Source organism: Undibacterium sp. TJN19 (assembly GCF_049339485.1).
In the GTDB taxonomy this organism is placed as follows: domain Bacteria; phylum Pseudomonadota; class Gammaproteobacteria; order Burkholderiales; family Burkholderiaceae_D; genus Undibacterium.
Window position 1 is genome coordinate 170,347 of sequence record NZ_JBMPPL010000004.1, and the last position, 115,343, is coordinate 285,689.

The 115,343-nt window shown below is 50.9% G+C and carries 110 protein-coding genes (2 of these 110 only partly in view); 67 read left to right on the forward strand and 43 right to left on the reverse strand.

The genetic code is table 11. The features are described from left to right. Window positions 1-162 carry the 5' portion of a phosphoribosyltransferase family protein gene (locus tag ACO0LH_RS14270; RefSeq protein WP_422941770.1) on the reverse strand. 594 nt of this gene lie to the left of the window's left edge, so 162 of the gene's 756 nt are visible here — the first part of the coding sequence; it begins with the start codon at window positions 160-162; its stop codon lies beyond the left edge, outside the window. Between the two features lie 92 nt (window positions 163-254). On the opposite strand from ACO0LH_RS14270, the gene ACO0LH_RS14275 reads away from it, so the two are divergent. The 7 genes from ACO0LH_RS14275 to ACO0LH_RS14305 all read left to right on the forward strand — a co-directional run bounded on the left by ACO0LH_RS14275 (window position 255) and on the right by ACO0LH_RS14305 (window position 6,075). Next, window positions 255-1,175: a methyltransferase domain-containing protein gene (locus ACO0LH_RS14275; RefSeq protein ID WP_422941771.1), complete on the forward strand. Its 921-nt coding sequence runs from the start codon at window positions 255-257 to the stop codon at window positions 1,173-1,175. A gap of 222 nt (window positions 1,176-1,397) precedes the next feature. Next, window positions 1,398-2,585, forward strand: a complete 1,188-nt coding sequence (gene coxB / locus ACO0LH_RS14280; RefSeq protein ID WP_422941772.1) for a cytochrome c oxidase subunit II — start codon at window positions 1,398-1,400, stop codon at window positions 2,583-2,585. Between the two features lie 24 nt (window positions 2,586-2,609). After that, a complete protein-coding gene (ctaD, locus tag ACO0LH_RS14285; protein WP_422941773.1) occupies window positions 2,610-4,205 on the forward strand; it encodes a cytochrome c oxidase subunit I in 1,596 nt (531 codons plus the stop codon). A gap of 50 nt (window positions 4,206-4,255) precedes the next feature. Continuing rightward, complete coding sequence (locus ACO0LH_RS14290) at window positions 4,256-4,363, forward strand: cytochrome oxidase small assembly protein (RefSeq protein WP_422941774.1); 108 nt, start codon at window positions 4,256-4,258, stop codon at window positions 4,361-4,363. 12 nt (window positions 4,364-4,375) lie between these two features. Further along, window positions 4,376-4,963, forward strand: coding sequence for a cytochrome c oxidase assembly protein (locus ACO0LH_RS14295; RefSeq protein WP_422941775.1), 588 nt, complete (start codon window positions 4,376-4,378; stop codon window positions 4,961-4,963). Continuing rightward, window positions 4,960-5,175: a DUF2970 domain-containing protein gene (locus ACO0LH_RS14300; RefSeq protein WP_110256436.1), complete on the forward strand. Its 216-nt coding sequence runs from the start codon at window positions 4,960-4,962 to the stop codon at window positions 5,173-5,175. The genes ACO0LH_RS14295 and ACO0LH_RS14300 overlap by 4 nt, the downstream gene beginning before the upstream one ends. A gap of 39 nt (window positions 5,176-5,214) precedes the next feature. Further along, a complete protein-coding gene (locus ACO0LH_RS14305) occupies window positions 5,215-6,075 on the forward strand; it encodes a cytochrome c oxidase subunit 3 (RefSeq protein WP_422941776.1) in 861 nt (286 codons plus the stop codon). A gap of 103 nt (window positions 6,076-6,178) precedes the next feature. On the opposite strand, the gene ACO0LH_RS14310 is transcribed toward ACO0LH_RS14305, so the two are convergent. Continuing rightward, window positions 6,179-6,379, reverse strand: a complete 201-nt coding sequence (locus ACO0LH_RS14310) for a twin transmembrane helix small protein (protein WP_422941777.1) — start codon at window positions 6,377-6,379, stop codon at window positions 6,179-6,181. A 58-nt stretch (window positions 6,380-6,437) separates the two neighbouring features. Between ACO0LH_RS14310 and ACO0LH_RS14315 the strand changes: the two genes are divergently transcribed. From ACO0LH_RS14315 to ACO0LH_RS14335, 5 genes are read left to right on the forward strand one after another with little or no spacing between them, the layout of a single operon-like run. After that, window positions 6,438-7,154 (forward strand): SURF1 family protein, encoded by a 717-nt coding sequence (locus tag ACO0LH_RS14315; RefSeq protein WP_422941778.1) that lies wholly within the window; start codon window positions 6,438-6,440, stop codon window positions 7,152-7,154. Beyond that, window positions 7,147-7,743 carry an SCO family protein gene (locus ACO0LH_RS14320; RefSeq protein WP_422941779.1) on the forward strand — a complete coding sequence of 199 codons (597 nt, stop codon included), beginning with the start codon at window positions 7,147-7,149 and terminating at the stop codon, window positions 7,741-7,743. Before ACO0LH_RS14315 ends, ACO0LH_RS14320 begins: the two co-directional genes overlap by 8 nt. Before the next feature lie 4 nt (window positions 7,744-7,747). Further along, window positions 7,748-8,830, forward strand: a complete 1,083-nt coding sequence (locus ACO0LH_RS14325) for a COX15/CtaA family protein (protein WP_422941780.1) — start codon at window positions 7,748-7,750, stop codon at window positions 8,828-8,830. Next, a complete protein-coding gene (gene cyoE, locus ACO0LH_RS14330) occupies window positions 8,827-9,711 on the forward strand; it encodes a heme o synthase (protein ID WP_422941781.1) in 885 nt (294 codons plus the stop codon). The genes ACO0LH_RS14325 and cyoE overlap by 4 nt, the downstream gene beginning before the upstream one ends. 53 nt (window positions 9,712-9,764) lie before the next feature. After that, the gene (locus ACO0LH_RS14335; protein ID WP_422941954.1) at window positions 9,765-10,298 is read left to right on the forward strand and encodes an SCO family protein; all 534 of its coding nucleotides are present in this window, start codon (window positions 9,765-9,767) and stop codon (window positions 10,296-10,298) included. 98 nt (window positions 10,299-10,396) lie between these two features. Here ACO0LH_RS14335 and rpoH read toward each other — a convergent pair whose 3' ends face one another. The 4 genes from rpoH to ftsY form a co-directional block, all read right to left on the reverse strand. After that, window positions 10,397-11,293 (reverse strand): RNA polymerase sigma factor RpoH, encoded by an 897-nt coding sequence (rpoH, locus tag ACO0LH_RS14340; RefSeq protein WP_422941782.1) that lies wholly within the window; start codon window positions 11,291-11,293, stop codon window positions 10,397-10,399. A gap of 219 nt (window positions 11,294-11,512) precedes the next feature. Next, entirely contained in the window at window positions 11,513-12,427 is a 915-nt protein-coding gene (locus ACO0LH_RS14345) for a cell division protein FtsX (protein WP_422941783.1), read from the reverse strand. Between the two features lie 77 nt (window positions 12,428-12,504). Next, window positions 12,505-13,179 (reverse strand): cell division ATP-binding protein FtsE, encoded by a 675-nt coding sequence (locus tag ACO0LH_RS14350; protein WP_422941784.1) that lies wholly within the window; start codon window positions 13,177-13,179, stop codon window positions 12,505-12,507. A 78-nt stretch (window positions 13,180-13,257) separates the two neighbouring features. Next, on the reverse strand, window positions 13,258-14,343 hold the full coding sequence (gene ftsY / locus ACO0LH_RS14355) for a signal recognition particle-docking protein FtsY (RefSeq protein WP_422941785.1): 1,086 nt from the start codon (window positions 14,341-14,343) through the stop codon (window positions 13,258-13,260). Window positions 14,344-14,455: 112 nt separating this feature from the next. On the opposite strand from ftsY, the gene rsmD reads away from it, so the two are divergent. The 3 genes from rsmD (at window position 14,456) to ACO0LH_RS14370 (ending at window position 16,012) form a co-directional block, all read left to right on the forward strand. Next, window positions 14,456-15,115 (forward strand): 16S rRNA (guanine(966)-N(2))-methyltransferase RsmD, encoded by a 660-nt coding sequence (gene rsmD, locus ACO0LH_RS14360; protein WP_422941786.1) that lies wholly within the window; start codon window positions 14,456-14,458, stop codon window positions 15,113-15,115. Between the two features lie 66 nt (window positions 15,116-15,181). Then, window positions 15,182-15,688, forward strand: a complete 507-nt coding sequence (gene coaD / locus ACO0LH_RS14365; protein WP_422941787.1) for a pantetheine-phosphate adenylyltransferase — start codon at window positions 15,182-15,184, stop codon at window positions 15,686-15,688. A 66-nt stretch (window positions 15,689-15,754) separates the two neighbouring features. After that, window positions 15,755-16,012, forward strand: a complete 258-nt coding sequence (locus ACO0LH_RS14370; protein ID WP_422941788.1) for a YfhL family 4Fe-4S dicluster ferredoxin — start codon at window positions 15,755-15,757, stop codon at window positions 16,010-16,012. A gap of 91 nt (window positions 16,013-16,103) precedes the next feature. On the opposite strand, the gene ACO0LH_RS14375 is transcribed toward ACO0LH_RS14370, so the two are convergent. The 4 genes from ACO0LH_RS14375 to ACO0LH_RS14390 form a co-directional block, all read right to left on the reverse strand. Further along, window positions 16,104-16,598: a pyridoxamine 5'-phosphate oxidase family protein gene (locus ACO0LH_RS14375; RefSeq protein ID WP_422941789.1), complete on the reverse strand. Its 495-nt coding sequence runs from the start codon at window positions 16,596-16,598 to the stop codon at window positions 16,104-16,106. Window positions 16,599-16,724: 126 nt separating this feature from the next. Continuing rightward, the gene (locus ACO0LH_RS14380) at window positions 16,725-17,861 is read right to left on the reverse strand and encodes a diguanylate cyclase (RefSeq protein ID WP_422941791.1); all 1,137 of its coding nucleotides are present in this window, start codon (window positions 17,859-17,861) and stop codon (window positions 16,725-16,727) included. Between the two features lie 36 nt (window positions 17,862-17,897). Then, on the reverse strand, window positions 17,898-18,746 hold the full coding sequence (locus tag ACO0LH_RS14385; protein WP_422941792.1) for an MOSC domain-containing protein: 849 nt from the start codon (window positions 18,744-18,746) through the stop codon (window positions 17,898-17,900). Between the two features lie 127 nt (window positions 18,747-18,873). Next, window positions 18,874-19,860, reverse strand: a complete 987-nt coding sequence (locus ACO0LH_RS14390; RefSeq protein ID WP_422941793.1) for a GlxA family transcriptional regulator — start codon at window positions 19,858-19,860, stop codon at window positions 18,874-18,876. A 113-nt stretch (window positions 19,861-19,973) separates the two neighbouring features. Between ACO0LH_RS14390 and ACO0LH_RS14395 the strand changes: the two genes are divergently transcribed. Beyond that, entirely contained in the window at window positions 19,974-20,636 is a 663-nt protein-coding gene (locus ACO0LH_RS14395) for a cysteine hydrolase family protein (RefSeq protein WP_422941794.1), read from the forward strand. Here the strand turns inward: ACO0LH_RS14395 and ACO0LH_RS14400 are convergent. The 4 genes from ACO0LH_RS14400 to ACO0LH_RS14415 all read right to left on the reverse strand — a co-directional run bounded on the left by ACO0LH_RS14400 (window position 20,628) and on the right by ACO0LH_RS14415 (window position 26,317). Further along, window positions 20,628-21,809, reverse strand: a complete 1,182-nt coding sequence (locus tag ACO0LH_RS14400; RefSeq protein ID WP_422941795.1) for a GGDEF domain-containing protein — start codon at window positions 21,807-21,809, stop codon at window positions 20,628-20,630. The genes ACO0LH_RS14395 and ACO0LH_RS14400 overlap by 9 nt on opposite strands. Before the next feature lie 194 nt (window positions 21,810-22,003). Then, on the reverse strand, window positions 22,004-23,095 hold the full coding sequence (gene ychF / locus ACO0LH_RS14405) for a redox-regulated ATPase YchF (protein ID WP_422941796.1): 1,092 nt from the start codon (window positions 23,093-23,095) through the stop codon (window positions 22,004-22,006). A gap of 23 nt (window positions 23,096-23,118) precedes the next feature. Further along, window positions 23,119-24,513: an MATE family efflux transporter gene (locus tag ACO0LH_RS14410; RefSeq protein ID WP_422941797.1), complete on the reverse strand. Its 1,395-nt coding sequence runs from the start codon at window positions 24,511-24,513 to the stop codon at window positions 23,119-23,121. Between the two features lie 118 nt (window positions 24,514-24,631). Continuing rightward, window positions 24,632-26,317, reverse strand: a complete 1,686-nt coding sequence (locus ACO0LH_RS14415) for an SgrR family transcriptional regulator (RefSeq protein ID WP_422941798.1) — start codon at window positions 26,315-26,317, stop codon at window positions 24,632-24,634. Between the two features lie 105 nt (window positions 26,318-26,422). On the opposite strand from ACO0LH_RS14415, the gene ACO0LH_RS14420 reads away from it, so the two are divergent. The 5 genes from ACO0LH_RS14420 to ACO0LH_RS14440 all read left to right on the forward strand — a co-directional run bounded on the left by ACO0LH_RS14420 (window position 26,423) and on the right by ACO0LH_RS14440 (window position 30,238). Beyond that, window positions 26,423-27,736 (forward strand): MFS transporter, encoded by a 1,314-nt coding sequence (locus tag ACO0LH_RS14420; protein ID WP_422941799.1) that lies wholly within the window; start codon window positions 26,423-26,425, stop codon window positions 27,734-27,736. Window positions 27,737-27,963: 227 nt separating this feature from the next. Beyond that, window positions 27,964-28,887 (forward strand): SPFH domain-containing protein, encoded by a 924-nt coding sequence (locus ACO0LH_RS14425; protein ID WP_422941800.1) that lies wholly within the window; start codon window positions 27,964-27,966, stop codon window positions 28,885-28,887. A gap of 13 nt (window positions 28,888-28,900) precedes the next feature. Next, on the forward strand, window positions 28,901-29,365 hold the full coding sequence (locus tag ACO0LH_RS14430) for a hypothetical protein (protein WP_422941801.1): 465 nt from the start codon (window positions 28,901-28,903) through the stop codon (window positions 29,363-29,365). A gap of 2 nt (window positions 29,366-29,367) precedes the next feature. Next, entirely contained in the window at window positions 29,368-29,589 is a 222-nt protein-coding gene (locus tag ACO0LH_RS14435) for a hypothetical protein (protein WP_422941802.1), read from the forward strand. Between the two features lie 46 nt (window positions 29,590-29,635). Beyond that, complete coding sequence (locus tag ACO0LH_RS14440) at window positions 29,636-30,238, forward strand: ACP phosphodiesterase (RefSeq protein ID WP_422941803.1); 603 nt, start codon at window positions 29,636-29,638, stop codon at window positions 30,236-30,238. A gap of 3 nt (window positions 30,239-30,241) precedes the next feature. On the opposite strand, the gene ACO0LH_RS14445 is transcribed toward ACO0LH_RS14440, so the two are convergent. The 3 genes from ACO0LH_RS14445 to uvrA form a co-directional block, all read right to left on the reverse strand. After that, a complete protein-coding gene (locus ACO0LH_RS14445; protein ID WP_422941804.1) occupies window positions 30,242-31,345 on the reverse strand; it encodes a patatin-like phospholipase family protein in 1,104 nt (367 codons plus the stop codon). Next, window positions 31,342-31,914 carry an aminoacyl-tRNA hydrolase gene (gene pth / locus ACO0LH_RS14450; RefSeq protein WP_422941955.1) on the reverse strand — a complete coding sequence of 191 codons (573 nt, stop codon included), beginning with the start codon at window positions 31,912-31,914 and terminating at the stop codon, window positions 31,342-31,344. The genes ACO0LH_RS14445 and pth overlap by 4 nt, the downstream gene beginning before the upstream one ends. Window positions 31,915-32,073: 159 nt before the next feature. Further along, window positions 32,074-35,016, reverse strand: a complete 2,943-nt coding sequence (uvrA, locus tag ACO0LH_RS14455) for an excinuclease ABC subunit UvrA (RefSeq protein WP_422941805.1) — start codon at window positions 35,014-35,016, stop codon at window positions 32,074-32,076. A 213-nt stretch (window positions 35,017-35,229) separates the two neighbouring features. Here uvrA and ACO0LH_RS14460 point away from each other — a divergent pair, with 213 nt between their 5' ends. Together ACO0LH_RS14460 and ssb are read left to right on the forward strand one after the other, a co-directional pair. Beyond that, window positions 35,230-36,414 carry an MFS transporter gene (locus ACO0LH_RS14460; protein WP_422941956.1) on the forward strand — a complete coding sequence of 395 codons (1,185 nt, stop codon included), beginning with the start codon at window positions 35,230-35,232 and terminating at the stop codon, window positions 36,412-36,414. A gap of 34 nt (window positions 36,415-36,448) precedes the next feature. Continuing rightward, window positions 36,449-36,943 (forward strand): single-stranded DNA-binding protein, encoded by a 495-nt coding sequence (ssb, locus tag ACO0LH_RS14465; protein WP_422941806.1) that lies wholly within the window; start codon window positions 36,449-36,451, stop codon window positions 36,941-36,943. A gap of 125 nt (window positions 36,944-37,068) precedes the next feature. Here ssb and ACO0LH_RS14470 read toward each other — a convergent pair whose 3' ends face one another. Beyond that, a complete protein-coding gene (locus ACO0LH_RS14470; RefSeq protein ID WP_422941807.1) occupies window positions 37,069-37,671 on the reverse strand; it encodes a hypothetical protein in 603 nt (200 codons plus the stop codon). A 248-nt stretch (window positions 37,672-37,919) separates the two neighbouring features. On the opposite strand from ACO0LH_RS14470, the gene ACO0LH_RS14475 reads away from it, so the two are divergent. The 3 genes from ACO0LH_RS14475 (at window position 37,920) to ACO0LH_RS14485 (ending at window position 42,254) form a co-directional block, all read left to right on the forward strand. Next, window positions 37,920-39,014, forward strand: a complete 1,095-nt coding sequence (locus tag ACO0LH_RS14475) for a hypothetical protein (RefSeq protein ID WP_422941808.1) — start codon at window positions 37,920-37,922, stop codon at window positions 39,012-39,014. 415 nt (window positions 39,015-39,429) lie between these two features. Then, window positions 39,430-41,391, forward strand: a complete 1,962-nt coding sequence (locus ACO0LH_RS14480) for a PAS domain S-box protein (RefSeq protein ID WP_422941809.1) — start codon at window positions 39,430-39,432, stop codon at window positions 41,389-41,391. 440 nt (window positions 41,392-41,831) lie between these two features. Further along, entirely contained in the window at window positions 41,832-42,254 is a 423-nt protein-coding gene (locus ACO0LH_RS14485; protein ID WP_422941810.1) for a response regulator, read from the forward strand. A gap of 263 nt (window positions 42,255-42,517) precedes the next feature. Here ACO0LH_RS14485 and ACO0LH_RS14490 read toward each other — a convergent pair whose 3' ends face one another. Then, entirely contained in the window at window positions 42,518-44,125 is a 1,608-nt protein-coding gene (locus tag ACO0LH_RS14490; RefSeq protein ID WP_422941811.1) for a response regulator, read from the reverse strand. A 303-nt stretch (window positions 44,126-44,428) separates the two neighbouring features. Between ACO0LH_RS14490 and ACO0LH_RS14495 the strand changes: the two genes are divergently transcribed. Further along, window positions 44,429-50,710, forward strand: coding sequence for a HAMP domain-containing protein (locus tag ACO0LH_RS14495; protein ID WP_422941812.1), 6,282 nt, complete (start codon window positions 44,429-44,431; stop codon window positions 50,708-50,710). 10 nt (window positions 50,711-50,720) lie between these two features. Then, entirely contained in the window at window positions 50,721-51,548 is an 828-nt protein-coding gene (locus ACO0LH_RS14500; protein WP_422941813.1) for a CheR family methyltransferase, read from the forward strand. Between the two features lie 139 nt (window positions 51,549-51,687). Here ACO0LH_RS14500 and ACO0LH_RS14505 read toward each other — a convergent pair whose 3' ends face one another. Continuing rightward, window positions 51,688-52,770, reverse strand: coding sequence for a DNA topoisomerase IB (locus ACO0LH_RS14505; protein WP_422941814.1), 1,083 nt, complete (start codon window positions 52,768-52,770; stop codon window positions 51,688-51,690). Window positions 52,771-53,158: 388 nt separating this feature from the next. Between ACO0LH_RS14505 and ACO0LH_RS14510 the strand changes: the two genes are divergently transcribed. Next, complete coding sequence (locus ACO0LH_RS14510; protein WP_422941815.1) at window positions 53,159-53,572, forward strand: CopG family transcriptional regulator; 414 nt, start codon at window positions 53,159-53,161, stop codon at window positions 53,570-53,572. Window positions 53,573-53,613: 41 nt separating this feature from the next. After that, a complete protein-coding gene (locus ACO0LH_RS14515) occupies window positions 53,614-54,876 on the forward strand; it encodes an alpha/beta hydrolase family esterase (protein ID WP_422941816.1) in 1,263 nt (420 codons plus the stop codon). A gap of 203 nt (window positions 54,877-55,079) precedes the next feature. On the opposite strand, the gene ACO0LH_RS14520 is transcribed toward ACO0LH_RS14515, so the two are convergent. Then, window positions 55,080-55,598, reverse strand: a complete 519-nt coding sequence (locus ACO0LH_RS14520; RefSeq protein WP_422941817.1) for a hypothetical protein — start codon at window positions 55,596-55,598, stop codon at window positions 55,080-55,082. A 103-nt stretch (window positions 55,599-55,701) separates the two neighbouring features. Further along, a complete protein-coding gene (locus tag ACO0LH_RS14525) occupies window positions 55,702-56,118 on the reverse strand; it encodes a BON domain-containing protein (RefSeq protein ID WP_422941818.1) in 417 nt (138 codons plus the stop codon). A gap of 349 nt (window positions 56,119-56,467) precedes the next feature. Between ACO0LH_RS14525 and ACO0LH_RS14530 the strand changes: the two genes are divergently transcribed. Further along, on the forward strand, window positions 56,468-56,695 hold the full coding sequence (locus ACO0LH_RS14530; protein ID WP_422941819.1) for a hypothetical protein: 228 nt from the start codon (window positions 56,468-56,470) through the stop codon (window positions 56,693-56,695). A 253-nt stretch (window positions 56,696-56,948) separates the two neighbouring features. Here the strand turns inward: ACO0LH_RS14530 and ACO0LH_RS14535 are convergent, their stop codons facing one another. The 4 genes from ACO0LH_RS14535 to ACO0LH_RS14550 all read right to left on the reverse strand — a co-directional run bounded on the left by ACO0LH_RS14535 (window position 56,949) and on the right by ACO0LH_RS14550 (window position 59,790). Beyond that, window positions 56,949-57,374, reverse strand: a complete 426-nt coding sequence (locus ACO0LH_RS14535; RefSeq protein ID WP_422941820.1) for a YciI family protein — start codon at window positions 57,372-57,374, stop codon at window positions 56,949-56,951. 172 nt (window positions 57,375-57,546) lie between these two features. Further along, the gene (locus ACO0LH_RS14540) at window positions 57,547-57,972 is read right to left on the reverse strand and encodes a VOC family protein (RefSeq protein ID WP_422941821.1); all 426 of its coding nucleotides are present in this window, start codon (window positions 57,970-57,972) and stop codon (window positions 57,547-57,549) included. 254 nt (window positions 57,973-58,226) lie between these two features. Continuing rightward, complete coding sequence (locus ACO0LH_RS14545) at window positions 58,227-58,817, reverse strand: YceI family protein (protein ID WP_422941822.1); 591 nt, start codon at window positions 58,815-58,817, stop codon at window positions 58,227-58,229. A gap of 118 nt (window positions 58,818-58,935) precedes the next feature. Continuing rightward, the gene (locus tag ACO0LH_RS14550) at window positions 58,936-59,790 is read right to left on the reverse strand and encodes an alpha/beta fold hydrolase (RefSeq protein WP_422941823.1); all 855 of its coding nucleotides are present in this window, start codon (window positions 59,788-59,790) and stop codon (window positions 58,936-58,938) included. A 403-nt stretch (window positions 59,791-60,193) separates the two neighbouring features. Between ACO0LH_RS14550 and ccmA the strand changes: the two genes are divergently transcribed. From ccmA to ACO0LH_RS14595, 9 genes are all read left to right on the forward strand, one after another. Continuing rightward, the gene (gene ccmA / locus ACO0LH_RS14555; protein WP_422941824.1) at window positions 60,194-60,889 is read left to right on the forward strand and encodes a cytochrome c biogenesis heme-transporting ATPase CcmA; all 696 of its coding nucleotides are present in this window, start codon (window positions 60,194-60,196) and stop codon (window positions 60,887-60,889) included. Then, window positions 60,883-61,551 (forward strand): heme exporter protein CcmB, encoded by a 669-nt coding sequence (gene ccmB / locus ACO0LH_RS14560; protein WP_422941825.1) that lies wholly within the window; start codon window positions 60,883-60,885, stop codon window positions 61,549-61,551. Before ccmA ends, ccmB begins: the two co-directional genes overlap by 7 nt. Before the next feature lie 254 nt (window positions 61,552-61,805). Continuing rightward, window positions 61,806-62,585 (forward strand): heme ABC transporter permease CcmC, encoded by a 780-nt coding sequence (gene ccmC, locus ACO0LH_RS14565; protein WP_422941826.1) that lies wholly within the window; start codon window positions 61,806-61,808, stop codon window positions 62,583-62,585. Further along, complete coding sequence (gene ccmD, locus ACO0LH_RS14570) at window positions 62,582-62,770, forward strand: heme exporter protein CcmD (RefSeq protein WP_422941827.1); 189 nt, start codon at window positions 62,582-62,584, stop codon at window positions 62,768-62,770. The genes ccmC and ccmD overlap by 4 nt, the downstream gene beginning before the upstream one ends. After that, on the forward strand, window positions 62,767-63,213 hold the full coding sequence (gene ccmE, locus ACO0LH_RS14575) for a cytochrome c maturation protein CcmE (RefSeq protein ID WP_422941828.1): 447 nt from the start codon (window positions 62,767-62,769) through the stop codon (window positions 63,211-63,213). The genes ccmD and ccmE overlap by 4 nt, the downstream gene beginning before the upstream one ends. Further along, window positions 63,210-65,195 (forward strand): heme lyase CcmF/NrfE family subunit, encoded by a 1,986-nt coding sequence (locus tag ACO0LH_RS14580; protein ID WP_422941829.1) that lies wholly within the window; start codon window positions 63,210-63,212, stop codon window positions 65,193-65,195. Before ccmE ends, ACO0LH_RS14580 begins: the two co-directional genes overlap by 4 nt. Beyond that, entirely contained in the window at window positions 65,192-65,719 is a 528-nt protein-coding gene (locus ACO0LH_RS14585; RefSeq protein ID WP_422941830.1) for a DsbE family thiol:disulfide interchange protein, read from the forward strand. Before ACO0LH_RS14580 ends, ACO0LH_RS14585 begins: the two co-directional genes overlap by 4 nt. 4 nt (window positions 65,720-65,723) lie before the next feature. Beyond that, the gene (locus ACO0LH_RS14590; protein WP_422941831.1) at window positions 65,724-66,191 is read left to right on the forward strand and encodes a cytochrome c-type biogenesis protein; all 468 of its coding nucleotides are present in this window, start codon (window positions 65,724-65,726) and stop codon (window positions 66,189-66,191) included. After that, window positions 66,188-66,931, forward strand: coding sequence for a tetratricopeptide repeat protein (locus ACO0LH_RS14595; protein ID WP_422941832.1), 744 nt, complete (start codon window positions 66,188-66,190; stop codon window positions 66,929-66,931). Before ACO0LH_RS14590 ends, ACO0LH_RS14595 begins: the two co-directional genes overlap by 4 nt. A gap of 38 nt (window positions 66,932-66,969) precedes the next feature. Here ACO0LH_RS14595 and ACO0LH_RS14600 read toward each other — a convergent pair whose 3' ends face one another. The 10 genes from ACO0LH_RS14600 to ACO0LH_RS14645 form a co-directional block, all read right to left on the reverse strand. Beyond that, the gene (locus ACO0LH_RS14600; protein ID WP_422941833.1) at window positions 66,970-68,397 is read right to left on the reverse strand and encodes a sulfatase-like hydrolase/transferase; all 1,428 of its coding nucleotides are present in this window, start codon (window positions 68,395-68,397) and stop codon (window positions 66,970-66,972) included. A gap of 181 nt (window positions 68,398-68,578) precedes the next feature. After that, window positions 68,579-70,051 (reverse strand): MBL fold metallo-hydrolase, encoded by a 1,473-nt coding sequence (locus ACO0LH_RS14605; RefSeq protein ID WP_422941834.1) that lies wholly within the window; start codon window positions 70,049-70,051, stop codon window positions 68,579-68,581. Window positions 70,052-70,082: 31 nt separating this feature from the next. Beyond that, window positions 70,083-71,096 carry a sulfate ABC transporter substrate-binding protein gene (locus ACO0LH_RS14610; RefSeq protein WP_422941957.1) on the reverse strand — a complete coding sequence of 338 codons (1,014 nt, stop codon included), beginning with the start codon at window positions 71,094-71,096 and terminating at the stop codon, window positions 70,083-70,085. Window positions 71,097-71,186: 90 nt separating this feature from the next. Continuing rightward, on the reverse strand, window positions 71,187-71,600 hold the full coding sequence (locus ACO0LH_RS14615; RefSeq protein ID WP_422941835.1) for an ExbD/TolR family protein: 414 nt from the start codon (window positions 71,598-71,600) through the stop codon (window positions 71,187-71,189). Further along, entirely contained in the window at window positions 71,600-72,331 is a 732-nt protein-coding gene (locus ACO0LH_RS14620; protein WP_422941836.1) for a MotA/TolQ/ExbB proton channel family protein, read from the reverse strand. The genes ACO0LH_RS14615 and ACO0LH_RS14620 overlap by 1 nt, the downstream gene beginning before the upstream one ends. 12 nt (window positions 72,332-72,343) lie before the next feature. After that, entirely contained in the window at window positions 72,344-73,138 is a 795-nt protein-coding gene (locus ACO0LH_RS14625) for a TonB family protein (RefSeq protein WP_422941837.1), read from the reverse strand. A 26-nt stretch (window positions 73,139-73,164) separates the two neighbouring features. Beyond that, entirely contained in the window at window positions 73,165-73,455 is a 291-nt protein-coding gene (locus ACO0LH_RS14630) for a hypothetical protein (RefSeq protein ID WP_422941838.1), read from the reverse strand. A gap of 18 nt (window positions 73,456-73,473) precedes the next feature. Continuing rightward, window positions 73,474-73,869 (reverse strand): cytochrome b/b6 domain-containing protein, encoded by a 396-nt coding sequence (locus ACO0LH_RS14635; protein ID WP_422941839.1) that lies wholly within the window; start codon window positions 73,867-73,869, stop codon window positions 73,474-73,476. 80 nt (window positions 73,870-73,949) lie between these two features. Continuing rightward, the gene (locus ACO0LH_RS14640) at window positions 73,950-74,258 is read right to left on the reverse strand and encodes a cytochrome b/b6 domain-containing protein (RefSeq protein ID WP_422941840.1); all 309 of its coding nucleotides are present in this window, start codon (window positions 74,256-74,258) and stop codon (window positions 73,950-73,952) included. A 31-nt stretch (window positions 74,259-74,289) separates the two neighbouring features. Next, window positions 74,290-74,805, reverse strand: coding sequence for a rhodanese-like domain-containing protein (locus tag ACO0LH_RS14645; protein ID WP_422941841.1), 516 nt, complete (start codon window positions 74,803-74,805; stop codon window positions 74,290-74,292). A gap of 529 nt (window positions 74,806-75,334) precedes the next feature. On the opposite strand from ACO0LH_RS14645, the gene ACO0LH_RS14650 reads away from it, so the two are divergent. From ACO0LH_RS14650 to ACO0LH_RS14700, 11 genes are all read left to right on the forward strand, one after another. Then, window positions 75,335-78,172 carry a TonB-dependent receptor domain-containing protein gene (locus tag ACO0LH_RS14650; RefSeq protein ID WP_422941842.1) on the forward strand — a complete coding sequence of 946 codons (2,838 nt, stop codon included), beginning with the start codon at window positions 75,335-75,337 and terminating at the stop codon, window positions 78,170-78,172. A 336-nt stretch (window positions 78,173-78,508) separates the two neighbouring features. Then, complete coding sequence (locus ACO0LH_RS14655) at window positions 78,509-80,968, forward strand: DUF1549 and DUF1553 domain-containing protein (protein WP_422941843.1); 2,460 nt, start codon at window positions 78,509-78,511, stop codon at window positions 80,966-80,968. Between the two features lie 85 nt (window positions 80,969-81,053). Further along, window positions 81,054-82,505: a DUF1501 domain-containing protein gene (locus tag ACO0LH_RS14660; RefSeq protein WP_422941844.1), complete on the forward strand. Its 1,452-nt coding sequence runs from the start codon at window positions 81,054-81,056 to the stop codon at window positions 82,503-82,505. 38 nt (window positions 82,506-82,543) lie between these two features. After that, window positions 82,544-82,927, forward strand: coding sequence for a hypothetical protein (locus tag ACO0LH_RS14665; RefSeq protein WP_422941845.1), 384 nt, complete (start codon window positions 82,544-82,546; stop codon window positions 82,925-82,927). Window positions 82,928-82,947: 20 nt separating this feature from the next. Then, complete coding sequence (locus ACO0LH_RS14670; protein WP_422941846.1) at window positions 82,948-83,556, forward strand: peroxiredoxin; 609 nt, start codon at window positions 82,948-82,950, stop codon at window positions 83,554-83,556. After that, on the forward strand, window positions 83,553-83,960 hold the full coding sequence (locus ACO0LH_RS14675; RefSeq protein ID WP_422941847.1) for a hypothetical protein: 408 nt from the start codon (window positions 83,553-83,555) through the stop codon (window positions 83,958-83,960). The genes ACO0LH_RS14670 and ACO0LH_RS14675 overlap by 4 nt, the downstream gene beginning before the upstream one ends. A gap of 87 nt (window positions 83,961-84,047) precedes the next feature. After that, window positions 84,048-84,938, forward strand: coding sequence for a dienelactone hydrolase family protein (locus tag ACO0LH_RS14680; protein ID WP_422941848.1), 891 nt, complete (start codon window positions 84,048-84,050; stop codon window positions 84,936-84,938). Between the two features lie 42 nt (window positions 84,939-84,980). After that, complete coding sequence (locus tag ACO0LH_RS14685) at window positions 84,981-85,460, forward strand: c-type cytochrome (protein ID WP_422941849.1); 480 nt, start codon at window positions 84,981-84,983, stop codon at window positions 85,458-85,460. Window positions 85,461-85,727: 267 nt separating this feature from the next. Further along, entirely contained in the window at window positions 85,728-86,897 is a 1,170-nt protein-coding gene (locus tag ACO0LH_RS14690) for a sigma-54 interaction domain-containing protein (protein WP_422941850.1), read from the forward strand. 478 nt (window positions 86,898-87,375) lie between these two features. Next, window positions 87,376-88,692: a DEAD/DEAH box helicase gene (locus ACO0LH_RS14695; RefSeq protein WP_422941851.1), complete on the forward strand. Its 1,317-nt coding sequence runs from the start codon at window positions 87,376-87,378 to the stop codon at window positions 88,690-88,692. A gap of 227 nt (window positions 88,693-88,919) precedes the next feature. After that, window positions 88,920-89,828, forward strand: coding sequence for an amino acid ABC transporter substrate-binding protein (locus tag ACO0LH_RS14700; RefSeq protein ID WP_422941852.1), 909 nt, complete (start codon window positions 88,920-88,922; stop codon window positions 89,826-89,828). A gap of 82 nt (window positions 89,829-89,910) precedes the next feature. Here the strand turns inward: ACO0LH_RS14700 and ACO0LH_RS14705 are convergent, their stop codons facing one another. The 4 genes from ACO0LH_RS14705 to ACO0LH_RS14720 form a co-directional block, all read right to left on the reverse strand. Then, window positions 89,911-92,340 (reverse strand): TonB-dependent receptor, encoded by a 2,430-nt coding sequence (locus ACO0LH_RS14705; RefSeq protein ID WP_422941853.1) that lies wholly within the window; start codon window positions 92,338-92,340, stop codon window positions 89,911-89,913. A gap of 73 nt (window positions 92,341-92,413) precedes the next feature. Continuing rightward, a complete protein-coding gene (locus ACO0LH_RS14710) occupies window positions 92,414-94,312 on the reverse strand; it encodes a hypothetical protein (RefSeq protein ID WP_422941854.1) in 1,899 nt (632 codons plus the stop codon). Between the two features lie 321 nt (window positions 94,313-94,633). Then, window positions 94,634-95,626, reverse strand: coding sequence for a LacI family DNA-binding transcriptional regulator (locus ACO0LH_RS14715; RefSeq protein WP_422941855.1), 993 nt, complete (start codon window positions 95,624-95,626; stop codon window positions 94,634-94,636). A gap of 114 nt (window positions 95,627-95,740) precedes the next feature. Further along, window positions 95,741-95,989: a hypothetical protein gene (locus ACO0LH_RS14720; RefSeq protein WP_422941856.1), complete on the reverse strand. Its 249-nt coding sequence runs from the start codon at window positions 95,987-95,989 to the stop codon at window positions 95,741-95,743. Between ACO0LH_RS14720 and ACO0LH_RS14725 the strand changes: the two genes are divergently transcribed. From ACO0LH_RS14725 to ACO0LH_RS14735, 3 genes are all read left to right on the forward strand, one after another. Beyond that, a complete protein-coding gene (locus ACO0LH_RS14725) occupies window positions 95,968-96,375 on the forward strand; it encodes a LysR substrate-binding domain-containing protein (RefSeq protein WP_422941857.1) in 408 nt (135 codons plus the stop codon). The genes ACO0LH_RS14720 and ACO0LH_RS14725 overlap by 22 nt on opposite strands. 190 nt (window positions 96,376-96,565) lie before the next feature. Beyond that, window positions 96,566-97,390: an NAD-dependent epimerase/dehydratase family protein gene (locus ACO0LH_RS14730; protein WP_422941858.1), complete on the forward strand. Its 825-nt coding sequence runs from the start codon at window positions 96,566-96,568 to the stop codon at window positions 97,388-97,390. 9 nt (window positions 97,391-97,399) lie between these two features. Then, a complete protein-coding gene (locus tag ACO0LH_RS14735; RefSeq protein WP_422941859.1) occupies window positions 97,400-98,296 on the forward strand; it encodes a heparin lyase I family protein in 897 nt (298 codons plus the stop codon). Here the strand turns inward: ACO0LH_RS14735 and ACO0LH_RS14740 are convergent. Further along, window positions 98,293-98,874 (reverse strand): TetR/AcrR family transcriptional regulator, encoded by a 582-nt coding sequence (locus ACO0LH_RS14740; protein WP_422941860.1) that lies wholly within the window; start codon window positions 98,872-98,874, stop codon window positions 98,293-98,295. The two genes, ACO0LH_RS14735 and ACO0LH_RS14740, sit on opposite strands and share 4 nt — an antisense overlap. 227 nt (window positions 98,875-99,101) lie before the next feature. Between ACO0LH_RS14740 and ACO0LH_RS14745 the strand changes: the two genes are divergently transcribed. Beyond that, window positions 99,102-99,530: a tautomerase family protein gene (locus tag ACO0LH_RS14745; RefSeq protein ID WP_422941861.1), complete on the forward strand. Its 429-nt coding sequence runs from the start codon at window positions 99,102-99,104 to the stop codon at window positions 99,528-99,530. A 33-nt stretch (window positions 99,531-99,563) separates the two neighbouring features. Here ACO0LH_RS14745 and ACO0LH_RS14750 read toward each other — a convergent pair whose 3' ends face one another. Together ACO0LH_RS14750 and ACO0LH_RS14755 are read right to left on the reverse strand one after the other, a co-directional pair. Further along, complete coding sequence (locus ACO0LH_RS14750; protein ID WP_422941862.1) at window positions 99,564-100,409, reverse strand: aldose epimerase family protein; 846 nt, start codon at window positions 100,407-100,409, stop codon at window positions 99,564-99,566. Next, a complete protein-coding gene (locus ACO0LH_RS14755) occupies window positions 100,303-100,938 on the reverse strand; it encodes a hypothetical protein (protein ID WP_422941863.1) in 636 nt (211 codons plus the stop codon). The genes ACO0LH_RS14750 and ACO0LH_RS14755 overlap by 107 nt, the downstream gene beginning before the upstream one ends. A 111-nt stretch (window positions 100,939-101,049) precedes the next feature. Between ACO0LH_RS14755 and phnD the strand changes: the two genes are divergently transcribed. The 12 genes from phnD to ACO0LH_RS14815 all read left to right on the forward strand — a co-directional run. Continuing rightward, a complete protein-coding gene (gene phnD / locus ACO0LH_RS14760) occupies window positions 101,050-102,027 on the forward strand; it encodes a phosphate/phosphite/phosphonate ABC transporter substrate-binding protein (RefSeq protein WP_422941864.1) in 978 nt (325 codons plus the stop codon). Window positions 102,028-102,224: 197 nt separating this feature from the next. Further along, the gene (locus ACO0LH_RS14765) at window positions 102,225-102,566 is read left to right on the forward strand and encodes a hypothetical protein (protein ID WP_422941865.1); all 342 of its coding nucleotides are present in this window, start codon (window positions 102,225-102,227) and stop codon (window positions 102,564-102,566) included. A gap of 139 nt (window positions 102,567-102,705) precedes the next feature. Next, window positions 102,706-103,416, forward strand: coding sequence for a transposase (locus ACO0LH_RS14770; RefSeq protein WP_422941866.1), 711 nt, complete (start codon window positions 102,706-102,708; stop codon window positions 103,414-103,416). Between the two features lie 392 nt (window positions 103,417-103,808). Next, the gene (locus tag ACO0LH_RS14775) at window positions 103,809-108,497 is read left to right on the forward strand and encodes a glutamate synthase-related protein (protein ID WP_422941867.1); all 4,689 of its coding nucleotides are present in this window, start codon (window positions 103,809-103,811) and stop codon (window positions 108,495-108,497) included. A gap of 100 nt (window positions 108,498-108,597) precedes the next feature. Continuing rightward, window positions 108,598-110,061 carry a glutamate synthase subunit beta gene (locus tag ACO0LH_RS14780; protein ID WP_422941868.1) on the forward strand — a complete coding sequence of 488 codons (1,464 nt, stop codon included), beginning with the start codon at window positions 108,598-108,600 and terminating at the stop codon, window positions 110,059-110,061. A 359-nt stretch (window positions 110,062-110,420) separates the two neighbouring features. After that, window positions 110,421-111,224 carry an ABC transporter ATP-binding protein gene (locus ACO0LH_RS14785; RefSeq protein WP_422941869.1) on the forward strand — a complete coding sequence of 268 codons (804 nt, stop codon included), beginning with the start codon at window positions 110,421-110,423 and terminating at the stop codon, window positions 111,222-111,224. Further along, on the forward strand, window positions 111,221-111,991 hold the full coding sequence (gene mlaE / locus ACO0LH_RS14790) for a lipid asymmetry maintenance ABC transporter permease subunit MlaE (RefSeq protein ID WP_422941870.1): 771 nt from the start codon (window positions 111,221-111,223) through the stop codon (window positions 111,989-111,991). Before ACO0LH_RS14785 ends, mlaE begins: the two co-directional genes overlap by 4 nt. Before the next feature lie 177 nt (window positions 111,992-112,168). Beyond that, window positions 112,169-112,645, forward strand: a complete 477-nt coding sequence (gene mlaD, locus ACO0LH_RS14795) for an outer membrane lipid asymmetry maintenance protein MlaD (protein ID WP_422941871.1) — start codon at window positions 112,169-112,171, stop codon at window positions 112,643-112,645. A gap of 2 nt (window positions 112,646-112,647) precedes the next feature. Next, on the forward strand, window positions 112,648-113,424 hold the full coding sequence (locus ACO0LH_RS14800) for an MlaA family lipoprotein (RefSeq protein WP_422941958.1): 777 nt from the start codon (window positions 112,648-112,650) through the stop codon (window positions 113,422-113,424). A gap of 135 nt (window positions 113,425-113,559) precedes the next feature. Further along, window positions 113,560-114,210: an MlaC/ttg2D family ABC transporter substrate-binding protein gene (locus tag ACO0LH_RS14805; RefSeq protein WP_422941872.1), complete on the forward strand. Its 651-nt coding sequence runs from the start codon at window positions 113,560-113,562 to the stop codon at window positions 114,208-114,210. Next, entirely contained in the window at window positions 114,207-114,503 is a 297-nt protein-coding gene (locus ACO0LH_RS14810; protein ID WP_422941959.1) for an STAS domain-containing protein, read from the forward strand. The genes ACO0LH_RS14805 and ACO0LH_RS14810 overlap by 4 nt, the downstream gene beginning before the upstream one ends. 183 nt (window positions 114,504-114,686) lie before the next feature. Continuing rightward, window positions 114,687-115,343 carry the 5' portion of an ABC transporter ATP-binding protein gene (locus ACO0LH_RS14815; RefSeq protein ID WP_422941873.1) on the forward strand. It continues 264 nt past the right edge of the window, so the window shows 657 of its 921 coding nt (coding positions 1-657); it begins with the start codon at window positions 114,687-114,689; the stop codon falls past the right edge of the window.

Sequence of the window (115,343 nt, forward strand, 5' to 3'; positions counted from 1 at the left end):
GCAGCGTGATGGCTGGCGGTGGAAATAACGCACATGGCATGCCGGGCAAACTGCCTGCTGGCAAGTTTCGTGACACAGGGCGCAACTGCCAGGTATCAGCGCGGAAAGTGCAGAAAGCGTATTTTTCCAGTGTAGCAATGAAATCGCACGAAATGCCGCCATGAGTTTGTCTGTGATTGTGTACGCAAGCGTGTAAACTGGCAGCTTAGCGCATCCCCTCAGGTGTTCAAACCCCTTTTGTTATTGATTTGTTTATGCTTAGTGCCCCTATTGACCTGCAGCTGGTACGCCGCCTGTTTGCGCAACCAGAAAAAATCAGGGCTTCGGATTTTCTCAGACGTGAAATTGCCTCGCGCATGCGTGAAAAGCTGGAGTTGGTAAAAATTCAACCCTTCGCTTTTCTTGATGCTGGTTGCGGTGAGACGGATGATATTGCCGAATTGCAAAAAACATATCCCGCTGCACAGGCGTTTGGTGTGGATGCCTCATTAGCCATGTTGAAGGCAGGCTTGCAAAAACAGCAGGCTGCTTTGAGTGCGGTCAGTCGCCTGCTGGCAAAATGGACGCCCAGCGCCTTGCGTCAGGATGCCGGTCAGCATTTGCTATGTGCTGATTTCGCCCGTCTGCCGCTGGCTCCGGCGTCCTTGGATCTGATCTGGTCCAACCTGGCACTGCACTGGCATCCGCAGCCTGATCTGGTGTTTGCTGAATGGCGCCGGGTCTTGCGTACCGAGGGCTTATTGATGTTCTCTTGCTTTGGCCCTGATACGCTCATTGAATTGCGTCAGGCTTTCGCAGGCATTGATGATTTGCCCCATGCCTTGCCCTTTGTCGATATGCATGATTTTGGCGACATGCTCGTCAATGCCGGTTTTTCCACGCCGGTGATGGATATGGAAAAAATCACCCTGACTTATACTGACCCGAAAAAACTGCTGGCAGACGTACGTGCTTTTGGCGGCAATCCCTTGCTGACGCGAAAGACAGGCTTGCTCGGGCGCCAAGCCTATCAACAAATGCTGGCAGCGCTGGAAAGCCGGCGCAATACGCAAGGTCAAGGCCGGATTGAGCTGACTTTTGAAGTCGTATATGGTCATGCGTTTCGCCCGGTCACCAGAAAAACCGCTGCCGGTGAAGCCATCGTGCGTTTTGATCTTCCTAAAAAAGCATCTTGAGCGACATCAGAAAAATGCTGGAAATCGGCATTTTCCTAGCCAAATCTTTGTGACATTTGCGCCAGATCAGGGATTTGGCGAGTGTATTCTGCTTGATATCACCCTGCTTTACGCCTTATACTCTCGCAGTTGTGGAGGTTGCCGGCACGCATGTTGTTATTTTTTTAAATTTGTGTCCCGGGTGCTCTGTTAAAAGAATTCTAATCGGGTTTTGGGGAAATCATGAAACATGCTAAGCGATTAAAGTCGTTCATGCTGGGTGCTTCGCTGTTAGCGGCTGGTCTGCCAGCGATGGCGGTAGTCAATGGTCCGGCGGTAGACAGCCAGGGCGGTCCGGCGGTATTGCAGTTGAATCTGCAAAAACCTGTTACGCAAATTGCCGAGCAAATTTATTCCATTCATAACCTGATGCTGGTTATCTGTCTGGTGATTTTTGTTGCGGTTTTCGGGGTAATGTTCTACTCCATTTTGAAGCATCGCAAATCGGTAGGCCATAAGGCAGCAACTTTCCATGAAAGTACCGCGGTTGAAATCGCCTGGACTATCGTGCCATTCATTATCGTTATCGTCATGGCCTTGCCCGCGACCAAAACGGTAGTGGCAATGAAAGATACCTCGAACGCCGATATCACCATTAAAGCCACAGGCATGCAATGGAAATGGGGCTATGACTACCTGAAAGGTGACGGCGAAGGTATTTCCTTCCTGTCCACTTTATCTACGCCACGTACCCAGGTGGGTGCGCCAGGTGTTGAACCAACTGAAAAACGTGGTGACAACTACCTGCTGGAAGTGGATAACCAGGTCGTGGTGCCAGTCAACAAGAAGGTCCGTATCATTACCACTGCGAATGACGTGATTCACTCATGGACTATCCCTGCATTTGGCGTCAAGCAAGATGCGATCCCCGGTTTTGTACGCGACACCTGGTTCAAAGCTGAAAAAATCGGTACCTACCGTGGTCAGTGCGTTGAATTGTGCGGTAAAGAACATGCGTTCATGCCTATCGTTGTCAGCGTCGTTTCCGATGATGACTACAAAAAATGGGTAGACACCAAGAAAAAAGAAATGGCTGCCAAGGCAGATGATCCAAGCAAGGTCTGGACTATCGATGAGCTCAAACAGCGCGGTGAAAAAGTCTATGCTGCCAACTGCGTCGCCTGCCATCAGGCAACTGGTAAGGGTATCCCTGGTTCTTTCCCTGCCCTCGACGGTTCAGCAGTCGTGGCAGGTCCAAAAGCTGCCCAGATCAGCCTGGTGCTGAATGGTAAAGCGGCCATGCCTGCATGGAAAGCAGTCTTGTCAGACACGGAAATTGCAGCAGTAATCACTTACACACGCAATAGCTGGTCGAACAAGTCAGCAGAAAACATCGTCCAACCGGCTGAAGTTCTGGCTGCGCGTAAGTAATAAACAGGAAGAACAGGAGAAAAGATGAGCACTACTACAGTTGATCACGCTCACGATCACTCTCACGACCACGCGCATGACCATCCACATGGTTGGCAGCGCTGGTTATTTGCAACCAACCATAAAGATATCGGTAACCTGTATCTGTGGTTCGCCTTCACGATGTTGCTGGCCGGTGGTGTCATGGCCCTGGGTATTCGTAGCGAATTATTCCAGCCTGGCCTGCAACTCATGCAACCGGAGTTCTTTAACCAGTTGACCACCATGCACGGCCTGGTCATGGTTTTCGGTGCGATCATGCCAGCCTTCGTTGGCTTTGCTAACTGGATGATCCCTCTGCAAATCGGCGCGTCCGATATGGCATTTGCCCGTATGAACAACTTCTCGTTCTGGCTGATGCCTCCGGCGGCCCTGCTGTTGCTGGGTTCGTTCTGGGTACCTGGCGGCGCAACTGCTGCTGGCTGGACGCTGTATGCACCTTTGTCCACACAAATGGGCCCTGGCATGGACATGGCGATTTTCGCTGTCCACATCATGGGTGCGTCTTCCATCATGGGTTCCATCAACATCATCACTACCATCCTGAACATGCGCGCTCCTGGCATGACTTTGATGAAGATGCCGATGTTCTGCTGGACCTGGTTGATTACTGCCTACCTGCTGATCGCTGTGATGCCGGTTCTGGCTGGTGCGATCACCATGACTTTGACTGACCGTCATTTCGGTACCTCTTTCTTTAATGCAGCTGGTGGCGGTGACCCAGTCATGTATCAACACATTTTCTGGTTCTTCGGACATCCAGAGGTGTACATCATGATTTTGCCGGCGTTTGGTATTGTTTCCCAGATCGTTCCTGCGTTTGCCCGCAAGCCATTGTTTGGTTATGCATCGATGGTGTATGCAACAGCATCCATCGCGATTCTGTCCTTCATCGTCTGGGCGCATCATATGTTTACAACCGGTATGCCAGTGACGGCACAGTTGTTCTTCATGTATGCGACCATGCTGATCTCGGTACCGACCGGCGTGAAAGTATTTAACTGGGTTGCCACAATGTGGAAAGGCTCGATGACTTTCGAGACGCCTATGTTGTTCGCAGTCGGCTTTATCTTCGTGTTCACCATGGGTGGCTTTACCGGCCTGATCCTGGCGGTGACACCAATTGATATCCAGTTGCAGGATACCTATTACGTCGTTGCCCACTTCCACTATGTGTTGGTGGCAGGTTCCCTGTTTGCATTGTTCGCCGGTTATTACTACTGGAGTCCAAAGTGGACAGGTTTCATGTACAACGAAATGCGCGGCAAAATCCACTTCTGGGGTTCGCTGATTCTGTTCAACGTGACTTTCTTCCCTATGCACTTCCTGGGTCTGGCTGGTATGCCACGTCGCTATGCAGATTATCCTGCGCAGTTCACTGACTTTAATCAGTTGGCTACGGTTGGTGCTTTCGGTTTTGGTCTGATGCAGGTGTACTTTATTCTGGCCGTGGTTATTCCTTCCATCAAAGGTGGTTTGCCAGCAGCAGCAAAACCTTGGGATGGTGCTGAAGGTCTGGAATGGACAGTGCCTAGCCCTGCGCCTTTCCATACTTTTGAAGAACCACCTGAATTCAAATAATAGCTGGATGTCTGAGGCTTGCTCCGGTCGTACCGGAGCAAGACAAAAAAATGACTAATCGTAAGAAACCGAATAACTTAAGAACAGCCATCATTCTGTTTTCTGTCGCGCTGGTGTTTTTTGCCGGCGTCATCATTAAGCAAACCTGGTTACGCTGATAGGATGTAGCAATGTCGCAAGAAGAGCCGGAGGCAGGTGGCAAGCGCAAGCTGAACGCCAATATGCTGGGCAAGTTGCTGGTGATCGCTGTCTTGATGTTTGGTTTTGGATATGCCCTGGTGCCTATCTATAAACAGATTTGTGAATTGACGGGTGTCAATATTCTGACGCCGAAAGATATTTCGGCCAAAGAGATATCGAATTCCCAGATCGACAGAAGCCGGGAAGTAACTGTCGAATTTGATGCCAATACGCAGGGCCCGTGGCGTTTTCGCCCCACTGTGACGAGCATGAAAGTGCACCCTGGTGAGATGACACAGATCATGTATGAAGTAGTCAACAAGCAGTCTTACAAGATGGATGCGCAGGCAATACCCAGCTACGCGCCACAAGAAGCAGCTGGCTATTTCAAAAAGATGGAATGTTTTTGCTTCAAGCAGCAAACCCTGGGGCCAAATGAAGCGCGGCAAATGCCGGTGGTGTTTTATATAGACCCGGCGCTGCCAAAAGATGTGAAGACGATTACCCTGTCTTACACTTTCTTTGAAGTAGGTGGCAAACCGCAAGTAGTGGCAGGCGAACAAGCGGGACGTTCATGACAGATTTGAAAGAAGCCAGCAAACGTAAAGCTTCGTTTCTGGCAACAATGAAAGCGGTATTCTGGTCGTTTTTGGGAATACGCAAGAAAAATGATTATGAACAGGATGCAGCGCAGTTAAATCCTGTTCACGTGATAATTGCCGGCATCATAGGTGCACTTATATTTATTTCCGTGCTGATCATGATAGTCAAACACGTTGTCGCGAAATAACAATTCAAGTAGTAAATTAAATTGCATCGGGAGATGGAAATGAGTTCTCAACACGCTAAAGCGCCATATTATTTTGTGCCAGGCCCATCCAAATGGCCAGTGCTAGGCGGTACTACCTTATTGCTGACCATGCTGGGTGCTTCTGCCTGGGTAAATGGCCTGGCCTGGGGTTCTTACCTGAATTTTGCCGGTATCATCCTGACCCTGGTGGTTTTGTATAACTGGTTTGGTGACGCTATTGCCGAATCCGAAGGCGGTAAATACAGCGCCCGTATCGACGTGTCCTTCCGCTGGAGCATGAGCTGGTTCATCTTCTCTGAAGTCATGTTCTTCGCCGCGTTCTTTGGTGCGCTGTTTTATGCACGCAGCATCAGTATGCCTTGGCTGGCTGATCTGGATCACAAAGTCTTGTGGCCAGATTTTGCGGCAAACTGGGGTAATGCAGGTCCTGCCGGAACGATAGAAGCGTTCAAGACCATGGGTCCTTTCCCTATCCCGACGATTAATACAGCCTTGTTGCTGACTTCGGGTGTGACGCTGACGATTTCTCACCATGCCTTGCGTGAAGGCCATCGTGCGAAGACCGCAATCTGGCTGTTTGCTACGGTATTGCTGGGTGCTGTGTTCATGGGCTTCCAGGCATATGAATATATCCATGCTTACCATGAACTGAACCTGAAACTGACTTCCGGTATCTATGGTTCCACTTTCTTCATGCTGACTGGTTTCCATGGTTTCCATGTGACCATGGGCGCCATCATGCTGTCAGTTGTCTTGTACCGTGTCCTGAAAGGTCACTTTACACCTGAGCATCACTTCGCATTTGAAGGCGCTGCCTGGTACTGGCACTTTGTTGACGTGGTCTGGCTGGGTTTGTACGTCGTAGTTTACTGGCTGTAAAGTTATCCGCTTAGCAGCGCAAAAAAGCCGCACAGTTAGTGCGGCTTTTTACATATATGCATGTCTTGCTGAATGGCCTTTGGCCGGGATGCCATGATATAACTTAGCGTATGCCCGTTGGCTGTATCAGGCCATAGTGGTTAGCGATCAGAATCAGCAGAAACAGGGTAATGGAAAACCCAACGCGAAATGCCAGTGCCTTGACGGTGCGATTGCTTTTTCCCTTGTCTTTCATCAGATAGACCAGGGCAGATCCCAGACTGAAGATGATCAGGAAAAAGGCGATGGCGACAAGAATTTTCATACTGGTATATTGTTCGTGCTGATTGCAGGTTTATCGATTTTTCTATTGTAATACCTTAATGCCCATTTCCTTCCGTTTTCGTCTGGTCCCTTTCATTGCAAGCCTGCTGCTGGTCAGCCTGGGTATCGCTCTGGCGCAATGGCAAACCCGGCGCGCGCAGGAAAAAGAGACGATCGCCCTGCATATGACAGCAAACATGCATCTGCCTGCGCTTTCTCTTGATGGCAGCACGGCAGCGACAGGCATCGCGCCGTTTCGAAAACTGCAAGTGCGCGGGCAATGGATCAGGGAATGGCCCCTTTATCTCGATAATCGTCCCTTGCAGGGTAAGGCCGGTTTATATGCCCTGATGCCTTTCAAAGTCGCAGGCAGCAATAAATATGTATTGATCGCGCGCGGCTGGCAGCCACGTGACGCCAGGGACCGCATGCATGTGACGCCACCCGTCACTGCGGATGGTGAATTGGTGCTGGAAGGCATAGTCAGGGATCAACTGGACAGGGTCATGCAACTTGGACAGCCAGATGCCGTCAAACCTGGTGCCATCATGCAGAACCTGGAGTTGTCGGCCCTGGCAAAACAAACCGGATGGGATCTCTATCCCTTCGTGCTCGAACAAACCTCCAACGCTGCCGATGGCTTGTCGCGTGAATGGCCCTTGCCTTCAGCGGGGGCAGACAAGCATCGTGGCTATGCTTTTCAATGGTATGCCCTGGCGCTGATGGCCTTGATATTTTTTGTAGTTACAGGATTTCGTCGTGGAAAAAATGGATAAAAAAACTGCTGGTGGACGCTGGAAACTTTTCATGGTGCTGGCCGTCTGTGCCGCACCGATGATCTTTTCTTATCTCGCCTACTATGTCATCAAGCCGAGTGGCCGCACCAATTACGGCACCATACTGGACCCACGCAACTACCCTATGCCAAAAATGGCCGGGCATCTGCTGGGTGACAGTGCGACAGATAAAACGGTGGAGCTGGATGCCTATAAAGGCAAATGGCTGATGGTACAGGTCGACAGTGGTGCCTGTGCTGCCGCTTGCCAGAAGAAAATGTATGACATTCGCCAGTTGCGTACTGCGCAAGGCAAGGAAATGGACAGGATAGAACGCGTATGGCTCATCACCGATGACCTGCCTATCGATACCATGTTGATACGCCAGCATGATGGTGCGCGCATGCTGAAAGTCGATCCGGCCGTATTGAAGAAATGGCTGCCAGCTGAAACCGACAGCCAGATCACAGACCATATCTATGTGATAGACCCACTGGGTAACCTGATGATGCGTTTCCCCAAAGAGGCAGATCCGAACAAAATCAAAAAAGATCTCGGCAAATTATTGCGTGCGTCGGCGATAGGTTAAAGCCATGTGGTTGCAAATCGCTATTACTGCCGTACTGGTCGCCATGATTCCAGCTGCCATCGTTTATTTTTCAAAAGAAAAAAATAAATACCGCAAACTGATTGCGGTGACAGTGGCATTGACGTTTGAACTCATCATGTTCGGTGCATTTACCCGTCTGACAGATTCTGGCCTCGGCTGCCCCGACTGGCCTGGTTGCTACGGCCATGCCAATCCCTTGCTGGCCCATGCCGATATCAAGGCGGCAGAAATTGCCATGCCTACCGGGCCGGTCACAATTCAAAAAGCCTGGATAGAAATGGTGCATCGCTATCTGGCCATGAGTGTTGGCTTGTTGATCGCGGCGCAAATGCTCATTGCCTGGGTGCGGCGCCGACAGCTCAGCACGGCACCGTGGCTGTCAACTTTCCTGCTTTTCTTTGTTTGTCTGCAAGGTGCGTTTGGCGCGTGGACGGTAACGCTCAAATTGCAGCCGGTGATTGTGACCACGCACTTGTTGCTGGGCATGGGTTTGTTGGCCTTGCTGGGTGCCAGTCTGGAGCAACAAACCAGGTCCGTGCAACTGGCAGCGCCAGCCAGCCGGGCCCTAGTCTGGTCTGCCAGCCTGGCGCTGCTGATGGTAGTCATACAAGTCGCCTTGGGTGGGTGGGTGAGCACTAACTATGCTGCCATGGCCTGTGCTGATTACCCTTTATGCAATGGGCAAGCAATGCCGGCGATGGATTTCGAGCATGGTTTCCACCTATGGCGTGAACTGGGTAAAACCATGAATGGCGATTATCTGCCATTTAATGCCCTCGTTGCCATCCAGTGGGTACACAGAAATTTTGCCGTGTTTGTTGTACTGAGTTGCCTGTGGGCAGCTTGGGTGACCAGTCGTACAACGGGTATGGAAAAGCTGGGGCGCTATTTATTTATCGCGATCCTGGCACAATTCCTGATCGGTGTTTCAACGGTGTATTTCTCCTGGCCCTTGTTACTGGCGGTTTTGCATAATGGTGGGGCTGCCACGCTTGTGCTATTGCTGACCATGTTAAACTACCGCATCAGGCATGGGAAACTTGCCGCTGCCAAAGATAGATCATGACCACATTAAGTTTGCCTTCCAACCGTCTGGCCCAGTACTGGGCATTGACGAAACCCCGCGTTACCCAGCTTGCCGTCTTCTGTGCCGTGATCGGCATGTTTCTGGCGACTCCAGATTTGCCTGACTGGCGGGTCGTCGTCGCTGCCACCGCCGGTATCTGGTTGCTGGCTGGCGCAGCGTTTGCTGTTAATTGCCTGTTTGAAAAAGAAATCGATGCGCGCATGGCACGCACGGCGCGCCGCGCTACTGCCCAGGGTGAAATCACGACCCAGCAAACCCTGATATTTTCGGCTGCCATTGGTGGCCTTGGCATGTGGATACTCTATGTACTGGTCAACCCCATGACCATGTGGGCAACCTTCTTTACCTTCGTTGGCTATGCCGTGATCTATACGCTGATATTGAAACCGGCGACACCGCAAAATATTGTCATCGGTGGCTTGTCCGGTGCCATGCCGCCAGCGCTGGGCTGGGCGGCGGTGGCCAATGATATGCCCATGCAGGCATGGTTACTGGTCTTGATCATTTTTGTCTGGACGCCCCCCCATTTCTGGGCGCTGGCCATGTACCGTCGTGATGATTATGCCCGCTCCGGCCTGCCCATGTTGCCGATTACGCATGGCCTGGAATTCACGCGCTTTCATATCTGGCTGTATACGATTGCCCTGTTTGCCACCACCATGCTGCCGTATGCGGTACACATGAGTGGCCTGATTTATCTTGTCAGTGCCGTGATACTGGGGTTGGTTTTCCTTTGGTATGCGTGGCGCATTTACAAGCACTATGACGATGCGCTGGCGCGCAAGACTTTTACCTTCTCCATCATTTATTTGTCGCTGCTCTTTGTCGCGCTGCTGGTGGACCATTACATCAAGCTATGAAAACCCAAAAAATTCTTAAAGGCCTGATTTCCTGCGTACTGGCACTGGCCGTCATGGCCTGTAGCGCACCTGCTGAAAAGTTCATCAATACCGATTTGACTGGTCTCGATTATGCCAAGGATTTTGCCCTGACTGATCACAATGGCAAGCCGCGTACCCTGGCAGATTTCCGGGGCAAGCTGGTTGTGATTTTCTTTGGATATACCCAGTGCCCTGACGTTTGCCCTACCACGATGGTAGAAATGGCAAATGTCATGAAAGCCCTGGGGCCAGACGCAGACAAAGTACAGGTTTTATTTGTGACCGTTGACCCGGAACGTGACACGCAGGCGCTGTTAGCCAGTTATGTGCCGAATTTTGATCCGCGCTTTCTGGGCCTGTATGGTGACGCCAATGCCACAGCCAAGGTGGGTAAGGAATTTAAAGTGTTTTATCAAAAAGTGCCAGGCAAGACACCGACCAGTTATACCGTCGATCACACAGCTGGCAGTTATGTGTTTGATACCAAGGGCCGCATACGCCTGTTCCTGCGACATGGCCAGGGTGCGGAACCGATAGCCCATGATTTGAAGCTGTTGTTGAAATAAATTCCTAACGGCAGTAAGCCACTGAAAACAGTTGGCAGAGTTTGAAAAAGCAAAGGGCACTCATTGAGTGCCCTTTTTAATACCGTCGGCTTTAAACTTTAAGCAAAGCTGGCCAGGTTGCCCTTCATTTTTTTCAATGCGGCGCTTTCGATCTGGCGGATGCGTTCGGCAGAAACACCATATTCATCAGCCAGTTCATGCAGTGTTGCACCTGTACCATCATCATTTTTCAACCAGCGTGCTTCGATGATGTGACGTGAACGTGCATCCAGCTTGGACAAGGCAGATTCCAGGCCTTCGCTTTGCAAACGGTCATACTGACGCGTTTCCAAAACCTTGGTTGGTTCTTCTGCTTCTGTCTTCAGATAGGCGATAGGTGCGAATTTTTCATCATCGTCATCGGTAGGTGCATCCAAAGCGATATCATGACCGGACAAACGCATTTCCATTTCTATCACTTCTTCGCGTTTCACATCCAGCGTGGATGCCAGTGCATCAATCTGCTTTGGTGACATCGCATCCAGGCCTTCTTTGTGGCTGCGCAGATTGAAGAACAACTTGCGTTGTGCCTTCGTCGTTGCCACTTTGACCAGACGCCAGTTTTTCAGGATGTATTCATGCATCTCTGCCTTGATCCAGTGCATCGCATAGGACACCAGGCGCACACCCTGATCAGGATCAAAACGCTTGACCGCCTTCATCAGGCCGATATTGCCTTCCTGAATTAAATCTGCGTGTGGTAAACCATAACCAAGATAGCCACGGGCAATCGACACCACCAGGCGCAAGTGCGACATAACCAGTTGTTGCGCAGCGGCAAGATCATTATCGTTGCGCAGTTTTGTCGCAAAATCGATTTCTTCCTGATGCGTGAGCATGGGCAGGCGATTGACTGCCGAGATATAGGCATCAATATTTCCGAGGCTGCCACTGAAACCAAGGGCCAGTGCAGTGCTGTCAGAAGCAGGGATCAATTGTGTCGATGTTGTTGCCATTATTCCTCCTTATTGCTGCCAGCCAAAGTACAAATTACTTTGACCGCCACTATCAAGTTCTTATATTAGCACTCTCTTGCGAAGAGTGCTAATACTCAGATTCTATGAACCCCATCAAAAATATCTATCAAGAAACCGGTCTTCATTTGAAGTGCTAATGAATAATCTATAAACACTTAGATGAGGGCGCAGGCAAAAAGTTGCAAGCTGTATCTGAAATTAGCTGGCTCTGGCTAATTGCCGTCTGACTGACAGGAATGCACCCATCAAGCCCAACAACATACTAACAGCCAATAAGATGACGCTCGGTATGCTACCCAACGGAGCGAGATGAAATTCTGATGCATATAATTTAGCGAATTCAGCAATGGCACGGTTCAAGGGCTGTAAAGATGCCGCAATCAGGCCCAATGCCAGACAGCCCGCCAGCAGACCCAGCAAGGCACCCGTGTAATAGTAAGGTTTGTGTATGAAGCTGTTCGTCGCACCCAACAGGCGGGTGACAGCAATTTCAGCCTGATGCGAAATGACTTGCAGGCGCGTCGCATTAAATACCACCACCACCACGACTACCGCCAGGGTTGCGGCCAGGAATATCAGGCCAAGTTGCAGTATTTGTACCAGCGCAGCCAGGCGTTTCACCCAGGCAGAATCAACCTGCACGACGTCAACGTCAGGCATTTGTTTGATTTCTTCTACCAGTGCGTCCAGTTTGCCTGCATCATTGTTCGATAACGACAGCACATAGGCGTCAGGCAGGGGGTTGCCACCCAGGGTAGTCAATACTTCTGCCAGGTTTGACGATTGTTCAAGGCTGGCCAGTGCCTTGTCCTTGGGAATGAAGTTCAGGTTGGCCGTAATATTTTTCTCTTTCAACAGCTTCTTGATAGGGATGGAAATGGCGGTTGCATTGGCCCTTGGCGTATCCGGGCTGACAAAGATGCTGATTTCTGGTTCTATGGACAGCTGTGACGAGATGGGGCGGATATTTTCTATCAGCGTCAAACCGGCGATCGGCAATGCGAGTGCAATGGCGACCACCAGAACGTTAAACAGAAAATTGCCAGGGGCAGCGCGCAAATGGGCAAATGCACTTCTCAGGGCAAACAGATGCTCGCGAAACCAGATGGTCATGGATTATTCCTCATTGTTGCTCAAACCGTATGGGGTAAATTCGGACAAATTGGGGGCGAATTTGAGTATCAGGCATGTCAGGCTGCCAGCGACGATTTCCAGGCATCGCTGACCTGGCCCTGGCTCAGATAAATGACACGGCTGGCCTGGTCGAGAAATTGCTCGTCATGACTGGAGATAATGCAGGTGACACCAGCGCTTTGAAAAGCTTTCAGTGCACCCAATACCTTATTGGCATTGTCCCGGTCCAGAAAAGCCGTGGGTTCATCCGCCAGGATGATTTGTGGCCGGTTCACGATGGCACGGGCAATCGCCACCCTTTGTTGTTCACCACCAGACAGTGCCATGGGCCGGGCCGTTGCCTTGTCTGGCAAGCCGACTTTTTCCAGCGCAGTGCGGGCGCGTGCCTCTGCTGCGCTATGGGAGGAACCCGTCACAATCAGAGGTAGCATGACATTCGCCAGTACACTGCGGTCGGTCAGCAATTTTTGATCCTGCAAGATCAGTCCCAGCTTGCGGCGCAGGTAAGGCAGGCTGCCGGTTTTCAATTTGCTGATGTCCTGGCCGTTCACCATGACCCGGCCACTGCTGGGTTTTTCTATCCCGGCAATCATCTTGAGCAGCGTGGATTTACCAGCACCAGAAGGGCCAGCCAGAAAAATCAGTTCGCCATCAGCGATAGACAGCGACACATTGCGCAAGGCAAAGGCGTCCTGTGAATATTGCTTGCTGACGTTTTCAAATGTGATCATGATTGGCTAATTCAATATGGGTTTGGTGAAGGGCGACACATTCCTTATTTACTATTAGTTACCGTTTATTAATTAGCGTTAACCAAGCAAGGCGTCGACAAATTCCTGCGCGTTAAATGGTTGTAAATCTTCTATCTGCTCACCTACACCAATAAAATATACTGGCACAGGACGATTTTTGGCAATCGCTGCCAGCACACCGCCCTTCGCTGTACCATCCAGTTTGGTGATGACCAGGCCAGTCAGTTGCAATGCATCGTCAAAGGCCTTGACTTGCGTCAGTGCATTCTGGCCAGTGTTGCCGTCAATGATGAGCAATACTTCTTGTGGCGCACCATCCATGCCCTTGGCGATGACACGTTTGATCTTTTTCAATTCTTCCATCAAATGCAGTTGTGTAGGCAAGCGGCCAGCAGTATCGACCATCACCACGTCGGTGCCACGAGCGCGTGCAGATGCTACCGCATCAAATGCTACCGCTGCCGGGTCGCCGGATTCTTGCGAAATCACCGTGACATTATTGCGCTCGCCCCAGATCGTCAATTGTTCACGCGCTGCTGCACGGAAGGTGTCACCGGCTGCCAGCAACACTGATTGATCGTGGCTTTGCATGTGCTTGGCCAATTTACCGATGGTTGTGGTCTTGCCCGCGCCGTTGACACCGGTGATCATCATGACCAGGGGTTGATACCGGCCAAGTTCCAGCGGTTTTTGCAATGGCGTTAGCAATTCCAGCAGCAAAGCCTTCAAAGCTGTCCTGACCTGTTCGGCTTCGGTCAGTTTTTCTTCCTTGACCTTTTTCTTCAGGCCATCAAGCAGGAATTGTGTTGCTTCCACGCCTGCATCCGAAGTCAGTAATGCCGCTTCCAGTTCTTCATACAGATCTTCATCGATGCGGGCACCGATGAAGAGAGTGGTAAGATTCGTCGAAGTCTTTGCCAGCCCGGCTTTAAGGCGACTGAACCACGATCGCTTGGGTTCGTCACTGGCAGCAGTTTCTGCAATGATGTCGACAGGTGCAGCCGTCGGCATGACTGCGTCGGGCACAGGTGCCTGTGCAGTCGCTGGGGTGTCCAGATTCGTCGCAACTGGCGTTGTGGGCGCTGCAGGCGCAACAACAACCGGCGGCTCTTCTTTGGGCTTTCTTTTGAAAAAACTAAACATCTGGGATGATTTTACCGGAATGCGGGTTGCTTAAAAAAAGCGACCCTAGTGAGAATGCTGCCATTCTAACAGACAGCGACCGGTAAGATTATGTGCCAGTGTCAAGCATACAATGAAAACAAATAGTAAAAAAATAACCCCACCCAAACGCGTCGCTCATCAGGTAAGAATTATTGGTGGGCAGTGGAAACGCAGCGTATTAGCCGTCATCGATGCTGAAGGTTTGCGACCCACCCCTGACCGCGTCAGGGAAACCGTCTTCAACTGGCTAAATCATTTGCTCGATAACACCTGGGAACGCGCTATCTGTCTCGATTTGTTTGCTGGCAGTGGCGCTTTGGGATTTGAGGCGGCCAGCCGTGGTGCGGCCCGTGTTTATATGATCGAATCGCATACGCCAGCCATGAAGCAGCTGGAGCAAGTCAAAGCAAAGTTGCAAGCCGAACAATGCATCCTGGTGCGTGGTGACGCCGGCAAGGCTGCCCAGCTCATGGCCGGCAAACCTGAAAAGATGGATGTCATCTTTCTTGATCCCCCTTTTGGACAAGACTGGCTGAGCAAGATTTTGCCTCTGTGCGCAGAATTGCTTGGCGAAAAAGGCGTGTTGTATGTAGAAGCAGAATTTTCGCTGGCTGAGCCGCAAGAGGACGAAAAAGTCACCACACTGCTGCATGGATGGCAGGTGATACGCGCAGATAAGGCAGGTAGTGTGTTCTTTCATATACTGCAACGCAACATTCTGCCGCATGGGGCGCACGAAAATCAGGCATAATGCCTGCTCAACTTGGTGCATATCCTTATGCATGTTTTGTGCATAGGGCGAAAAGAGGGAGTGAAGATGGTTACAGCCGTTTATCCGGGAACATTTGATCCGCTGACACGCGGTCACGAAGATCTGGTGCGTCGCGCCTCTGGTCTTTTTGATACTTTGGTGGTGGGCGTAGCGGATAGTAAAAGCAAGAAACCTTTCTTTTCCCTGGAAGAACGTCTGACTATTGCCAACGAAGTGCTGGGGCATTACCCGAATGTCAGGGTAGAAAGTTTTTCCGGTTTGCTGAAAGATTTTGTGCGCAAAAATGATGCGCGGGTGATCGTGCGTGGCTTGCGTGCAGTGTCAGATTTTGAATATGAATTCCAGATGGCCGGCATGAATCGCTATTTACTGCCTGACGTAGAAACCCTGTTTTTAACCCCGTCTGACCAATACCAGTTCATCTCGGGTACCATAGTGCGTGAGATTGCCATGTTTGGTGGCGACGTATCCAAGTTCGTGTTCCCCTCGGTAGACCGCTGGTTAAAACAGAAAGTGGCTATCCTGAATGCGCAAAGCGAATTGCAAAAATAAATAGCAAGGCCGTCAAAGCGGTTTGCCATTGCAGGTTTAGTCAGTATTAGTGAGAAGTGAGTTTGTATGGCCCTGATGATTACAGACGATTGCATCAATTGCGATGTCTGCGAACCCGAATGCCCTAACGACGCCATTTACATGGGGCCGGAAATTTATGAGATTGATCCGCATAAATGCACGGAATGCGTAGGCCATTTCACAGAGCCGCAATGCCAGCAAGTTTGCCCGGTCAGTTGCATCCCTTTTAATCCCGTCTGGCGCGAGACGCCTGAACAATTGCAGGCAAAATACCAGCAACTGCAAGACGCTCAAAATACCTGAACCATACAGGCAACAGAAATTGGTCTGTTGCCTGTGCTGCCAGTTTTGTTCACCCTACATTGCTTCTACTGCAAAATCAAAGTCGCAATAATCAAGGCTGCAAGACACCGTGTTCACCAATGTTTTTTGGCTGCTCACCTGTGACTGCCGCCTTCGCCATTGCAAACAGCTGCATCATCTTGCTTGAGCCGCTATCCCAGTACTCCGCAGCATGGATCTGTACTTTCAGCAACATCAGGTGCGGATCGTCGACGCCGCTTGGAAACCAGGGCTTGGCCATGACATTCCATAATTCTTCTGCTTTCTGGCGGTTGCGCAAGACTTGCGCACGGCCAGATATCGATACATACAAGCTGTCATCGACATTTGAGAAGCTGGCATTGACTTCCGGATTTTGTCGTACTGCGTTCAGGAAAGTGGCTTCGTCAGAAATGAAAAACCAGATGTTACCTGATGCATCCACTTGTTGACTCGTCAACGGGCGACTGCTTAACTGACGGTTTTCATCGACAGTCGTCAACATGCCAAACTTTACATCTTTGATCATGTCGCGGATTTTTTCGAGCTGATCGTTTTCGGTAGTCATGAAGTCCTCACAGTTTGAATGATTCAAATATGGGACAACAATATACGAGTCCAGCCGGTGGTTCTGTACGCTAACGTACGCCGCAGTGCGATGGCAAGCAAATTGCCGCAGCGTGACAAGGGTAAATCAAGTGCAACGCACCTGGTTGCGCCCCTCGTTTTTTGCCACATAAAGTGCCTGATCCGCGCGCCACAGCATTTCATTGGCAACATTTGCCGTTTCACCTTGATTGCTGTTGTCATCAATACTGGTCAGGCCTATTGATATGGTTGTTTCGCAGGTGCCTGACGCACTGAGGTTGAATGGCTGGCTGGCAATGCTTTTACGTATGCGTTCTGCCACCAGCAAGGCATCCTGCATGTCCGTGTTGACCAGCACCACGACAAATTCCTCGCCGCCAAAACGGCCCAGAGTGTCGCTGAGGCGCAATTCAGCCTTGATGCGTTTTGCCACTTCTTTAAGGACATCATCACCACCCTGATGACCATATTGATCGTTGATCTTTTTAAAGAAATCAATGTCCAGATACATACAGGAAATGCTGTATTTTTGCCTGCGTGCACGGGCAATTTCTTCCAGCATGCGCTGCTCGACGTAGCGCCGGTTACTGACATTGGTCAAAGGGTCAGTCAGGCCTATATAGGTCAGGCGTTCATTGTTGATGACGTTTTCGAGACAGACAGCAATGATGGAACCGAGCCGTTCAATAAAATCCGTCGCCATATTCGGCAAGAAGCGGTCGGCCACGAAACTGCCCAGATTCAAATAACCTATCAGACGGTCTTGTCGCCATAAAGGGATGAGGGCAATACTGGATGGTTTTTTGCTACAGCTGCTGAAAAATGCGCCATGTACTTTGCTTTGGTAATGCGCCAGCAAAGGTTTGTTCAATACCGCATCAGTCTTATGGGATTTCAGCGGTGTGCGTACAAACGTCAGGTGCGGGAATTCGTTAATATCAATTTTCAGGTCCGCCAGCATCTGTTGCAGATCACCCAGCCTGTCGAGCAAGATCAGGCTGACCACATCCAGTTCTGACGTGATAGCCAGCGAACTGAAAATATTCACGACCAGTTCACGAAAGCTATTCGCACCGATAATCTTCAGGTCAAAACTCTGGTGGCGTGCCATGATGTTTTGATTGCGGTGCGCCTGTTCCAGCAAATCCTGCAAGCGCGCGCGCAATACCTGATTTTCATGCTGTAATTGCAGCACATCAATCTGGTTGATCTGGCTTTCGCCCTGATTTTCAGTAGGTGTCACGCTGTCCATAAACTGGTTTATCTGAATGAGCTGAACTCAAAAGGCAATTTGCATATCCACTTCATCACCGACACGCAGCAGCTTGCCTGCACCATCGACCACAATCACATTCATGCCAAAAGTGATGCCGCCATCCACCAGTGGGTTGGCGCGATAAGCCTGCAAGATATCCACAGGGTTGGGGCCGACCTCACCGGTGCCCTGGTCAACTGCTGGCATGGGGCAGCGCGGGCAGGGCTTGACCGGGCGTAACTGTATTTCGTCACCAACCGCGAAACTCTCAGCATAATCTTCTTCGAAAGCCTCCATCCCCTTCAATACCACATTAGGGCGGAAGCGATTCATGGGAACTGCGCTGTGTCCTTCACCATGCAGGCGACGGTTCAAGTCTTCCAGCGATGCTGTGCCTGTCAACAAGATGGGGTAACCGTCTGAAAAACGGTTGGGTGCAGCGATATCGCCTGTCCATTTGCTGTTCGACAGTCTTTGTGCATTTGCACTAAAACGTACAAGGCGGCAAGTCAGGCCCAGCACTTTGCTGAACCAGGCGGCTGCCTCGTCACCACAATCCTTTGCCGGGAAATTTTCTTCCCATATCGTCACCTGCACATCGGCACTCGCATGCTGAACCTGTAAAGGCAGCGACAATATGGATTGCCCAGGTGCGTGTATAAGCAGCGCAGTGGCCGTAATTTCAGGCCTTATCGTGGCCATTTGCGGGTATTCCCTTTGTGTCAGGAATTGCCAGTTGGCATCAACCAGCATCCATTCCCTGTCATGCACGCCGCCAGAACTCAAGCCCGCTTCATTCACAGTGGCCTGGCTCAACGCGATACCGGCACAGGATTTAATCGGGTAAATGGTCAGATCGGTAATTGTTGGCATGATGTCAAAGCAAAAAGCGAAGCAAAAAGGGAGGCAAAAAACACTGTCCTGCTATTTTAATGGGGTTCTGAATATTCATGCGCGTATTTACAGGCATTTCAAAAAAGCTGATTCTGAAAGTCGAGCATCAGTCTTTCCCCTGGAACGCCCGCCGGTAGGCCGATGGCGATAACTGGAATTCACGGGCGAAATAGCGGCGCAGCAACAGGCCGCTGCCAAAACCGGTGTCGGCAGCGATATCGTCTATCCCCCTTTTGCTGGTTTCCAGCTGGCGCCTTGCCTGTATCAGGCGCTGGTTCAGCAGCCATTTGCCCACGGTTGTACCCGTCAGCTGCTGGAAATGGCGGGTAAAGCTACGACGGCTCATCAGGGCACGCCGTGCCAGTTGATCGAGGGGCTGGGTTTCGGCCAGATGTTCCAGCATCCATTCCAGCACTTTTGACAGACGGTCATCGCTGGCCAGCAAGGGCACCGGTTGTTCTATGTATTGCGCCTGCCCACCCTGGCGATGGGGCGCAACGACCAGACGTCTTGCCACATGGGCCGCAACTTCCGCACCATATTGGCTGCGCAGCACATGCAGGCAGCAATCGATACCGGCGGCAGTACCAGCAGACGTAATCACGTCACCATGATCAACATATAGTACATTCGGGTCCAGGCTGATCTGTGGATAGCGCTGGGCAAATGCCTGTGCCAGCGCCCAATGCGTCGTGCCGCTACGCTGATCCAGCAGACCTGTTTCTGCCACCACAAAGGCGCCCAGGCACAGACCGACGATGCGGGCACCACGCGCATGGGCCTTGCGCACTGCATTGAGCAAGGCGGGCGAGGGCGGGCGCAAGTCATCGTGCCAGGACGGGATCACCACCATATCTGCCTTCGCCAGCGTGTTTAAACCGTGGCGGGTATGAATGCTGAACCCGGCACTGGTGCGCACGGCCTTGGTTGAAGTAGCTTGTAATGAACAAACCATGACCTTGAATTGCGGCATCGCCAGGTCACCATGATGCTCGCCAAACACCAGGCAAGGCACAGACAGGTGAAACGGGCTGATGCCATCAAAGGCCAGCACGGCTACATTGACCACCTGTTTTTTTGAAAAATCATGCATGGCCTGATTGTATCGAATATTGGCAATCGGGTCACTTCCTGATTCTTGCCTGGCGACGGAAAATACCTGCCATGGACAGCGACGCTGTTTTAACTCATCAAAAAGGAAAAATCATGAGCACACCAGCAAAAAACAATACAACCACATCACCCCGGCGCGCCCTCATCGTCATTGACGTGCAAAACGAATACTTCACCGGCAATATGCTGATTGAATATCCTGACCCGCAAGTATCGCTGGCCAATATCGCCAGGGCGATGGATGCCGCCACTGCCGCTGGCATACCTGTATTGCAGGTACAGCATTCCGCACCGGAAAATTCACCGATTTTTGCGCGTGGCTCCAAAACCTGGGAACTACACCCCGTCGTGCAAAGCCGTCCTTATGATCACAAAATAGAAAAGAGCATGGCCAGCGTGTTCACCGGTACTGACGCCGCTGCCTGGCTCAAGGATAATGATATCGACACCATCAGTGTCATCGGTTACATGACGCATAACTGCAATGCCAGCACGATTTATGAAGCCGCACACAATGGCTATGAAGTGGAAGTGCTGAGTGATGCGACGGGGTCGCTACCTTACTCAAATGCAGCAGGGTATGCCAGTGCAGAAGAAATCCATCGCGCCTACAGCGTTGTGTTCCATTCCAATTTTGCTGCCGTGACAACGACAGACAACTGGCTGGCTGCTGTTCAGGCTGGCGAAGCTATCAGTAAGAGCAATGTGCTTGAATCGCATCTGGCCGGTCGTCAGCATAAAGTTGTATCAGCCTGAACTGCCCTGCATGCCTTCTGAATGCAGGGCGATACGATTGCGTCCTGCATTTTTTGCCTTATATAGTGCGTGATCTGCTGCACCAACCAGTGTGTCCAGATCCGTACCCAGTTTGCTGGTATCGGCAACGCCGGCACTCAGCGTGCTTTGCAGGATCTCGTTTTTCCATTTGATTTGCAATTCTGCATACAACTGGCGTACCCGCTCAGCCAGCTGGGCTGCACCTTGTTCATTGGTACCGGCAAGCAGGATACAAAATTCTTCGCCGCCATAGCGCGCCAGGCAATCTTCGCTTCTGATGACGGCTTGCAACAAACTGGCAAGACGGCGCAGCACTTCATCACCCGCCTGATGACCGTGAAAATCGTTCACCCGCTTGAAAAAATCCACGTCTATCATGATGACAGACAAGGTGTCGCCAGTTCTGGCTGCACGTGCCAGCAAACGCCCGGCTTCATCTTCAAAGCGGCGACGGTTCAATGCCCCGGTCAGGCTATCGTGCGAAGCCTGCTCGCGCAAGTCACTGACCAGCCGGAAAGTAATCAGCAATACCAGCGAAAGTGAAATCGACAATTGCGACAAGCCGCCCAATACAAGAAATATCGGATTGACGTTGCCTTGCGCAAACAGGCTAATTTCCTGCGCAGGCGTTCGCATGATATTGACAGCTCTCAGCAAACTCATCAGTGCAATAAATGAAAACGAACTGGTGGCGAGGATATAGGCCGCTCTCAGCGGCTGTGTGGTTTTTACCCTCAGATTCAGCGCGCCGGCAGCAAATACAGCACTGACCAAGAGGGAGTTGGCGATGACCGTCATTCGCACGTCGTCATGCATGACACCAAACCACAGGCTTTGCGCCATCATCTGCAAACCTACCCATGCCGTTACCCAGTAATGGCAGCGCTTGCCCTTGAAGGCTTCAATGCCATTGAAGATCAGGCCAAAACCACAACCTGTAATGAGCGGTACTGAGGCGATAAGCCACAATGGCCATTCAGGGGACATTTGCGTACTGATAAAAATACCCAGACACATACAGCAATGTCCAAACGCCCACTGACGCACGCCCCTGATATTGTCTGCATGAAAACTGATCAGTGCCATCATCCCGGCACCCAGCAGATTGATGCCACTCAACATCAGCATGATGGTACGGACATCAAGCTTCATGACAGGCTTTCATAACTGGATATGTGATCATGTGATTACTATCAGGCAAATTCTCTCCACATTGGTGACTTGGTCTCGCTAATATAGCGTCAAAATGTTACATCCTGCCTGCAATCGCGAATAAAAAAGCCGCGAATGTCGCGGCTTTTAAACGGAATATTCAAATGTATCTGGTTTCGTTCAGATGCCAGGCATTAAACATTAAACAGGAAATTCAGCACATCACCATCCTTGACCACATATTCCTTGCCCTCGGCGCGCATCTTGCCTGCTTCCTTGGCACCGGATTCGCCCTTGAAGTTGATGTAATCATCAAATGCAATGGTCTGGGCGCGGATGAAGCCGCGCTCGAAATCGGTGTGGATGACGCCCGCAGCCTGTGGTGCGGTGTCGCCTACATGGATAGTCCAGGCGCGCACTTCCTTGACGCCCGCAGTGAAGTAGGTTTGCAGGCCCAGCAGTTTGAAACCGGCACGTATCAGGCGGTCAAGGCCAGGTTCCTGCATGCCCATGTCAGCCAAAAACTCGGCTTTATCAGCATCGTCCAGGTCAGCGATTTCAGATTCTATCGATGCACAAATGGCCACGATAGGCGCATTTTGTGAGTTCGCATAAGTCGTCAATTGGTCGAGCAGGGGGTTATTGGTAAAGCCGCTGTCGGATACGTTGGCGACATACATGGCTGGTTTGGCAGTGATCAGGCACAGTGGCTTGATCAGCAGCATTTCTTCGGCATCCAGGCCCAGTGCGCGCACAGGCTTGGCATCGTTCAGCGCAGGCATGATGCGTTCCAGCACGGCGACCAGTTTGGCGGCATCTTTATCGCCAGAACGGGCTTTCTTGTTTTCGCGATGGATGGCTTTTTCTACTGTGCCCATATCCGCCAGTGCCAGTTCAGTCTGGATGACTTCGATGTCATCTAGCGGGCTGACCTTGCCAGCCACGTGGATGACGTTGTCATCTTCAAAACAACGCACTACGTTGACGATGGCGTCAGTTTCGCGGATGTGTGCGAGGAACTGGTTACCCAGGCCTTCACCTTTGGAGGCACCAGCTACCAGGCCAGCGATATCGACAAATTCAACGATGGCGTTCTGGATGCGCTCGGGTTTAACGATGTCAGCCAGTTGTTTCAGACGCGGATCTGGTACCTCAACGACGCCGACGTTAGGCTCGATAGTGCAGAAAGGATAATTTTCTGCCGGTATGCCTGCTTTGGTCAGCGCATTGAACAGAGTGGATTTGCCGACGTTAGGCAGGCCGACGATGCCGCATTTGAGACTCATGATGTTTTGCCAGTTGGATTTGATTAACCCGCTATTTTACCGGAACTCACAGCCATTCTGATCTTATGCTTGCTTAATCGGTGTAAAAAGCCGGTTAACAGCACGCCAGCGATGGTCAGGCCCAGTACCAGGCCTATCCAGAAGCCACTTGCAGCCATAGGCTGTTGCGGGTGCCAGGGCATCCAGGTCGGTGCCAGGCCCAGCAGGCAACCCAGTGGCAGGGCAAAGCCGTAAAAGGCCATCAGGTGTATCAGCATGGGGGTGCGCGTGACTTTATAACCACGTATTGCACAAGATGCCGTCACCTGTGCAGCGTCAGACAGCTGGAAGATCGCGGCATATACCAGCAATTCAGATGCCATTGCCTGTACTGCTGCGTCCGAGGTATAGGCGGCAGCAATCTGGTCACGGAATAACATGATGGCCAACGCTGAAATAACCGCAAAACTCATCGACAACGCATAACCTATCCAGGAAACAAAGCGCGCCCGTGCCGGGTCACCTTCACCCAGGGTCTGGCCGATCCGGGTGGCCAGGGCGATGCCGAGGCTCATCGGCACCATGAACACCAGTGAAGAAAAATTCAGGGCGATCTGGTTGGCTGATACTGGCACTACGCCAAAACGGGCAATCAGCAGGCCAACTGCGCCAAAGGCTGACACTTCGGCAAAATAAGTGATGCCGATAGGCAAGCCCAGGCGCAGGGTAGAACGTATCTCTTGCCAGTTGGGGGCTTCAAAATGACTGAATGGAAAGGTGCTTTGGTAGGCCTCGGCACGGCGCATCCAGAATATCATCGCACCCAGCATCAGCCACAGGCCAGTACCGGTCGCCAGTGCACAGCCGGTAGAGCCCAGCTTGGGGAAACCCCAGTGCCCGTAAATGAACAGCCAGTTCACCGCGATATTGAACATCAGGCCACCCAGTGCAATCATCATGACGGGCTTGGTCTGGTTCAGGCTGGTGGTGTAACCATACAGGGCGCGGTACATGGCCAGGGCTGGCATGCCGATGCTGATGACATGCACAAATTGTGATGCCTTGGCGTTGATCGCGTCATCCAGTTGCAGGTAGTTGAAAATCAGCGTGGAAATATTCAGCAGCAGGCAGGCGATCAGGCCCACACCCAGGCCCAGCCATAAAGACTGGCGCACCATATGCGGCACACGTTCATGGTTTTCTGCGCCGACTTCATGCGCGATCACCGTGTTAACCGCCAGCATGATACCCATGACGGTGACCAGTATGATGGCCCATACATTGGCACCCAGCGAAACCGATGCCAGATCGTCTGCGCTTAAATGACCGGTCATTGCCACGTCGGCCACACCCATGCCCACTGTTGCCAGCTGGCCTATCAATACAGGCCAGGCAATAGTCCAGAGGGCGGTGGCTTCGGTGCGGATACGGGTTTTCATGCAGTGCTGACAATTTACTTGTGGATCAACATCTTACCGCATAGCATCGATCACTGCTTTGCACACTGATGGTGCAGGCGCGGGGTGTCAGCGTGACAATGCGTTCCAGGGATGTCTGTCAGCGTCGCAGCCATAATTCATTGAAAGAAACAAAACCGAACGGTGTCATCCTGACACCGGCCACGTGTGGCGCAATGCTGACTTGCTGGTTTTCATGTGACAGCGGGATGACCCAGCCTTCCAGTACCAGTTGCCTGCCGATGCGGGCATAGGCGCGCATGCGCTTCTGGCTGTCTGGCTGCGCCTGGACTTTTTGCAGATCCCTGTCCATCTGCGCCGCTGTTGATGCTGGCATCCAGCGCCGGAACACACTATCGGCAGCGAACCATTCATAGCAGCCAAAATCCTGGTCATCATGCATGACTTCGCGGGTCACCAGCAAATCAGTGCCGGGTAGCCACTCTCGCGCAATCAATTCATTGACGGGAAAGGTGCGCCATTCCACTTGCAGGCCTGCGGCTTCCAGCCTGTCCTTGATCGCCTGCGCCAGCATCAGCATTTCCTTGGTCTGGCCGCTGACCATGCGCAGTTTGCTACCTGGTTTGAAAGGGTTGAGCTTGTTTGCTTTGGCAACCCGGTGTTTCCATATCGACAGCATGCCGACGGCGGGTCGCCGCGCCGGGCCGTTTTTGTCAAACAGGGTATCTGGTGCCAGCCAGTCGGCAAAGGCCAGCCGCTGTTCTGCCGATTTGAATAGATGACACCTGGGATTGCAGATCATGTAAGTGCAACCTGATTCTGCACCGACCAGGCTTTCTTTCTTGTTGCAGTCTTCGTTTGAATAACCGAATTGCAAATCAAAGCCGGAAGGGCCGGAAGGTGGTGGCAGCATCCACAGATCGATTTCATCCAGCAGCGGGCGTTCACGATAATAATCCTTGAAAGCCTGCAAGGTCAGTTGATAAGGATTATTGCGTATCAGGCGAAAAGCCCCGCTGCCTATGGGAAAACGTTCAAAGTCCGCATGCCGCTGGCGTGGCACGATGGAAGAATTGGCAGTCGCCACGCAATGCGGCCATAAATGATCTGGCCTGCTCAGGTAAAAGCTGATGCGCTGGCCAGGGCCGGTGTCCACATTCAATAAATGCTGGTACAGCGCCTTGTAAGTGAATGACTGGTCACGCAGACGCAAGAAGGTGGCGCGCACATCTTCCACCCCCAGCTCTGCGCCATCATGAAAACTCAGGCCGGGGCGCAGCCAGAAATGCCAGATGGTCGCATTGTTTTCGCTTTCCCAGTGATGGGCAATGGCGGGTTGCAGGCGCATCTGCTGGTGATCAAATGTGGTCAGGCGTGAAAATATCTGGCGTGCCAGATGCGCTTCCAGGCGGCCATGCACTTTCAGCGGGTCCAGGCTTTCTACTTTGCGAAACAGCGGCATGCGCAGGCTGCGGCAGGCGCTGTCGGGTACGCCCAGATATTCCGGCAGGCGTGCCGCCAGTTGCTGACGTTGGCCATCTTCCAGGCTGGCAAAGGCCTGCTCAAGGTCGCCGCGTGCCAGCAGATGAGACAGATGATCAAGTGCAAGGCTGTCGGGGGTTTGCAATAAATCCAGTTGCGAATGATTGCCACGGCCACGTCCTGCCTGCCAGTTCAGCCAGCCGCGCTGCTGCATTTTTGCCAGCAGGTTACGCATATTGCGTTCGCTGCAATGCATGGCTTGCGCCAGCGCTGGCAAACCTGGTTGTTGCGCATGGGTTTGCAAAAAAGCATGCAAGCGACGGTATTGATCAAGGAGTTTCATAAAAGGGGAAAAATTTTTTTAAATTATATCCATTTTTTGTTTCTGCTTTTTTCCCGATACTGTCATTCATCGACATTTGTTGATATTGCCGCGAAAAGGAAAATGATGTTGCGCTTCCCATCTACCGTTATCCGCCTGTTGCTGAGCTCCTTCGTATTTGTTCTGGGGCGTGCCGTTGCCCTGCCTTTCATGGCGCTCTATCTTTCAGAAAAACTCGGTCTGGGTCAACAGGCAATCGGCTGGATTTTAGGCGGCAGCATTTTCTTCGCGACCCTGTTTGGTCTGTATGCCGGTTACCTGGCAGACCGCATCGACAAACGTCGCCTGATGATGATTGCCTGCATGGTGGTGGCGGTGTGTTCTGCGCTGGTATCTGTTTCTGCCCATGCGCTGGCTGCCTTGCTGGCACTGACCTGCATTGAAGCGGCACTGACTTTGCGAGGCATTTCACTGAAAGCCATGCTCGCTGATCTGTTGCCCGCGGCAGAACGGCCACGCGCATTTTCCATGAACTATATGCTCATCAACATGGCGTTTTCGATAGGGCCTTTGATCGGTGCATCTGCTTTCGCCTATTCAGTCGCCGCACCTTTGTGGATAGCCGCCATGTTCTCGCTGCTGGCTTCACAAGTGGTTGGGTACCAGAAATCGACTCCAGTACATGCGGCCACAGAAAGTGCGCCCGCCAAGGCCGGTTTTAAAACCACGCTCATCGACCTGAAAAATGACAGGCGACTGATCTTGTTCACCCTGGGTAGCGTGCTGACTTCTTTCGTATTTGGCCGCTTTGTTTCAGGTTACCTGTCGCTATACCTGATCCTCACGCAGGGCGTGCAGGAAACTGCCAGGCTGGTGCCATATATTCTCATGACTAATGCCATCGGCGTGGTCGTGCTGCAATACCCGATAGGCAAGTTCATTCACCAGAAACATCTGTTCCGCTGGGTGACATTAGGGGCATCTCTGTATATCGTTGGTTTGCTGGGTTTCATGCATGCTGCCAGTGTGCTGGCCTGGGTATTGGCGACGGTGGCCTTTACTTTGGGTGAAGTGATCGTCATCCCGTCTGAATATATGTTCATCGACATGATTGCACCAGCCGACAAGCGTGGCAGTTATTTTGGTGCGCAGAGCCTGTCGACTTTTGGGGCGGCATTCAACCCCATCATTTGCGGTTTTTTGCTCGCACATTTTTCTGGTGCCGTCATGTTCTGGGTATTGATTGCGTCGGCCTCATTGGGCGTCCTGTTGTATTACGCGGGCACGCACGTCAAGTCTGTGGTGACGAATCTTTCCGGTAAAACGGAGAAGGAAACTGCCATTACAGCCAAACCTGTCTCCGCAACAAAAACCGCGATGCATGCTGCCAGCCAGGAACTGGCGACAAACCGGGTGAAAACGTTGTTCCCACTAAATTGACGCCACGATTTTTTTGCTTCATCAATCCATGACCGGTATGGGCAGAGATGTGCATACCAGTTTTTGACCCGGCCATCTCAGGCGAGATTGGCCGGGTTTTTTTATGCGGCACTGTTTTCAGATTAATGATCAAAAAAACATGCACATCAGATGACCTTGACATTTTTCTGCGCACATCCTAAAGTGATATCACTTTGATTTCAAAGTGCCATCTATCAGGAGAATGTATGAGTACTACCCAATTGTCAGCGAGCGGGAAAAAATTAATACAAGAACGTGTTCGCCCATCGCTAGACGGTTACGCCATGATTTTCGTCGGTTTGTTATTGATTGCCTTTGGTATATACAGGGTAGTCACAGTACTGGGCCGTCCGGGTGAACCGGAGATTATTTCTGTCCTGCTCTGCCTGGGCCTGGTTGTGCTGGGTATTTTTGTACTCACTGGCTTATACATGCTGCAACCGAATGAAGCTGCGCTCTTGTCTTTGTTTGGCGCATATAAAGGCACGGACCGTAGCGAGGGTTTGCGCTGGGTCTTGCCGTTTATCTCGGCACGCAAGCTGAGCCTGCGCGCCCGTACGCTCAATACCGCAGCGTTGAAAGTGAATGACAAGCGCGGCAATCCGGTGGAAATTGGTGCGGCCATCGTCTGGCGTGTCCAGGATACGGCGCTGGCGATTTACAATGTCGACGATTTCGAAAGATTTGTCACCATCCAGGCAGAAGCCGCCTTGCGTCACCTGGCCACCCAGTATGCTTATGATGATGGTGAAGACCTGGCAGAAGGTGAAACCACCTTGCGTGCCGGTATGGATGTCGTTGCCAGTGCCATGCGCGCAGAATTGCATAATCGCTTTACCGCCGCCGGTATTGATGTTGAAGACGCCAAACTCACCCATCTGGCCTATGCCGCAGAAATTGCCCAGGTCATGTTGCGCCGCCAGCAAGCAGAAGCCATCATCAGCGCACGCAAGAAAATCGTACACGGTGCAGTCAGCATGGTGGAAGCCGCCCTGCAGGGTTTGTCAGAACGCAAGATCTGCGAACTCGATGATGAAAGAAAAGCGGCCATGGTCAGCAATTTACTGGTAGTGCTGTGTTCAGATAAGGAAACCCAGCCCGTCATCAATACCGGTACTTTGTATAATTAAACCTGAGAAGAATATGGAACATCCTGTTTATCTTGAAAGACAATGGATAGTCATGATCTGGATCATCCTGCCATTGGTTACCCTGTTTTCTTTGGGGACGCAGTTACTGGCAGGTGTCCATATCGATACGGGACTGATGTTGATTGCACCGCTGGTCAATCTTCTGGTTTTAACGCTGCTCGGCCGCATGACCCTCAGTATTGATGCTACACATCTGCGCTGGAGCTTTGGTCTGTTTGGCTGGCCAGCATGGAATGTGGCACTGGCTGATATCGCCACCGCAGGTGCCACGACTACCCGATGGATAGAGGGACGCGGTATCAAAAAGACCTCGCAAGGCATGTTGTATAACGCCAGTGGCAATGCCGCCATCCGCATCACCCTGCGTAATGGCACTTCGCTGCGTCTGGGTACGCAAGACCCGCAACGCCTGCTCAGCTATCTGTTGCCGCGCCTGGCGCCCAATGTGGTGCGATAGTAATGGCCAGCCCAGGAAAAAAATCCTTCCCCTTGCGTATCGATCCAGTATTGTGGAACGAGATCGAACGCATGGCGGCGCAAGAGCTGCGTAGTGCCAATGCCCAGGTTGAGTATTTGCTCAGGCAAGCCTTGCAGCAGCGTGGGCGGCATGTGCCACCACCGGGTCAACAGGATGCACGTGATAACGACAGCGACAGCGAAGTACCCGACCAGAAAGCCTGAAGCAGTCAGCGAAGAAATGTAAAAGCCTTTAGAATCGGGCGACAATATGAATTATCTTGCCCATATATTTCTGGCTCAACACAGTGATCAGGCCATGCTTGGTGCCTTGCTCGGTGATTTTGTCAAAGCCAAAGAAACCAGCCTGTATGCGCCGCAGATCAGGAACGACATCATCCTGCACCGCAAGGTTGACAGTTATACCGACAGCCACGCCGTCGTCCTGCAAGCCAGAACTTTATTCCAGCCGCAATACCGGCGTTATGCCGGTATTTTGCTGGATGTGTTTTATGACCATGTATTGAGCAGGCACTGGCTGCAATATGCAGTTAATCCAAAGACCGAATTGATAAGCCGCTTCTATGCGGCGCTGCTTGAGCATGAACAACTGCTGCCAGACAACTTGCGCAAGGCCTTGCCGTATATGATCAGCCAGGACTGGCTGGGGTCTTATCATGACTTTGCCGGTGTCGATCTGACGATACGCCGTGTTTCGCGCCGCCTGTCTAGGAACGGTCATTTGCTATGTGAAGGTATTGTCGATCTGGAAAAAAATTATGATGCCATCTCCGATGGCTTCCAGGTTTTCTTTCCTGACCTGATCCGTTTTGCCGCTTTGCAAAGACAGCAAATCGAACAATTCCCTGCTTAGTCTTCAGAAATTCAGCGGCTTGATTTTTGTCATGTCCGGGTCCATCACAAAATCAGCAAAGGCATCGCGCAGGCGGCCACTTTCGGCAATGGCGATTTGCCAGTTCTGTATGCGGAAATCATGATTCGTCCCGTAATAAAAGAAGTCTTTACGGTCAGGCAGTTTGCCGCGTGTCAGGGTTTTCAGGAAGGCGGGAGATGGTGAAACCATCACCACATTATCCAGCCAGCCCCGGTTCTTGCCCAGCCCGGCGCGACGCCAGGGCAAGGGTTTGTCCAGCCAGCCCGGTACGATATGATCGGTAAAATGCGGGTACAACACAATGTCGCCATCCTTGTTGCCAGTGATGCGTGAATACGGCAGCGCCAGATGGTAATCAATGATACCGCCATCCCAATAACTGCCAGCAGGTGCATGCGGGATGTGCTGCACCGGTTGCATGATCAACGGCAGCGTGCCGGACGCCAGCAGAGCAGGGGCCAGGTTATCTGTCGTCAAATCACAGAAATGGGTATGAAAACCATCGAACTTGGCTTTTAGCCAGAACAGCGGGTCACGCTTGTCGCCAATCACGACACGTTCCATATGCCCGGACAAACGTGTGCGTGATGCCAGGTTGGCAAAGGTGGCAGCAACAAAACCAGCCCTGGCACGGCGCTCGGTTTTGGGAGCCTGCAACATGCCGCGCCCACGCCCTGCCAGCAAGTGCAGGCGCTGCAAGGGGTTTTGTACGACTTCGTTTTCATGGCCGCCGATAAAGGCGTGCAGCAGTTGCTGGATTTCCTTCGTCACATAATTGGCCGAAGGTTTTTCGGGATAACGCTGATTGCAATACAAATCACCGAGGCGCTTGAACGCAGCTACCGGGTCGGCGTGGCTGGCGGCTGCCATGCGCCACGCACCTATCGATGCGCCTATCAATGTGCGTTCACGCGGTGCCGCAGGCAGCCACTCGCCAAACAGCCATTGGTCCAGTGCTTGCAGGATCAAACCCTTGGGACCACCAGCGGCTGCCGGAATGATCGCCACATCCTGCGCGCGCAAGCCATGCTGACGTATATGCGCAAAGGCTTTCCTGCCCGCATGGATTTGTATCGCCGAACTCATTTTGTCGTATGCAGTTGCATCATGGCCTCAGGGAATTTACCTTCCACCAGCAAGGGTAACACGCCCAGGCTTTTGTTCAGTGATTCTTCTATCAGTACCTGTTCTTCCTTGCGCGGCCTGTGCAAGACAAAGTCTGCGACACCCTGTTGCAGGTTCAGCGTACGCGGATGACCTATGCCTATGCGCAGCCGCCAGTAATCCTGCGTGCCCAGCGCGGCTGTTATATCCTTCAGGCCATTATGGCCGCCAGATGAACCGCCCAGTTTCAGCTTGGCGACGCCGGGCAGCATATCCAGCTCATCATGCACCACCAGCACCTGGTCAGGCGTGATCTTGTAAAAACGGCAGATCGCCCCGACCGACTGACCAGAACGGTTCATGAAGGTTTGCGGTTCCAGCAACCAGACTTCCTGATTGGCGATGCGGGTCTTGCCCACCAGGGCGTTAAAGTTTTTGTCTCTTTGCAGGCTGGCTGGCAATTGGTCTACCAGCCAGAAACCGGCGTTGTGACGGGTCAGTTCATATTCAGGGCCGGGGTTACCCAGCCCGACGATCAGGCGTATGCTCATATATTCTAATACGGGTTGTCGCATTTCCAGGCCCATGCCTGTCATGCTTTTTGCTTGGACGCTATTATAACCAAGCCACTTTTTGACCATGAATTTACCAAAGAAAATGGCTGTGTCTTCCCAGGGAAAACACAGCCAGTCTAGTGTGGCAAAAATTACTTACTTGGCTTTCTTCAGCAAAGGCAACAGGTATTTGCCGGTCACACTGTCAGGGTTGTTGGCGACTTCTTCTGGCGTGCCGGTGGCAATAATCCTGCCGCCGCCAGCGCCGCCTTCAGGCCCCAGGTCTATCAGCCAGTCTGCTGTCTTGATGACATCCAGGTTGTGTTCAATGATGACCACCGTGTTACCCTGGTCACGCAGCCTGTGGATGACCTTCAGCAGCAAGGCGATGTCGTGGAAATGCAGGCCCGTCGTCGGCTCATCCAGTATGTACAAGGTACGGCCAGTATCACGCTTGGATAATTCCAGCGACAGTTTTACACGTTGCGCTTCACCACCAGACAAGGTAGTGGCGCTTTGCCCCAGGCGTATATAGCCGAGGCCCACGTCCAGCAGGGTTTGCAGTTTGCGCGCGATGATGGGCACGACCTTGAAGAACTCATGGGCATCTTCCACCGTCATGCCCAGCACTTCATTGATGTTCTTGTCCTTGTATTTCACTTCCAGGGTTTCGCGGTTATAGCGTTTGCCGTGGCAGACATCGCAAGGCACATACACGTCTGGCAAGAAGTGCATCTCTACCTTGATCACGCCATCACCCTGACAGGCTTCGCAACGCCCGCCCTTGACGTTGAAAGAGAAACGGCCAGCACTGTAACCGCGTTCCTTTGCGGTCGGCACGGTAGCAAACAGATCACGTATCGGTGTGAACAGACCGGTATACGTCGCCGGGTTGGAGCGTGGGGTGCGACCTATCGGTGCCTGGTCGACAGAAATCACCTTGTCAAAATGTTCAAGGCCCGTGACATGGTCAAATGCCGCCGGTTCGGTTTGTGAGCCGTACAAATGACGCGCAGCGACATGGTAAAGCGTGTCATTGACCAGTGTGGATTTGCCTGATCCAGAAACCCCGGTCACACAGGTCAGCAAGCCCACCGGCAATTTCATCGATACTTTTTTGAGGTTGTTGCCACGTGCACCGGCGATCAGCAATTGCTTGGCAGGATCAGCCTTGGCGCGTTTTTTAGGGACGGCAATTTCCAGTGCGCCGCTCAGGTATTGCGCCGTCAATGAACGCTTATTGCTCATGATGTCTTCCAGCGTACCCTGGGCGATCACTTCACCACCATGCACACCGGCACCAATACCCATGTCGACGACAAAATCGGCACAGCGTATGGCATCTTCATCATGTTCAACCACCAGCACGCTATTGCCAATGTCGCGCAAATGCTTGAGTGTGTCGATCAGCCTGTCATTGTCACGCTGATGCAGGCCTATCGATGGTTCATCGAGTACATACATGACACCGGTCAGGCCAGAACCAATTTGTGATGCCAGGCGTATGCGCTGGGCTTCGCCGCCAGACAAAGTGTCTGCGCTGCGTTCCAGTGACAGATAGTCGAGGCCGACATTATTCAGGAAAGTCAGGCGTGCCGTGATTTCCTTGGTGATGCGGTCGGCGATATCGCGCTTCGAGCCTGTCAGTTTCAGGTGTTCAAAAAAGTGCAGGGTTTCGCGCAAGGGCATGGCACTGATATCGTAGATGGCTTTTTCCTGTTTGCCTGTCCCCACCTTCACATAGCGCGCCTCTATGCGCAGGCGTGCGCCTTCACATGAAGGACATTGTTTTTCATTGATGAATTTTGCCAGTTCTTCCTTGACTGCCATTGAATCGGTTTCGCGATAACGGCGTTGCAGGTTGGTAACCACGCCTTCAAAGCTGTGTTCCTTGATGACAGTGCGGCCTTTTTCATTGATATAGGTAAACGGCACCTGTTGTTTGCCCGAGCCATACAAAATGATTTGCTGGGCTGATTCAGGTAACTGCTCAAACGGTGCATCAATATCGAATTCGTAAAACGCTGCCAGGTTGGACAGCATCTGGAAATAAAACTGGTTGCGTCTGTCCCAGCCCTTGACTGCACCACTGGCGAGCGACAGGTTAGGGAAGGCGACGATGCGTTTCGGGTCGAAAAACTCTATATGTCCCAGGCCATCGCATTCGGGGCAGGCACCCATGGGGTTATTGAACGAGAACAGGCGTGGTTCCAGTTCCTGCAATGAATAACCGCAAGTCGGGCAGGCAAATTTGTTCGAGAACAATTGCTCATGAGCGCTGTCCATATCGACGATAAGGGCACGGCCATTGGCCAGGCGCAGGCAGGTTTCAAATGATTCCGCCAGGCGCTGCTTGATATCGGCCTTGACCTTGACGCGGTCGACAACGACATCAATGGTGTGCTTCTCGGTTTTCTTCAGCTTGGGCAGGTTGTCGACTTCATAGATTTTTGCGTCATGCGTGCCGCTTTGTACGCGAAAGCGGATAAAACCCTGCGCCTGCATCTGTTCAAACATATCCAGATGTTCGCCCTTGCGGTTGGCGACGACAGGTGCAAGTATCATCAGCTTGGTGTCGTCCGGCATGGCCAGCACGGCATCCACCATTTGTGAGACCGATTGTGCCGCCAAAGGGTTTTCCGGGTGATCAGGACAATACGGCGTGCCAACACGTGCATACAGCAAACGCAGGTAATCATGAATCTCGGTGACTGTACCCACGGTAGAGCGCGGATTATGCGACGTGGCCTTTTGTTCTATCGAAATTGCCGGTGACAGACCCTCGATCAGATCCACATCCGGTTTTTCCATCAATTGCAAAAACTGCCGCGCATAGGCGGACAAGGATTCAACATAACGCCTTTGCCCCTCGGCATACAGGGTATCAAACGCCAGTGATGACTTGCCTGAGCCTGACAGGCCGGTAATCACCACCAGCTTGTTGCGCGGCAAATCAAGATTGATATTTTTCAGGTTATGGGTGCGTGCACCGCGTACGCGTATCAACTCACGCTTCTGGGCAAGCTGAAGATCACCGCCATCGAATTCGATTTCGGCGGGTTTGGATGCTTTCGTGGCTTTTTTAGTACGTGTCGTCATGTTGTGTGCGCTGATTTTGAACTGAATTTTGGGCCGAATGTAAAGGATACAGGCGTGCAACCTGATACTATAACGGGTTTTTGAAAATTACCCCGGACTCGTGTTTGCTGTTGAATCTGCTTCAACTGATTTGACGAGTTTTTGAATATGACTATTGCAACATCTTCTCAGGCAAACAGCCTGTCTGAACAGAACGAGCGCGACCCGGCGGGCATGAGTCGTGATGAATTGCGTTCTGGTGCGTCGCTGGCATCCATCTTCGCCTTACGTATGTTGGGCCTGTTTCTGATTTTGCCAGTGTTTGCCATTCATGCAAAAACTTTGCCCGATGGCGACAACAGCAGTCTGGTCGGCCTGGCAATGGGCATTTACGGCCTGAGCCAGGCTTTCGGGCAGATACCATTTGGCATCGCGTCTGACAAATACGGGCGCAAGCGTATCATCGTCATTGGCCTCATTCTGTTCGCGATCGGTGCTTTTGTTGCTGCTGGTGCAACAACGGTAGTCGGCGTCATCATAGGCCGTGCGATACAGGGGGCAGGTGCAATTTCTGCCGCCATCACCGCTTTGATCGCCGATTCCACCAGAGAAGAGCACCGCACCAAGGCCATGGCCATGGTGGGTGGCTCAATTGGCCTGACGTTTGCTTTTTCGCTGGTGGCCGCGCCGCTGCTGTATCAAAGCATAGGCATGGGCGGCATTTTTGCCATGACCGGTATATTGTCGCTGTTGGCAATTGTTGTTGTCTTGTTTGTCACCCCTGATGCACCCGCAGCCAGGCATGCACCGGTAGCCTTGTCCGTCATCCTGAAAAACCGCGAACTGATGCGCCTGAACTATGGCGTGTTTGCCCTGCACCTGACGCAGATGGCGATGTTCGTCGTCGTGCCAGCCGCTTTGGTGCAATATGCCGATTTGCCCGTCACCGCCCACTGGAAAGTCTACTTGCCCGTCATGTTTGCCTCTTTTATCGCCATGCTGCCGGCAATTTTCATCGGTGAAAAATATGGCAAGATGAAACAGGTCTTTGTGGGGGCCATTTCTTTATTGCTGGTCGTTGAAATTGGTTTCTGGCAATACTTGCAATCCCCAGCCATGCTGGTAGGCTTGCTGTTTGCTTTTTTCATTGCCTTTAATATTCTCGAAGCATGTCAGCCCTCACTGGTGTCACGCATCGCCCCACCAGCCGCCAAAGGCGCGGCGCTGGGTGTTTATAACACCTTGCAGGCGGTAGGTTTGTTTTGTGGTGGAGCCATCGGTGGCTGGTTAAAACAGGCCTTGAATCCATCTTCAGTTTTTGTCTTAAGTGCCTTGTTAACAGCAGTGTGGCTTATAATCGCTATCAACATGCCGGACGTGGCGAAACGCAGCAAGAAAGCGTCGCCGGTTCAGGCTTAAATCAATTTGTATCAGGAAAATCAGGAGAAACTACATGGCATCAGTGAATAAAGTAATCATCGTCGGCAATCTGGGGCGCGACCCCGAAACACGTTACATGCCCAGTGGTGATGCCATGACCAGCATTACTGTGGCGACCACCGACAGCTGGAAAGACAAGGCCACCGGCGAAAAGAAAGAGCAGACAGAATGGCACCGCATCACCTTCTTCGGCAAACTGGCAGAAATCGCCGGTCAGTACCTGAAAAAGGGTTCGCAAGTCTATGTCGAGGGTAGCCTGCGCACACGTAAATACACCGACAAGGATGGCGTGGAGAAATACGCTACCGACATCAAGGCCGACAGCATGCAAATGCTGGGCAGCCGCCAGGGCATGGGCGGCGGGGCACCGATGGATGAAGGTTACGGCGGTGGCGGTGGAGGCGGCGCACCAGCACCACGCCCACAGGCAGCCCCACAGCAACGCCAGGCACCAGCTTCCCGCCCGGCACCTAATTTCTCGGATATGGATGATGATATTCCGTTTTGATCCCAAGTTTATTTAGAATGTAAAAAAACCCACTTTCTCTATGAGGAGTGGGTTTTTTGTTACTTGTGTTCGTGTTGTTAGCTGATCCCTTCAAGGCCAGGATCAAGTCACTCTCTAAAAAGAAATTACTTCTGTTCTATACAGAGACGACGTTGCAGATGTTTTTTGACTGCGTCGAAATACCACGCGCGCTCATCAATTTCAATTGCACCCCGTAAATTGGAATGGAGTTCAATATTTACTTTGATATCGGCTGCTTCCAGCAATTTTTTAACTTCGCTTAAGACGCGAAATGTCCCTGTTAACCAAAAGTTGTTGTCGGGAGATGTCATGGAGATGACGTCCTGTAATCTGCATTCCAGTTTTTGCCTTAGATTGATCAACGCGCTTTTGTCTTTTATGTCGAAGCCTGGGCGGAGGATGTAGGAATTTCCTTTGGCATTGATCAGATCATACTTATCCTCCAAATAATTTTGCAAACTCTGGGCGCTGCCTATGGTTTCCACTTCCCCTGTAAGAATATCAACCAAATGCGCATTGACGCCGACATAGCAATGTTCAATCAACCCACGGATGACAAAGTCGGCACTATTCGCACGAATGACCCAATAATCCTTGCGGGGTGAAAGCTCGCAAGACTGAATTACAAATTCATCTTCTCCATTGTTTTTTCTGCCTTGATGGCAACGGCGAAGAATGATTGCCTGAGCGTCTTCTGCTGTAATCATACATTGATGAAAATAATGATCTGTGGGGCGATTGGTTTGAATCGTTTTACATCCTTAAACCATTTCGGCGCTTTTGCATCGATCAATAGTCTATCAGACACCGTGTCAGCCCTTGATTAAGCCTTGATCAGGAAAGAAGCAATCCATCCAGCGAATCGCAGTGTTGCTAAAAACAACAGGGCGCCGCCAAAGACTCTATAGTGGTGAGTAGTATAATCAGGGGAACATTTTTCCCTCGACCCACTGCGATGACCTACGTTATTCATATTTGGGAGCATGCTGCCCCCGACACCTTGAAGACTGCCCTGGCGCTGCATGAACACCTGAGCGCTACGCTGGCACCACCCAATACCAAGTTCGCTGAATTGGCAAATGCATTGATCCAGCGATTTCCAGTCGAAGTCGGCGGTGCCGAGGGTAGCACGGTAGATTCACGCGGCGAGCCGGGTGCCTGGGTTGAGTTCCGGCCAGATGGCATCACTGACACTGCCGTCTATAGCATGGCTGTCTACCAAGATGGTGTTGACGTGCTCTTGCCTGTGCTGATCGATACCGCGATGGCATTGGGGTTGACTGTCTACGATGATCAGGCGGGGCAGGTCTTTCTGCCTGATGGCGGTGTGCTCGGTAGTGAGGGGCGTAGCGAGCGTAGTGCAGTCGCCCCGCAGGTAGCGGTGTTTGAGTCGCTTTCGCCGACCATTGCCAAGGCCGCGCTCAAGACTATCGTTGCGGCGCAGCTCAAGCCTCTGGGGTTTCGTTACAAGGTCGAACATGGTGGCGTCAGTTTCCGGCGTAAAACACCGGCAGGCGAGCAGATACTTCACATCATATTGCGTCAGACCTCTGGGATACATCTCAGTCTGGGGGCTGTGCTGGAGCTGGATCTACCGGCGGAATTGGCCCAAATCGTTGCACCACAGACGTCAGTTTCTTTGCTGTTAGGGCCTTGTACAGCCATGCAGCAATTCGCTATTCCTGTACCTGGATTCGATCCTTGGCCTACGTGCGAGCTCTTCTACCCGCAGGACTTGCAACAATGGTGCCAGTTGTACGTCGACATGCTAGACGTGGAATTACTGCCGCTACTGGACGCCTGCAAAATGGCTTCAGGTTTGCTGGACTGTGACGACCACGCCGAAGCTTATCCCGTGCGACTCATGCCGAGCCTGGCTACTCTGGCTTTGGCCAAGTATATTGGTGCGCCCGATTGGCCAGGCCGGGTAGAGCGGTATCGGGACCGCATGGCGCAACCGCATCGGTTACCCAGCCCATGGAAGGAACCCGTGATCGCCGCCTTGAGTGTATTGCCTGATGGACCTGACAGCTATGAAGTGTCGACATGAGTATCGGGAGTTTCATTCGCCAGACTGTAGACGCGTTCTAACGACTTGGGCTACGCAGGATAGCCCATTGCCTGCTGTTGGTAAGCGACCAGTTGACACGGCTTGGTAACGCCAACGGAATGAGATCAATGGCGAGATGGACTCATCAATATAAGCAGGATTGCGTGTCCAGCCAGGCTTGGGTCTTCATCGCAAAAAGCGGCTTCTCAGTACGTTATCGTACAATTCACAAGCTTGTCCGACGCTATAGTCGCATTCTTTGTAAGCTGCAACAGTTTTTGGATGATAATGCGGCAATGCGGCGTTGTTTGGTTTAAGGCGCCGCCGAGCTACGATACCCATGTATTATTCGTTGTAGAACATACGATTGATGCGCGCTAGCCAATACAAAGTTGTTGTACCGTGGAATGAGCCAATGTCCAGCAGAAACCTCCCTGATGATAAAAAACTGATTGATCTACAACGCTTCCAGTTGCTGGTTAATGCAATCACTGACTACGCAATCTATATGCTGGACACTGATGGTCGCGTAGTGAGCTGGAACGCAGGGGCACAGAAATTCAAGGGCTATACTTCAGAAGAAATCATCGGCCAACATTTTTCCCAATTCCTGACGCCAGAAGACCAGAAAGCCGGTATTCCTGCTCTCGCACTTCAGACTGCTGAAACAGAGGGGCGTTATGAGACCGAGGGCTGGCGTGTGCGCAAAGATGGCTCCTATTTCTGGGCAAATGTCATCATAGACGCTATCCGGGAAAATGGTCGATTACTGGGTTTCGCAAAAATTACCAGGGACATTACTGACCGCAGGAAAGCGGAAGAGGCATTGCGCCTGAGCGAGCAACAGTTCCGTTTGCTGGTGCAAGGGGTGACTGACTATGCGATCTACATGCTGGACAAAGAAGGTAATGTCAGTAACTGGAATGCCGGTGCCCAGCGTATCAAGGGTTATCGGCAGGAGGAGGTTGTTGGTACGCATTTTTCCCGTTTCTATACCGATGAAGATCAGCAAGACGGGGTACCGCAACGCGCGTTATTGACAGCCAGGACTGAAGGTCGTTTTGAACAGGAAGGCTGGCGCGTGAGGAACGATGGAAGTAAATTCCGGGCGCATGTCGTGATCGATCCTATTTACAATGCAATCAATGAATTTGTCGGTTATGCAAAGGTGACCAGGGATATTACCGAAAAATATAAAGCGGCAATTGCGCTCAAGCAGACCGAGCAAGCCTTGCAACAGGCGCAGAAGATGGAAACAATAGGGAAATTGACTGGCGGGATAGCCCATGATTTCAATAATTTGTTACAGATAATTTCAGGTAATCTTCAATTACTCTCTGCTGAGATTGCGGGTAACCAGCGTGCAGAAAAGCGTGTTACCAATGCACTGGCTGGTGTGCGGCGCGGGGCGAAGCTGGCCAGTTATTTATTGTCATTTGGAAGGCGCCAGGCGCTTGATCCCAAAGTCGTCAATATTGGTCGTTTTGTGCTTGAGATGGAGGATATGCTACAGCGCAGCCTGGGCGAGACTATCGAGGTCGAAACCATTCTGGCTGACGATTTGTGGAATACCTTTGTCGATGTCGCTCAAGTCGAAAACGCTTTACTTAATCTTGCAGTCAATGCGCGCGATGCCATGGATTCAGTCGGCAAGCTCACCATAGAAATAAGCAATGCTGTGCTGGATGAAAATTACGCACGCGCTCATGTAGAAGTCAATGCAGGTGAATATGTCATGCTGGCAGTGTCTGATGTTGGTTCAGGCATGCCGTCAGAAGTTGTAGCGCAGGCATTTGAACCTTTCTTCTCAACCAAACCCGAAGGCAAGGGCACTGGTTTGGGTTTGTCTATGGTGTATGGCTTTGTCAAGCAGTCAGGTGGCCATGCCAATATATATAGCGAACCGGGATACGGTACCACGGTGAAACTCTATTTCCCTCGTTCAACAGAACTCGAAAATTGCGTCGTAATACAGACTGTGGAGAACATTGTTGGAGGGACTGAAACTATTCTGGTCGCAGAAGATGATGAGCAGGTTCGTCATACCGCAATTGAAATGCTGACGGCCCTGGGATATAAAGTATTACATGCTGACGATGCGCAGAGCGCACTCGCCATCATTGAGGCTGGTGTCAAGATTGATTTATTGTTTACTGACGTCGTCATGCCCGGGCCGTTGCGAAGCCCTGAACTGGCACGCAAAGCGCGCGAATTGTTGCCGGACTTGGCAGTATTGTTTACTTCCGGTTATACGCAAAATGCCATCGTACATGGAGGGCGCCTGGACGCAGGTGTCGAATTGCTGGGCAAGCCATATAGCCGCGAAGCGCTGGCACGTAAGATCAGGTCGGTGATCACAAATAGTATTCAGCGTTAAATGTAATCGAATTTGTGGTTACGTTACCGTTTATTTTTATGCTGCCACAAAAATTTTTTGATCATCTTACGCCACAGAACGTTAAGCCAGATTAATAAAAATGGACTTACGATAACACTCGTCGTCATCACACAGGTGCTTGCATGTTCAGCGCAATTTGTAGGAATTGACTTACGCCATTTTGGGAGTGTACTGCTACGGTTTTGCACTATTTACATTTACGATTCTGATTATGTGTTTTTGATACAAAGTTTAAAAAATAAAAAGAGCTGCGAAAATATTTAAACGCAAAATTGCAGTTTGGAAGACTTGACTGAGTAGTCCATAAAAATAATGAAACAGCTGCGATGGAGCAAGCAGGTGTACATGATCCGCATGTACCTGTGCACTGTAGACTTTGTACTGTAGAAGCAGGCTGTTTTTAGCATAGATAGATAATAATGAAAAATCCAATTCCCGACGAAAGACAAGAGACTGACATCACCAGCAAAGACAACAGGGGAGAAGGTGGGCGCTTGCGTATTTTGGTGGTTGAAGATAATCAGGATTTGCTGGAAATGCTGTGCGAAATGCTGGATTTGATAGGTCACTCCCCCACCCCTGCTGCAAGCGGGGAAATGGCTTTGGAGCTACTTCTGCAAGAACGCTTTGACGTTCTGTTGACGGATATCAATTTACCCAAAATGTCCGGGATCGCATTGGGAAAGCAAGCCGCACGAGATGCACCTGATATGCATATTATTTTTTCATCCGGTCATGGCCCCCATATCCAAACTTATGTCAATTTCCCCTGCCATATGTTAGTCAAGCCATATGAGCTGAGTCAGATAAAAAATTTGCTTGATGGATTTTCAGCGCAGTAATATCAAGGAAAGCACTTGTCATTTATGACGCATATTTGCGCTTAGTTCAATTGCAGAGAAATCCGCCCCCGTGCAAAATTGACTGTGTGTGCCGGGATCAGATGACTATGAAAATATTTATTTCAGACCAGTGCAGCTCTTCAGCTTCACGCGAAGAATTAAAGGCGATTACAAAGGGGATTATGTAAGGAGTGCGAAGGGTTTGCAAATTCTGCTAAGCCTGTGGCAGTTACTAAGTACTGCCAAGTGTCGCCGGGTTTGTCTCACGCAACTTGTAAACTCTCGATAGTTAGCAGGAGTTGCTGGAGTTTCAAAGGCTTTACAAAGTGGGAGTCAAAGCCAGCTTCCGCTGTCAGTATATGATCTTCTCTGAGCCCGTAACCAGTCAATGCGATTAAATACATGCCGCTGGTGTGCTTATCACTACGTAAGCGCCGAGCCACTTCATAGCCGTTCATACCCGGTAAGCCAATATCGATCAGGGCAATACTAGGCTTCTCATCCTTTGCAAGGATGATGCCTTCAACACCCGTTGCCGCTTCAAGAACTTCAAAGCCTTGCGCTTTCAGTAACTGAGCGGTCATTTCACGGGCATCTTCATTATCTTCAATGAGCAGGAGCTTTCTGCCGGTCTCCAGTCTTCGGATTTCGTTATGTTCGGTTGAGGGTTTGCTCTGTAAAGCCTGGGGCAATATGATGGAAAAAGTGCTGCCAAGATTTTCACCTTCGCTATGGGCTAGTATGTCACCCCCATGCAATTCGACCAGTTGTTTTACCAAAGCCAGACCTATGCCAAGACCGCCTTTGGCACGATCCAGAGAATGTTCGCCCTGGACAAACACATTAAAAATACGTGGTAGTAAATCTTTTGCAATACCTATTCCAGAATCAGTGATCAACAGGCTCACTTTGCCGTCTGAATGTGTATTTCTGATAGTGATGGTTCCGCCAATGGGGGTGTATTTTACGGCGTTGTCCAGCAAGTTAGTAATGATTTGTTCTGCGCGAGTTGGGTCTGCTTCTATCCAGGTTTCGATAGGGTCAATATGCCATTGATAACTGTCGACCGGTCTGCTGGCTCTGAGGCTGTCCAGGCAGGAAATGATAACTTCCCCAAGGTTGACAGCCATCTTGTCGAGTACGATTTTTCCAGACATGACTCTCCCCAAGTCCAGCAAATCATCGACGATATGTGTCAAATGCTGAGATTGCCTTGAGAGGATTTTCTTTGCGCGCTCTACACTGTCTGCTTTAGCGCCCGGGAATCCAATGATGGATGCTGCGCTGGTGATGGCGCTTAAAGGATTACGCAACTCATGACCCAGCATCGCCAGGAATTTATCTTTCGCTTCATTTTGTTCAACGGCTATTTTTCGTTCTTTTATTTCGCGCTGAAGTTTTTCATTTGCAGTCTGCAAGTCGATTGTACGCAGACCGAGAGCCTCTGTTTGCGCTTTCAATTCCAGATTTTTTTTTGCAAGCGTAACAAACACAGCCACTTTGGCTTGCAGAACCTGGGGAATGATGGGCGTGAAAAGATAATCAACCGCACCTTGCTGATACGCCTTTAATTTATTCAGATCGTCGGCCAGGAAGGCTGTAATGAAAATAATCGGTATGGAAGACGAACGGGCACGCTTATGTATCGCCTCGGCAGTTTCGAATCCATCCATGCCCGGCATGTTGACATCGAGAAGTATCACGGCAAAGTCATCTTGTAGTACATGACGCAGCGCATCCTCGCCAGATTTAGCGGTTACCACTGAACATTCGTTTTCATCTGCCCAGGTCGTGAGCAACCCACTTAAGGCAAACAAGCTCGCCGTATCGTCGTTGACCACCAGAATCTTGGGTTTATATTTTGCTTGCACTGGTTTCCTCGCCTGTACCGTTTCCAGTTGGAGACATTTTTATTATTATACAAATATTGAATTGTCACAAATCTTTAAATTTGAAGTAAATTATGGCACCGTATCCTATTTGACGGGAAGGAAATGCTTGAATATCGCTGAAAAGTTGTTTGCAGGGTTTTAAGCTGCCTTCACTCTTATTGCACTGCTAAATTGATGCGGCCTGATGGCATCAGAGCACTTCAAGTCAAACTTTTTGCAAAAAAAGCGAGACAATGTTTTTTTGCAACATATGCTATCAATCACATCGCTTAAAGGGCCAGAATGAACACGCTCACTGACATCTCGGAAACACTTGATCCCAAGCTCTTGCTCGCTGCACTGACGGCGCTCAAGAAGGGTGATTTTTCGGTAAAAATGCCATCTGACTTGACTGGCCTTAACGGCAAGATCGCCGATACCTTAAACGAGATCATCGAAAATAGTTCACATATGACGCAGGGCATCCTGAATGTCAGTCAACTGGTCGGGAAGGAAGGGCGCTTGCTGCAGCGCGCTTCTTTTGTGCGGGCTGAAGGTGACTGGGGAACCATCGTCAATTCCGTCAACTCCCTGATCGACGATTTGGTACGACCCACGACTGAGATGGCAAGGGTGATTGGTGCTGTGGCAAAAGGTGATCTTTCTCAAAGCATGGCGCTGGAAGTGGATGGCCGTGCGCTGCAAGGGCAATTTTTGAGCGCGGCAACTACCGCGAATACGATGGTGAGTCAGCTTAGCTCTTTTGCATCAGAAGTAACCCGCGTGGCACGTGAAGTCGGTACTGAGGGTAAACTCGGTGGCCAGGCGAATGTGCCTAGCGTGGCAGGGATCTGGAAAGATCTGACCGACTCAGTTAACTCCATGGCCGGTAACCTGACATCTCAGGTGCGCAATATTGCCGAAGTGACTACAGCGGTGGCAAACGGTGACTTGTCCAAGAAAATCACGGTTGACGTGCGTGGCGAAATCCTGCAACTGAAAGACACAATCAACACCATGGTGGACCAGTTGCGCTCTTTTGCGTCAGAGGTAACGCGGGTGGCGCGTGAAGTGGGTACCGAAGGTAAACTGGGTGGGCAGGCTTATGTGCCGGGTGTAGGTGGTACCTGGAAAGATTTGACTGATAACGTCAATTTCATGGCGTCCAACCTCACGGGTCAGGTGCGTAACATCGCTGAAGTAACAACTGCGGTGGCAAATGGTGACTTGTCCAAGAAAATCGCGGCAGATGCCAAAGGCGAGATTTTGCAATTGAAAGACACCATTAACGTCATGGTAGACCAATTGAGCTCGTTTGCCTCAGAGGTAACGCGGGTGGCAAGAGAGGTTGGTACCGAAGGTAAATTGGGCGGACAGGCGCAGGTGAAGGGCGTAGGCGGCACCTGGAAAGACTTGACTGATTCAGTGAACTCCATGGCGGGTAACCTGACAGGACAGGTACGTAATATCGCCGAAGTGACGACAGCGGTGGCAAATGGTGACTTGTCAAAGAAAATTACGGTAGATGTGAAAGGCGAAATTCTGGAACTGAAAAACACTATCAACGTGATGGTGGATCAATTGAACTCATTTGCATCTGAAGTAACCCGGGTTGCCCGTGAGGTCGGTACCGAGGGCAAGCTGGGCGGACAGGCAAATGTACCTGGTGTAGCAGGTACCTGGAAAGATCTGACTGACTCGGTCAACTCCATGGCAGGTAATTTGACGGGGCAGGTAAGAAATATTGCTGATGTGACGACAGCGGTGGCGAACGGTGACTTGTCGAAGAAAATTACGGCCGACGCCAAGGGTGAGATTCTGGAACTGAAAAACACCATCAACGTCATGGTGGATCAGCTCAGCTCGTTCGCGTCCGAAGTAACACGTGTCGCACGTGAGGTCGGTACCGAGGGGGAACTGGGAGGGCAGGCGAATGTACCTGGTGTAGCAGGTACCTGGAAAGATCTGACTGACTCGGTCAACTCCATGGCAGGTAATTTGACGGGGCAGGTAAGGAATATTGCTGATGTGACGACAGCGGTGGCGAACGGTGACTTGTCGAAGAAAATTACGGCCGATGCCAAGGGTGAGATTCTGGAACTGAAAAACACCATCAATGTCATGGTGGATCAGCTCAGCTCGTTCGCGTCTGAAGTGACACGTGTTGCACGTGAGGTCGGTACTGAAGGTGTGCTGGGCGGCCAGGCGAATGTGCCCGGTGTCGCCGGCACGTGGAAGGATTTGACAGATAACGTCAACTTCATGGCCTCCAACTTGACAGGGCAGGTGCGTAACATCGCGGATGTGACGACAGCGGTGGCGAAAGGCGATTTGTCGAAAAAAATCACGGTCGACGTCAAGGGCGAGATTCTGGAATTAAAGAACACCATCAATGTCATGGTGGATCAGCTCAGCTCGTTTGCGTCTGAAGTAACCCGGGTGGCTCGTGAAGTGGGCACTGAAGGCAAGCTCGGCGGCCAGGCGTTTGTGAAAGGGGTGGGGGGTACCTGGAAAGATTTGACTGATAACGTCAACTTCATGGCATCCAATCTGACCGGCCAGGTGCGTAACATCGCTGAGGTAACGACAGCGGTGGCGAACGGTGACTTGTCCAAGAAAATCACGGCTGACGTCAAGGGCGAAATCCTGCAATTGAAAAACACCATCAACGTCATGGTGGATCAGCTCAGCTCGTTCGCCTCTGAAGTGACACGTGTTGCGCGTGAGGTCGGTACCGAAGGCAAGCTCGGCGGTCAGGCCAACGTGCCTGGTGTTGCCGGAACCTGGAAGGATCTGACAGATTCTGTGAATTCGATGGCGGGTAACCTTACTTCGCAGGTGCGTAATATTGCCGATGTGACGACTGCGGTGGCGAATGGTGACTTGTCGAAGAAAATTACGGTGGACGTACGGGGTGAGATTTTGCAGTTGAAAGACACCATCAACACCATGGTGGATCAACTCAATTCCTTTGCCTCTGAAGTGACGCGGGTGGCCCGTGAAGTGGGTACTGAGGGACGTCTGGGCGGCCAGGCGAATGTGCCCGGCGCCTCTGGTACATGGAAAGATTTGACGGATAACGTCAACTTCATGGCCTCCAACCTGACGGGGCAGGTACGTAATATCGCCGATGTGACGACCGCAGTGGCGAATGGTGATTTGTCCAAGAAAATCACCGTGGACGTCAAAGGCGAGATTCTGGAATTAAAAGACACCATCAACGTCATGGTGGATCAGCTCAGCTCATTTGCATCAGAAGTGACGCGCGTGGCACGTGAAGTGGGTACCGAAGGCAAACTCGGTGGGCAGGCGCAAGTAAAGGGTGTTGGCGGTACCTGGAAAGATTTGACAGAAAACGTTAACTTCATGGCGGCCAATCTTACAGCGCAGGTGCGCGGTATTGCCGGTGTGGTAACCGCTGTGGCCAACGGTGATCTTAAAAAGAAACTGACTGTGGCTGCGCAGGGAGAAATTGCATCGCTGGCCAATACCATCAACGAAATGACGGACACGCTTGCCGTGTTTGCGGACCAGGTAACAACCGTCGCACGTGAGGTCGGTGTCGAAGGTAAGCTCGGCGGCCAGGCCAGTGTGCCGGGTGCATCAGGCACGTGGAAAGATTTGACTGAAAACGTCAACCAGCTTGCTGCCAACCTGAGTACGCAGGTACGTGCGATTGCAGAAGTGGCAACCGCGGTGACACGGGGTGACTTGTCCCGTTCTATTCAGGTCAAGGCACGTGGCGAGGTATCAGATCTCAAGGACAATATCAATGAGATGATCCGTAACCTGAAAGAAACGACACAAAAGAATGCTGAACAGGATTGGCTCAAGACCAATCTTGCGCGGTTTACCCGTTTGTTGCAAGGCCAGCGTGATCTGAGTACGGTGACCAAGCTGATCCTGTCTGAACTGGCACCACTGGTATCTGCCCATCATGGGGTGTTTTACATGATGGACTCGAATAACGATGCATCCTTGCTGGAAATGATTGCCAGCTATGGTTATCGTTCCAGCAGCAAATTGCCGACTTCCTTCTTGCCGGGCGAGGGCCTGGTGGGACAGTGCGCATTGGAGAAAAGCCGGGTGTGGCTGACCAATGTGCCGCGTGACTATATCAAGGTGTCTTCTGGCCTGGGCTCTGCGCCGCCTACCAATATCGTGGTCTTGCCTATCCTGTTTGAACAGCAGGTCAAGGCAGTCATTGAAATTGCCTCGCTCGATAAATTCACGCAAACGCATATGGGTTTTCTGGATCAGTTGATGGAATCCATCGGTGTCGTTTTACATACCATTGAAGCGAATAGCCGTACCGAAAGTCTGTTGACCCAGTCCCAGTCACTGGCGCAGAAACTGCAACAAACGAATCAGGAACTGGCCGAAAAAGCCAGTCTCTTGTCTGACCAGAATATCGAGGTGGAACGTAAAAACCGCGAGGTGGAGCAAGCCAAACTGGCACTGGAAGAAAAGGCGACGCAACTGGCCTTGTCATCCAAATACAAATCCGAATTCCTTGCCAATATGTCGCATGAATTGCGTACACCATTGAATAGCTTGCTGATTCTGGCCCAGCAATTAAGCGATAACCCTCAAGGGAATTTGTCAAATAGTCAGGTCGAATATGCCAAGACTATCTTCGGTTCCGGTAGTGATTTGCTGACACTGATTAACGATATCTTGGATTTGTCGAAGATAGAATCTGGTACCGTCACGCTGGAACTCAGCGAATCACGCCTGTCGATACTGGCGTCTTATGTGGAGCGTACTTTCCGCCATATGGCAGAAGCCAAGAATATCAATTTCTCGATTACTCTTGATCAGGGTTTGCCTGCTGCGATCAAAACCGACACAACACGTTTACAGCAGATTCTTAAAAACCTGCTGTCGAATGCCTTTAAATTTACTTCACATGGGGAAGTGCGTCTGAGTATCGGTGTCGTGCAGTCCGGCTGGACGCCTGACCTGCCACAGTTAAGTCACGCTGATGCTGTGCTGGCATTTTCGGTCGCCGACACGGGTGTCGGTATCGCCAGTGACAAGCTGCAATTGATTTTTGAGGCATTCCAGCAGGCAGACGGTAGTACTGCGCGTAAATATGGTGGTACAGGACTGGGACTTTCCATTAGCCGTGAACTGGCGCGCTTGTTGGGTGGGGAAATTCGCGTGACCAGTATCGTCGGTAGTGGCAGTACGTTTACGCTGTTCTTGCCATATAGCGGCGGTGGATTGATCAGCCAGATGTCACAACAAACACTGGTGCCGGCATCGCCTACACTTACCCATGTGCTGGAGCGCCGCACGGATATTCTCGATGGATTAACGCGGCCAGTACCTCGTGAAGCCGCTACCATGAGCCTGAATTACGCTGAAGGTGAGGCCGCATTTGATGACAGGAACATGATTGCCAGCGGAGACCCCGCCTTGCTGATTGTCGAAGATGACGCCCGTTTTTCCACAATCTTGCTCGCCTTCGCGAGGGAAAAAGGTTTCAAGGGTATCATCAGTCAAAGCGGTGATGCTGCGCTTACGCTGGCACGTGACTACTGCCCTACCGCTATCCTGCTGGATATAGATTTGCCAGACTGCGATGGTTTTACCGTGCTGGACCGCCTGAAACGTGACCCTGGTACACGGCATATCCCGGTGCATATCATGTCCAACTCGAATGAGCGTGAACGTGGTTTGCAACACGGTGCAATTTCGTATCTGACCAAGCCAATCAAGCGTGAGAGACTGGAAGAAGAATTCAACCGTATTCAGCAGTTCCTTATCAGAGGCAAGCGCAGTTTACTGGTCGTGGAAGATGAAGACTTGCAACGGGCCCGTATCGTGGAATTGATAGGTGAGCATGATGTACAGATCACTGCCGTAGACAGTGGTCAGAAAGCCTTGGAAGCACTGAGGAACACGCATTTTGACTGCATGGTACTGGACTTGACCTTGCCTGACATTGATGGTTTTGAATTGCTGGAAATGATCAGCAAGGATAAGAAACTCCGGGACTTGCCAGTCATTATCTATACGGCCAAAGAATTGTCACGCAAGGAAGTCACCAAGATACGCAAAGTGGCAAAAACCATCGTTGTCAAAGATGCGCGTTCACCAGAACGCCTGCTGGATGAAACAGCGCTTTTCCTGCATCGCTCACCAGCCGACTTACCCGAATTGCAAAGACGCATGCTGGAAGATATGCATGCATCTGATGGCACTTTGGCTGGGCGTAAAGTACTTGTCGTCGATGATGACTTACGTAACATTTTTGCCCTGACTACCGTATTGGAAAGGCAGGACATGAAGGTCGTCTTTGCAGAAAATGGCAGGGACGGCATAAAACTGCTGGAACAGGATCCAGGTATCGAGATCGTGCTGATGGATATCATGATGCCGGAGATGGACGGTTACGACACCATGCGCGCCATCAGAAAAATACCCAAGTTCAAGAGCATGCCCATTATCACCCTGACTGCCAAGGCCATGAAAGGTGACAGGGACAAATGCTTTGAGGCAGGTGCGTCGGATTATATTACCAAGCCTGTAGATAGCGCGCAGTTACTCTCCCTCATGCGCGTCTGGCTGACGGAATAAACATACCGTGATGAACGCATTAAAAGTCGAGGACATTGAACTCGATATGCTGCTGGAAGCCATCTACCGCTATCGTGGAGATGACTTCCGCGGCTTTGACCGCCATGTGCTGATAGAAAAACTCAGTATCATGATGAAGCAGCAAGGCATAAAAACCTATTCTGCATTGCAAGACTGCATATTGCATGATCCCTTCCAGTGGCAGGCATTATTACGTAGTGTTCTACTATGTCCGCTGGCATTGTTTGGTGAACCCCAACGCCTGCAATTCTTGCGGAGTCAATTATCGCCATGGCTGCGCTCACACGCGCATACCCGGATATGGATTGCAGACTGTTCCAGCATTGAAGAAATTTATACCCTGGTTATCCTGCTCCAGGAAGAGCAACTATACGAAAAAACAGCGATCTATATAACCTGTTTGAACGAATCGCTTTTACAGGAAGTTGCAGATACCGGATTCCCTGTTGAAAAATTTTCTGAATATGAAGAGAATTATCTGCAATATGGAGGAACGGGTAAATTAATGGATTATTTTCAGGAAGAAAATGGTTATTTGAAATTGAAGGGACATCTGGAAAAAAATCTCATCTGGTCACAGTTCAGCCTTGTTACCGGTACTTCCTTTAATGAATTTGAACTGATCAGCTGCCGCAAGGCACTTCTCAATTTGGGTGTCGCCCTGCGTCACAGGGCGCTTCGCCTGTTCGCTGCCAGTCTCACGCCATTTGGCATGCTGGATGCAGAATTAGTCAGCTCTCATGGCGCCAGGACGGATATGGCCTGGCATTACCAGACTATCTCAGGTGAGTACGGCTTATATCGACATCAGCCCTGAGAGGTAGTTGTGAAATTAGTCTGGCGTTGTCGCTGAAGTACGGTCTGCTTCGCCAGCACTTTGAGGGGGGGGCTAGCCTGGGGCGACCAGCCATCTTAATTTACAAGACTCCGGCAATCGCTACTTCATCGCCAGCGATTTATTTCTGCCATTTTTGTAAAAGTTTAACCAGCGTCGCCTCGTTTTCTGCCAACCCGGTATGTTCTTTCATTGCTGCGCGCTGACAGGCATGCCACTCTTCTGCCAGCGTTCCTTCCATATATGAAATCGCTACTTGCGGATGGATATAACACTTGCGGCAAACTGCCTGGGTGTTGCCTAGTTTTCTGGCGACTTGACGGATGGCATCCACCAGGTTTTTACGCGCTGCCAATTGCGTTTCTGCTTCGCCAGTAGCTAATAAGGCTTGCACGGCAAATGTTGTTCCGGCCCAAGTCCTGAAGTCTTTGGCAGTAAAGTCGCCATGCGCGGCGCTGCGTATGTAGTCGTTGACATCAGTCGAATTAACCGCATGGGGCTGTCCTTCTTCATCAAGATATTGGAAGAGTGTCTGACCAGGAAGGTCGAGCATGGATTTGATGATGCGGCATAATTTAGGTGAGCGCAGGTTGATGCAATGTTGTACACCACTTTTTCCCCGAAAATCAAATTGAAGCTGCGTACCGTTCAGGTGTACATGCTTGCCTTTCAGTGTGGTGATGCCATAAGACTGATTGGTGCGCGCATACTCATCATTACCGATGCGCATGCTGGTATTTTCTATCAATGACACGACGGTAGCGATGACTTTTTCTCGTGGCAATCCCTTCATGGCCAAAGCCTTGCTTACCTCTTCACGAATCGATGGTAAAGCTGACGCAAACTGCAACATATTGCCGTATTTGGCTTCATCCCGGATACTGCGCCAGTTTTTATGATAACGATATTGTTTGCGTTGACGCGCATCCCGCGCTGTGGCCTGGATATGGCCATTTTCTTGTGGGCAAATCCACACGTCCGTCCACGCGGGTGGAATAGCCAGTGATTTTATGCGTGACAATACCTGGTCATTCTTTAATGGTTTTCCTTGCGGAGTGAGGTATCTGAAAGCTGTTTTTCCTGACCTGTTGATCACGTCTCTGCGTATCCCTGGTACCTGATCGCTGACATAAGACAAACCCGCGCTTTTTGCGGCAAATTGCGCATCGCTTTTAATTAATGAAACAGTTTTTTGACGTTTCATTACAGAGCTTCTAGCCGGATCTCGGCTTGCGGAAGTTAAGGATGTCATGTCTCAAGTCGATTTTTTGTTAGAACTAAGTGTGACGATAAATCAGCGTTGAGCAACGGTCTGTCAGATTTTGCGACGTCTGATAGTCAGACAGTGGCTAATCGAATTGCTGCGCAGAAAATACGGTTAGCACTTTTTGCAGCATGGGCGACACGACAGTAAATGCCTGGGTTTATCTGCAGAGAAGCATGCGGCCCAATACGCCTCCATCATGTAGGACAAGCCCCCAAGATTCTGCTAATAGCAATTTAATGCTTTACTTTCAAAAAACTATCGATATACTCCAATAAACATCCAAATACCATCCATATGGATGGCTAATTTTTAAATATGGTACAACATGACTGTCACGGACATACGGGCTAAAGCCAGCGATACAGAAAAAATCACGATCAATCTTGGTCTTGTCGATCTTGGCCAGGTTGACCTGCTGGTGCAGGAGGGATTCTATTCAAATCGCACCGACCTGATACGTACAGCGATACGCAATCAGTTGCTCGCGCATGCTGAAGTCATACGTCAGACTGTGATACGCAAGAGTCTGGTGCTTGGTCTGCAACACTACACGCGCGCCGATCTTGAAGCCGTGCGCGACGCCGGTCAGCGTTTGCAGATACAGGTATTGGGTTTGGCCAGCATTGCCGCTGATGTCAGCCCTGAACTGGCGTTGGCCAGCATTGAATCGATTTCCGTATTAGGCGCGTTCCAGGCCAGTAGCGCAGTGAAGACTGCACTGGCAGGCCGTATTCTGTGAATGAATGCGTCAGGCCAGATAACCCACATTGAAAGCACTACATGAATTTTAATCATAACCTGTTGGCGCGCATGCGCATGGCAGGTCAATCCTGGCGTGATGCCCAGACATTTGTCGGACCAGCTCAGGGCAGCATGCATCCTGATCAATTGCAAAAATTGACTGCCGTCACAGAGCTGATACAACGTACCCTGAACGATAATTTACCAGGCTTGGCCAAGACAGGCAGTCACACTGTATCTGATCAGACAAGTCCACAGTATGCAACTCAAAAACAGTCGCTGCATGACATCAACACCCCGCCAGAAAAGAAACGCGATAGTCAGCCGCAAGGTGATGTAGCGCATCAAGCGTATGTCATTGATGCGGAAGACTCTTCGCAGGAAAAGAAAAACGATCACAGCAATGCCGGGCGCTTCATTAGCGGCAGCTATGTCAGCGTTCATGGCAAGCGCAGCTATAAACTTTATATTCCCTCCAGCTATGAGGTGCATCCCGGTCAGGCCTTGCCGCTGATCGTCATGCTACACGGGTGCACACAAGGGCCGGATGATTTTGCCACGGGCACAGGGATGAACCTGATAGCAGAGCAACATCGCTGCCTTGTCGTCTACCCTGCCCAGGATCAGGGGGCAAACACCTCGAAATGCTGGAACTGGTTTAAGGCAATGGATCAGCAACGCGATCAGGGTGAACCCGCGATGATTGCTGGCATCACCCGCAAAATAATGGCTGACTATCATGTCGATAATCGCTATGTATTCATCGCAGGTATGTCTGCCGGTGGTGCGATGGCAGCGATCATGGCAGATACCTATCCAGAGCTCTATGCCGCAGTGGGGATACATTCCGGCCTGCCATTTGGTGCTGCGAACGATTTGCCGTCCGCACTGGCAGCCATGCGTGGTGCATCAAACCAGATTAAAACGCCATCCACGGGCGCAGCGATACCTATCATCGTTTTTCATGGTGATCAGGATCACACCGTCAATAGCAAGAATGCCGATCGCATCATGACGCGTTATCTCGACAATAGTCACTCATCAGCATTAAAGACGCAAAAGGAAAGCGGCAGTGGCAAGCAGGGGCGCCGCTACACACGTACCTACTATGCTGGCAACGACCAGGCGCAGAAAGCCAATCACAAGGTGACAAGTGCCGAACAATGGATCATTCATGGTGCTGGCCATGCCTGGTCAGGTGGTAACAGTCAAGGCAGCTTTACCGATGCTGCCGGTCCGGATGCCAGTCGCGAGATGCTGCGTTTCTTTCTTTCGCAAGCAGATAAAATTCAAGGTGCCTAGTTTGCAAAACCTCACATTCCCCTGACTCAGCATTGCGGACGTAGAAAGACAAATTGAAGAAAATGGGAAAAAATAAAACCTTATGCACGAATGCATAAGGTTTTATTGGATTTTGTATCGCTTGTTCGCAAAAAGAATTGCTTAGTGAAGTGACTCCATGATGCAATTCTCTTTGACATTTAGCCTGCTACTGCGGGAACAATTCAAGAGACACTTGCTTCAGACGTAGAGTTGATGTCTTCTGCGCCAGCTTTTTTGTAAATGTCTTTTGCAATTCCGGCACGGTCAGAGTTTTCGGTATGCACAGAGATAAGAACATTACCGCCGCGGATTTTTCCGTCATACAATTTTGCTTCATATTCAGGAATACCCATACCCACCAGGCCGCCAATGATGCCACCCGCTGCGCCCACCAATGCGGCGCCACTCAGTGCAGCCATGATAGGGCCGGCGGCAATGAAAGGACCCACACCTGGAATTGCCAGCGTACCGATACCTGTCAACCAGCCCAGTATCGCGCCCACGCCCATGCCAGCAACGCCACCGGTGGCAGCACCTTCAGGTAATTTGGTATTTTGCTCATGCGCAAAATCTCGTGTACCTGTCTGGTCTGGAAACAGGACGGAGATATCGCCACTTGAAAATCCTGCCAGTTTCAAATTATCAACGATGTTTTCTGCCTGAACACGGTTTGTTGCGATACAGTAGATTGCGGTTTTCATATGTACTCCTTTGGTAAATAAATTGTGTTATTACGTGCGTTATTGCGTGCGTTTTTGCGTGAATAATCTGTGTGTATTATTTGTTCAGCCAAGCTACACAAATTTAGTTGGTTTTTACATCCAGCGAATTATTAATAGAGCTGACACCTTTGACAGCCTGAACGATTTTTTCAACCTTCAATTTTTCGTCCGCTGTTTTTACCGGCCCACGTAAAGTAACCTTGCCGGCATCCACCATGATCTTGATGTTGTGCGCCATCATCGACAGCGATTTATCATCGATAACCGAGCGTCTGACAGCGGCAAGAAGATTGCGGTCCTCTGGGGAATTGAATTGATCTTCTGGCGTTTTGTTCGCGGCATACTTGTCACGGTGATTGATGGCCGTATTATCGACATTCGATGCACTCTTCCCTTCAACAACAACGGGAGGAACCGGATCCGCTGCATATACGTTAGCAGTCAATGCAGTCAAACTCAGCAGCGAAGTCATCCCAATCTTATTTAATATGCGTCCCATTAATTTCTCCTGATGAAGTCCGTTGCGGACAAGTAGCGATAGGTTAAGAAAATTATTACAATGCATCTGTACGGTAGGCCACATGCGACCGCAATGTATTGGCAGGCAAAAGATTTTCTCTTGTAAATGCTGGCTTGTAAGATGGACTTATTTCCAAGGACAACACATCGTCATTATTCGTTTGAATTCAGCAGTGTGTCTGGGGGTAATGGGATATTTTTAATTGGAAAATGCGATTGGAATGAATTTTTTTTTCAGGCCGGATATCAGTGCGCCGTAAGATAATTCCTTCAAATCAGGTCGCTGTTGTCCGACACTTTCCATGTGGTGGTTCTCAAGGTCATGCAAATTGCATCGTCGTATCGCTACCAGAAAATTCGTCACTTCTTTCGCTAACGCTGTAAAGAATAAAAGCAACCAGCTTGATTTTCCGGGGGGAGTCATTATGAAAATGTTGCCTTCTTTTCAGCTAAAAATCCAAATTCTTTGCCGTAAAAAAACATCAATCCGCGTCTTGCTGCATGAGAGATTTATGATGGCCAAAGCAGAAGAATTTTGCAAAAAAAGAGGTATTTGATGAAGGCAGTTTAACTGCGTGGCGATAGCCGATACACAAGTTCTGGTATGAACGCTCGCGCTATCGGCTATCAAGCCGGATAGCGCATGCCTTTGGCAAGTTCAGCCATACCAGATTTATTGCAAATTGGTATCTGCCGCAAGGTGCGATCCAGGCAGCCAGTGCAACCAGTGCAACCAGTGCAACCAGTGCAACAAGTGCAACCAGCTGTTTCCCGGGTCATTGTTACTGCATGAATGCAGGTGATTCTGACTCACTTATTTTCGGCAACACGCTGACGGAGTTTTTCTTCCTGCTCGCGCAATTCTGGCGTCAGTACTTCACCAAAATCATCAGCTTCAAACAATTGCCGGATTTCAATTTCTGATTCGCTCAGCATAGGATTGGGGCAACGTTTTACCCACTCAATTGCTTCGGCAAGGGATTTCACCTGCCATATCCAGAAACCTGCCACCAGTTCGTTGGTGGCAGAGAAGGGGCCGTCGATGACGGTACGCTCAGTTCCCGAAAATCTGACGCGCGCACCCTTTGAAGAAGGATGAAGTCCTTCGCCAGCCAGCATGATGCCGGCATTCACCAGTTCTTCATTGAATTTACCCATGTCTGTCAACAGCTTTTCACTTGGCATGACGCCAGCTTCAGAGTCTTTGGTTGCTTTGACGATAATCAGAAATTTCATCGTTTGCCTTTCAATGTGTCAGTAACAGGAAGGTACTTATTATCCGCAAGATCAGGTTTATTCTGTGTAACGCAGTTTTGGGGAAACAGGCTGCACTGTGCACCGCTGGCGTGCTGTCGGAACCATTGATCTCATGTGCGATTTAATGCGACATGAATTGCTCACGTCGGTTTTAAACGCTACCTTCTTCTGACCTGACATTCACCATCCACGAGACGCCAAAACGGTCAGCCACCATGCCGGACAGGGAGGACCAGAAGGTTTTTGCCAGAGGCATCTGTACTTTGCCGCCGTTGCTAAGGGCAGCGAACAGGCGTTTGGCCTCATTGTCGTCGTCGGCTTCAAGATTCAGTGTAACGCCCCTGATGTCAGGCTGGTTCAGGGTTTCAACACCGTCAGTAGCCATCAGTATTGTTTCGCCCAGACGAAATGAAGCATGCATGATCTTGTCAGGATCGGAGGATACCGCGCGCAGTGCCGGATCGGGGCTGTCTTTCCAGCGTATCATGACGATGAGCTCGGCACCTAGCGTCTCGGTATAAAACTTGATTGCCGCTTCGCTATGGCCACCAAAGGCCAGGATGGTTTCAACTTGCATGGCAGTTCCCTCAAATTGTTGCGTGACGGTCAACCCAGAAAACGGTAGATGTCATTCCGGAAAATGGGACAGCAGGTCAGCTGCTATCCCCTGATGTATCACTTGCCAGCCTGCACCACTGTCAGATGATGGACTGTTCGCCAGTTCACATAGCCGCTTGTGATGTTGTGGCCACGCAAACTGAACGGGATTATTTTACAAGTAAACCTGTGCGATTGCTTTGTTGTTTTTGAAGGCCCTTGCCTGGGGGTGAGTTATTGTTTGATTGCTTCGACAGGTATTGTCAATCGTATTTCATCGCTGACCATGGGAGCAAAATTGCCAGCGTTAAAATCTGTACGTCTGATCACGGTTGTCGCAGTGGCGCCGCAAGCTTCTTTCTTCAAGCGTGGATGTGGCATGCACTTGAATGACTGCACCGTCAAGCTAACTGGTTTTGTGATGCCCTTGATGGTCAACGCACCCTCTATGGCTGTTAGGTTGTCACCGTTGAAAATAAAACTGCTTGACTTGAAGGTGATGCTGGGCCACCTGGCGGCATCCAGAAAATCTTCGCCTTTGATATTTTCATTCAATTGGGTAACACCAGTATTGATGGATTGGACATCAATGCTGATGTCAGCAGAGCCTGTTTTAGCAACGCGGTCAAGAACGATGACACCACTGGCTTTGTCAAAGCGGCTTTGCTGCGTGCTGAAGCCCATGTGATTGTATTCAAAGCGCGGCAACGTATGGGTGGGGTCGATTTCATAAGTTTCTGATGCCGCCAGTGCAGTGCTGGAAAGAAATATACTGAAGAGGGCTGTGCTTGCTGTCAGAAGCAGCGTTTGTCGATAGGTATGCATACCATATTTCCTGTTTTGTGCCGGTGATGCCGGCCTGCGTTTGTATTCTGTTCGTATTCTGTTCGTACTCTATTAATGCTTTATTGGTGGCTGAGACGCAATTGCATGATCCAGCAACTCACACTGTGGAATCCAGTTCAAGGATGAAGTTGTCAATATGTGTCAGCGTCTGGGCAGGCTGTTCGATTTGCGGCAAGTGACCCGCCTCGGTGATCAGTTCGAACTTGCTGTTGGCAAAGGCTGCGGCGTAAGCTTTGCCATAAACTACACTGGCAATGCCATCACTTTCGCCCCACAGTACAAGAGTGGGCGTGGCAACATGCACGAGTTTTTCACGCAAGCCCGGCAGCATCATGCCTGCGCCACCATCGTAAACAGCCAGTGTAGCTGCATTTGCTGCCAGGACGGCCAGACGTTCTGGCGTAGGTGCAGGGGTATTGGCCAGTACCAGATCGGGATTGTGAGACGCCAGACGTATCATCTCAGGGCGCGTCAGCCCGGATACATCTGCCACCGGTGCTGCAGGCACTTCAATACCGACAGCGTTTATCAGGATGAGGCCCTTGATGCGTTGGCAGTCTTCGTTGCGCATATTATGACCGCTGTCAGCAAGTGCCATTTCTGCAGCGGTCCATCCACCCAATGACGCACCTATTACAATCACATTGCGCAGTCCAAGTACTTCCAGAAGTTGCAAATAAAACTTCGCCAATTCAGCGACGGAATTCAAATGGGCCGGACGTGGCGTACCGTCGAAGCCGGGATGCGTGGGCAACAGCACCCTGGCTTTTGCCGATAGCGCCTGCGACATGCCAAAAACTGTTGCGCTGCCACCGCCACCATGCAACAAAAGAATGGGCTGCCCCGTACCCGCATCACTGATTTTTGCCTGCCCGTCCATTTGCAGTAGCGTATTCATTGCCAGACTACTGTTCATCTTGCTTGCAAAAGAGTTGTTTTGTAAGGTTTCCATTGATTGATTCCCTGTAATTAAGGTTAAATAAGTAAGATTACTTATATAAGTATATTGATATTAAAGTTTGCTAAAAATATTTGCAAGGTTTTTATATAAATATCCTTATATTGAGTCGATGACCGCTTATTTGCAGAAACTGATACCAGTGGTTAAAAAATTAAAAGTCCCAATCATCGCGGCCTTGAATCAGGCTTGCATGAAATAGATACGGCATCATCCTGCTTAGAAAAACTTGTAATAAGTAAGGACGGAAATGCAACTTCGTTGACCCTTAAGTGCCTGTTAAAATTCTTTGATAAAGATCAACACATGCCCGAACTGCTATTCCAGTTTGTAAAAATACTGCATCTGCTTCTTACAGAAATTCTTGCGCACTCAACCTCCTCACGGGCAAAAAAGCATGCATGTGCAAACCGCAACCGGCCATGGTCAACAGCAGTTAACTGCGGGCGCGCGCATGGGCATGCAATTTGAAGCAAGCCAGCTCGCTTGTGTGAAGGGGCGCCGCCAGCTGTTTTCGGGTATCAACATCCGCCTGCATGCCGGCCATGCCCTGCATGTCAGAGGTAGCAATGGCAGTGGTAAATCGAGTTTGTTACGCCTACTCTGCGGCCTGGCTAGTCCGGTCGCAGGTGTTGTTCTATGGCAAGGCAGGCCCCTGCACAAGTTGAGAGAAGAATTTCATCTGCACCTGCTTTTTCTTGGTCATGCAAATGGCATCAAGGACGATTTGCTGGCCTGGGAAAACCTGGCATTCAGCACGAGTCTGGCGGGCAAGCCTTGTTCTCATGCGATGGCAGTAAAGGCACTGGATGCGATGGGCTTAAAGCACGCAGCGCTCTTACCGGTGGGACAGCTGTCGCAAGGACAGCGCAAGCGTCTGGCACTGGCCCGGCTGTATCTGCCGGATCTGCCACAACTGCTGATACTTGATGAAGCCTTCAGCGCACTGGATCAAAAATCGACTGCTGACCTGACCGCCATACTGAATGCCCACCTGCAACAGGGCGGCATGCTGATCTACACCACACATCAGGACATAGAATTGCATGCGCCCGTACATGAAGAGTTATGGTTGGGCGAACGCCCATGCTGAAACTGTTTCTGGCAGTGGTGAGACGTGATTTGCAACTGGCATGGCGACGTCGTTCAGATGTATTGAACACCATGATATTCTTTGTCCTCATCGTCAGCCTGTTTCCTCTGGGTACCGGTGCTGACAAGACCCTGTTGCAGGCGATTGCGCCCGGCATCATCTGGGTCGCGGCTTTATTGTCATCCATGCTGGCTGCGCCGCGATTGTTTGCCGGCGATTATGCTGATGGCACGCTCGAGCAAATGCTCTTGTCTGCCGAGCCGCTGGTTGTCATCGTCAGTGGCAAGATACTGGCGCACTTTCTCGTCTCTGGTTTACCACTGGTATTCATGGCCCCCTTGCTGGCGCTGCAATTTGATTTGCCTGCCGATGCGACAGGCGTGCTTTTGACCAGTCTTTTGCTGGGTACGCCCGTGCTCAGCCTCATTGGTGCGATGGGGGCGGCGCTGACGCTAGGCGTGCGGGGCAGCGGCGTTTTATTGTCACTGCTGGTATTGCCGCTGACCATACCCGTGCTGATATTTGGCAGCGGTGCGCTGGTGGCGCATGGTGCAGGTATCGACATCTCGGCATACTGGTATGTGCTGGCGGGCATGCTGACAGCCCTGCTGGTACTTGCTCCCGTGGCAAGCAGTTACAGCCTGCGCATCATGCTCGATTGAACCAGCAAGATACGCGTGTTGATGAAGCGGGGCTCTTGCAGTTTAATTCTCAACATTAACCGTTGGCGTCTGCTGTATTCGCAACATGCAGGGGCATATTCATATCTGAATTAATTCGCATACTTTTTTAAACGCAGGCGGTATATTCATATCGTCTTACATCTCTGAAGATTCATTTGTGCTCGCTTGACTGCGAGCATTTTTTTCGCAATTTTCTGTCGTATTTTCAAGTCATCTTTCTAACTGGCAATAGCATGAAAACTCTGAGCCTGGATCAATTTCCAAGTACGGTAAAAAGCGCCAGCTGGTTTGCGTTCGCCTCTCCACCGGTTTTTTATCGCGTGGCCGGAAAATGTATTCCCTGGCTGTTTGCCATCGCCGCCGTATTGACAGTGGCTGGCCTGGTAATTGGCTTTTTGCTTGCCCCTACTGATCAGCAACAGGGCGATGCCTACCGCATCATTTTCATACACGTACCAGCTGCCTGGCTGTCCATGCTGATTTATCTGGCCGTGAGTTTCTGGTCGGCTATCAGCCTCATATTCAATACCCGCCTTGCCGCCATGCTGGCAAGGGCGCTTGTGCCTGGTGGCGCGATATTTACTATCCTGGCTTTATGGACAGGCGCGTTCTGGGGCAGGCCAACCTGGGGTGCGTGGTGGGTATGGGATGCGCGCCTGACTTCTGAACTGATTCTGCTGTTCCTGTATCTCGGCCTGATGGCTTTGCAGGCAGCGATTGATGATACCCGTCGTGCCGATCGCGCCGGTGCTGTGCTGGCACTGATAGGGGTGGTGAATATCCCCGTCATCTATTTTTCCGTGAAGTGGTGGAATACCCTGCATCAGGGTGCTTCGGTCAGCCTGACTGCCGCGCCCAAGATGGCCAGCATCATGCTCAGCGGCATGCTGATCATGACGCTGGCGCTATGGACATATGCCATCGCCATTGCGCTGTGGCGCGTGCGTCTGTTGATACTTGACAGGGAAAGACATACCGTCTGGGTTCAGGCTGCGACAGGGGGGCAATCATGATCTGGCAAAGCTGGTCAGCTTTCATCGCCATGGGTGGCTATGCCTATTATGTATGGGGTGCCGTGCTGGTGTTTTTTGCAGCGCTCGCCCTGGAGTTATTCAGTTTGAAACTGGCAAGTAAAAAGCTGTTGCGTGAACTGAGGCAAGAACGGCAATACCATCCCGCAGAAAGCGGACCGCCATGAAAGCACGACACAAACGATTGATACTGGTGGCGGCCAGCCTGTCACTGCTGGCGCTGGCGAGTTTCTTTATTCTGAATGCATTTCAGAAAAACCTGGTGTTCTTTTTTACTCCGACCCAAATCAGCGCTGGTGAAGCGCCGTTGAAGCAGAGTTTTCGCGTTGGTGGCATGGTTGAAAATGGCAGCCTGCAAAGACTGGATGATGGCGTCACGGTACGCTTTCTGGTGACGGACACACGCAATACGCTGGCCGTCCAATATCGCGGTATCTTGCCGGATTTGTTCAAGGAAGGTAAAGGCGTAGTTGCACAGGGCAAGCTGGCGCAGGCCGGTGTTTTCATTGCCGAACAAGTGCTGGCCAAGCATGATGAAAACTATATGCCTCCAGATGCCAAATATGCGATAGACAAGGCACAGGCAAGGTCTGGAGTGTCTTTGCCATGATCATGGAACTCGGGCATTTCGCCCTGATACTGGCGCTGGTGTTTTCGGTATTGCAAATTCTTGTCCCCTGGCAAGGCATAACAAGGCAGCAGATTGCCTGGATAACGCTGGCGCGGCCACTGGCGGCTTCACAATTCTTTTTGATGCTGCTGTCTTTTGGCATCCTCATTGCTGGCTTTGTCGCAGATGATTTTTCCGTCAGCTATATTGCTGCGCATTCCAATACCCGCTTGCCACTGTTCTATAAAATAGCCGCGAGCTGGGGGGGGCATGAAGGTTCGTTGCTCTTATGGGTCTTGATACTGGCTGGCTGGGGTGTGGCTGTTGCATGGCGAGGCCGTGAATTACCTGAAATTTTCCTGGCCAGGGTATTGGCGCTGATGGGGGCGATCAGCCTGGGGTTTTTAAGTTTTATCCTGTTTACCTCCAACCCTTTTACGCGAGTCTTCCCGTCGCTGGCAGAAGGGCGTGACCTGAATCCTTTGCTGCAAGACCCGGGCATGATCGTCCACCCGCCCTTGCTGTACATGGGATATGTGGGATTTTCCGTCGCCTTTGCCTTTGCAGTAGTAGCGCTGATAGAAGGGAAAGTCGAACGGTCGTGGGCTCGCCAGGTTCGCCCATGGACGTTAACGGCCTGGACTTTTCTGACCCTGGGTATCTTCATGGGCAGTTTCTGGGCATATTATGAACTGGGCTGGGGCGGCTGGTGGTTTTGGGACGCGGTAGAAGACGCCTCTTTCATGCCCTGGCTGGTAGGTACTGCCTTGCTGCATTCGCTGATCGTCAATGAAAAACGCGATAGTTTCAAAAGCTGGACTGTGCTGCTGGCCATTCTGGCGTTCTCGCTCTCTTTGCTGGGTACTTTCCTGGTGCGCTCTGGCGTGCTGACTTCGGTACATGCTTTTGCATCCGACCCCAGTCGCGGCCTGTTTATTCTGGTTTTTCTGGCCATTGTCAGTGGTGGTGCACTAAGCCTGTATGCGTGGCGTGCACCGGCAATTCGTTCCAATACTGTGTTCGCACCTGTTTCAAAAGAAACGGCACTGCTCTTGAATAATGTATTGCTGCTGGTCGTTGCTGCTACGGTGTTGCTCGGTACGCTGTATCCCTTGTTTCTGGAAGCCCTGCAACTCGGGCGTATTTCGGTGGGGCCGCCTTACTTTGAAGCGACCTTCGTGCCCCTGTTTTTGCCGGTCCTGTTCCTGATGGCGCTGGCACCCTACCTCGCCTGGAAGCAGGCCAGACTGAAAACCCTGGACAGGTTTTTACTGATGGCCTTGCTGCTCGCCTTACTGGCGGCGACATGGTTGGCTTATCATTACAGCTTCATGTTTGGACTCGGCACAGGTCTGGCAATCTGGATATTGTTGGCTACCGCAGGCCAATTGTGGAAGCGGGTATATCAACCCGCCGGTGACGCGGCATGGTGGCAAAGCCTGCGCTCTCCTTCCCTCAGTTTTTGGGGCATGGTCATTGCACATGCTGGCGTCGCCCTTTTCACCATTGGTGTTAGCGCTGTGAAGAGCCTGGAAACCAGCGAAGACTATCACCTGCGGCCTGGTGAGCATATCGTGCTGGCAGGCTATGACATCACGTTCAAGTCACTGGAAAAAATAGATGGCCCCAACTACATCGCTGCCAGGGGGTATTTTGTCATCAACAACGCACAATCAAGTTTTGAGCTGAAGCCTGAGCGCCGCATCTATACCGCGCAAAATATGCCGATGACTGAGGCGGCGATAGATCGTGGCTGGCTCAGGGATGTCTATGTTTCCCTTGGTGAAGCCAGCAAAGACCAGGGCTGGATGGTCAGGGTGCAGGTAAAGCCTTTCATGAGCTGGATCTGGACGGGCTGCCTGGCGATTGCGCTGGGTGGTTTGCTGGCAGCGCTGGAGCGCCGTCATCGCCGCAGCACTGCGCCGGCATCACAACAAGTACCGGCGACTACGCAGGCTCTCCAGACGGCGGAGGCCGCATGAAACGCTACACCCTGCCACTCATCATTTTCCTTGCATTGCTGGCATTTCTTGCCGCTGGTCTGCTACTGAAGCACGATGAGTTGCCATCTGCCCTGATAGGTAAGCCGGCACCTGATTTTTCGTTGCCGCAAGTTGAGCAGAAAGCACAGTTCCAGGCATCAAGCCTGAAGGGCAAGGTGTGGTTATTGAACGTGTGGGCTTCATGGTGTGAATCATGCCGGCATGAGCATCCGGTGCTGTTGAAGTTCGCCAGTCAGCTGTCTGCGCCTGTCATCGGGCTTGATTATATGGACAAGGCAGAAGACGCCAGACGCTGGCTCAGCGATTTTGGTAATCCCTATCAATTATCAGTACAAGACATTGATGGCCGTGCCGGCGTTGACTATGGCGTGGTGGGTGTACCCGAGACCTTTGTCATCGACAGCCACGGCCTGGTTCGCTACAAATACGTGGGGCCGCTGACTGAACAGGTCGTGTTTGGCAAGCTGCAACCTTTGATTGATCAACTGCAACATGAGCAATAAGACTATGACTCAAGTTATCACCACGCTTATACGATGGATGCTGGCTATCAGCTTTATGGTGTTCTCGGCTGCTGGCCATGCTGGCGACGCTGCCAATGGTATCGCGGCGCGCAGTATTGATCAGCGCGTACAGAAACTGGCAGAAGAGCTGCGCTGCCTGGTGTGCCAGAACCAGACCCTGGCTGATTCCCATGCCGAGCTGGCGGTGAACTTGAAACAGCAAATCCGTGAAAAATTCCAGCAGGGACAAAATGAAAAAGAGATCACGAATTTTCTGGTGACACGCTATGGTGATTTTGTGCATTACCGCCCGCCAGTCAATTACCAGACCTTGCTGCTATGGACAGGGCCTTATTTTTTGTTGCTGGCTGCGCTGATCTTTGTGTTTGCACGCATCAAATCTGCTCACCGCCAAAATGAGAAAACTGAAACGAAAACAGCCGAACAGTATTTTCCAGAACCCCTGCTATGAGCATGATGATGACTTCGTTTTTCTTTCTGTGCCTGCTTGTGACACTATTGGCGAGTGCTTTGCCTTTACGGGTATTGTTGCTCAGTCATGTCGATAGTGTTAATGGCCCTGCTGCAAGTACAGTGCCGTCGAAACGCTTGTCACCGTTTCAGGTTTCCGGCTTGCTGGTGATTGCCCTGCTTGCTTCGGGACTCTTATATGCATTCCTGGGTAATGTGCATGCCATTACCCAACCTCAATTTGATCAGGACGTGAAAGCTGTGCCGACCACGCCCGGTATAGGACAGAAGCAGATCATTGCCATGGTCGATGGCCTGGCCGCACGCTTGCAAAAACAGCCTGACGATATTGAAGGCTGGCGTCGTCTGGCCCGTTCATACGAAACCCTGCGCCGCTTTGATCTCGCTGTAAAGGCCTACCAGCAATTGTTGCGCCTGCGCCCTGATGATGCCGACGTGCTCACTGATTATGCAGTAAGCTTGGCCATGAGCAGGGAGCAGAATTTATCTGGCGAGCCCGAGCAATTGCTGCAACGAGCGCTGGTCGTCAAACCCGGGCATATACAGGCGCTGGCCTTATTGGGTAGCGCTGCCTTTGAAAGGCAGGACTATCTCACCGCTGTCAGTGCATGGAAGAAAATCCTGGTACAGGTACCGCCAGAAGACGAAATGGCGATCTCGATTGCCGCCAGCATCAGCAAGGCCGAAAAGCTGGCTGCGCAAAAAACTAAAAGCCCCTGATACATAAGAAATATCAGGGACGCAGAACTGGTTTCAGCTTACTCATCCTGTAATGCACGGTATTTGTCCGCCTGTGATTTGCCATCGACAGCATGGGTTCTGACATCTTTGGTGATGGGCAGCATATGCGCGTTCCAGTCTTCCCAGTCCTGCTTCAGGCTGGCGAATACCTGTGGATTTTTCTGTGCCAGATTGGCCCTCTCGCGCGGGTCACGCGCCACATCAAACAAAAATTCATTGTCTGCAATTTTCAGGTATTTCCAGTCACCGGAGCGAACAGCTTTTTGTTTATTCGCCTTATAGCGCCAGTATAGTTTGCGGGCACGCGTCTCTTGCGTGCCCAGTATCACAGGCAATAGATTTTCACCATCGCTGGGATAGGCGGGGTCGGGTGCGCCACCTGCGGCTGCCAGCAAAGTGGGTAGCCAGTCCATGCTGATGGCAACCTGCTTGCTGACCTGTGCGGGCTTGATTTTTGCCGGCCAGCGCACAATGGCGGGCACACGTATGCCACCTTCCAGCAATTCTGTCTTTTGCCCGCTCAGTGGCCAGGTTTTTGAAAAACGTTCACCACCATTGTCACTCGTGAAGATAACGATGGTGTTATCAGTCAAGCCCTGCTCATCCAGGCTCTTTAACACCCGGCCTATGGCGGTATCCAGCGAGTTGACCATCTTGCCATAGGTTTCCAGGCTGCCGCCATCGAGGTGATACAGGGCCTTGATATCGCGCGATACCGCTTCATCTTCCGGTGCTTCCCAGGGCCAGTGGGGTGCCGTGAAATGCAGAGACAGGAAAAAAGGCTGGGCTGCGCTTTGCTGCTTCAGGTAGGCTATTGCGCGGTCTGCCAGCAAATCTGTGTAGTAACCGACCTTGTTGACCGGCACTTCTCCTTCAAACAGGCCATCTTTTGCCTCCGGGCCTACACCGGTTTTATGGGTAAAATAATCAATCGCTCCGCCATAATTGCCGAAGAAAATATCATAACCACTTTTCAAAGGGCTGAATTTGGGCAGGAAGCCCAGATGCCATTTACCAAACAGGGCCGTTGTGTATGACTGTTTTTTCAATAGCGATGGCAGGGTAGGGTGTTCGGGCGGCAAGCCTATGGTATCTGATGCGCCGGCAATAGGCTCTTCCAGCCCGCCGCGCAAACGGTATTGGTAGCGTCCGGTAATCAAACCAAAACGCGTGGCCGAGCATACTGCCGAATTGGCATAAGCCTGGGTAAAGCGCAATCCCTGTCTGGCCAGTTGATCAAGCTGCGGTGTCTGGTAATCAGTCTGCCCGTAAACACCCAGATCTGCATAGCCCAGGTCGTCTGCCAGGATAAAAATGATATTCGGCTTTTTGGTATCACCCACATTTGTTGCAGCATTGGCAGTGTCACTGGCGCTAATGAAAGAACTTAAGGAGAGTGCAGAAATGCTGCCCAGCATTTGCCGGCGTTTTTTATTGAAATGCATGATAGATGTAGGGAATAAAAAAAGCGATGCAAGCATTGTAGTTTTTAAGACGCTGCCAATTGCACAGTCTGGCAAGAATATCTTTGCATAAGCTCATGCAGTTTGAGGTGATGGTGTCGACAGATACAAAAAAACCGGGAATGCAGGGCTGCATCCCGGTTTTTTTTAGACATGAATATTTTCAGTTGACGCCAATATACGTCTGCAAATCCGCCAGCTTTACGGCCTTGGGGCCATGCAGGCCGGCAATCTGGTCGACATCCAGTTTCAGTTTTTTCAGGTTGTCATACAGATTGACCGAATAAGGGTTGGCTGGTACCACTGCTGCGGCATTCGCGGCTGGTGGATTAAAGGCATCGGCTTCGACCAGGATTTTCTCTGCTGGCAGATATACCAGGGCAAACGCATCGTTGTGGGTATTGCCAGCAATAGGATAAATTTCTATCGACCGCTTGCCATCACCCAGTACATGCTTGGTCTTAAAGGTATCAAAACGCGCCCTGGACCTGGATAGAGCCAGACGGTCAGGGTTCAGCTTATGCTGATTCGCCCAGATTTTCTGGTAGTAAGCCTGATTGACCTGATGGGTAACGATAATCGCGCCTTCATCGACATAGGTACGCAAGCCGCCGGAATGATCAAAATGCGCATGCGTATTGATCAGATATTTGATCGGTTTTCCGGGTATGATTTCCTTGGCTTTGGCAATCACGGCCAGCGACCTTTCTTCACTGAGCGGGGCTTCAACGATGACGATGTGATCAGCCTGTTCGATGGCAACACTGTTATGCGTGCCGCCAGTCAGGTGATACACTCCCTCAGCCAGTTTGGTCGAGGTAACCGTGATGGCAGGTGCTGCTGCGCTGCTGACTTCCGCAGGTGTGGCAATGTCTACCGGTGCGTTCACTTGCAGTTCAGCTACCTGAAGATCCAGAACCGGGTGACCACCTAGACTGCGAACGATGTGCGCCGGATATGGCTGTCCGCCAAAATCCTTGTACTGGCTGAATTTTGTCAGCAACTCGGTATCACCCAGCACCGGATTGTCTATCCAGGTCTTTACCTGCTCTAGCTGGTTATTCTTGTTGATAAAGCCGACATAGCGATACTTGCCATCTGCATTGAAGCTGACTTCTACGCCCGTTTTCAATGGTTTGGATGTCGCATTATTGGCCAGTGCTGCCTTGATGAAGCCATGTGGCGTCGACCAGATTTCAGCGCGCCGCTCTTCCAGGCTGGCACGTTGCTGGCTATAAGTGCTCGTGCCATTGGCCGCTACGCTGGCATTCCAGGCCTGTACACCGCTGACGTACTGATCTGGCTTTTGTTCGACTGCTGTCGGGCGTTCGCGTTTGGGATCAACGGTTTGTATGCGTGTGATCTGGACGCGGGCTGCGGCCTTGTCATAGTTGATGGCGGTCTTGTAGTTGCTGACATCAAATTCCGGCCACGCCAGGCTTGGTGCCGGTGCCTGGCCAAACTGAAACCATTTTCCTGTTCCTGCGATAGTGACAGACGCTGTATTGCCCGCATTGAGTGCATCTGCCGCGGCTTGCAAACTGGCAGCCTGTGCCTGGCCTGCCAGCAAGGTCAGCGGTAGCAGTGGCAGTAGTTGCAATAGTAGCCGTGGCGTCGTGATTGGTGTTTTATGCATATTGCTCCCCTATTGTTTTATTGGCGATGTCTTAGTTTTGGCTGACTTTGACCGGTTGATAAATCTGGTCAAACACACCGCCGTCAGCGAAATGGGTTTTTTGGGTTTTTGTCCAGCCACCAAAGGTGTCGTCTATGCCGAACAGTTTGACTTTGGCAAAGGTAGATGCATATTTTTTTAGGGCTTTGTCAGTCGTCGGGCGATAGTAATTTTTGCCTATGATGTCCTGGGCTTCATCCGTATATAAATAATTCAGATAGGCTTCCGCTACTTTGCGCGTGCCATGTTTGTCCACCACCTTGTCTACTACGGCCACTGGAGGTTCTGCCAGCACGCTGATGGATGGTGTGATGATCTCGAATTTGTCTGCACCAAATTCTTTTAGTGCCAGGTGCGCTTCGTTTTCCCATGACAGCAAGACGTCGCCAATACCGCGCTCAGCAAAGGTGACGGTTGAACCACGCGCGCCAGAATCAAGTACCGGTACATTTCTATACACTTTCTGTACATAGTCTTTGGCCACTGCTTCAGAGCCGCCCGGTTGTTTCAATGCATAGCCCCAGGCTGCCAGGTAAGCCCAGCGTGCGCCGCCTGATGTCTTCGGATTGGCCGTGATGACAGATACCCCTGGTTTGGCAATGTCAGCCCAATCCTTGATCCCTTTTGGATTGCCCTTGCGTACCAAAAAGACGATGGTGGACGTGTAAGGTGAGGCATTGTGCGGCAAACGTTTTTGCCAGGCCTTGTCCAGCAAACCTGCTTCAGCGATGGCGTCGGTGTCATAGGCCAGGGCCAGTGTCACCACATCGGCATCCAGCCCATCAATCACTGTGCGGGCCTGCTTGCCTGAGCCACCGTGAGATTGTTTGAATGTCAGTGTGTCGCCATTCTTTGCCTTCCACTGTTTGGCAAAAGCCTGATTGATATCCTGATACAGCTCACGGGTAGGGTCATACGATACGTTGAGTATGGTGATATCAGCGGCCGTAGCGGCTTGCGCGAGCGTACCCAGTATCAAGGCAGAGATCGCCAATTTCTTGAACAGCATGGAAAATCCTTTCTAATCGTTGTCAATGTATGTTGAGGTATGTCTATATATGTTTATGTAAAATGAATATTGAAAACAGGGGCGAACCTAACCGCCAGTGGGGGCAGTCAACACAGACAGCTTGCTGACACCAGATTTTTGTATGGTCGCCATGACTTTGGCGACCGAGCGATAAGGCACACCTTCATCCGCTTGCAGGCTGAGTGCCAGGTCAGGGCTGCTGCTGACTTGTGATTTCAATTCTGCTTCCAGCGCATCCTGTGCAATTTCACGCTTGTCGATAAATATCTTGTTGGCCGCATCGATGCTGACAGTGACTGACCTGGTATTGTCAGGTGTCGAGGTCGCTGCGGTCTTGGGCAGGTTGATGCGCACGGCGTTGTTGAGCAAGGGTGCGGTGATGATGAAGGTCACCAGCAGCACCAGCATCACATCCACCAGCGGCGTGATATTGATTTCGCTGACGACATCGCCGCGATCATTTCCAGTGGAGAAGGCCATTATGCGAGTGCTCCTGCAACGGGAAGATCATGGCTTGGTGAAACTTTGTTGGCTTCAACAGCCTTGCTGGCAGACTTGCTCACACGGAAAGCGTTCTTCTGTGCCAGGTTCACGAAGTCAGTTGCATAACTGTCGAGTTCTGCTGCTGTTACCTTGAGGCGGCGTATATAAAAATTGTAGGCAAGCACAGCAGGCACGGCAACCGCGATGCCTACGCCAGTGGCGACCAGTGCTTCACCTATCGGACCTGCAACTACATCGATGCTTGCTGAAGCATTTTTACCTATGGCACTGAGCGCATGAATAATGCCGAATACAGTGCCAAACAAGCCGACGAAAGGAGCGGTACTGCCTATGGATGCCAGCACTGCCAGGCCACTTTCCAGTGACTGGTATTCTTTCTGGATTTGCTGGCGCAAATGGCGTTCGAGCAATTCCTGTCTGTCCCAGCTATGTTCGAGATCATGTCCCCCACCATTTTTTTCATTCACATACAGGGCGCCAAAGCCCACTTGTGCCAGACGGGATTTCGGGCTGGCTTCATTGGCGATGGTCGTGGCAGCGTCGAGACTCGTGGCACTCCAGAATTTTTTGGCAAACAATTTATCCTGCTTGGATAAACGCCAGTGCTGCACAGCTTTGGCAAAGATCAGTATCCAGGTGATGACCGAGAACAGCAGCAAGGCATACAGGGACGCTTGGACGATAAGATTTAAATAGGTGTCATTCATGATGAGATCTCTTTACAGTTTAAAAATAAGGGGAACATGGACCCAGCCATCTATTGGCGTTTGCCCGCGTTTTGCAGGCTGGAAAACCCAGGACGTGACAGCCTTGATGGCTGCTTCGTCGAGTATCTGGTGACTGCTGGATTTGGCGATCTGGATATTGTCAGGATGCCCGCTGGCAAGCACATGCACTTTCAGTGTGACCTGGCCTTCCAGTCCACGGCGTTGCGCTACCGGAGGGTAATTCGGTGCAGGGTTTTGCAGATAACCTGCGTAGCCTTTTGGCTCTGTCACTGTTTCCACCGGTGCTGGTGCAGGCGGGGCCGGAGGCGCTGGTGGGGCTGCCACTGCAACGGCCACAGTATTTGTACTGGGCGCACTTTCAACTGGTGTATTCACCACGGGGAGCTTATCTGGTGCTGGTGTCCGTACCTGGGCAAGCTGCGGTTTGATCTGCGGTTGCAATTTTGGTTTGATTTCAGGTGGCGGCGGTGGCGGTGGTAATTCCTTCGCAGGTGGAGATGCAATTTCTATACTGAGCGGTACTATTTTCGCCTTTTCTACCGGTGTAACATTGATGGGTTGATGCAGGCCATATACCAAGGCCAGATGTATGCCGGCGACCGCCAGGATCAGTGCATTCAGGCTCCAGCGAAACCCGCCAGATTTATCTTGTGCAGGTAGCGCAACGCTGGCCTGCGCGGGTGGTAATTCTCGCGCTACCTTTACTTTGGGTGCTGGCCGTGTCGATCTTCTTGCGGCAGATTTACGCAAGAAAAAGTCACTGCTTTCAAAAGTCATGCTAGTCATGTTTTCACCTTTCTATGGAAGAGAAATCACCTGGAATGCGCGGTTTTTGCATATGCACTACAGGCAAAATTTCTACAGGATTTACAATGGACATTGCACGAAGTGTGCCAGTCAATTTGCTGAAAATTTGGCCTGTTTTTAGATGGCAATGCTGGTAATGCAGCTATGCAATCCTTAAGAGCTGCTGCAATTTCAACAGCCTGCTGATGCTGATGCATGACAATTGAAATATGTGCATCTGCGTCCGAAAAATTGAATAAGTAAATGCGGTTTTTCAATAAAAAAGCTGCCTCTTCCAGCAGCTTTCTTTGAAACATACATTCACAAGAATGCACTCACCAGGCCGGTTTTTTCTGTGCTGTTTCCTGAGCCGTTGCGTGTGAAAGATGCGCGCCATTGACCACATAAACCGCCAGTCCCGCCAGTATCAGTGACACGGTGAGCGCCAGCCATCTTGTCTTGCCAGGCGCAGCTGGTTTGACTTCCTGGTCGACTTCTTTCCAGCCTGTCAGCATGGGCTTGAGCAGATTCTGTTTCTTGATACGTACGTACCAGAAAATCGCGAGGACATGCAAATCGATCAGCGCCAGCAAGACATAAATACTTTGCTTATGAAAGTTCGTCAGCAAGGCCGCTGTTTTTTCACTGACGCTCGAAAAGAGAGGGCCGGTAAAATCAATATCGTTGTTGCTGAACAAGCCGGTTCCGGCCTGTACGGCAGCAGCCAGCAATAATGCAAATACCGAAATGGCACCTATCGGGTTATGACCAGGTTCTGTCCATAGACCAGAAAAAAACAGGCGAATTTTTTTTACAGACGGAAAAAATTACTGAAGCGTACATAGGATGTACCGACAAATCCCCATGCCAGCCGAAAGCTCAGCAATCCCACAATAGCCAGTCCAGCCTTGGCATGCAGATTCATCCAGTTGCCGCCGACAAAGCCGGTGACGGTGGCGGTGGTGATGGCCAGCACCAGCAACCAGTGAAACAGGCGCAATGGCAAATCCCATAGCAGGATGCGCTTTTTATGGCTGCTCACTGCATTGATCTCAGTATTGATGGTATTCACAGAGGTAGCCGGGTTGGCAGAGCTGGCGGAAGTAATAGATGAGGGCATGCTGTGGTCGTTCCTGTAATCGTCGATCCAATTACCAGTCTTTTTTCACTGCCGCAGTGGCGACGGTTGCCGTCGCTGCATTGGTCGTATTGGCGGCATTGCGTGGCGGTGGCACTGCTACTTTCGTGATGGTGCCGCCCTGTGATTCATAGTCTTCAGAGCCGGTGGCGCCTGCAACAATAAAGCCTTTGGATGCAAGCAGATCACCGGCCGCACCTGCACGTACGGCGTGATTGGATACAGTCAGTATCACCCGGTCTTTTGGTATGTAAGCCAGGCTTTTTTCCAGCTCCTTGTTCTGGATATTCAAATACACGGGAAAGCTGCCCTTGGCCGTTAATTCATCAGGGCGACGCACATCAATGACGACCAGTTTCTCAGGCTTGGCCAGCAGGGCATCCACTTCGTTGCGTTCCAGGCGTTTGGTTTTGTATTTCCATTCCTGTGCAGGAGCGGCACCGGCAATCGGTGTCGCTGCCTGTTGGGCCATTGCAGTTGCGGCAGCAACGCTGAGGAAAAGGGCGATGAGGTTTTTACGTTGGATCATGTTGGACTTTCAATGTGTGAAGTAAAAAGTAGCAAGAGCTTAACAAGAGCGGGGCAAGTGAAAACAATAGTTCTTGCCATACTGTGCAACTACTATGCCAGCCCTGTTCTGTATTAGTATGGCTCTGTCAGCGAGGTCGGAAGGGATGGCGCAAGTTGCTTAGGCAACACACACTGATGCATATCCAGCAGTACGCCCAGCGCAGGCTGTTCAGGTGCCAGCAGCAACCGGAATATGCATATGCGATGGCATGCCTGATATGCAGCAAATTTTCTGCTGTATCCGCAGCAAATTTGATTCATGTCGCTGGCAGATGACTGGTATTCAACATGGGAGAGAGAGCGGCGATGGATGAATTTTGGAGAAATGGAAATTCAGGAAAAAATGGCTGAGAGCCTTGTTTTATAAAGGGATGAGAAACATTGGCTAAGAATTTTTTAGCTAATTTAAGAACTGATGAATAGCGTGGCACGCTCTTTGCGGTAGGAAGGCAAACACTTTCCTTCAATTGCTTCAGGAGCACACACGCATGAGTCATCACCAGGCAGGTCGAACGCCATCTTTTTTTTCTCTCCGTCGCGGCCTCGTGCCATTTCGCCGTTCGCCGATTGCCAGTGTACTGGCCGGTGCAGCCTTGCTGGCATCGGGCAGTCTGCATGCAGCAGATGGCCCCAGCGTTGCCGAATTGCAGGCAGAAATAGCCCGTCTCAAGGAGATTATCGCGAAACAAGCCATCAGCAATACGCCTGCTGCACCCACTGCGCCAAGCGCCGGTACGCAGCCTGGTGCTGCACCTGCTGGCACCACAGTCCAGCCAGTCAAGGGTACCGAACCGGAAGAAGTCGATACCCTGGGCGCAGTGACCGTACGCAGCCGTAACCGCATAGAGCGTTTGCAGGATGTGCCTCTTTCCGTTTCTGTCGTGACCGGTAAGGAACTGGACAGGTTGCAAGCCACGGATATCGGTGCAATCGCCCAGCGTGTGTCGAATGTATCGTGGAACCAGGGCAACCAGCGCACCAGCAGCCTGTCCATACGCGGCATAGGCAAGCAGGGCCAGACGGAGGCGCAAGACCCCAGTGTCGGTCTGATCGTTGATGGCGTCAATTACGCCTATAACGCACTGTCATCCAGTTATGATTTTACCGATGTCGATGCAGTCGAGGTGACGCGTGGCCCACAAGGTACTTTGCTGGGCAAGAATACCAGTGTGGGTGTCATCAATGTGACGACACGACGCCCGTCGTTTACACCTGATGCCAGCTATTCACTGACCTTCGGGCAGAATGATACGGTGCAGGGGCGCTTCTCTGCCGGTGGCCCCATCATTGATGATTTGCTGGCATGGCGCGGTACCCTGAGCGTGAGCAAAGGCGCTGGTGACATCGCAAACCTGTACAACAAGGACATTACCTATACGAACAAGGACAGGGTTTCTGGCCGCGTACAGTTCCTGCTGACACCGACCAAGGACTTCAGCGCCCGCATTGCTTTTGATGCCCAGCCACGTGCTGGCGAGACCACCAATGGGCGCACCATTAATACCCCTACGCCGACGACCTATGCAAACGGCAGCGTGAATACACTGACCACAGATGCCAGCGTACGTCTGGGACGTCGCTGGTTCACGCAGCAAGCCAGTTACACTTACCTGAATGATTACCTCAACGGCGGCGGGCAGAATGCCGTCAACAATGATTATCAGCGCCCGCTGGTTTCAGGCAGCAACGGGGCATCAGCTGAATTGAACTGGAACCTCGGTACGCATACCCTGACTTCCATTACAGCCTACAAAGACTATCACTTCAATGCGGTCAATGATGAGGGTACGCCATTTGATATCTACCGTAACTCAGGCGGGTTCTGGAATGATTATCGCCAGGCCAGCCAGGAAATCCGTCTTACCTCGCAACCTGGTGGCAAAGTTGATTACCAGACCGGTTTGTTCTTTCTGGACGTGAACAATAGCGCTGACTATCGCCGCCAATGGGGCAATGATGCCGGTGCCTGGTTCGCCTCGGCCAGCCAGTACAGCACGCTGGACAAGGACGCTGCTGGCCGCTATCTCATGCAAAATTCACTGGATTCTTTGTCCATGTCCTTTAACAGCCCGGCTGGCCTGCAAAAGATCCGCAATAAGAGCGCTGCCGCATTTGCCCAGGCTGACTGGCATTTAAGCGATGATTTCACGCTGACCACCGGTGCCCGCTATACCTATGAAAACCGGAAAAACGTTGCCAGTACCCTGCTGAAAGACTATGGCAATGCAGCTGAATTAAACCCGGTCGCTGTCAATGGCGTGCAACTGGGTGGCTTCTCGTCGAACAGTGCGGGGCTGCTGAATGCAGGCAATACGGCCAGCCAGCTGGCCCTGGCTGATGTGGCTGCCAACAAGTATTTCGGTAGCACGATTTCTGGAGCGGCAGGGACTGCCTACAACAATCTCAGTGCAACACAGAAAGCCCAGGTTGCCGCTGCCAAGGCCATACGCCAGTCGCAGATAGGCGTGGTATTTAATCCGGTAGAGGCCGAAGCTTTCAAAGGTGGCTTGCCAGCTTTCGTGATCAGTCCTTCCTACAAGATTAACGATAATGTCACCAGCTATGCATCGTGGCAATATGGTGAAAAGGCAGGCATATCCCAGGTCACCAATGGCGTGTCCAATCTGGTCAGGGCTGAAAAAACCAGTGCATTTGAACTTGGCCTGAAATCTGCCCTGCTCGACAACAAGCTGATTTTGAATGCTGCCTTGTTCGTCATGGATATCAAGGACTATCAGCAAGCCGTGCGTGTGCTGGATGTCTATACCACCAATCTGAACAATGATGGTACGAGCTACTACACCTCTGCCACCGGTAATGTCCCCAAGGTCAGGGCGCAGGGGCTGGAAGTCGATGGTGTGTACAGCGGCTTGCCAAATACCCAGATTCGTTTCGCCGGTGCTTATAATGATGCGCGCTATAAGAGCTTCGCCAACTCTGCCCAGCCAGTCGAAAATGGCTATAGTGGGGCAGCACCGTATCGTGATGTGTCGGGCCAGGCTTTGCCAGGTGCTGCGAAATTCAGCTTCAACGTGGGCATAGATTACCGCCTGCCGATTTTCGGCAACAGGGAATTCCATGCCAGTACGAATACCCTGTATAGCAGCAAATATAACTCGGATAATGCCTTGTCCGACTATGGCTGGGTAGCGGCAAAAAGCATCACCGATATCGCCATCGGCATAGGCAGCCGCAATCAGTCGTATGACCTGAGCCTGGTGGTCAAGAATGCCTTCAATGACAATACACCTTTGCTGAAGACCTGGAATAGCATTACGCCAGCAGTGCCACGCTGGATAGGCATTACCCTAAGCGGCAAGCTTTAATTTAATTCCGCAGAACACAAAACCCCAGGTTTAAGCCTGGGGTTTTGCATTTTGCGCCGATAAAACGGCCCCTGTTGGACTTGAAGCAGATTGCGGCAGGTGCTTGGTTTTAAATCAGCAGAACATCTCACCGATGTTTGAAAAATAAGCAGCGATAAATTTTTCCATGTTCTGACGTTTTTTAAAAATACCATATTTATCAATGACTTATGTTTCATCTAAAGTTGTCTTTGATGATGGCGCGATAGTTGCTATTGATAGTGAAAATCGTTGTTTACTCATTATTCTCAGGGAGCGTTTTCATGAATAAAACTGACCATCAGCAGGGAAGCCGCCATGTATAAGCCACTTGCACTTGCCATCGTACTGGCATTGTCTGGTACTGCCATCAGTCTCAGTGCCGCAGAAGAAGGCAAAGCCATTACCGAGATCAAGACCAAGACCCAGGCAGCTGTTGCCCAGGGCTGGGCTTACCAGCCTTTGAAAAATCCGGAGCTGCCGGTAGTCAAGCAAAAAAGCTGGGTACATACCCCGGTCGATACGTTCATCCTGGCCCAGCTGGAGGCCAAGGGCATCAAGCCATCACCTGATGCCGACAGGGCAAGCTTCATCCGTCGTGCCACGCTGGATACCTGGGGTGTCATACCCACGCCTGAAGAAGTACAGGCTTTCGCCAGCGACAAATCCTCCAAGGCCTATGAAAAACTGGTGGACAGGTTATTGGCATCAAACCGTTATGGTGAACGCTGGGGCCGCCGCTGGCTGGACCTGACCCGTTATGCTGACAGTGACGGTTTTAACGCCGATGGTACGCGTCCAAACGTCTGGCGTTATCGTGACTATGTGATCAAGGCATTTAATGAAGACAAGCCTTATGACCGCTTCATACAGGAACAACTGGCAGGCGATGAATTATTCCCCGGCAACCAGGAGGCCCTGATTGCCACGGGCTTCCTGCGCAATTATCCTGACGAAGTCAATGCCCGTGACCTTAATCTCAAACAGGTGGAAATTGCGACTGACCTGACTGATACCGTTGGCTCGGTCTTCCTCGCAACCACGGTTGGTTGCGCTGCCTGCCACAATCACAAGTTCGACAAGATTTCGCAAAAAGAATATTACCAGTTGCAATCCTTCTTTGTGAATGCCAGTGCCAGCGACGACATCATCGCTGCGACCGGCAAGCAAAAGGAAGAATATGAACTGAAACTGGCGAAGTGGGAAGCGGCGACCAAGGACATCCACGACAAGCAGGAGAACCTGATACGTCCCATCATCGACAAGGCAGAAGCTGACCGTCTGTTGGGCTTTGTACCGGCCACGCGCGAATCGATCACCAAGCCGGAGAGTGAACGTACTGCTTATGACCGCTGGATTTATCACCGCAACCTGTGGACCATGCAGGGGCGCACCCGCAATGCTGTTAACCAGCTTAAGACCAAGGACAAAGACGGTTACGAGAAATACCAGAAGCTTGAAGCTGAACTGAAAAAGTTCGATAACATCAAACCCAAGCATCCTGGTTATATCTCGGCGATGACTGAGCTTGGTCATGCAGAGGCTCCGCCGACCTATGTGCTGGCGAATGGCATCTATGACAGACATCTCGAAGAAGTACAGCCGGCCTTCCTGTCACTGCTGACCAGCGAAAAACCGAATATCGTGCCGACTGTCACCTCGTCCGGCCGTCGTAGCGCATTGGCAAACTGGCTGACCAGTACGACCAATCCTTTGCCTGCGCGTGTCTTTGTGAACCGTGTCTGGGCGCAGTATTTTGGCCGTGGCATTGTTGAATCCGTCAGTGATTTTGGCAAGATGGGAACCAAGCCCAGCCATCCTGAATTGCTGGATTATCTGGCCAGCAATTTCATCAAGGAAGGCTGGAGCGTCAAGAAATTGCAGCGCCAGATCCTGCTGTCCAATGTGTATCGTCAGTCATCTGCTGAACGCGAAGACACCAAGGTAACCGATCCGAGCAACAAGTTGCTGGCGTCCTTCCCAAGATTGCGCCTGGATGCAGAACAGATACGTGACTCCTTATTGCTTGCTTCCGACCTGCTGGAAGAAAAGCTGGGCGGGCCATCGGTATTGCCACCTGTACCGAGCAACTTCAATGCCGGCAATGCCTGGCTTACCTCGACCGACCCGCATGACTACCACCGTCGCAGTGTCTATGTGTTCACCCGCAGGAATATTCCTTATCCGCTGCTCGAAACCTTTGATATGGCCAATCCGCAACTGGTACACAGCAAACGTGACGTGACCACGACCGCACCGCAGGCATTGGCACTGATCAATAGTGACCTGGTGTTTCAGTGGTCTCAGGCGCTGGCAGGCAGGGTCTTGCGTGAGGCTGGCAATAATGAATCTGCACAAATCGATCGTTTGTACCAGATCCTGTATGCCCGCTTACCGGATAAAACCGAGAAAGCGACTTTGCTGAGTTTCCTCGACAGTCAAGAAAAAATCGCCAAAAAGCAGCTTGCTGATGGCAAGAAAGTAGGTGTGCCAGAAGGTTTTGGCGAGTCGCCTGAACTGAGAAACAACATCGACAAGCTTTATAAAACTGCTTATGGACGTTCCGCAGACCGTTTTGAAAAAATCGCCTTCCTGGAATTTTTGGAAAAACAAAAGCAGGCCAAACCAAAATCTGCGCAAAGCGAAGACGATGCCGACAGCAATAGTCCGCAGGCTGCCAAGGATGACGCACAGAAATTGAATAAGGCAAGAGCAGCTGCCTTCCTCAGTCTGGTCCATGCGGCGGCGAATTCGAATGAATTCAGTTATCGGTTCTGAAGCCGGATGAATAAAGAGCATTCAAAAATTACGCAAAACTTACGCAAACAAGCAAATACGAATTGATGAAAATAAGGGAAATATTATGACCAATAAATCACGCCGCGACTTTTTGTCACATGCAGGACTGGGCTTGGGTGGGCTGGGTCTGGGCAGCCTCACTGCCGGCGGCCTGCTGGGTGGTGGCTTGCTGTCAAGCGCACAGGCTGCAACATTCGATGACCCGCTGGCTTTGAAAGTCGCCCATCATGCGGCGAAGGCCAAGTCCGTCATCTGGCTGCACATGGCAGGTGCGCCCAGCACGCTGGATTTGTTTGACTACAAACCTGACCTGATCAAACTGGCAGGCCAACCCATGCCAGACTCGTTTTCCAAAAACCTCAAGACAGCGACCGATGGTGGTGTGGGTGCCCTGTATGCGACCAAACGTACATGGAAGCAGTACGGCGAAAGCGGTGCCTGGTTCTCGGACCTGGTGCCAAATATTGCCAAGCAGGCGGATGATATCTGCTTCATCAAAGGCAGCAAGACTGAAGGCAGCACCCATGTCATTTCTTCATTGAAACTGCATACCAGCGCCCTTACCCCGGGCCGCCCCGCACTGGGGGCCTGGATTACTTATGGCCTGGGTAGCGCCAATCCTGACTTGCCCAGCTTCGTCGTCTTGCCAACGGGCTATGACAATAGCGGTGGTGGCCGTGGTCAGACGATCTGGAGTTCCGGCTTTTTGCCGGCGACGTATCAGGGTACGGTTTTCCGCCAGGGGGACTCACCTATCCTGCATCTGGACAGGCCATCGCTGGTCTCATCTGCCGAACAAAAAAACACCCTGGACCTGATCCGTAAATTGAATGCCCAGCATGCGTCACACTATCCATCTGACAGTGAACTGGAGGCGCGTAACCGCTCGTATGAACTTGCTTATCGCATGGAGTCATCTGCCCCGGAAGCAGTTGATTTGAGTAAAGAATCCAAAGAAACCAAGGCCGCATATGGCCTTGACGACGACGCCAGCAAGGATTACGGCACCAATCTCTTGCGCGCACGACGCCTGGTGGAACGTGGCGTACGTTTTGTCCATGTGATTTCAGGCTCGAATGACAAGACCTATGGTAGCTGGGATGCCCATAACAACATAGAAAAAAACCACGCAGTCATGGCCAAATCGGTCGATAAACCTATCGGTGCCTTGCTGGCTGACCTGAAAGCACGTGGTTTGCTCGATAGCACGCTGGTGGTGTGGACTTCTGAATTTGGCCGTACCCCGTATGGGCAGACCGGTGACGGTCGTGATCATAATCCGTGGGGTTACACGACCTGGATCGCGGGTGGTGGCTCCAAGGCGGGTTATACCCATGGTTCAACGGATGAAATTGGTCTGCGTGCAGCAAGCGGCGTAGTCGACACCTATGATTTGCAGGCGACCGTATTGCACTTAATGGGCTTGAATCACCGCAACCTGACATTTACCCATCAGGGCCGCTCAGAGCGGGCCACCACGGTGTTTGGTGATGTCGTCAAGGAATTGATCGCCTGACAATGCGGCAATCTGAGCTGAAGTAACAGGATGTGCAAATGAAACAGAAAATGTTGAAAGCTGCTGCCCTGCTGTTGACCCTGGTCGCCGGCATGGCAGTCGCAGTGAATGATGTTGATGCAGACCTCATGCAAAGGATAGAAGAGTCCACAAAAAATATAGACTCGAATATTGCCTTGAAAGATGGCAAGGCGGCGCTGGCTGATGCCCGCGAAATAGAAGAAATGTTTGCACAAGTTGAGTTATTCTACAAGCATAAGGGCGATGCCGTTGATGCGATTGAATATGCGCGAAAAAGCAGGAATTTCGCTACAGAGCTGATACGGCAAGTCACTGAAAAAGATTTTGACAATGCATCGACTACGGTCAGTGCTTTGGCGAAATCCTGCAAGACCTGTCATCAGGTGTACAAGAAAACTTAACCAGGGCAAATGAGGCGCATATGAAAACCAAGGCATTCACATTCAGTTTATTACTGTCGTTATCCGTCATGGCGACGACGGCGCAAGCCGCTTTGAAGGAAGGGGATAGTGCCCCTGATTTCAAGGCGCAGGCATCACTGGCAGGCAAGAGCTTTCCGTATTCACTGAAAGAAGCCTTGAAGAAAGGGCCGGTGGTCGTGTATTTTTACCCTTCGGCGTTTACCGGTGGCTGCAATATACAGGCGCACGAATTTGCCGTGGGGCATGATAAATTCCAGGCGGCAGGTGCCAGCATTGTCGGCGTCTCCCTTGATAGCATCAGCCGCCTCAACGATTTCTCTGCTGACCCCGAGTATTGCGCAGGCAAATTCCCTGTGGCTTCAGATGTGGATGGCAAGATTGCCAAAAGCTTTGACCTGTCAGTAGTGGATACACCGGCAGGTCGCAAGGATACGCGCGGCAATGACATAGATCATGCGCATACCGAGCGCAGTACCTTCATCATCACTTCTGCGGGTAAGGTGTATGCATCCGTTGGTGGCCTGGCACCGGAACAGAATGTGGTCAAGGCTTTGGAAGCAGTGCAAAAACTGGCTGCTGCAAAACCTGAAAAACCTGCCAAGCCATGAATTTGAAGACTGGTAAAAACATATGCCTGTTTGCCGCGCTAGCCTTGTTGATGATGTCTGCAATGCAATCGACGTTGGCAGCCAGCATGCTGGATTTTGATATCTGGATGCGCAAAGTCGATAAAAAAATAGTGGAAGTGCAAAAACGTATTTCACTAAAAGAGGATGCGGCTGCCATACAAAGCGCTGAAGAAATCGAAGATCTGTATTTGAAAATGGAAAATTATTTTATACAGATCAAACATCCTGATGAGGCCGTACAGATGTCAAGAGATGGCAAGGACGCTGCTGCCATCATCAGCGCATCTGTGCGCGATCAGGACTACGAGAAAGGTGCAATGGCAGCAGTCAGTATTGCCAGGGCTTGTAGTGCCTGTCACGACAGTTACCGTCCATTCAAATGACATGCATGTGCAAGCTGCCCCGGCAAATCTTCCCAGCCCAATTTTATGCACGTACTTGAAAATTAATGTTACCCAGGAGAATATAAGATGACACGTCAGACCGCAGATGAATTTAAACCCGAGGTTTTGCAGCTTTTTGATCAGTATGTACACGGGCAAATCGACCGTCGCAGTTTTTTACAATCGGCCAGCAAATTCGCGGTTGGCGCAGTTACGGCCGAGGTATTGCTGCAACAGTTAAGCCCCAATTTTGCCCAGGCGCAGCAAGTGCCAAAGACAGATGCGCGCATACAGGCGCAGTATGTAGAATATCCATCGCCACAAGGCTACGGCAACCTCAAGGGTTATCTGGTTACTCCTGCGGTGATCAAGGGAAAATTGCCAACAGTCCTGGTCGTGCATGAAAACCGTGGCCTGAACCCGCATATCGAAGATATCGCACGCCGCCTGGCACTAGATGGTTTCATTGCCTTTGCGCCAGACGCACTGTTCCCGCTTGGGGGCTATCCGGGCGATGAAGAGAAAGCCCGCGAGCTGTTCCCCAAGCTTGATCAAACCAAGACCCGCGCAGATTTTATCGAGGCTGCGGCAATCTTGAAAAAACTGCCAGAAGGCAATGGCAAGGTTGGCGTGGTCGGGTTTTGCTATGGTGGTGGCATCTCAAATTTCCTGGCGACCAAAATCCCTGATCTGGCCGCTGCCGTCCCGTTTTATGGTGGACAACCATCAGAAGAAGAGGCGGCAAAAATCAAGTCACCTTTGCTGATTCACTATGCCGGGACCGATGAACGCATCAATGCCGGCTGGCCGAAATATGAAGCGGCCCTGATCAAGGCGGGTGTCAAATATCAGGTTTTCACCTATGCAGGTACACAGCATGGTTTTAACAATGATACGACGCCAAGATATGACCAGGCTGCCGCAACGCTGGCCTGGCAGCGCACGGTAGAGTTTTTCAAGACCCATCTGCGAGCCTGACATACCTCTCCATTTTAAATTTCAATCAGACCGGGAATATCCATGAAAAAAACCGCATCAAGAATTTTTCTGGCAGTCACTGCAGTATCCATTTTTATTGCCTCGACCTCTGTGCTGGCACAACAGGCGCCCAAGCCGGAAACCCTGATCAAATGGCGCCAGTCTGCGTATCAGGTAATAGGCTGGAACTCAGGTCGCATCAAGGCTGCGCTGGAAGGCCAATACAATAAGGAAGAAGTCATCAAGGCAGCCAACACCATTGCGGCACTGTCTAATGCCGGTTTAGGCGCATTGTTTGCACCGGGCACCGAGCAAGGCAAGGGCTGGCATGATACTGCCGTCAAGCCTGAACTTTTCAGGGATGGCAAGCATGTTGGTGAACTGGCCGCCAACTTCAGTAAGGAAGCGAACGAGCTGGCAAAAATTGCTCTGGCAGGTGACCCTGCAGCTGTGAAAGACCAGTATGGAAAACTGACACGCACCTGCAAGGCATGTCACGATGATTTTAAATTGTCGAATTAATTTCTTGTGTCCAAAACCAAGGGACATCTTCAGCTTCCCAATATGTAATTGAAGCAGAAGCTGTCTTTTGTCATACCAGTTGCCAAGGTAAATTTCCGCCCGGAATCATTCACAAAAAGTGGATAAGAAAGTTTGTAAAAATTCGTTCTACTTCAGGAACTCTCACGGTAGTCTGATGTCGTCGAATGCAGATAAAGCGAAAGGAGAATATTTCATCTTTGTTCTGCGTGCATTTTACTTTCAGCATCTTGAGCCAGAAAGCTTATCGTGAACAAATTACTGACCTTTCCTGATAACCAGAACATGATCTTGTCCATTCGGGCCAAGGCCATGATGTTCAATGATCCCCGATCCGCGGCATTGTTGCTGCAAGTCGAGCGCATTGCCCGCAGTGAGGCCACTGCATTGATTATCAGCGAAACCGGAACGGGCAAAGAACTGGTTGCGCGCCATATCCATAATCATAGCGGGCGTAAAGGGCCATTCATTGCAGTCAATTGCGGTGCCTTTAGTGAAACCCTGATTGATGCAGAATTATTTGGTCATGAAAGTGGTGCATTCACCGGCGCAACGCAATCGCGGTCAGGCTGGTTTGAGGCCGCCAATGGAGGCACTTTATTTTTGGATGAAATTGGTGATCTGTCGCTTGCACTGCAAGTGAAATTGCTGCGTGTATTGCAGGAGCGCCAGGTCGTCAGGCTGGGTTCGCGCAAGCCCATACCGCTTGATGTCAGGCTAGTGGCTGCGACCAACGTTGATTTGCACAAAGCCATAGAAGCTGAGCATTTCCGTTCTGATCTGTATTACAGACTGAGTGTGGCGACCATTAATTTGCCACCACTGTTTGAACGTACTGGCGACATCCTGCCACTCGCGTATCACTTCATTGCCATCTATGGCGAAAAAATGAAGCTCGATAATGTGCGTCTGTCTTCTGAAGCTGAGACAGCATTGCTACAATATGACTGGCCCGGCAATATACGTGAACTGGAAAACGTCATCCACTTTGCATTGATCGTTTGCCGCGATAAGGTGATTGTGGCAGAAGACCTGAAACTCGCCGGTGCTGCCAGAAGGCGTGGTTCTACCATATCGCCAGCGGTAGCTACACAAACTTATACCCCGGAGGTTCAAGGACATGCAGTCAATATGACTCAGGCAGCGACGCCGGAGGCCAGCCTGAAAGACAGATTGCAAACGCTGATCGTCGAGAGTATAGAAACTGGAGACGCGGGCGTATTTGAATTTTTTGAACAAACCTTGATTCACACTGCCTTTAATTTCTGTGCACAGAATCAGGTCCAGACTGCAAAATTACTTGGCATTTCCAGGAACATATTGCGCACCCATCTGAAACACCACGGCTTGATTGGTTTTGACATTGAGGCTGGGCAGCATGCCGATGTCAATTTGCCGCAGGGTATGGCCATACAATGAAGTTGGAAGTGTCTCGCGAGCCATGCGGGTTCAATCATTTCTGATTTACATCAACTGGCGTGATGATCACCACGGTGTTTAGACATCTCATTTAGGTCAGTGAATAAGCCTGTAATAGACTGGCCAGATGTGAGGCGCAGATCAATGCGGTTAAACTGGCATCATGCACCACTGCAACTTATGATTCGGCAACGCTGTGGCCTCAGGCCGGGCATTGCGCTACCGATTTCGCGGTGATTAGGCAATTTCTGTGGAAGATGGCAGGCATTTCTGTTTTACAATGATCGTATTGTAAAAAAATTGCAATACTGACAAATCGTTGACTCAGAGTGTATTGAAAAAAATTCAAATTCAGAGGCAAATTCTTTAGTTTCCCTGGATAAAACTCCTCAGCGATGTCTTTTCTCACTGATCAGTTACCGTCTGATTCGTGGTTGCTGTTTATTCCTGAACGTATTTTCCTACTGTAAGCCTGTCCATGAATTTTGATTCCCTCGGCCTCATCCCTGAACTCTTGCATGCTGTCACTGCAAGGCAATATAGCGCACCAACTGCCGTACAGGCTGAAGCTATTCCTGCGATACTGGCGGGCGGTGATGTGCTGGCACTGGCGCAGACAGGATCAGGCAAAACGGCAGCCTATGCCTTGCCATTGTTGCAGCGTTTGCATCTTATGCAAACTGAACAGCCAGTCAACGCAACAGGCAAGGAACGCAAGGTGCGCGTATTGGTACTGGTGCCTACCCGCGAATTGTCTGCCCAGGTTGGCAGCAGCATTGAAAATCTGGCCTGTCATTTGTTACCGGCACTAAAGATTGCCGTCGTATTTGGTGGTGCATCGATTAACCCGCAAATGATGCATTTGCGCGGTGGTGCCGATATCGTTATCAGTACACCAGGGCGTTTGCTGGATTTACTCGACAACAATGCCTTGCAGTTGAAGGATGTGACCACACTGGTGCTCGATGAAGCAGATCGCTTGCTGGATCTGGGCTTTGCCGATGAAATCAAACGTCTGCTCTCATATTTACCAGAGCAAAGACAAAACCTGTTTTTCTCTGCTACTTTTCCGCCAGCCGTCAAAAAACTGGCCTTGGGTTTATTGCATGAACCCAGGCGCATTGCGATTTCTGACACGATAGAAAACAATCCTGATATCGTCCAGCGGGCTATAGCGGTTGATAGCAATAAGCGTACGCGCCTGCTGGTACACCTTATCAAGGAACAGCAATGGGAGCGTGTGCTGGTATTTGCCGCTACCAAATATGCGAGCGACACCGTGGCGGCAAAATTACAAAAAGCCGGCATCAAGGCTGAAGCCTTCAATGGTGACGCGAGTCAGGGTGCGCGCCAGCATATGCTGACTGATTTCAAGGCTAAGCGCGTGCAGGTACTGGTAGCTACTGATCTGGCTGCACGCGGTATTGATGTACTGGGTTTGCCTGTCGTGGTCAATTATGATTTGCCGCGTTCAGCGGATGATTACATCCACCGCATAGGCCGCACTGGTCGTGCCGGCGCCTCCGGCACGGCAGTCAGCTTTATTCTGGCTGAACATGAAATGCATTTTCGCCTGATCGAAAAACGGCAGGACAAGCGCGTGCCACGTGAAGTTATTGCTGGCTTCGAACCTGCTGCTGAAACACAAACGGCACCCCAAGCCGTTGAATCAGCAGAAGCGAATAAGGACGATCAATCCAGCCTCGATGCGCCCACTGGCGGCATCAAAGGCAAACGTAAAAGCAAGAAAGATAAGTTGCGTGAACTGGCTGCCAAGTCGGGTAGTCATAGCTGATACCCGGCAGTGCAGCAGTGCCGGATCATTCGAAATCGTTCAGCGAAGCTTGATCTCGTGTCTGAAGAAATGGTATTCACTTAGCTTGTAAATTTGAAAACCTAATAGCAGGACTAATACCCCAGATTAGAAATTATCGTTTGTTGCGTACCCGGTAAAAGACAACAATCACAGCCATCATGTGCACCGGCCCGTGAATAAATAATTTGTCTGACCTGGGGAAAATAATGCACATCCGTCCGATGATATTCCAGGCAAATGTTTTTGCCTTTGCGCTTCTGATGATGACCGGTATCAGCAAGTCAGCATTCGCCGGCGAAACCCTGGAGCGTATTGGCCGCAACGGCAAAATCGTGCTCGCTACCAGGGATGCATCGATACCGTTTTCTTATAAAGACAATAGTGGCAAACCGGTTGGCTACACAGTGGATATTTGCCTCAAGCTCGTTGAAACGATCAAAATACAATTGAAGCGGCCAGACCTGCGCATTGAATATTTACAGGTTACCCCGTCCAGTCGTTTCAAGGCCATACTTGACGGGCAGGCAGATCTGGAATGTGGCCCGACCACGAACACCGCAGAGCGACGTGCCCTGGTAGGTTTTACGATAGCCAATTTCATTGCCAGCGCCCGCATGCTGGTTAAAAAGGATTCCGGCATACGCAACTGGGCAGACTTGCGTAATAAAACCATCGTTACCACCGCTGCTACCACCAATGCCAAATCCATTGCTGAGCGCAATGATGTGGGCGCATTGCGCATCACCCTGCTGGAAGCAAAGGATGATCTTGAATCTTTTCACCAGGTAGAAACCGGCAAGGCCGATGCCTTTGCGATGGATGATGTGCTGTTATACGGCTTGAAGGCAATGAGCAGCCGGCCTGCCGATTATCAAGTCGTGGCCAGTCCATTGACTGTGGAACCGTATGCCATCATGTTCTCAAAAAATGATACGGAACTGAAAAAACTGATGGATGCAGAAATGGCGAGGATTATCTATAGCGGTGAGGTAGAAAAGCTTTACAGGAAATGGTTCAACAATCCCATACCACCATCAGGCGTCAATCTCGATATGCCCATGAATGCCTTGTTGCGCAATTCCTTCCAATTCCCATCTGACAAAGTGGCAGATTGAAGCTTGAATTGAAATAGCGCGAAGAAACAGATTTTCTTCGCGCTATTTCACATAGACATGCGATCAGTTTTTGGGCTGGAGTTTAAAACTTGGCATCCAGCCTCACACCAAAGTAGCGGAAGGCATCACGTGCAGGTGTCCATGTCGTATTGCTGACAGTCAGCACCGGGTTGGGGGCCTTGCTACTCCAGCTACCGACGCCGGTGAAGCCAGTATTGGCGTAATGGCGGTCAAACAGGTTATTGACGAAGAAACTCAATTTATATTTGTTCGTCTTGTCCTTGATGCCAAAGCCGATATTGGTCACGCTGATGCTGGGTACGGCGAGAGTCGGATCCTGGTTCAGGTTCGTGATGACATCGCTCTGATACCGTACGCTGCCGGTAAAGAAAGCGTCGAAAGGCAGGTTGCTGAAATGCAGGTCATATTGTCCGCCTACATTGGCCTTGATCTTTGGTGCATTCGGCATTCTCGCACCGGCCAGGTTTTGTACATTTTGCCCGCCATACTGTGCTGACTTCAACTGGCATTCTGCATTGAAGCCACCGTTCGGGCTGCCTGCCACGTTATAGCATGGTGCGTTCGGAAAATCGGTAATGGTGGCATCGGTATAGGCAAAACTGCCGTTGAGGATCAGATCCCTGGTCACCAGTGCCGACACGTCCATTTCTACACCACGTGTCTGTACACCGCCTACGCTGTTGAGACGAGTGACATAGGTGGTTGTACCTGGCAGGTAACCGCCAGAATTTTGCTGATAGTCGCTGAATTTACTGTTAAAGGCAGCCACATTCAGTGTCAGTCGGTTATCGAGAAAATTACCTTTGAGACCCAGTTCAAAGGTCTTGGCAGTTTCTGATTTAACCGGTTGCTGGGCCGCAGTGGCCGCATTGAGGCCACTGGTCAGGTCATACGCCAGGCCTTTGTAGCCGGTAGAACCCATTGCATAGACCATCAGGTTATTGTTGACCTGATGTTGCAGGCTGAGTTTGCCCGTTGTCGCATTTTCAGTATTGTCGAGGCTGGAGAAATAGTCTGTCTGTACATAGGCGCCTGGAGGCGGTGCACCGACAGAAAAGCGGTAGCCTGAAGTTTCGCGGTTATAGCGCAAGCCGGCCAATACACTGTAATCCTTGGCGAAATCCCAGGTCGCCTGACCAAATACTGCGCTGTTGACGTTATAGGTATCGGTAAAATATTGTATCGGCGTTGTCAGCGCAATGCCGTTATAGCCTCGTACAAAATGCCGTTCAATGGAGTTCTTGCCGTACCAGTAACCGGCAACATAACGTACAGCACCTTTGTCATTGGAGGTGTAGCGCAATTCCTGCGTTTGTGACTTCACATCAAAGGTGCCGTATTGTATGTACCCGGCATTGACGCCTGCTGCCTTGCCATTTGCCAGTGGATAGTACAGCAGGGTAGACACATCGACAAAATCCTGGTCACGCGAGTCGTTGGCGTAGTAGCGGTCAACTGAGGAAATCGATGCCAGGGTAGAACCATCAGGGAACGTGTAGGTGAATTTGAGGCCAGCCCCACGGCTGGTTGATTCTTGCCCTGTCATTGCATCATTGCGTATATCGACATTATCCGGGCCTATGTGTATGCCGTTGAGCAGTGTACTGGCAGGTAACTGGGCAATATTGGACAGCAGGCCACCCTGGGCCGGCGTCAGGCTAGTCAGCACCAGCGCGCAACACGAAGTGATCGTGCGGTTATAGCGGGGTGAAAAATCGACATCGATATTGTCAGTGGGATGCCAGCTCAGTTTCGCCATGAAGGTCTTGCCGCCAGAACCGTTGACCTTGCTGCCATCTGTCAAGTTATTGACGTTGCCTGGGAAGCGTGTATCACTGGCGGTGAACCTGAAGCCGAATTTTTCTGATACCTCACCACCATAACTGGCACCGATACGCCATTCCCCGTCGCTGGTGTACAGGCTGCTGACGCTGCCTGCCAGCGGGCCGGAAATGGGTTTGGTGACGATGTTGACAGCACCGGCGATCGCGCTCTTGCCAAACAGGGTACTTTGCGGCCCCTTGAGGATTTCTATGCGTGAAATATCTGTCAGATCCTGGAATGCCTTGACCTGCATGCCCATGGGAATATCATCAATGATCACGGCCACATCAGCTTCCACACCTATGCCTATCGAGGTTGTTCCTATGCCACGCATGTTGATGCCATTGTTGGCAGGAGTAGAACCGTAAGTGATGGACAAGGCGGGTGACAGGTTGATGACGTCAGCGATTTCCCTGACGTTGTTACGCTGTAGCGTGGCGTCGCCAAGCACAGAAATGGCCATTGGTACCTGCTCCAGTTTTTCTATGCGTTTGTTGGCAGAAATTACGACTTCGGTCAGCTTGCCCTTTTCCGATTCGGAAGTATTTTCCTGTTGTGCATAACTGCTCTGGGTCACGCCAAGGATGACCAGACTGGCTGCAAAGGCGATAGGTTTTAACTGATAGGGCTTGTTTTTGTACTGTTTGTTGCGAATGCTCATCTTCATTACTGTCTCCGGTTTTTTATGGTGTCTGTTTTTTTTTATATCTTGTTGTTTGCTGATATGGCATGCCTTGCATTTATTGATAACGGATAGTCCATTTAATGCGTAGCGATCTTGCGGATGGCAATTTTTGTGTGCTGCATGTGACGTGATTTTTCAGCGGCCCGCCCGGGGTTTGAAAATAGGCTTCACCCAGTACTTTTTTAATCGTGCATTGCGCCAGACCTTCTACGGTAAATTCGGTGACGCCACCCTGGCTGAAGCGGATATGTGTACCTTCCTGAGTTGCTGCGTCAGAAAAAGTGCTGAACTCCAGAGATGCCTGCTGTATGTGTGCTGTGCCGGTTTCCGTATAGTTATCGGTTCGGGAAATAACGCCAGGTGCCAGTTCATAGGTACTGCTGAGTTTTACGCGTTCATCTTTTTGTGGCGGCCTGACTTCACCTGTCATGCGGGTCAGTCCGTCTTGCTGATAAGTCACTGTGTGTGTTTTTGCTGCGCTGCTGGTTTGTATATTTTTAATGAAAGCAGTCGCCAGCAACTGGCTGCCATCCTCCATTGTCAGTTTCGGTATCAGTTGTGGATGCGCAAAGCCACTGTCGGGTATGCCGGCGATGATGTCGTTGGAAAATGGCAAAGGGTAATAGGGGCTATTGGCATGCTGGCTGGCCCCGCCACTGGCCAGCAACAGGCTGAACACATGCTGCTGGTCACGATAGATGGCCAGCGCCCTGTCGTATTCACCACGCGCAAACCAGGTCAGTTGAAATACTGGCTGTGTCTTGTCTGCCCAGGCTTGCAGATCAGGTAGCGGCAAGCTGTTTTCATAACCCAGTTTGCGCCAGATGGCATTGGTGGTCAGCAGTTGGTGCAGTAGCGAGAAATTTTCTCCTAGCACGCGATGCGCGCCACGATAGGCATCGGTTTTTCTGCCCTTGCCCCACAGGTCGACGGAATGTAATTGCGGGTCATACCAGAAGTTTAAAAATTTTGCGAACACGCGTGTTGAATACGCATAGGCATAGTCTCTTTCAACCGGTGTCAATATATCCAGTGCAGCTGATGCCGAGAGGATTTCCAGTATGGCAGTGTCGCCATACGCCCCTATGCTGCGGCCAAAGCTGAAACCATCCCCTTTGTCATTGGCAATGTTAAGCGCAATATCAGCAGCCTTGCGCAATTTCAGCTTCAGGTCGGGTCGTACTTCTTTGCCGGTTTCCAGCAGGCGATGGCAAATTTCGGCGATCAGCAAAATGCTGTAGCGGTCAAAGCGGCCCTCGCCATCCGTCTCGTCAGAAAAACCGTATTCACCGGAATGGGCATCATAGTGTTCCAGCAATTTCGTCAACAGCCGTTCACTACCACTGACATCTTCCCAGCCCAATAGCATGCGCAAGCGGGCGACGCCAAATGCCACGCCATAATAATTGGTCGGCAGGTTGATCAGCTTTAGGTCTGCTTCATTGACGAAGCTGCGCCAGTCCAGTTGTTTTTTTAGTTGCGTCAGCGTGGCCGGGCTGACAGCCTGATCCAGCAAGCCTGCCTGCTTGATCTGGTACAGCGACAGCAGATAATAATAAATGCCCCAGGTATGGTTTTCCAGATCCACAGTCATATCTGCACTGATGCGGAAGTTTTTCATTGCCTGGGCACGCGCCTGCTGATCCAGTGCCGGGTTCAGCATCAGGTGCGCGAGGCCAGTGGCAATTTTCCCTGGCAGGAATTTATCCTTGCCATTGAATGCCGGGTAACCCGCCAGCGTGGTTTGCAGTTTTTCGGCCAGCAGTTTTTGCGAAAGAAAATCCAGTTGCGGATACAGTTCTTTTTGCACCAGGGTATTCATGGGCAGATTTGCCGACATGCTGGATATATGCGCCGTATCAGTGGCCGCTGCATGGCTAAAGACTGCTGTGGCCAATACGAGTGCCAAGCCTTTCAGGCACAGCCGGCTCGTGATTGTTTTCTTGTAATTCATGTGTCTCCTGAATAATTATTGTTTTCCTTTATTAACGCCAAAATTCAGCGTTTTAAATTTTAGGAAAACGTTTAACTAAATAGTAGATGAATTCAAAATGAAGGTAAACCTGATTTTATAAATTTTTGCGGAATAGTCGCTTGAGAAGCTTCTATGATGGTAAATGGCTTATAAATAAGCTAATTGCCTGTCAGTGTAGCAAGGCAGATGAAAGGAAAACGTTTTCTAATTTGTCGTTTTTTAGCACATATCTAGCCGAACCAAGTATGGGCAACTTGCGACTATCTCGGCGATACAGTCCAGTGTCACAGATGCACGCAGTCATTTCCGGCTCATGACGGATGAGCGCATGATCAGTTTTGCATCTACTGTGGTGAGCTCATTGCCGGTATCGCCGTTGATCATGTTTATCAGCTTGCGCATGGCAGTCACGCCCATTTCTTCGCTTTGCAAATCCACAGTAGTCAGGGCCGGTGAAATATAGCGGCCATACTGGATATTGTCGAACCCGGCCACCGACACATCTTTGGGGATATCAAACCCCAGGCTTTGTGCCTCTTTCATGAAGCCCAGTGCCATCAGGTCGTTATAGCAAACCACCGCATCGGGATGCTGCCTGCCCAGCATGATGGTGGAACACAGTCGCTCACCCTCCTGCGCTGACGGAGAATTGGTATTGTAGACATCGGCCGTTAACTGATGTTCTGCCAGGCATTCCTGTATACCTGCCAGACGTTCTTCGTCGCGGCGTGACTTGCCAAAACCTAGGTAGGCTATGCGTTTATGACCCAGCGTGATCAAATGCTGGGCCAACATGTAAGCCCCCTTGTGATCATCACTGCTGACACAGGGGAAAGCCAGTTGCGTCAGGCGGCCAAAGAAGACCAGGGGCTTTTCCAGTTGGCCGGTCCAGCTGAGTTCGCTTTCTGTCATGCGTGAAAAAATGATCATGCCATCGACGCGGCGGCTCAGTGCCTCAATCAAGAGTTTTTCACGGCCAAGGTTTTCTTCTGTATCGACGAGTAGCAAGGTATAGCTGTGTTCTATCGCGATGCGATTGGCGCCTTTGACGATACTGGTGAAGTGCGGGTTGCTGACATCGAGGATGGACAGGCCGATGGATTTGGTGCGTCCGGTGATCATCGATTGTGCTAGCGGGTTAGAGTGATAACCCAGGTCCCGTATGACTTCCGTAATCTTCGCTTCCACAGAAGAAGAAAACCTTTGTGTGCCATTGATGAATTTTGAAATGGTGGCAGTCGACACGCCTGCTCCGGCGGCAACATCACGTATGGTCGGTAATTTCTTTTTCATTGGTGTGGAAAGCGTTTAACTAAAAGAGCAAAACAGGAGTGCATGGTACACCACAAGTACGGGAGCGCGCGCAAGTCCTCAACCCGCAAAACTTGTGGTGTACCTGATTACCAGCTAGTGCCGCTTGCCCAGGCAAGCTTTCAGCGCTGTTTCCAGTGTCACTTTGCCATACCTTGTTTCCATTTCACCATCAAAGGCGATATGACCGCTGTTGAAGCCATCGAACATTTCTGCGAAGGCGAGGGCGCTTGCAGGAGGAAAGCCTTTGCTGATGAGCATGGCTTCCCATTCGTGGCGGGGAACCGCAACGGCCTCGACAGGTCGGCCCAGCAACCGTGCTGGTGAAGCATGCTGCGCTGCCACCCCTGGATTTGCTGGCCCAGGCCGCTGCCTATCCGCAATTTGCTGCGCGTTACCCTTTGCGTCACGGTTATGCCACGGATGATATCTATGCTGAGCTTGGTTTGCCCAGGCCACTTATCTCGCTGGAGGCACCTTATTTCTATGCCGGGAATTTTGCCGCAGAACATGCGAATCTGGTCGCTGTATTGCCGGAACGTGCGGCCAGGACATGGCAGGCAGGTCGTTCTTTGCAAGTGATTCCGCTCGATATCGCCAGCCTGAGTTTTGATTATTGCCTGATCTGGCATGAAAGCCGGCATCGTGATCCGGCGATGAAATGGTTCCGGGACCTATTGGTCAACAATGCGCAAACCAGTGTACAAGCTAAAGCAGCAACGCATGCCTGAAGGTCTGCCCATGCAGTTGCAGTCGCGGGTCGCTATTTTCGAAAACCGGACTGACGTAGCGAAAAATCCCATAATTATTTGACCGCACCAGATTTTTCTATATACTTAGTTAAACGTTTAACTTGAATGCAAAATCAATTGGTTATTATGTATTCAATGTCATTCACTAACCTTGATATGCCAACCCACAATGATGATGAGTGAACAATTTAGCGAAAAGCCTTTCAGGCGTCTGTTGCTGACAGGGGCGGCCGGTGGCCTCGGGCGCGTATTGCGTGAGCGCATCAAGCCCTGGGCCAGCATCGTGCGTCTCAGTGATATTGTGTCTGTCGACAATTTGCGTGAGGGTGAAGAAGCACAGGTCTGTGATCTGGCCGACAAGGCGGCTGTGCTTGAATTGCTCAGAGATGTCGATGCGGTCTTGCATTTCGGCGGCATTTCTGTCGAAGACAAGTTTGAACCCATCATGCAGGCGAACATACTTGGTATGCACAATCTGTATGAGGCGGTACACAAGCTTGGTATCAAACGTGTCATCTATGCCAGTTCCAGTCATGTCGTGGGTTTTTACCGCACGACCGATTTGATTGATGCAGACAGTCCCTTGCGGCCTGATGGCTTTTACGGCTTGAGCAAATGTTTTGGCGAAGCGCTATCGCGCTATTACTACGACCGCTTTGGCATAGAGACAGTGTGCCTGCGCATAGGTTCTTCTTTTCCAGAACCAAGGAACAGTCGCATGATGGTGACTTACCTCAGTTACGATGATTTGCTTGAACTGATCAAGGCGGCATTGTTTACACCCAGAGTGGGGCATAGCATTGTTTTCGGCATGTCGGATAATCCGGTCAAATGGTGGGATAACCGCAAGGCTGCACATCTGGGTTTTAAGCCGAATGACAGTTCAAGCGAATTTGCCGCACGCTTCCCTTTATCTGCTGACCGGCCTGATGCTGGTGACCTGAGCAGCCTTTATCAGGGTGGGCCGTTTGTCGTAGCCGGACCGCAATATTAAGGGCGCATGATGCGATCAATTCTTTCTGCTGGCTTGCTGGTCTGTTACGCAGGCCACGCCAGTGTTGTCAATGCTACGCTGGCCCCCACGGGGGTGACTGGTAATACACTATGCCTGAACGCACAAAACGCTGATCAGTCAGGCACCTATGCCAGGATAGAAAGTGTATTTGGCAAGGGTGCGGTAGAAACGCCCAGCGATATACTTTACACGCCAGTCAGGCCACATATTACTCAAGGCGGTGACGCTATCGTTCCTGCTTATTTCTCAGTAATTGCCATAGATCCGACAGACGTCAACCTGGATGGTAAAACCGTGGCCGAGGGCAGTGACCGTTCACGCACCGAAATCAAGATCGCCCCCAGCCTGACGGGCATGCATCAGGCCTTCAAGGCGCATGAAGGTGATTCCTTCATTTATGCCTGGCGTTTCAGGATTGATGCCGGCATGAAGTTTTCGCCTTCATTCACGCACATTCATCAGATCAAGGCGTACGGTGGCCGCTATGCAGAGCCGCCACTGATCACCTTCACGCCATTGGCTAACGGACGGATGGAAGTGCGGCAGATTGATGATCTCAAAAATGATGGCGGTACTTTTCATGTACTTGGTACGGTCGCCCTAAGTCAGATACAGGGGCAATGGATAAGTGTGCGTGAACAGATTGTATTTTCAAATTCTGGCGGCCGGTATCAATTGACCATGCGAAATCAGGATGACAAATCTGTGCTCGACATAGACAGCAAGGGTTTGCAACTATGGCGTACAGGTGCCGATCATATGCGGCCCAAATGGGGCATTTACCGCAAGCACCATGCGATGCTGAACCAGTCCATGGACGATTATGTGTACTTTGCCAATTTTGCGATCACACATGGCGAACAGGCAGATTCAACCTGCCGCTAAGCCATGCGCGCTTTTAATTCCCTGGCCGCCGATTGCAGGATTTCATCAGACAATGCGGCATCATTGACGGCGCGTGCCAGCGATACAGCCCCTACCATCGTCGCCAGTGCCGCAATTGCCGCCGTGCGTTTTGATGCCGATTTTTCGCTGGCGATCAGCTCGCCCAGCACCTTCAGATAAAGGCTGACCTGGCTGGTGTAGGCAGAGCGTGCCTTGTCATTGCTGCGCGCGACATCTGCCGCCAGTGCCGTCACGGCGCAACTGCTGGCCAGACCGTCGCGGTGTGCGATACTCAGATAGCCATCGACCAAAGCGGTAAACAATATTTGTCTGCTTTGCGTGCTGTTCGCTATTGCTGCAACCGCCTGCCCCCCATCCTGCAATGCCCTGGCAACGGCTTCTGCCACCAGCTCTTCACGCGAGGCAAAATGGCGGTAGAAACCACCATGCGTCATGCCCGCATCTTTCATCAGGTCTGCCACACCGATGCCTTCAATTCCGATTTCACGGAAGCGGGCAGCAGCTATCCTGACAATGCGCTCGTGATTTTCTGCCTTTTCTGCCTTTGAACTACCCATGCAGCCACACCTTGAATTTCTATACTTGACAAAGAGGATTATACTCGTCATCATCTTTTTAAGGATGATGTATATCATCCTGATTCTTGCCAAAAACCGATAACCTGAATGAAATAGCAATTCCAGGCTGGATAATGTGCAAGTGCGCGCAAGTGAATCATTAAACAAATAATTGAGTCAATAATGAGCAAATGCGCAATATCGATTGATCAACCAGGAGTAATGCCATGCCCATGATAGACATTTATGCCGCCGAAGATCTTTTCCCTGCCGGCACTGATCGCCAGCTTGCTGAACAACTGACCGCAGCTTTATTGCGTGCCGAAGGTGTGGCCCAGCCTGGCCCGGCCCATACGCACAATACGGGTGCCTATATCCATCGCATGCCCGCATCGGCGGTGCATACTGCGGCTACTGATGCAGCGCGTACCGTGCGTATACAAGTGGTCACGCCGCCAGCAGCTTTAAGCCGGGAAGGCCAGAAAATGTTTGTGAAAGAGGCGACATCGATCGTCGCGCAAATTTCTGGTGATCCTACGCAAGTGACGCGCACCTGGGTTTTGCTGACAGAAGCGGCTGAAGGTGGCTGGGGTATCGCGGGTACCGCTTTTGGGCGGGCTGAATTTGCGGCATTGCTCGCCCCCAAAACCGCCTGAGACAGCATGGTTCTTGCCGGATGTGGCCTGCTATTATCTTTTCAGATGCGGCGATATTGAAAAGCGAAAACTGGTGACCGAGTTAAAAACCTGACCGGGGCTTAACAAGGTCGTCGGGAAACTGGCATGGTTGGGGCTGTCCGGCAAATGCTGGGTTTCAAAGGCAAAGCCATCATGGCGCTGGTAAGGCTTGCCTTCGCTGGCGATTTCGCTGCCATCGAAGCCATTGCCGCTAAAGAATTGTACGGAGGGCTCTGTCGTCAGCACCTGCATATGGCGTCCGGAATGGCTTTCAACGATATTGGCAACCAGTTCAAGCTGTCCATTCCAGTCTGAAAATACCAGGCTATGATCATAGCCTGGTGGTTTGCCCAGTTCATTCGCGGCTTGCACAAGGCGCTGGCTAATCCCTGTGGGCTGGCGGAAATCCAGCGCTGTATCCTGCACGCTCAATAAATTTCCAGTGGGAACGCGTTTATCATCGGTTTCGGCATAGCGATCTGCCCTTATCTGGAATATATGCGAGGCCAGACCCGGGGAGCCAGCACCGGCCAGATTGAAATACGCGTGATTGGTCAAATTGATGACGGTAGGTGCCGTGCTGCGCGCATTGTATTCAATACGGAATTCATTGCTGGCATGGAGCAGGCGATAGGTGACGCTGACATCAAGCTCGCCAGGCATGCCCTGATCACCGTCGGGGCTGACCAGATGAAATACCGAACCCAGACTTTGTTCATCGACAAAATCACGTCTTTGCCAGACCCGTTTATCAAAGCCATCCGGGTCGCCATGAACGGCCAGCCCACGCTGGTTTGGCGTTAGCGAGATAACTTTGCCGTTCAGTGTGAATTGGGCATGAGCTATCCGCCGCTGCATAGCGGCCTATGACGGCAGCGTGTCGGTGTCTGGTTTTTTGATAAGACGCCAGGTCGGGGAGGCTCAACACGATATTTTCCATTTTCCCCTGACGGTCCGGTACCGTGATGGAAGTGATGGTCGCGCCATAGTCTATATAGCAGACCTGCATCAGCGCATTATTGCTGATACAGGTTTCTTCGACGTGCGTCCCCTCTTTTGTATTGCCCCAGGCTTGTACCTGCATGTCCGCCGCGCTGGCGCATGTCGCAAGCGTAAGAAAAAACAGCCAGAATACAGGGGTTAAAATTAGCAGATTCCGCATGGCAATGGATGAAGTGTCTCGAGCTTTATTCTTACCTGAAATGAAATGCCAGACATGAAAAAACCAATTTAAATCTGCTGATTGTGAGGAATATGCAGGCGACAAATTTCTGTCGAACACCTGCGGATACATTTCAAAAACAGGCTGATGTTGCCGCAGTGCTATAATATGTGGCATTGATGTAGAGAAACTAATTTCTTTATATCCAATCCCATTCCCCTTCATGTCCAAAAGTACTTCCTGGACGTCGCTTGTTTGTGTTTCGTCGCATACATGCCTTACCAGCCTTTAAGGTGCTGGTGGTTTTGGGCATTTGAAAAATCTTTTTGAGGCAATATGTTTAGGAAAATCATTCCCTTGGCGCTGCTCGTGGGCAGTTTATTTATTTCTTTTGCGCAAGCCGCAGAAAAACTTACAGTGGGCCTGATCGCCACTACCAGCATAGAGGACACCCGCAAGCGCTGGCAGCCTTTGCTGGATGATCTGGCCAAAAGTACCGGTACAGAAGTCACTGCTGCGGTGTCCACCAATTACAACGATATTCTGGCTGGACTGAAGAATAACACCATACAAATCGCCTGGCTCAGCAGCAAGGTGGCTCTGGATGCGGTGGAAGATGGCAAGGCTACGGTTTTCGCCCAGATGGTGAAAAGCGATGGTTCGCGTGGTTACAATTCGGTACTGATCGTTTCGAATAAAAGTGCTTTAACCAGTTTTGAGCAAATTGTTGCCAAACCGGGTGTCTTCATTTTTGCTGATGGCGATAAAAAATCGACATCTGGCCACCTGGTACCTGCCTATTACCTGTTTGCAAAAAATAAAGCTGACCCTGCCAAACTCTTTAAAAAAGTTCTGTCAGGCAATCATCAGGCAAATTTCTCTTCGATTCTGAGGGGCGAAGCAGATGTGGCTACCTTTAATACCGAAGAAATGGACCGTTTGAAGAAAGAAGCACCTGACCAGCTCGATAAAATACGCGTGATCTGGTCGTCTCCGCTGATTCCGAATGACCCTATTATGTATCGCAAAGACCTGTCGCCAGCGATGAAAACCCGTATCGAAGACTTCTTTGCCAATTATGGCAAGCAAAAAGCCAATGCTGAAACCCTGAAAAACATTCTGAATTTGTCAGGTTTTCAACGTTCTAACGATGCGCAGCTGAAACCGGTGGCCGATTTAGCATTATTTAGCGTTTTGCGTGAAAATCTGAACAATCCCAGCTTAACAGATGCGCAAAAACAAAAGAAATTTGACGAAGTCAGCGCAAGATTTGGCAAATTGAGCTTTGCGTTGGAGATCGCAAGGATCAAATAGATTGTAAAAATGCTTTAAATCATAGGAAATATGACAATTTATAGAGGTATTTCGTTGTTTTTTATAAAAAATATAAAAAAATTCCTCTGTTTTGTAACTTTTCATGTCAACTGAATGGCGAATCAGTGCGTTTTTGGACTAAAGAATCTTTGCTTGCACCTTCCATACGGCGAAGATTCCCTTACAGGAGTCAGAAAATGATTTACGAAATACTGGTTCGCCCTACGGACAACAGCAAGAAAATGAGCTCAGATAATCTTATCTGGATTGAAAGCGACATGACCACGCGCTGTTTCGAGAAGTGGCTGCGCGAAAGATCACTGCTGGATGCCAGTGGCCACGCACCTGTCGTGCGCTGGGGTATCGTACAGACTACCCGTCCTGCGCATTACAAGCTGGCGACACAGGCAAAAGCGCTGAAAAACCGTATTTCTGAATTAATGACTGGTGTGCCTGAAATCATGGCGGTACCAGATGCATCACGTGCTTTGAAAGTGTTCCGCTTGAAAAGCCCGGTGCAAGAGTTGATTGCTGCCTGATTGCAGCTGCAAACCCGCAGGTTTTGGATAGATAAGTCTCTTCGCATGAATTATTGCCCGCAAACCGGGCAATAATTTTTGACAAGCCAGCCAGGCGCAAGCACAATCCAGACTCTTTTTGGATTCTTCCGCTGCGCAAATGGCTAGATTAGCCCGACTCGTTATCCCACATCAGCAACATCATGTCATGCAGCGTGGCAATGCCGGCACTGTTATTTTTCATGATGCCGAAGATCACACCAGCTTCCTTCAGTGGCTGAAAGAAGCTGCGCGCCTGTTCGGCGTGGCCATACACGCCTATGTGCTGATGCCTGATCACCTGCATCTGTTACTCACTCCTAGCGACGAAACCGGTCTTGGCAAGATGATGCAATGGCTGGGTCGTCACTATGTCCCTTATTTCAATCGCAAATACCAGCGTAGCGGCAGCTTGTGGCAGGGGCGCTATCGCGCCACAGTGATTGAGGCGACCAAGTACTTTATCCCATGCAGTATCTATATAGAAAACAGTCCGCAGCGCGCTGGCCTGGTAGCTGATTTGCTCGATTTTGCCTGGTCAAGTTACCGGCATCACATAGGCTTGCAGATCGATCCGCTGATTTCTGACCATAGCAGTTATTGGGCTTTGGGAAATACACCGTTTCAAAGGGAAGCTGCCTATCGTGAATGCCTGGAGCAGGGGCTGTCATCTGCACAAATCGCAGAGATAGTTGATGCCAGCAGCAAAGCCTGGGTACTGGGTTCTGCCAGTTTCAAGGCAGCCATGAGCAAGCTGACTGAACGCAGAATTGAACCCGTCAGTCGTGGTCGCCCACGCAAGGCAGTGCAAGTGCCTGATATTAAACAATAAATCTCTTTTGCTTTTTCATCGTCAAGTTTGCCAGAACTCATTGAGATTATCTTTATTTAATTGAATTTACTATGTCCCCAATTTAATTTTAATGGAAATTAATTTATATTAATTAGACACTGACCCTAATTAAATTAGTTGAATAATATTTTGCACTGCACTATTCTCTACCTGTCCTGACAGGATTTACGCAAAACTGTCGATGCCGGGTAACCATCCCGCCTCATTTGTCCGCGTAGTGCCATGTTCCTTACCCGGAGGCCTGGCCCAAGGTTTGAAAACCCATTCAAGCCAACGTCATCTGACTGCCACCCGCAGTAAAAAAATAGCCTGACTGGCTGACAGCTGTTTCACGTAAGTCCTGATATTAAATTGCCCTCCGGAGATCCACTATGCACGCTCAAGGTTTGTATGACCCATCCAATGAACATGATGCCTGTGGCGTCGGTTTTATTGCTCATATCAAGGGCAAGAAAACCCATGCCATCGTTGACCAGGGTTTATTGATATTGAAAAACCTTGATCACAGGGGTGCGGTTGGTGCAGACCCGCTGATGGGCGACGGTGCCGGCATTTTGATCCAGATACCTGACCAGTATTACCGCGAGGAGATGGCCAAGCAGGGTATCAACCTGCCGCCACCGGGCGAATATGGCGTAGGCATGATCTTCTTGCCGAAAGAGCATGCATCGCGCCTGGCTTGTGAGCAGGAGATAGAACGTGCCGTGCGCGCTGAAGGCCAGGTTGTACTGGGCTGGCGTGACGTGCCGGTTGACCGCGACATGCCGATGTCACCGACCGTGCGTGAAAAAGAGCCAGTGATACGTCAGATATTCATTGGTCGCGGCCCTGACATCATGGTCACTGATGCGCTGGAACGCAAACTGTATGTGATCCGCAAATCGGCCGTGCATGCGATTGAAGCCCTGAAACTAATACACGGCAAAGAATATTTCGTCCCTTCGATGTCAGCCCGCACGATAGTCTATAAAGGCTTGCTGCTGGCCGACCAGGTTGGTGTCTACTATAAAGACTTGCAGGATGCGCGCTGCGTCTCTGCACTGGCCCTCGTGCATCAACGTTTTTCTACCAATACCTTCCCTGAATGGCCATTGGCCCACCCTTACCGCATGATTGCGCATAACGGTGAGATCAACACAGTCAAAGGCAACTTCAACTGGATGCGCGCCCGTGAAGGCGTCATGAAATCGGCGGTGCTGGGCGATGATCTGCAAAAACTGTATCCACTGATATTTGAAGGCCAGTCGGACACAGCCAGCTTTGATAATGCGCTGGAGCTGCTGGTGATGGCTGGTTACCCCATTGCGCAAGCCATGATGATGATGATCCCCGAAGCCTGGGAAAACCACACCATGATGGATGAAAACCGCCGCGCCTTCTATGAATACCACGCTGCCATGATGGAACCATGGGACGGTCCGGCCGCCATGGCCTTTACCGATGGCCGCCAGATCGGCGGTACACTGGACCGCAATGGCTTGCGCCCTGCACGTTATATCGTCACGGACGATGACCTTGTCGTCATGGCATCTGAATCCGGCGTCTTGCCTATCCCTGAATCCAAGATCATCAAGAAATGGCGTCTGCAACCAGGCAAGATGTTCCTTATCGACTTGGAAGCAGGCCGCATCATCGATGACAAGGAAATCAAGGATACCTACGCCAATGCCAAGCCTTACAAGCAATGGATACGCTCAGTCCGTATCAAGCTCAATGAGTTGAAGGCAGCAGAAGACAAAGCGGAATACAGTGCCAGCCTGCTTGATCGTCAGCAAGCCTTTGGTTATACACAGGAAGACTTGAAATTCCTGATGGCCCCTATGGCATCCGGTGCGGAAGAAGCCATCGGTTCCATGGGCAATGATTCTTCACTGGCCGTGATGTCGAACAAACTCAAGCCGCTATACAACTACTTCAAACAGTTGTTTGCGCAGGTGACCAATCCACCGATAGACCCTATCCGCGAAGCGATGGTGATGTCACTCGTGTCTTTCATCGGCCCCAAGCCAAATCTGCTCGACACTAACAACATTAACCCGCCGATGCGCCTGGAAGTGTCGCAACCGATACTGGATTTCGCCGACATCGCCAAATTGCGCAATATCAGCGCCAATACGGGTGGCAAGTTCAAATCGTATGAACTGGATATCTGTTACCCCGTCGCCTGGGGCAAGGACGGTATCGAAGCGCGCCTCGCATCAATCTGTGCTGAAGTCGTTGATGCGGTCAAGTCCGGCCACAACATCATGATCATCACTGACCGCAAGATGGATGCATACTATGTCGCCATTCCGGCATTGCTGGCAACTTCTACCGTTCATCAGCACCTGGTCAGCAAGGGTTTGCGCACTACGACAGGCCTGGTGGTAGAAACTGGTTCTGCCCGCGAAACCCACCACTTTGCGCTGCTTGCAGGGTATGGTGCAGAGGCAGTCCATCCTTACCTGGCGATGCAGACACTGGCCGATATGGCAAAAGACCTGTCGGGTGATTTGTCGGCAGAAAAAGCTGTCTACAACTATACCAAGGCGATCGGCAAGGGCTTGATGAAAGTCATGTCCAAGATGGGTATTTCGACTTATATGTCGTACTGCGGCGCGCAGATATTTGAAGCCATCGGCCTCAATAAATCCTTGGTTGACAAATACTTCAAAGGCACCGCATCGAATGTGGAAGGTATAGGCGTATTTGAAGTGGCAGAAGAAGCACTGCGCCTGCACAAGGCTGCCTTTGGCAATGACCCCGTGCTGGAAAACGCGCTCGACGCAGGCGGCGAATATGCCTACCGTGTACGTGGTGAAGACCATATGTGGACACCGGATGCAATTGCCAAACTCCAGCATTCCACGCGTTCCAACAACTATAATTCGTATAAAGAATACGCCCAGATCATCAATGATCAGACCAGGCGTCACATGACCCTGCGTGGCCTGTTTGAATTCAAAATCGATCCCGCTAAAGCCATTCCGCTCGACCAAGTAGAGCCAGCCAAGGAAATCGTCAAACGCTTTGCCACCGGCGCGATGTCGCTGGGTTCCATCAGTACTGAAGCGCATGCAACCCTGGCTGTGGCGATGAACCGCATAGGCGGTAAATCCAACACGGGTGAAGGCGGGGAAGATCCGGCTCGTTACCAGCAAGAGTTGAAAGGCATCCCTATCAAGCAGGGGGCGACACTGGCGTCAGTCATCGGCAAGGACCAGATCGAAGTGGATATTCCCTTGCAGGATGGCGATTCGCTGCGTTCTAAAATCAAACAGGTTGCATCCGGCCGTTTTGGTGTGACGGCTGAATACCTGAGTTCTGCCGATCAGATACAGATCAAAATGGCGCAGGGTGCCAAGCCGGGTGAGGGTGGTCAGTTGCCAGGTCACAAGGTTTCTGAATACATCGCCAAACTGCGTTTCTCCGTACCTGGCGTGGGTTTGATTTCACCGCCGCCGCACCATGATATTTATTCGATTGAAGATCTGGCGCAACTGATCCATGACTTGAAAAACGTCAATCCCAAAGCCTCGATTTCGGTCAAGCTGGTATCTGAAGTGGGCGTTGGCACGATCGCTGCCGGTGTTTCCAAGGCCAAGGCTGATCACGTTGTTATTGCCGGTCATGACGGTGGTACTGGCGCATCGCCTTTGTCGTCCATCAAGCATGCTGGCACACCGTGGGAGCTGGGCTTGTCTGAAACCCAGCAAACCCTGGTCCTGAATGGCTTGCGTGGCCGTGTGCGCGTACAGGCTGATGGCCAAATGAAGACTGGCCGTGACGTGGCGATTGCCGCCATGCTGGGAGCCGATGAAATCGGTTTTGCCACGGCACCACTGGTGGTAGAGGGTTGCATCATGATGCGTAAATGCCATCTGAATACCTGCCCGGTCGGCGTGGCAACACAAGACCCGGTCTTGCGTGCAAAATTTTCTGGCAAGCCAGAATATGTCGTCAACTATTTCTTCTTCGTTGCAGAAGAAGTCCGTCAGATCATGGCACAACTGGGCATACGTACGTATGACGAACTGATAGGCCGTGTTGATTTGCTCGACAAGTCAAAAGCAGTGACGCACTGGAAAGCCAAAGGTCTGGATTTCAGCCGCATCTTCCATCAGCCTGAACTGGCTGAAGGCGCTGCTATCCGCCATGTTGATGTACAGGATCATGGCCTTGAAAAAGCACTCGACAACAAACTGATTGCACAGGCAAAAATCGCTTTGGAAACCGGTGAAAAAGTGTCCTTCATTTCACCTATCAAAAACCTTAACCGTACCGTAGGCACCATGCTGTCGGGCGAAGTTGCCAAAAAATATGGCCATGCCGGTTTGCCGGATGACACCATCCATATCCAGTTGCAGGGTACGGCCGGTCAGTCTGCCGGTGCTTTCCTGGCGCATGGCGTGACGCTGGATCTGGTCGGTGAAGGGAATGATTATGTCGGCAAAGGCTTGTCTGGTGGCCGCATCATCATCCGTCCAAACACTGAATTCCGTGGCTGGGCGGTGGACAACATCATCTGCGGTAACACTGTCCTGTACGGCGCCATCTCCGGCGAGGCTTTCATCAATGGTGTTGCCGGCGAACGCTTTGCTGTGCGTAATTCAGGCGCGGTAGCGGTCATCGAAGGTACTGGCGATCATGGTTGCGAATATATGACAGGCGGCACTGTCATCGTACTCGGCAACACGGGACGTAACTTTGCCGCCGGTATGTCAGGTGGTATCGCTTATGTGTATGACCCGGAAGGCGAATTCGAACCCAAGTGCAATATGTCCATGGTGACGCTGGAGCAGGTGCTGGCTGGTGATGTGCAGGTAGCGACACTGGACAAATCGCTTTGGCATAGCCGCTTGCGTGGTGGCGAGGGTGAGACTGATGAGGCCATCTTGCGCAATCTGATAGAGCGTCATTTCAAACATACAGGCAGCACCCGTGCGCGCAACTTGCTTGATGACTGGGCGCGTAGCCGCGCCAAATTCGTCAAGGTATTCCCTACCGAATACAAGCGCGCTCTGGGTGAGATGTATGCAGCCAGACAAGCCACTGCGAAAAAAGAAAAAGTCGCCGCATAAGTCGAGTCAAGCAATGCCGCCTTCATTTGCGGCGGTATTGCACTCCTGTGCCAAATCAGAATGACAGGGCAGATGCCCGCAACGATATTGAGGTTAGAAAATGGGTAAAGTTACCGGTTTCATGGAATACCAGCGTTTGCAGGAAGCAAGCGAAGCACCGCAGTCACGCAAAAAGCATTACAAGGAATTTCTGGTGCATCTTGATGATGGCCAGGTCAAAGTGCAGGCAGCACGCTGTATGGATTGTGGCATCCCTTTCTGTAATAACGGCTGCCCCGTGAACAACATCATCCCTGACTGGAATGACCTAGTCTTCAACGGCAATTACAAACTGGCGCTCGATACGCTGCATTCGACGAATAATTTCCCTGAATTCACTGGCCGTATTTGCCCCGCGCCTTGTGAATCGGCCTGTACCCTGGGTATCAATAGCGATGCCGTCGGTATCAAATCAATAGAACATTTCATCATCGACAAAGGCTGGGAAAATGGCTGGGTCGTACCGCAAGTGCCATCCATCAAGACCGGCAAGAAAATTGCCGTGGTGGGTTCAGGCCCCGCAGGCATGGCAGCAGCACAGCAACTGGCGCGCGTAGGTCACGATGTGACTGTATTTGAAAAGAATGACCGCGTTGGTGGCTTGCTGCGTTATGGCATTCCTGACTTCAAGATGGAAAAATCTCACATCGACCGTCGTGTCGATCAGATGGTGGCAGAGGGCGTGACTTTCCGCACCAGCGTATTCGTTGGCAAGGACTTTCCGGCAACAGTCACCAACTGGGCCAAGGAAACCATCTCGCCTGAGCAGCTGCAAAAAGATTTCGATGCCGTCATCATCGCAGGTGGTGCAGAAACCCCGCGTGACCTGCCTGTGCCAGGCCGTGAACTCAAAGGCGTGTATTTCGCCATGGACTTTTTGCCTTTGCAAAACAAGGTCAATGCTGGTGACAAGGTCAAGGACCAGATCATGGCCAGTGGCAAGCATGTTGTTGTCATCGGTGGTGGTGATACCGGTTCTGACTGCGTTGGTACATCCAACCGTCACGGTGCCAAATCAGTCGCCCAGTTTGAACTGATGCCGCAACCACCTGAGCAAGAAAACAAACCCATGGTCTGGCCTTACTGGCCAACCAAGCTGCGCACCTCTTCTTCCCATGAAGAAGGTTGCGACCGTGACTGGGCGGTAGCGACCAAGCGTCTTGAAGGTAAGGCTGGCAAGGTAGAAAAGCTGATCGCCTGCCGTGTTGAATGGAAAGACGGCAAAATGCAGGAAGTGCCAGATTCTGAATTTGAAATGAAGGCAGACCTGGTTTTGCTGGCCATGGGCTTTGTCTCCCCGGTACAACAGGTGCTCGATGCTTTTGGTGTCGACAAGGACGCGCGCGGCAATGCCAGGGCAACGACTGATGGAGTTGGCTGCTATAAAACCAATGTCGACAAAGTCTATGCAGCTGGCGACATGCGTCGTGGACAATCGCTGGTCGTCTGGGCAATACGCGAAGGTCGCCAGTGCGCACGTGAAGTTGATGCTTTCCTCATGGGCGATTCGGTATTGCCACGTTGATCCCCTGTTCTGATTGCACTGGCATCAGCATCTGCTGCCAGTGCGTTAAGGGTAGAATGCAGGCTGCATGGAGGTGATTTGCGGCTGATTTTTTGGTGATAATTTGGAAACAGTCGCAAAAAGTTAACAATAAATAAAATATTTGTAAATTACTGACTTGTTGTTCATTAAAATTTTTTATTTTCTTTCCGTGCCTTTGAATTAAATTCGGGATTGGCGGCTTTTAATGTATTTTGCATTGAAATGCCGTTATACTCAGAATATTCATCAAATCATTGTTTTTTTGGCATAGTTGTCTGTACAACCCGTTTTCTGGTTCTGCATTACAATCTAGTTTTTACGAAACTATCTCTTCTGCTGTGCCAAATCTTGTAGAAATTCGTGATGTCCAGTTTGGGTATGGAGATCGGACTATTTTGTCTGAACTTTCCATGGATTTCCCACGTGGTAAATTGATTGCTGTCATGGGTGGATCGGGCTCTGGCAAGACCACCATATTGCGTCTGATTGGCGGACAAATTCGTGCCCAGCATGGTAGCGTCAAGGTGGATGGGCAAGAAGTCAGTACTCTCGATACCCAGGGCTTATATGCCATACGCAGAAAAATGGGCATGTTGTTTCAGCATGGTGCCTTGTTCACCGACCTGAATGTTTTTGATAATGTTGCTTTCCCCATGCGTGAGCATACGGATCTCAGCGCGTCCATGATACATGACCTGGTTCTGCTTAAATTACAAGCGGTGGGTCTGCGCAATGCGGCAACGTTAATGCCAGCAGAAATTTCTGGTGGCATGGCCAGACGTGTTGCCCTGGCGCGTGCCGTGGCGCTGGACCCGCAACTGATCATGTATGACGAACCATTTGCCGGGCTCGATCCCATCTCCATGGGTGTTGCTGCCAATCTGATACGGAACTTGAACGATGCTTTGGGGTCTACGTCGATTCTGGTGTCGCATGATGTGAACGAGACTTTTGCCATTGCAGATTATGTGTACTTTTTATCCAAAGGCAAGATAGTTGCTCAGGGCACTCCTGAAGAAATGCAGGCTTCTGACGACCCCTATGTCAGGCAGTTCGTGCACGCTGAGGCAGATGGTCCGGTTCCTTTCCATTATCCGGGGACATCGTTGCAAGATGATCTGGGCCTGGAGAAGCGCGCATGATAGTCGAGAAAATAGGTGGTGTCGTCAGATCCGGTTTGGCAGATCTTGGCTATGCGGCCCGTAGTTTTCTGTTGATATTGAAGAGTTGCGCTGGCTTGTGGCGGCGACCGCGTCTGGTGACCGACCAGATTCACTTCATCGGCAATTATTCGATGGTGATCATTGCAGTATCCGGTCTGTTTGTGGGCTTCGTGCTTGCCTATCAGGGTTATTACACCCTGAACCGTTATGGTTCTGAAGAAGCTTTAGGTTTACTGGTAGCACTATCCTTGACGCGTGAACTGGGGCCAGTGGTGACCGCGCTGTTGTTTGCCGGCAGGGCTGGCACTTCGCTGACTGCCGAAATCGGCCTGATGAAAGCGGGTGAACAATTGTCGGCAATGGAAATGATGGCCGTCAACCCCATACAAAGGGTGCTGGCACCACGGTTTTTGGCAGGCATCATTGCCATGCCGGTACTGACATCGATTTTCAATGCAATGGGCATTATTGGTGGCTACATCGTGGGTGTGAAGCTGATCGGTGTTGACAACGGCGCTTTCTGGTCGCAGATGCAGGCTGGCGTGGAAGTCTGGCAAGACATAGGTAATGGTGTGATAAAAAGCATCGTTTTCGGTTTTGCAGTAAGCTTTGTAGCGCTGTTTCAGGGTTATGAAGCACAGCCTACACCTGAAGGTGTGGCGCGTGCCACCACCAGAACCGTGGTTATTTCCTCGTTATTGGTGTTATGGCTGGATTTCTTGCTGACGGCACTGATGTTCCAATAGTCAGGTTATCAGCGACGCTACACTGTTGTTTGCAGGCTTGAATTGACTAAGCTGGATGATAGAAAAACTGCGAGCAAGCTGATGAAGTGGCGCAAACTGAATTAATGTAATTGCTCTCCATGTGGACCCTGATTCCCCGAATCAGGGGGGCAAAGAGCAAAATGTAGGGAAAGAAAAATGCAAAAAAAATCTCTCGATTTCTGGGTCGGCCTGTTTGTTATCCTGGGTGCGGCTGCACTCTTGTTCCTGGCTTTGAAGGCAGGCAACCTGAGTTCGCTGTCATTTGAACAAAACTACACGGTCTCGGCGCGTTTTGACAATATTGGCGGCCTGAAACCACGTGCTGCGGTGAAGAGTGCCGGTGTCGTGGTCGGGCGCGTCAGCGAAATCAAATTTGACGACAAGACCTATCAGGCGACCGTGGTATTGCAACTGGAAAAGCGCTATAAATTCCCGAAAAACTCGTCAGCCAAGATACTGACAGCGGGTTTGCTGGGTGAACAATATATAGGTTTAGAGGCAGGCAGTTCAGATGATGTGCTAGCCGCCGGTGATAAATTGACATTTACGCAGTCTGCAATTGTGCTGGAAAATCTGATCAGTCAGTTCCTGTTCAGCAAGGCAGCAGACGGTAAAACGGAAGAGAAAAAATGATGATGACGAATAAATTTCTTGCTGGAAATAATGCAAACAGGATATTTACCATGTTCCTGTTGCTGGCCAGCTTGTTGCTGACGGGTTGCAGTACAGTGACGGTAGAAAAGATCAAAGACAAGGCCGATCAGACCCTGGATGTGCTGAGTACCAAGACCAATATCGGTAAAAACCCGCGCGACCCGCTGGAAGGCTTTAACCGTGCGATGTTCAGCTTTAATGACACAGTGGATCAGGCGGTAGTCATGCCTGTGGCAAAAGCGTATCGGACCGTGTTACCGACTTTTGTACAAACTGGTGTGGGTAATTTCTTCAGCAATATCGGTGACGTATGGAATGCTGTGAATAATCTCCTGCAAGGTCGTGTGAATGACAGTGTGACGGATGTCATGCGTTTTGCTGTCAATTCGACCATTGGTCTAGGCGGTGTGCTGGATATTGGTTCAGCGGCGGGCATGCCCAAGCACAATGAAGATTTTGGCCAGACTTTAGGGCGTTGGGGTGTCAAGTCAGGGCCTTATCTGGTCTTGCCGGTACTTGGGCCTTCAACAGTACGTGATGCGCTGGCGACACCCGTTGATATGCGTGGTGACCTCTGGTATTACAAACGCCCCATGTATATCAAGAATATAGGTTCAGTAGTACGTCTTATCGACAAACGTGCATCGGTACTGGATGCAGGCAGTTTGCTGGAAGAGGCAGCGCTGGATAAATATGTATTTTTCCGCGATGCCTATTTACAGCGTCGTGCAGGTCAGGTTAATCCCGACGAGGATTAATTGCTGCTATAGAGTGAGAGCAGGGTGTCCGCTGGTATTAGGTAATAATTTGTAAGAAATCATGAATATGTCAACCTGTATGCGCATTCACGGGTTAACAGCGGTAATAACACCGCACAAGAAAAGGTAAAGAAAATGAAACGAATCACAAGTAAATTATTTGCAATGCTGTTTGTCAGCATGGGTCTGTTAGCTGCCAATACATTTGCCCAGGCGCAAGAAGGGCCAGATGTACTGATGAAGCGCTTGAGCACTGAAATTATTGACACTGCCAAGAACGATAAAGACATTCAGGCGGGTGATCAGAAACGTGTGTACGACATGGTGGAAAAAAAGATTTTGCCGTATGTCGATTTTCAACGCATGACCTCATTGGCTGCAGGCAAAAGCTGGAAAGAAGCAACACCTGACCAGCAAAAACAACTGACTAATGAATTCCGTCAATTGTTAGTGTTCACTTACTCTGGTGCTATCTCACAAATTAAAGACCAGCGCGTAGAATTCAAGCCTTTGCGTGCTGATCCTAGCGATACAGAAGTGGAAGTAAAATCACAAGTCATACAGACTCGAGGCGAGCCTTTGCAACTGAATTATCGTCTGGAAAAATTGCCAGCTGGCTGGAAGATTTTTGATATTAATGTGCTGGGTGCCTGGTTGGTGGAAACTTATAAAGGCAGTTTTTCTGCCGAAATCAGCAAATCCGGTATTGATGGCCTGATCAAGACCTTGTCTGAAAAGAACAAGAAATTGGCAGCTGCCGGTATTGCCAAGAATGCAGGCAAATAAGACAAAAAGGTAATATCGTGTATAAAGTAACAGGCGAACTATGTCATGACAATGCCAATGCAGCGGTCGCTGCGGGCATGTCTGCAATCGCCACAGGGCAGGCTGAATTTGATTTGTCTGCCCTGACAAAAATAGATTCAAGTGCAGTCGCTGTGATGGTGGCCTGGCAACGTCAGGCCATACAGAGTGGCAAGCAACTGCAATTTTTGGCACTGCCAGCAAGTTTGCTGAGCCTGATCGATTTATACGGTCTCAGTGAGCAATTACTCGCTGCATCCTCAGAGCGACATTGACGCTTCCATGACGGGCACTTAGGTGCCCTCCCAGAAATTGCACACAAAATCAGCAATCATGCTGTGCCATTTCGGTTCGAATTCGGAAAATCCCCTATAATCAAAGGTTTCGCCACTCCGGTGGCGCTTTGGAATCTTCCGTTTCCTTCTATCCCTATTAGCACCTGAGTGCAGACACGCCAGATGGCAGCCATACAAATTACCAATATCCATAAACGTTACCAGTCGCTACAAGCGCTGGGTGGCGTCTCACTTTCTATCGAAGAAGGTGAATTTTTCGGTTTGCTGGGGCCGAACGGTGCTGGCAAGACCACACTGATTTCCATACTGGCTGGCCTGAACCGTGCTGATACCGGCAATATCACCGTGCAGGGGCATGATGTGGTCACAGACTACCGCAATGCCCGTAGCAAGCTTGGCGTCGTGCCACAAGAGCTGGTATTCGATCCCTTCTTCACGGTGCGCGAAACCTTGCGCATGCAGTCTGGTTATTTTGGCCTGAAGAATAATGACAAGTGGATAGACGAGGTCATGGAAAACCTCGACCTGACCAACAAGGCAGACACCAATATGCGCGCTCTGTCTGGTGGTATGAAGCGTCGTGTGCTGGTCGCTCAGGCACTCGTACACAAGCCACCCGTCATCGTGCTCGATGAACCGACCGCTGGTGTCGACGTGGAATTGCGTCAGACCTTGTGGCAATTCATCGCCAGGCTGAACCGCGAAGGGCATACCGTGGTGCTGACCACGCATTACCTGGAAGAAGCGCAAGCCTTGTGTAACCGCATCGCCATGCTGAAGCTGGGCAAGGTCGTGGCACTCGACAGCACCGCCAATCTG

Bases quoted from the DNA above. Each gene is read 5' to 3' on its own strand.
- ACO0LH_RS14275 (WP_422941771.1), top strand. From the start codon at position 255: ATGCTTAGTGCCCCTATTGACCTGCAGCTGGTACGCCGCCTGTTTGCG.
- coxB (WP_422941772.1), top strand. From the start codon at position 1,398: ATGAAACATGCTAAGCGATTAAAGTCGTTCATGCTGGGTGCTTCGCTG.
- ctaD (WP_422941773.1), top strand. From the start codon at position 2,610: ATGAGCACTACTACAGTTGATCACGCTCACGATCACTCTCACGACCAC.
- ACO0LH_RS14290 (WP_422941774.1), top strand. From the start codon at position 4,256: ATGACTAATCGTAAGAAACCGAATAACTTAAGAACAGCCATCATTCTG.
- ACO0LH_RS14295 (WP_422941775.1), top strand. From the start codon at position 4,376: ATGTCGCAAGAAGAGCCGGAGGCAGGTGGCAAGCGCAAGCTGAACGCC.
- ACO0LH_RS14300 (WP_110256436.1), top strand. From the start codon at position 4,960: ATGACAGATTTGAAAGAAGCCAGCAAACGTAAAGCTTCGTTTCTGGCA.
- ACO0LH_RS14305 (WP_422941776.1), top strand. From the start codon at position 5,215: ATGAGTTCTCAACACGCTAAAGCGCCATATTATTTTGTGCCAGGCCCA.
- ACO0LH_RS14310 (WP_422941777.1), bottom strand. From the start codon at position 6,379: ATGAAAATTCTTGTCGCCATCGCCTTTTTCCTGATCATCTTCAGTCTG.
- ACO0LH_RS14315 (WP_422941778.1), top strand. From the start codon at position 6,438: ATGCCCATTTCCTTCCGTTTTCGTCTGGTCCCTTTCATTGCAAGCCTG.
- ACO0LH_RS14320 (WP_422941779.1), top strand. From the start codon at position 7,147: ATGGATAAAAAAACTGCTGGTGGACGCTGGAAACTTTTCATGGTGCTG.
- ACO0LH_RS14325 (WP_422941780.1), top strand. From the start codon at position 7,748: ATGTGGTTGCAAATCGCTATTACTGCCGTACTGGTCGCCATGATTCCA.
- cyoE (WP_422941781.1), top strand. From the start codon at position 8,827: ATGACCACATTAAGTTTGCCTTCCAACCGTCTGGCCCAGTACTGGGCA.
- ACO0LH_RS14335 (WP_422941954.1), top strand. From the start codon at position 9,765: ATGGCCTGTAGCGCACCTGCTGAAAAGTTCATCAATACCGATTTGACT.
- rpoH (WP_422941782.1), bottom strand. From the start codon at position 11,293: ATGGCAACAACATCGACACAATTGATCCCTGCTTCTGACAGCACTGCA.
- ACO0LH_RS14345 (WP_422941783.1), bottom strand. From the start codon at position 12,427: ATGACCATCTGGTTTCGCGAGCATCTGTTTGCCCTGAGAAGTGCATTT.
- ACO0LH_RS14350 (WP_422941784.1), bottom strand. From the start codon at position 13,179: ATGATCACATTTGAAAACGTCAGCAAGCAATATTCACAGGACGCCTTT.
- ftsY (WP_422941785.1), bottom strand. From the start codon at position 14,343: ATGTTTAGTTTTTTCAAAAGAAAGCCCAAAGAAGAGCCGCCGGTTGTT.
- rsmD (WP_422941786.1), top strand. From the start codon at position 14,456: ATGAAAACAAATAGTAAAAAAATAACCCCACCCAAACGCGTCGCTCAT.
- coaD (WP_422941787.1), top strand. From the start codon at position 15,182: ATGGTTACAGCCGTTTATCCGGGAACATTTGATCCGCTGACACGCGGT.
- ACO0LH_RS14370 (WP_422941788.1), top strand. From the start codon at position 15,755: ATGGCCCTGATGATTACAGACGATTGCATCAATTGCGATGTCTGCGAA.
- ACO0LH_RS14375 (WP_422941789.1), bottom strand. From the start codon at position 16,598: ATGACTACCGAAAACGATCAGCTCGAAAAAATCCGCGACATGATCAAA.
- ACO0LH_RS14385 (WP_422941792.1), bottom strand. From the start codon at position 18,746: ATGCCAACAATTACCGATCTGACCATTTACCCGATTAAATCCTGTGCC.
- ACO0LH_RS14390 (WP_422941793.1), bottom strand. From the start codon at position 19,860: ATGCATGATTTTTCAAAAAAACAGGTGGTCAATGTAGCCGTGCTGGCC.
- ACO0LH_RS14395 (WP_422941794.1), top strand. From the start codon at position 19,974: ATGAGCACACCAGCAAAAAACAATACAACCACATCACCCCGGCGCGCC.
- ACO0LH_RS14400 (WP_422941795.1), bottom strand. From the start codon at position 21,809: ATGAAGCTTGATGTCCGTACCATCATGCTGATGTTGAGTGGCATCAAT.
- ychF (WP_422941796.1), bottom strand. From the start codon at position 23,095: ATGAGTCTCAAATGCGGCATCGTCGGCCTGCCTAACGTCGGCAAATCC.
- ACO0LH_RS14410 (WP_422941797.1), bottom strand. From the start codon at position 24,513: ATGAAAACCCGTATCCGCACCGAAGCCACCGCCCTCTGGACTATTGCC.
- ACO0LH_RS14415 (WP_422941798.1), bottom strand. From the start codon at position 26,317: ATGAAACTCCTTGATCAATACCGTCGCTTGCATGCTTTTTTGCAAACC.
- ACO0LH_RS14420 (WP_422941799.1), top strand. From the start codon at position 26,423: ATGTTGCGCTTCCCATCTACCGTTATCCGCCTGTTGCTGAGCTCCTTC.
- ACO0LH_RS14425 (WP_422941800.1), top strand. From the start codon at position 27,964: ATGAGTACTACCCAATTGTCAGCGAGCGGGAAAAAATTAATACAAGAA.
- ACO0LH_RS14430 (WP_422941801.1), top strand. From the start codon at position 28,901: ATGGAACATCCTGTTTATCTTGAAAGACAATGGATAGTCATGATCTGG.
- ACO0LH_RS14435 (WP_422941802.1), top strand. From the start codon at position 29,368: ATGGCCAGCCCAGGAAAAAAATCCTTCCCCTTGCGTATCGATCCAGTA.
- ACO0LH_RS14440 (WP_422941803.1), top strand. From the start codon at position 29,636: ATGAATTATCTTGCCCATATATTTCTGGCTCAACACAGTGATCAGGCC.
- ACO0LH_RS14445 (WP_422941804.1), bottom strand. From the start codon at position 31,345: ATGAGTTCGGCGATACAAATCCATGCGGGCAGGAAAGCCTTTGCGCAT.
- pth (WP_422941955.1), bottom strand. From the start codon at position 31,914: ATGAGCATACGCCTGATCGTCGGGCTGGGTAACCCCGGCCCTGAATAT.
- uvrA (WP_422941805.1), bottom strand. From the start codon at position 35,016: ATGACGACACGTACTAAAAAAGCCACGAAAGCATCCAAACCCGCCGAA.
- ACO0LH_RS14460 (WP_422941956.1), top strand. From the start codon at position 35,230: ATGAGTCGTGATGAATTGCGTTCTGGTGCGTCGCTGGCATCCATCTTC.
- ssb (WP_422941806.1), top strand. From the start codon at position 36,449: ATGGCATCAGTGAATAAAGTAATCATCGTCGGCAATCTGGGGCGCGAC.
- ACO0LH_RS14470 (WP_422941807.1), bottom strand. From the start codon at position 37,671: ATGATTACAGCAGAAGACGCTCAGGCAATCATTCTTCGCCGTTGCCAT.
- ACO0LH_RS14475 (WP_422941808.1), top strand. From the start codon at position 37,920: ATGACCTACGTTATTCATATTTGGGAGCATGCTGCCCCCGACACCTTG.
- ACO0LH_RS14480 (WP_422941809.1), top strand. From the start codon at position 39,430: ATGTCCAGCAGAAACCTCCCTGATGATAAAAAACTGATTGATCTACAA.
- ACO0LH_RS14485 (WP_422941810.1), top strand. From the start codon at position 41,832: ATGAAAAATCCAATTCCCGACGAAAGACAAGAGACTGACATCACCAGC.
- ACO0LH_RS14495 (WP_422941812.1), top strand. From the start codon at position 44,429: ATGAACACGCTCACTGACATCTCGGAAACACTTGATCCCAAGCTCTTG.
- ACO0LH_RS14500 (WP_422941813.1), top strand. From the start codon at position 50,721: ATGAACGCATTAAAAGTCGAGGACATTGAACTCGATATGCTGCTGGAA.
- ACO0LH_RS14505 (WP_422941814.1), bottom strand. From the start codon at position 52,770: ATGAAACGTCAAAAAACTGTTTCATTAATTAAAAGCGATGCGCAATTT.
- ACO0LH_RS14510 (WP_422941815.1), top strand. From the start codon at position 53,159: ATGACTGTCACGGACATACGGGCTAAAGCCAGCGATACAGAAAAAATC.
- ACO0LH_RS14515 (WP_422941816.1), top strand. From the start codon at position 53,614: ATGAATTTTAATCATAACCTGTTGGCGCGCATGCGCATGGCAGGTCAA.
- ACO0LH_RS14520 (WP_422941817.1), bottom strand. From the start codon at position 55,598: ATGAAAACCGCAATCTACTGTATCGCAACAAACCGTGTTCAGGCAGAA.
- ACO0LH_RS14525 (WP_422941818.1), bottom strand. From the start codon at position 56,118: ATGGGACGCATATTAAATAAGATTGGGATGACTTCGCTGCTGAGTTTG.
- ACO0LH_RS14535 (WP_422941820.1), bottom strand. From the start codon at position 57,374: ATGAAATTTCTGATTATCGTCAAAGCAACCAAAGACTCTGAAGCTGGC.
- ACO0LH_RS14540 (WP_422941821.1), bottom strand. From the start codon at position 57,972: ATGCAAGTTGAAACCATCCTGGCCTTTGGTGGCCATAGCGAAGCGGCA.
- ACO0LH_RS14545 (WP_422941822.1), bottom strand. From the start codon at position 58,817: ATGCATACCTATCGACAAACGCTGCTTCTGACAGCAAGCACAGCCCTC.
- ACO0LH_RS14550 (WP_422941823.1), bottom strand. From the start codon at position 59,790: ATGGAAACCTTACAAAACAACTCTTTTGCAAGCAAGATGAACAGTAGT.
- ccmA (WP_422941824.1), top strand. From the start codon at position 60,194: ATGCATGTGCAAACCGCAACCGGCCATGGTCAACAGCAGTTAACTGCG.
- ccmB (WP_422941825.1), top strand. From the start codon at position 60,883: ATGCTGAAACTGTTTCTGGCAGTGGTGAGACGTGATTTGCAACTGGCA.
- ccmC (WP_422941826.1), top strand. From the start codon at position 61,806: ATGAAAACTCTGAGCCTGGATCAATTTCCAAGTACGGTAAAAAGCGCC.
- ccmD (WP_422941827.1), top strand. From the start codon at position 62,582: ATGATCTGGCAAAGCTGGTCAGCTTTCATCGCCATGGGTGGCTATGCC.
- ccmE (WP_422941828.1), top strand. From the start codon at position 62,767: ATGAAAGCACGACACAAACGATTGATACTGGTGGCGGCCAGCCTGTCA.
- ACO0LH_RS14580 (WP_422941829.1), top strand. From the start codon at position 63,210: ATGATCATGGAACTCGGGCATTTCGCCCTGATACTGGCGCTGGTGTTT.
- ACO0LH_RS14585 (WP_422941830.1), top strand. From the start codon at position 65,192: ATGAAACGCTACACCCTGCCACTCATCATTTTCCTTGCATTGCTGGCA.
- ACO0LH_RS14590 (WP_422941831.1), top strand. From the start codon at position 65,724: ATGACTCAAGTTATCACCACGCTTATACGATGGATGCTGGCTATCAGC.
- ACO0LH_RS14595 (WP_422941832.1), top strand. From the start codon at position 66,188: ATGAGCATGATGATGACTTCGTTTTTCTTTCTGTGCCTGCTTGTGACA.
- ACO0LH_RS14600 (WP_422941833.1), bottom strand. From the start codon at position 68,397: ATGCATTTCAATAAAAAACGCCGGCAAATGCTGGGCAGCATTTCTGCA.
- ACO0LH_RS14605 (WP_422941834.1), bottom strand. From the start codon at position 70,051: ATGCATAAAACACCAATCACGACGCCACGGCTACTATTGCAACTACTG.
- ACO0LH_RS14615 (WP_422941835.1), bottom strand. From the start codon at position 71,600: ATGGCCTTCTCCACTGGAAATGATCGCGGCGATGTCGTCAGCGAAATC.
- ACO0LH_RS14620 (WP_422941836.1), bottom strand. From the start codon at position 72,331: ATGAATGACACCTATTTAAATCTTATCGTCCAAGCGTCCCTGTATGCC.
- ACO0LH_RS14625 (WP_422941837.1), bottom strand. From the start codon at position 73,138: ATGACTAGCATGACTTTTGAAAGCAGTGACTTTTTCTTGCGTAAATCT.
- ACO0LH_RS14630 (WP_422941838.1), bottom strand. From the start codon at position 73,455: ATGTTTCAAAGAAAGCTGCTGGAAGAGGCAGCTTTTTTATTGAAAAAC.
- ACO0LH_RS14640 (WP_422941840.1), bottom strand. From the start codon at position 74,258: ATGCCCTCATCTATTACTTCCGCCAGCTCTGCCAACCCGGCTACCTCT.
- ACO0LH_RS14645 (WP_422941841.1), bottom strand. From the start codon at position 74,805: ATGATCCAACGTAAAAACCTCATCGCCCTTTTCCTCAGCGTTGCTGCC.
- ACO0LH_RS14650 (WP_422941842.1), top strand. From the start codon at position 75,335: ATGAGTCATCACCAGGCAGGTCGAACGCCATCTTTTTTTTCTCTCCGT.
- ACO0LH_RS14655 (WP_422941843.1), top strand. From the start codon at position 78,509: ATGTATAAGCCACTTGCACTTGCCATCGTACTGGCATTGTCTGGTACT.
- ACO0LH_RS14660 (WP_422941844.1), top strand. From the start codon at position 81,054: ATGACCAATAAATCACGCCGCGACTTTTTGTCACATGCAGGACTGGGC.
- ACO0LH_RS14665 (WP_422941845.1), top strand. From the start codon at position 82,544: ATGAAACAGAAAATGTTGAAAGCTGCTGCCCTGCTGTTGACCCTGGTC.
- ACO0LH_RS14670 (WP_422941846.1), top strand. From the start codon at position 82,948: ATGAAAACCAAGGCATTCACATTCAGTTTATTACTGTCGTTATCCGTC.
- ACO0LH_RS14675 (WP_422941847.1), top strand. From the start codon at position 83,553: ATGAATTTGAAGACTGGTAAAAACATATGCCTGTTTGCCGCGCTAGCC.
- ACO0LH_RS14680 (WP_422941848.1), top strand. From the start codon at position 84,048: ATGACACGTCAGACCGCAGATGAATTTAAACCCGAGGTTTTGCAGCTT.
- ACO0LH_RS14685 (WP_422941849.1), top strand. From the start codon at position 84,981: ATGAAAAAAACCGCATCAAGAATTTTTCTGGCAGTCACTGCAGTATCC.
- ACO0LH_RS14695 (WP_422941851.1), top strand. From the start codon at position 87,376: ATGAATTTTGATTCCCTCGGCCTCATCCCTGAACTCTTGCATGCTGTC.
- ACO0LH_RS14700 (WP_422941852.1), top strand. From the start codon at position 88,920: ATGCACATCCGTCCGATGATATTCCAGGCAAATGTTTTTGCCTTTGCG.
- ACO0LH_RS14705 (WP_422941853.1), bottom strand. From the start codon at position 92,340: ATGAAGATGAGCATTCGCAACAAACAGTACAAAAACAAGCCCTATCAG.
- ACO0LH_RS14710 (WP_422941854.1), bottom strand. From the start codon at position 94,312: ATGAATTACAAGAAAACAATCACGAGCCGGCTGTGCCTGAAAGGCTTG.
- ACO0LH_RS14715 (WP_422941855.1), bottom strand. From the start codon at position 95,626: ATGAAAAAGAAATTACCGACCATACGTGATGTTGCCGCCGGAGCAGGC.
- ACO0LH_RS14730 (WP_422941858.1), top strand. From the start codon at position 96,566: ATGATGATGAGTGAACAATTTAGCGAAAAGCCTTTCAGGCGTCTGTTG.
- ACO0LH_RS14735 (WP_422941859.1), top strand. From the start codon at position 97,400: ATGCGATCAATTCTTTCTGCTGGCTTGCTGGTCTGTTACGCAGGCCAC.
- ACO0LH_RS14740 (WP_422941860.1), bottom strand. From the start codon at position 98,874: ATGGGTAGTTCAAAGGCAGAAAAGGCAGAAAATCACGAGCGCATTGTC.
- ACO0LH_RS14745 (WP_422941861.1), top strand. From the start codon at position 99,102: ATGCCCATGATAGACATTTATGCCGCCGAAGATCTTTTCCCTGCCGGC.
- ACO0LH_RS14750 (WP_422941862.1), bottom strand. From the start codon at position 100,409: ATGCAGCGGCGGATAGCTCATGCCCAATTCACACTGAACGGCAAAGTT.
- ACO0LH_RS14755 (WP_422941863.1), bottom strand. From the start codon at position 100,938: ATGAAGGGGAATGGGATTGGATATAAAGAAATTAGTTTCTCTACATCA.
- phnD (WP_422941864.1), top strand. From the start codon at position 101,050: ATGTTTAGGAAAATCATTCCCTTGGCGCTGCTCGTGGGCAGTTTATTT.
- ACO0LH_RS14765 (WP_422941865.1), top strand. From the start codon at position 102,225: ATGATTTACGAAATACTGGTTCGCCCTACGGACAACAGCAAGAAAATG.
- ACO0LH_RS14770 (WP_422941866.1), top strand. From the start codon at position 102,706: ATGGCTAGATTAGCCCGACTCGTTATCCCACATCAGCAACATCATGTC.
- ACO0LH_RS14775 (WP_422941867.1), top strand. From the start codon at position 103,809: ATGCACGCTCAAGGTTTGTATGACCCATCCAATGAACATGATGCCTGT.
- ACO0LH_RS14780 (WP_422941868.1), top strand. From the start codon at position 108,598: ATGGGTAAAGTTACCGGTTTCATGGAATACCAGCGTTTGCAGGAAGCA.
- mlaE (WP_422941870.1), top strand. From the start codon at position 111,221: ATGATAGTCGAGAAAATAGGTGGTGTCGTCAGATCCGGTTTGGCAGAT.
- mlaD (WP_422941871.1), top strand. From the start codon at position 112,169: ATGCAAAAAAAATCTCTCGATTTCTGGGTCGGCCTGTTTGTTATCCTG.
- ACO0LH_RS14800 (WP_422941958.1), top strand. From the start codon at position 112,648: ATGACGAATAAATTTCTTGCTGGAAATAATGCAAACAGGATATTTACC.
- ACO0LH_RS14805 (WP_422941872.1), top strand. From the start codon at position 113,560: ATGAAACGAATCACAAGTAAATTATTTGCAATGCTGTTTGTCAGCATG.